At 59.6% G+C, this 110,411-nt stretch carries 115 protein-coding genes (2 of these 115 cut by a window edge); 56 read left to right on the top strand and 59 right to left on the bottom strand.

All coding sequences use genetic code 11. From position 1 onward, the window contains the following. On the bottom strand, positions 1-725 hold the beginning of the coding sequence (locus AC2FD8_RS01640) for a 2,4-dienoyl-CoA reductase FMN-binding domain-containing protein (protein ID WP_496853613.1). The gene continues 1,303 nt to the left of window position 1, outside the view; only the first 725 of its 2,028 coding nucleotides appear in the window; it begins with the start codon at positions 723-725; its stop codon lies beyond the left edge, outside the window. Positions 726-862: 137 nt separating this feature from the next. Here AC2FD8_RS01640 and AC2FD8_RS01635 point away from each other — a divergent pair, with 137 nt between their 5' ends. From AC2FD8_RS01635 to AC2FD8_RS01625, 3 genes are all read left to right on the top strand, one after another. After that, positions 863-1,348 (top strand): RNA pyrophosphohydrolase, encoded by a 486-nt coding sequence (locus AC2FD8_RS01635; RefSeq protein WP_496853614.1) that lies wholly within the window; start codon positions 863-865, stop codon positions 1,346-1,348. 66 nt (positions 1,349-1,414) lie between these two features. After that, the gene (locus tag AC2FD8_RS01630) at positions 1,415-2,788 is read left to right on the top strand and encodes a radical SAM protein (RefSeq protein ID WP_496853615.1); all 1,374 of its coding nucleotides are present in this window, start codon (positions 1,415-1,417) and stop codon (positions 2,786-2,788) included. Next, a complete protein-coding gene (locus AC2FD8_RS01625; protein WP_496853616.1) occupies positions 2,785-3,624 on the top strand; it encodes a DUF547 domain-containing protein in 840 nt (279 codons plus the stop codon). Before AC2FD8_RS01630 ends, AC2FD8_RS01625 begins: the two co-directional genes overlap by 4 nt. 36 nt (positions 3,625-3,660) lie before the next feature. Here the strand turns inward: AC2FD8_RS01625 and AC2FD8_RS01620 are convergent, their stop codons facing one another. After that, a complete protein-coding gene (locus AC2FD8_RS01620) occupies positions 3,661-4,650 on the bottom strand; it encodes an adenosine kinase (RefSeq protein WP_496853617.1) in 990 nt (329 codons plus the stop codon). Further along, entirely contained in the window at positions 4,647-5,291 is a 645-nt protein-coding gene (gene nth / locus AC2FD8_RS01615) for an endonuclease III (protein ID WP_496853618.1), read from the bottom strand. Before nth ends, AC2FD8_RS01620 begins: the two co-directional genes overlap by 4 nt. 118 nt (positions 5,292-5,409) lie before the next feature. Between nth and AC2FD8_RS01610 the strand changes: the two genes are divergently transcribed. Both AC2FD8_RS01610 and AC2FD8_RS01605 read left to right on the top strand, forming a co-directional pair. Continuing rightward, positions 5,410-6,252: a bifunctional helix-turn-helix domain-containing protein/methylated-DNA--[protein]-cysteine S-methyltransferase gene (locus AC2FD8_RS01610; RefSeq protein ID WP_496853619.1), complete on the top strand. Its 843-nt coding sequence runs from the start codon at positions 5,410-5,412 to the stop codon at positions 6,250-6,252. A gap of 174 nt (positions 6,253-6,426) precedes the next feature. Then, a complete protein-coding gene (locus AC2FD8_RS01605) occupies positions 6,427-6,864 on the top strand; it encodes a glyoxalase superfamily protein (protein WP_496853620.1) in 438 nt (145 codons plus the stop codon). A 55-nt stretch (positions 6,865-6,919) separates the two neighbouring features. Here the strand turns inward: AC2FD8_RS01605 and AC2FD8_RS01600 are convergent, their stop codons facing one another. Beyond that, positions 6,920-8,359, bottom strand: coding sequence for an aldehyde dehydrogenase family protein (locus AC2FD8_RS01600; protein ID WP_496854002.1), 1,440 nt, complete (start codon positions 8,357-8,359; stop codon positions 6,920-6,922). A gap of 203 nt (positions 8,360-8,562) precedes the next feature. On the opposite strand from AC2FD8_RS01600, the gene AC2FD8_RS01595 reads away from it, so the two are divergent. After that, entirely contained in the window at positions 8,563-9,213 is a 651-nt protein-coding gene (locus AC2FD8_RS01595; protein WP_496853621.1) for a peroxiredoxin, read from the top strand. A gap of 71 nt (positions 9,214-9,284) precedes the next feature. On the opposite strand, the gene AC2FD8_RS01590 is transcribed toward AC2FD8_RS01595, so the two are convergent. The 4 genes from AC2FD8_RS01590 to pnp form a co-directional block, all read right to left on the bottom strand. Next, entirely contained in the window at positions 9,285-10,016 is a 732-nt protein-coding gene (locus tag AC2FD8_RS01590) for a glycosyltransferase family 25 protein (protein WP_496853622.1), read from the bottom strand. Positions 10,017-10,086: 70 nt separating this feature from the next. After that, a complete protein-coding gene (locus AC2FD8_RS01585; protein ID WP_496853623.1) occupies positions 10,087-10,776 on the bottom strand; it encodes an outer membrane protein in 690 nt (229 codons plus the stop codon). Positions 10,777-10,963: 187 nt separating this feature from the next. Then, positions 10,964-11,968: a Hint domain-containing protein gene (locus AC2FD8_RS01580; protein WP_496853624.1), complete on the bottom strand. Its 1,005-nt coding sequence runs from the start codon at positions 11,966-11,968 to the stop codon at positions 10,964-10,966. A gap of 178 nt (positions 11,969-12,146) precedes the next feature. After that, complete coding sequence (gene pnp, locus AC2FD8_RS01575) at positions 12,147-14,294, bottom strand: polyribonucleotide nucleotidyltransferase (protein WP_496853625.1); 2,148 nt, start codon at positions 14,292-14,294, stop codon at positions 12,147-12,149. Between the two features lie 416 nt (positions 14,295-14,710). Here pnp and AC2FD8_RS01570 point away from each other — a divergent pair, with 416 nt between their 5' ends. After that, complete coding sequence (locus AC2FD8_RS01570; protein ID WP_496853626.1) at positions 14,711-15,463, top strand: class I SAM-dependent methyltransferase; 753 nt, start codon at positions 14,711-14,713, stop codon at positions 15,461-15,463. Between the two features lie 280 nt (positions 15,464-15,743). Here the strand turns inward: AC2FD8_RS01570 and rpsO are convergent, their stop codons facing one another. From rpsO to AC2FD8_RS01555, 3 genes are all read right to left on the bottom strand, one after another. Continuing rightward, complete coding sequence (gene rpsO / locus AC2FD8_RS01565; RefSeq protein ID WP_039543122.1) at positions 15,744-16,013, bottom strand: 30S ribosomal protein S15; 270 nt, start codon at positions 16,011-16,013, stop codon at positions 15,744-15,746. A 143-nt stretch (positions 16,014-16,156) separates the two neighbouring features. Continuing rightward, on the bottom strand, positions 16,157-17,164 hold the full coding sequence (locus tag AC2FD8_RS01560) for a calcium-binding protein (protein WP_496853627.1): 1,008 nt from the start codon (positions 17,162-17,164) through the stop codon (positions 16,157-16,159). A 97-nt stretch (positions 17,165-17,261) separates the two neighbouring features. Continuing rightward, a complete protein-coding gene (locus AC2FD8_RS01555; protein WP_170667402.1) occupies positions 17,262-17,765 on the bottom strand; it encodes a DUF1643 domain-containing protein in 504 nt (167 codons plus the stop codon). Between the two features lie 100 nt (positions 17,766-17,865). Here AC2FD8_RS01555 and AC2FD8_RS01550 point away from each other — a divergent pair, with 100 nt between their 5' ends. Continuing rightward, positions 17,866-18,012: a hypothetical protein gene (locus AC2FD8_RS01550; RefSeq protein ID WP_496853628.1), complete on the top strand. Its 147-nt coding sequence runs from the start codon at positions 17,866-17,868 to the stop codon at positions 18,010-18,012. 1 nt (position 18,013) lies between these two features. Here AC2FD8_RS01550 and truB read toward each other — a convergent pair whose 3' ends face one another. From truB to rbfA, 3 genes are read right to left on the bottom strand one after another with little or no spacing between them, the layout of a single operon-like run. Then, complete coding sequence (gene truB, locus AC2FD8_RS01545) at positions 18,014-18,919, bottom strand: tRNA pseudouridine(55) synthase TruB (protein ID WP_496853629.1); 906 nt, start codon at positions 18,917-18,919, stop codon at positions 18,014-18,016. Between the two features lie 60 nt (positions 18,920-18,979). Next, positions 18,980-19,714 (bottom strand): phosphodiester glycosidase family protein, encoded by a 735-nt coding sequence (locus AC2FD8_RS01540; RefSeq protein WP_496853630.1) that lies wholly within the window; start codon positions 19,712-19,714, stop codon positions 18,980-18,982. Then, entirely contained in the window at positions 19,711-20,106 is a 396-nt protein-coding gene (gene rbfA / locus AC2FD8_RS01535) for a 30S ribosome-binding factor RbfA (RefSeq protein WP_496853631.1), read from the bottom strand. Before rbfA ends, AC2FD8_RS01540 begins: the two co-directional genes overlap by 4 nt. An 89-nt stretch (positions 20,107-20,195) precedes the next feature. On the opposite strand from rbfA, the gene dapB reads away from it, so the two are divergent. Beyond that, complete coding sequence (gene dapB / locus AC2FD8_RS01530) at positions 20,196-21,005, top strand: 4-hydroxy-tetrahydrodipicolinate reductase (RefSeq protein ID WP_496853632.1); 810 nt, start codon at positions 20,196-20,198, stop codon at positions 21,003-21,005. Between the two features lie 9 nt (positions 21,006-21,014). Here the strand turns inward: dapB and AC2FD8_RS01525 are convergent, their stop codons facing one another. The 4 genes from AC2FD8_RS01525 to tmpA all read right to left on the bottom strand — a co-directional run bounded on the left by AC2FD8_RS01525 (position 21,015) and on the right by tmpA (position 23,995). Beyond that, positions 21,015-21,383, bottom strand: a complete 369-nt coding sequence (locus tag AC2FD8_RS01525) for a hypothetical protein (RefSeq protein WP_496853633.1) — start codon at positions 21,381-21,383, stop codon at positions 21,015-21,017. A 223-nt stretch (positions 21,384-21,606) separates the two neighbouring features. Continuing rightward, the gene (locus AC2FD8_RS01520) at positions 21,607-22,275 is read right to left on the bottom strand and encodes an ureidoglycolate lyase (protein ID WP_496853634.1); all 669 of its coding nucleotides are present in this window, start codon (positions 22,273-22,275) and stop codon (positions 21,607-21,609) included. Next, on the bottom strand, positions 22,272-22,862 hold the full coding sequence (gene tmpB, locus AC2FD8_RS01515) for a (R)-1-hydroxy-2-trimethylaminoethylphosphonate oxygenase (protein ID WP_496853635.1): 591 nt from the start codon (positions 22,860-22,862) through the stop codon (positions 22,272-22,274). The genes AC2FD8_RS01520 and tmpB overlap by 4 nt, the downstream gene beginning before the upstream one ends. Next, the gene (tmpA, locus tag AC2FD8_RS01510; RefSeq protein ID WP_496853636.1) at positions 22,859-23,995 is read right to left on the bottom strand and encodes a 2-trimethylaminoethylphosphonate dioxygenase; all 1,137 of its coding nucleotides are present in this window, start codon (positions 23,993-23,995) and stop codon (positions 22,859-22,861) included. Before tmpA ends, tmpB begins: the two co-directional genes overlap by 4 nt. 100 nt (positions 23,996-24,095) lie before the next feature. On the opposite strand from tmpA, the gene AC2FD8_RS01505 reads away from it, so the two are divergent. After that, positions 24,096-24,950, top strand: a complete 855-nt coding sequence (locus AC2FD8_RS01505; RefSeq protein WP_496853637.1) for a LysR family transcriptional regulator — start codon at positions 24,096-24,098, stop codon at positions 24,948-24,950. A gap of 4 nt (positions 24,951-24,954) precedes the next feature. On the opposite strand, the gene AC2FD8_RS01500 is transcribed toward AC2FD8_RS01505, so the two are convergent. Further along, positions 24,955-25,137, bottom strand: coding sequence for a DUF1674 domain-containing protein (locus AC2FD8_RS01500; protein WP_496853638.1), 183 nt, complete (start codon positions 25,135-25,137; stop codon positions 24,955-24,957). 90 nt (positions 25,138-25,227) lie between these two features. Between AC2FD8_RS01500 and AC2FD8_RS01495 the strand changes: the two genes are divergently transcribed. The 8 genes from AC2FD8_RS01495 to AC2FD8_RS01460 all read left to right on the top strand — a co-directional run bounded on the left by AC2FD8_RS01495 (position 25,228) and on the right by AC2FD8_RS01460 (position 34,059). Next, positions 25,228-26,484: an RsmB/NOP family class I SAM-dependent RNA methyltransferase gene (locus tag AC2FD8_RS01495; protein WP_496853639.1), complete on the top strand. Its 1,257-nt coding sequence runs from the start codon at positions 25,228-25,230 to the stop codon at positions 26,482-26,484. 90 nt (positions 26,485-26,574) lie between these two features. Next, complete coding sequence (locus AC2FD8_RS01490) at positions 26,575-28,314, top strand: heparinase II/III family protein (RefSeq protein WP_496853640.1); 1,740 nt, start codon at positions 26,575-26,577, stop codon at positions 28,312-28,314. Positions 28,315-28,336: 22 nt separating this feature from the next. Further along, on the top strand, positions 28,337-29,926 hold the full coding sequence (gene purH, locus AC2FD8_RS01485; RefSeq protein WP_496853641.1) for a bifunctional phosphoribosylaminoimidazolecarboxamide formyltransferase/IMP cyclohydrolase: 1,590 nt from the start codon (positions 28,337-28,339) through the stop codon (positions 29,924-29,926). Next, positions 29,926-30,396 (top strand): signal peptidase II, encoded by a 471-nt coding sequence (gene lspA / locus AC2FD8_RS01480; RefSeq protein WP_496853642.1) that lies wholly within the window; start codon positions 29,926-29,928, stop codon positions 30,394-30,396. Before purH ends, lspA begins: the two co-directional genes overlap by 1 nt. Before the next feature lie 50 nt (positions 30,397-30,446). Further along, entirely contained in the window at positions 30,447-30,962 is a 516-nt protein-coding gene (locus AC2FD8_RS01475; RefSeq protein WP_496853643.1) for a DUF3035 domain-containing protein, read from the top strand. A gap of 82 nt (positions 30,963-31,044) precedes the next feature. Continuing rightward, positions 31,045-32,385 carry a M16 family metallopeptidase gene (locus AC2FD8_RS01470; RefSeq protein ID WP_496853644.1) on the top strand — a complete coding sequence of 447 codons (1,341 nt, stop codon included), beginning with the start codon at positions 31,045-31,047 and terminating at the stop codon, positions 32,383-32,385. Further along, positions 32,382-33,686, top strand: coding sequence for a M16 family metallopeptidase (locus tag AC2FD8_RS01465; protein WP_496853645.1), 1,305 nt, complete (start codon positions 32,382-32,384; stop codon positions 33,684-33,686). The genes AC2FD8_RS01470 and AC2FD8_RS01465 overlap by 4 nt, the downstream gene beginning before the upstream one ends. Before the next feature lie 208 nt (positions 33,687-33,894). Continuing rightward, positions 33,895-34,059 (top strand): hypothetical protein, encoded by a 165-nt coding sequence (locus tag AC2FD8_RS01460; RefSeq protein ID WP_496853646.1) that lies wholly within the window; start codon positions 33,895-33,897, stop codon positions 34,057-34,059. 47 nt (positions 34,060-34,106) lie between these two features. Here AC2FD8_RS01460 and AC2FD8_RS01455 read toward each other — a convergent pair whose 3' ends face one another. The 3 genes from AC2FD8_RS01455 to deoC are packed head-to-tail and all read right to left on the bottom strand — an operon-like array spanning position 34,107 to position 38,321. Then, a complete protein-coding gene (locus AC2FD8_RS01455) occupies positions 34,107-34,916 on the bottom strand; it encodes an SDR family oxidoreductase (protein WP_496853647.1) in 810 nt (269 codons plus the stop codon). A gap of 25 nt (positions 34,917-34,941) precedes the next feature. Then, positions 34,942-37,275, bottom strand: coding sequence for an aldehyde dehydrogenase family protein (locus AC2FD8_RS01450; RefSeq protein WP_496853648.1), 2,334 nt, complete (start codon positions 37,273-37,275; stop codon positions 34,942-34,944). A 47-nt stretch (positions 37,276-37,322) separates the two neighbouring features. Further along, positions 37,323-38,321, bottom strand: a complete 999-nt coding sequence (deoC, locus tag AC2FD8_RS01445) for a deoxyribose-phosphate aldolase (RefSeq protein WP_496853649.1) — start codon at positions 38,319-38,321, stop codon at positions 37,323-37,325. Positions 38,322-38,523: 202 nt separating this feature from the next. Between deoC and AC2FD8_RS01440 the strand changes: the two genes are divergently transcribed. The 6 genes from AC2FD8_RS01440 to AC2FD8_RS01415 all read left to right on the top strand — a co-directional run bounded on the left by AC2FD8_RS01440 (position 38,524) and on the right by AC2FD8_RS01415 (position 45,857). Further along, positions 38,524-39,477 (top strand): metal ABC transporter solute-binding protein, Zn/Mn family, encoded by a 954-nt coding sequence (locus tag AC2FD8_RS01440; RefSeq protein WP_496853650.1) that lies wholly within the window; start codon positions 38,524-38,526, stop codon positions 39,475-39,477. A 3-nt stretch (positions 39,478-39,480) separates the two neighbouring features. Then, positions 39,481-40,284 carry a metal ABC transporter ATP-binding protein gene (locus AC2FD8_RS01435; RefSeq protein ID WP_496853651.1) on the top strand — a complete coding sequence of 268 codons (804 nt, stop codon included), beginning with the start codon at positions 39,481-39,483 and terminating at the stop codon, positions 40,282-40,284. A gap of 3 nt (positions 40,285-40,287) precedes the next feature. Further along, positions 40,288-41,493: a metal ABC transporter permease gene (locus tag AC2FD8_RS01430; protein ID WP_496853652.1), complete on the top strand. Its 1,206-nt coding sequence runs from the start codon at positions 40,288-40,290 to the stop codon at positions 41,491-41,493. After that, positions 41,490-42,419 carry a metal ABC transporter permease gene (locus AC2FD8_RS01425; protein WP_496853653.1) on the top strand — a complete coding sequence of 310 codons (930 nt, stop codon included), beginning with the start codon at positions 41,490-41,492 and terminating at the stop codon, positions 42,417-42,419. Before AC2FD8_RS01430 ends, AC2FD8_RS01425 begins: the two co-directional genes overlap by 4 nt. A 288-nt stretch (positions 42,420-42,707) precedes the next feature. Next, positions 42,708-44,570, top strand: coding sequence for a DNA mismatch repair endonuclease MutL (gene mutL, locus AC2FD8_RS01420; protein WP_496853654.1), 1,863 nt, complete (start codon positions 42,708-42,710; stop codon positions 44,568-44,570). Positions 44,571-44,627: 57 nt separating this feature from the next. Continuing rightward, positions 44,628-45,857 (top strand): DNA recombination protein RmuC, encoded by a 1,230-nt coding sequence (locus AC2FD8_RS01415; RefSeq protein ID WP_496853655.1) that lies wholly within the window; start codon positions 44,628-44,630, stop codon positions 45,855-45,857. A gap of 435 nt (positions 45,858-46,292) precedes the next feature. On the opposite strand, the gene AC2FD8_RS01410 is transcribed toward AC2FD8_RS01415, so the two are convergent. From AC2FD8_RS01410 to AC2FD8_RS01400, 3 genes are read right to left on the bottom strand one after another with little or no spacing between them, the layout of a single operon-like run. After that, positions 46,293-46,697, bottom strand: coding sequence for a hypothetical protein (locus AC2FD8_RS01410; RefSeq protein WP_496853656.1), 405 nt, complete (start codon positions 46,695-46,697; stop codon positions 46,293-46,295). Between the two features lie 45 nt (positions 46,698-46,742). After that, entirely contained in the window at positions 46,743-47,393 is a 651-nt protein-coding gene (locus AC2FD8_RS01405; RefSeq protein ID WP_496853657.1) for a ChrR family anti-sigma-E factor, read from the bottom strand. Positions 47,394-47,403: 10 nt separating this feature from the next. Then, positions 47,404-48,060: a sigma-70 family RNA polymerase sigma factor gene (locus AC2FD8_RS01400; RefSeq protein WP_496853658.1), complete on the bottom strand. Its 657-nt coding sequence runs from the start codon at positions 48,058-48,060 to the stop codon at positions 47,404-47,406. 150 nt (positions 48,061-48,210) lie between these two features. Here AC2FD8_RS01400 and AC2FD8_RS01395 point away from each other — a divergent pair, with 150 nt between their 5' ends. Together AC2FD8_RS01395 and AC2FD8_RS01390 are read left to right on the top strand one after the other, a co-directional pair. Continuing rightward, complete coding sequence (locus AC2FD8_RS01395; protein WP_496853659.1) at positions 48,211-48,981, top strand: DUF1365 domain-containing protein; 771 nt, start codon at positions 48,211-48,213, stop codon at positions 48,979-48,981. Between the two features lie 87 nt (positions 48,982-49,068). Further along, positions 49,069-49,386: a DUF3775 domain-containing protein gene (locus AC2FD8_RS01390; protein ID WP_496853660.1), complete on the top strand. Its 318-nt coding sequence runs from the start codon at positions 49,069-49,071 to the stop codon at positions 49,384-49,386. A gap of 141 nt (positions 49,387-49,527) precedes the next feature. On the opposite strand, the gene AC2FD8_RS01385 is transcribed toward AC2FD8_RS01390, so the two are convergent. Genes AC2FD8_RS01385 through AC2FD8_RS01370 form a run of 4 tightly spaced genes read right to left on the bottom strand, consistent with a single transcriptional unit; the run spans position 49,528 to position 53,019 of the window. Next, entirely contained in the window at positions 49,528-50,670 is a 1,143-nt protein-coding gene (locus tag AC2FD8_RS01385; RefSeq protein WP_496853661.1) for a saccharopine dehydrogenase family protein, read from the bottom strand. A gap of 3 nt (positions 50,671-50,673) precedes the next feature. Continuing rightward, positions 50,674-51,729 carry a saccharopine dehydrogenase gene (locus AC2FD8_RS01380; RefSeq protein ID WP_496853662.1) on the bottom strand — a complete coding sequence of 352 codons (1,056 nt, stop codon included), beginning with the start codon at positions 51,727-51,729 and terminating at the stop codon, positions 50,674-50,676. Positions 51,730-51,743: 14 nt separating this feature from the next. Continuing rightward, a complete protein-coding gene (locus AC2FD8_RS01375; protein WP_496853663.1) occupies positions 51,744-52,358 on the bottom strand; it encodes a glutathione S-transferase family protein in 615 nt (204 codons plus the stop codon). A 10-nt stretch (positions 52,359-52,368) separates the two neighbouring features. Next, complete coding sequence (locus AC2FD8_RS01370) at positions 52,369-53,019, bottom strand: histidine phosphatase family protein (protein WP_496853664.1); 651 nt, start codon at positions 53,017-53,019, stop codon at positions 52,369-52,371. Positions 53,020-53,154: 135 nt separating this feature from the next. Between AC2FD8_RS01370 and AC2FD8_RS01365 the strand changes: the two genes are divergently transcribed. The 4 genes from AC2FD8_RS01365 (at position 53,155) to gcvP (ending at position 59,085) form a co-directional block, all read left to right on the top strand. Then, positions 53,155-54,342 carry a Zn-dependent hydrolase gene (locus AC2FD8_RS01365; protein WP_496853665.1) on the top strand — a complete coding sequence of 396 codons (1,188 nt, stop codon included), beginning with the start codon at positions 53,155-53,157 and terminating at the stop codon, positions 54,340-54,342. Positions 54,343-54,638: 296 nt separating this feature from the next. Next, complete coding sequence (gene gcvT / locus AC2FD8_RS01360; protein WP_496853666.1) at positions 54,639-55,736, top strand: glycine cleavage system aminomethyltransferase GcvT; 1,098 nt, start codon at positions 54,639-54,641, stop codon at positions 55,734-55,736. Positions 55,737-55,754: 18 nt separating this feature from the next. After that, positions 55,755-56,120 (top strand): glycine cleavage system protein GcvH, encoded by a 366-nt coding sequence (gene gcvH, locus AC2FD8_RS01355; protein ID WP_170381008.1) that lies wholly within the window; start codon positions 55,755-55,757, stop codon positions 56,118-56,120. 109 nt (positions 56,121-56,229) lie between these two features. Beyond that, positions 56,230-59,085 (top strand): aminomethyl-transferring glycine dehydrogenase, encoded by a 2,856-nt coding sequence (gene gcvP / locus AC2FD8_RS01350; RefSeq protein WP_496853667.1) that lies wholly within the window; start codon positions 56,230-56,232, stop codon positions 59,083-59,085. Between the two features lie 177 nt (positions 59,086-59,262). Here the strand turns inward: gcvP and AC2FD8_RS01345 are convergent, their stop codons facing one another. The 13 genes from AC2FD8_RS01345 to AC2FD8_RS01285 all read right to left on the bottom strand — a co-directional run bounded on the left by AC2FD8_RS01345 (position 59,263) and on the right by AC2FD8_RS01285 (position 70,631). Further along, complete coding sequence (locus AC2FD8_RS01345; RefSeq protein ID WP_496853668.1) at positions 59,263-60,291, bottom strand: tyrosine-type recombinase/integrase; 1,029 nt, start codon at positions 60,289-60,291, stop codon at positions 59,263-59,265. Positions 60,292-60,474: 183 nt separating this feature from the next. Then, the gene (locus tag AC2FD8_RS01340; protein ID WP_496853669.1) at positions 60,475-61,152 is read right to left on the bottom strand and encodes a hypothetical protein; all 678 of its coding nucleotides are present in this window, start codon (positions 61,150-61,152) and stop codon (positions 60,475-60,477) included. A gap of 66 nt (positions 61,153-61,218) precedes the next feature. Continuing rightward, positions 61,219-61,656, bottom strand: coding sequence for a hypothetical protein (locus AC2FD8_RS01335; RefSeq protein ID WP_496853670.1), 438 nt, complete (start codon positions 61,654-61,656; stop codon positions 61,219-61,221). A gap of 485 nt (positions 61,657-62,141) precedes the next feature. After that, the gene (locus AC2FD8_RS01330; RefSeq protein WP_496853671.1) at positions 62,142-63,884 is read right to left on the bottom strand and encodes a kinetochore Spc7 family protein; all 1,743 of its coding nucleotides are present in this window, start codon (positions 63,882-63,884) and stop codon (positions 62,142-62,144) included. 3 nt (positions 63,885-63,887) lie between these two features. Further along, complete coding sequence (locus AC2FD8_RS01325; protein WP_496853672.1) at positions 63,888-64,250, bottom strand: hypothetical protein; 363 nt, start codon at positions 64,248-64,250, stop codon at positions 63,888-63,890. Then, positions 64,250-65,254, bottom strand: a complete 1,005-nt coding sequence (locus AC2FD8_RS01320) for a phage portal protein (protein ID WP_496853673.1) — start codon at positions 65,252-65,254, stop codon at positions 64,250-64,252. Before AC2FD8_RS01320 ends, AC2FD8_RS01325 begins: the two co-directional genes overlap by 1 nt. 62 nt (positions 65,255-65,316) lie before the next feature. Then, on the bottom strand, positions 65,317-65,859 hold the full coding sequence (locus AC2FD8_RS01315) for a hypothetical protein (protein ID WP_496853674.1): 543 nt from the start codon (positions 65,857-65,859) through the stop codon (positions 65,317-65,319). Between the two features lies 1 nt (position 65,860). Continuing rightward, on the bottom strand, positions 65,861-66,409 hold the full coding sequence (locus AC2FD8_RS01310; RefSeq protein ID WP_496853675.1) for an HK97 family phage prohead protease: 549 nt from the start codon (positions 66,407-66,409) through the stop codon (positions 65,861-65,863). Further along, positions 66,409-67,665, bottom strand: coding sequence for a phage major capsid protein (locus tag AC2FD8_RS01305; RefSeq protein WP_496853676.1), 1,257 nt, complete (start codon positions 67,663-67,665; stop codon positions 66,409-66,411). Before AC2FD8_RS01305 ends, AC2FD8_RS01310 begins: the two co-directional genes overlap by 1 nt. A 1-nt stretch (position 67,666) precedes the next feature. Then, complete coding sequence (locus tag AC2FD8_RS01300; RefSeq protein WP_496874283.1) at positions 67,667-67,924, bottom strand: HNH endonuclease; 258 nt, start codon at positions 67,922-67,924, stop codon at positions 67,667-67,669. 62 nt (positions 67,925-67,986) lie between these two features. Beyond that, entirely contained in the window at positions 67,987-69,519 is a 1,533-nt protein-coding gene (locus AC2FD8_RS01295; RefSeq protein WP_496853678.1) for a terminase large subunit domain-containing protein, read from the bottom strand. A gap of 546 nt (positions 69,520-70,065) precedes the next feature. Next, positions 70,066-70,299, bottom strand: coding sequence for a hypothetical protein (locus AC2FD8_RS01290; RefSeq protein WP_496853679.1), 234 nt, complete (start codon positions 70,297-70,299; stop codon positions 70,066-70,068). An 8-nt stretch (positions 70,300-70,307) separates the two neighbouring features. Continuing rightward, a complete protein-coding gene (locus tag AC2FD8_RS01285) occupies positions 70,308-70,631 on the bottom strand; it encodes a hypothetical protein (protein ID WP_496853680.1) in 324 nt (107 codons plus the stop codon). A gap of 197 nt (positions 70,632-70,828) precedes the next feature. Here AC2FD8_RS01285 and AC2FD8_RS01280 point away from each other — a divergent pair, with 197 nt between their 5' ends. After that, entirely contained in the window at positions 70,829-71,983 is a 1,155-nt protein-coding gene (locus AC2FD8_RS01280; protein WP_496853681.1) for a phosphoserine transaminase, read from the top strand. A gap of 97 nt (positions 71,984-72,080) precedes the next feature. After that, complete coding sequence (gene serA, locus AC2FD8_RS01275; protein ID WP_496853682.1) at positions 72,081-73,676, top strand: phosphoglycerate dehydrogenase; 1,596 nt, start codon at positions 72,081-72,083, stop codon at positions 73,674-73,676. 196 nt (positions 73,677-73,872) lie between these two features. Here the strand turns inward: serA and AC2FD8_RS01270 are convergent, their stop codons facing one another. Then, positions 73,873-74,106, bottom strand: a complete 234-nt coding sequence (locus tag AC2FD8_RS01270) for a hypothetical protein (protein ID WP_496853683.1) — start codon at positions 74,104-74,106, stop codon at positions 73,873-73,875. Positions 74,107-74,248: 142 nt separating this feature from the next. On the opposite strand from AC2FD8_RS01270, the gene serB reads away from it, so the two are divergent. Continuing rightward, positions 74,249-75,127: a phosphoserine phosphatase SerB gene (gene serB / locus AC2FD8_RS01265; protein WP_496853684.1), complete on the top strand. Its 879-nt coding sequence runs from the start codon at positions 74,249-74,251 to the stop codon at positions 75,125-75,127. On the opposite strand, the gene AC2FD8_RS01260 is transcribed toward serB, so the two are convergent. Together AC2FD8_RS01260 and AC2FD8_RS01255 are read right to left on the bottom strand one after the other, a co-directional pair. Then, positions 75,124-77,433: a caspase family protein gene (locus tag AC2FD8_RS01260; protein ID WP_496853685.1), complete on the bottom strand. Its 2,310-nt coding sequence runs from the start codon at positions 77,431-77,433 to the stop codon at positions 75,124-75,126. The two genes, serB and AC2FD8_RS01260, sit on opposite strands and share 4 nt — an antisense overlap. Before the next feature lie 17 nt (positions 77,434-77,450). Then, complete coding sequence (locus AC2FD8_RS01255) at positions 77,451-77,744, bottom strand: hypothetical protein (protein WP_496853686.1); 294 nt, start codon at positions 77,742-77,744, stop codon at positions 77,451-77,453. A gap of 182 nt (positions 77,745-77,926) precedes the next feature. On the opposite strand from AC2FD8_RS01255, the gene AC2FD8_RS01250 reads away from it, so the two are divergent. The 3 genes from AC2FD8_RS01250 to AC2FD8_RS01240 are packed head-to-tail and all read left to right on the top strand — an operon-like array spanning position 77,927 to position 79,015. Further along, positions 77,927-78,256, top strand: coding sequence for an ArsR/SmtB family transcription factor (locus AC2FD8_RS01250; RefSeq protein ID WP_496853687.1), 330 nt, complete (start codon positions 77,927-77,929; stop codon positions 78,254-78,256). After that, the gene (locus AC2FD8_RS01245) at positions 78,244-78,672 is read left to right on the top strand and encodes an SRPBCC family protein (RefSeq protein WP_496853688.1); all 429 of its coding nucleotides are present in this window, start codon (positions 78,244-78,246) and stop codon (positions 78,670-78,672) included. Before AC2FD8_RS01250 ends, AC2FD8_RS01245 begins: the two co-directional genes overlap by 13 nt. A 22-nt stretch (positions 78,673-78,694) precedes the next feature. Further along, a complete protein-coding gene (locus tag AC2FD8_RS01240; protein WP_496853689.1) occupies positions 78,695-79,015 on the top strand; it encodes a YciI family protein in 321 nt (106 codons plus the stop codon). A gap of 5 nt (positions 79,016-79,020) precedes the next feature. Here the strand turns inward: AC2FD8_RS01240 and AC2FD8_RS01235 are convergent, their stop codons facing one another. After that, positions 79,021-80,019 carry an asparaginase gene (locus AC2FD8_RS01235; RefSeq protein ID WP_496853690.1) on the bottom strand — a complete coding sequence of 333 codons (999 nt, stop codon included), beginning with the start codon at positions 80,017-80,019 and terminating at the stop codon, positions 79,021-79,023. Positions 80,020-80,200: 181 nt separating this feature from the next. Between AC2FD8_RS01235 and AC2FD8_RS01230 the strand changes: the two genes are divergently transcribed. The 4 genes from AC2FD8_RS01230 (at position 80,201) to AC2FD8_RS01215 (ending at position 83,181) form a co-directional block, all read left to right on the top strand. Next, entirely contained in the window at positions 80,201-80,734 is a 534-nt protein-coding gene (locus AC2FD8_RS01230) for an invasion associated locus B family protein (RefSeq protein WP_496853691.1), read from the top strand. A 147-nt stretch (positions 80,735-80,881) separates the two neighbouring features. After that, positions 80,882-81,049: a hypothetical protein gene (locus AC2FD8_RS01225; protein ID WP_496853692.1), complete on the top strand. Its 168-nt coding sequence runs from the start codon at positions 80,882-80,884 to the stop codon at positions 81,047-81,049. 117 nt (positions 81,050-81,166) lie between these two features. After that, the gene (gene rlmN / locus AC2FD8_RS01220) at positions 81,167-82,357 is read left to right on the top strand and encodes a dual-specificity RNA methyltransferase RlmN (RefSeq protein WP_496853693.1); all 1,191 of its coding nucleotides are present in this window, start codon (positions 81,167-81,169) and stop codon (positions 82,355-82,357) included. A gap of 224 nt (positions 82,358-82,581) precedes the next feature. Beyond that, positions 82,582-83,181 carry a cytochrome P460 family protein gene (locus tag AC2FD8_RS01215; protein WP_496853694.1) on the top strand — a complete coding sequence of 200 codons (600 nt, stop codon included), beginning with the start codon at positions 82,582-82,584 and terminating at the stop codon, positions 83,179-83,181. A gap of 2 nt (positions 83,182-83,183) precedes the next feature. On the opposite strand, the gene AC2FD8_RS01210 is transcribed toward AC2FD8_RS01215, so the two are convergent. Next, positions 83,184-83,522, bottom strand: coding sequence for a hypothetical protein (locus AC2FD8_RS01210; protein ID WP_496853695.1), 339 nt, complete (start codon positions 83,520-83,522; stop codon positions 83,184-83,186). Beyond that, positions 83,519-84,439: a DnaJ C-terminal domain-containing protein gene (locus AC2FD8_RS01205; protein ID WP_496853696.1), complete on the bottom strand. Its 921-nt coding sequence runs from the start codon at positions 84,437-84,439 to the stop codon at positions 83,519-83,521. Before AC2FD8_RS01205 ends, AC2FD8_RS01210 begins: the two co-directional genes overlap by 4 nt. Positions 84,440-84,598: 159 nt before the next feature. Between AC2FD8_RS01205 and AC2FD8_RS01200 the strand changes: the two genes are divergently transcribed. Then, complete coding sequence (locus tag AC2FD8_RS01200) at positions 84,599-84,982, top strand: hypothetical protein (RefSeq protein WP_496853697.1); 384 nt, start codon at positions 84,599-84,601, stop codon at positions 84,980-84,982. Here AC2FD8_RS01200 and AC2FD8_RS01195 read toward each other — a convergent pair whose 3' ends face one another. Further along, on the bottom strand, positions 84,983-86,080 hold the full coding sequence (locus AC2FD8_RS01195; RefSeq protein ID WP_496853698.1) for a cystathionine gamma-lyase: 1,098 nt from the start codon (positions 86,078-86,080) through the stop codon (positions 84,983-84,985). It lies immediately after the preceding gene. A 3-nt stretch (positions 86,081-86,083) separates the two neighbouring features. Beyond that, positions 86,084-86,926, bottom strand: a complete 843-nt coding sequence (locus tag AC2FD8_RS01190; RefSeq protein WP_496853699.1) for an LOG family protein — start codon at positions 86,924-86,926, stop codon at positions 86,084-86,086. Between the two features lie 79 nt (positions 86,927-87,005). On the opposite strand from AC2FD8_RS01190, the gene AC2FD8_RS01185 reads away from it, so the two are divergent. The 14 genes from AC2FD8_RS01185 to AC2FD8_RS01120 all read left to right on the top strand — a co-directional run bounded on the left by AC2FD8_RS01185 (position 87,006) and on the right by AC2FD8_RS01120 (position 100,630). Beyond that, positions 87,006-87,917 carry a threonine/serine dehydratase gene (locus AC2FD8_RS01185; protein WP_496853700.1) on the top strand — a complete coding sequence of 304 codons (912 nt, stop codon included), beginning with the start codon at positions 87,006-87,008 and terminating at the stop codon, positions 87,915-87,917. Positions 87,918-87,961: 44 nt separating this feature from the next. Next, positions 87,962-88,561, top strand: a complete 600-nt coding sequence (locus tag AC2FD8_RS01180; protein WP_496853701.1) for a GntR family transcriptional regulator — start codon at positions 87,962-87,964, stop codon at positions 88,559-88,561. 109 nt (positions 88,562-88,670) lie between these two features. Beyond that, positions 88,671-89,498, top strand: coding sequence for a 2,3,4,5-tetrahydropyridine-2,6-dicarboxylate N-succinyltransferase (gene dapD, locus AC2FD8_RS01175; RefSeq protein WP_496853702.1), 828 nt, complete (start codon positions 88,671-88,673; stop codon positions 89,496-89,498). Positions 89,499-89,606: 108 nt separating this feature from the next. Further along, positions 89,607-90,233 carry a LysE family translocator gene (locus AC2FD8_RS01170; protein WP_496853703.1) on the top strand — a complete coding sequence of 209 codons (627 nt, stop codon included), beginning with the start codon at positions 89,607-89,609 and terminating at the stop codon, positions 90,231-90,233. A 48-nt stretch (positions 90,234-90,281) separates the two neighbouring features. After that, entirely contained in the window at positions 90,282-90,626 is a 345-nt protein-coding gene (locus AC2FD8_RS01165; protein ID WP_496853704.1) for a DUF8846 family protein, read from the top strand. A gap of 81 nt (positions 90,627-90,707) precedes the next feature. Beyond that, positions 90,708-92,093: a trypsin-like peptidase domain-containing protein gene (locus AC2FD8_RS01160; protein ID WP_496853705.1), complete on the top strand. Its 1,386-nt coding sequence runs from the start codon at positions 90,708-90,710 to the stop codon at positions 92,091-92,093. Between the two features lie 3 nt (positions 92,094-92,096). Then, positions 92,097-93,407: a replication-associated recombination protein A gene (locus tag AC2FD8_RS01155; RefSeq protein ID WP_496853706.1), complete on the top strand. Its 1,311-nt coding sequence runs from the start codon at positions 92,097-92,099 to the stop codon at positions 93,405-93,407. A 113-nt stretch (positions 93,408-93,520) separates the two neighbouring features. Next, positions 93,521-94,564 carry an RluA family pseudouridine synthase gene (locus tag AC2FD8_RS01150; protein WP_496853707.1) on the top strand — a complete coding sequence of 348 codons (1,044 nt, stop codon included), beginning with the start codon at positions 93,521-93,523 and terminating at the stop codon, positions 94,562-94,564. Next, the gene (locus AC2FD8_RS01145; protein ID WP_496853708.1) at positions 94,561-95,232 is read left to right on the top strand and encodes an HAD-IA family hydrolase; all 672 of its coding nucleotides are present in this window, start codon (positions 94,561-94,563) and stop codon (positions 95,230-95,232) included. Before AC2FD8_RS01150 ends, AC2FD8_RS01145 begins: the two co-directional genes overlap by 4 nt. Positions 95,233-95,236: 4 nt before the next feature. Beyond that, positions 95,237-95,944, top strand: coding sequence for an ATP12 family chaperone protein (locus AC2FD8_RS01140; protein WP_496853709.1), 708 nt, complete (start codon positions 95,237-95,239; stop codon positions 95,942-95,944). A gap of 205 nt (positions 95,945-96,149) precedes the next feature. Then, entirely contained in the window at positions 96,150-97,166 is a 1,017-nt protein-coding gene (locus tag AC2FD8_RS01135) for an amino acid ABC transporter substrate-binding protein (RefSeq protein WP_496853710.1), read from the top strand. A gap of 125 nt (positions 97,167-97,291) precedes the next feature. Beyond that, positions 97,292-98,524: an amino acid ABC transporter permease gene (locus AC2FD8_RS01130; RefSeq protein ID WP_496853711.1), complete on the top strand. Its 1,233-nt coding sequence runs from the start codon at positions 97,292-97,294 to the stop codon at positions 98,522-98,524. Positions 98,525-98,527: 3 nt separating this feature from the next. Beyond that, entirely contained in the window at positions 98,528-99,826 is a 1,299-nt protein-coding gene (locus AC2FD8_RS01125; RefSeq protein WP_496853712.1) for an amino acid ABC transporter permease, read from the top strand. Positions 99,827-99,838: 12 nt separating this feature from the next. Continuing rightward, positions 99,839-100,630, top strand: coding sequence for an amino acid ABC transporter ATP-binding protein (locus AC2FD8_RS01120; RefSeq protein ID WP_170375957.1), 792 nt, complete (start codon positions 99,839-99,841; stop codon positions 100,628-100,630). A 159-nt stretch (positions 100,631-100,789) separates the two neighbouring features. Here the strand turns inward: AC2FD8_RS01120 and AC2FD8_RS01115 are convergent, their stop codons facing one another. From AC2FD8_RS01115 to ttcA, 9 genes are all read right to left on the bottom strand, one after another. Then, a complete protein-coding gene (locus AC2FD8_RS01115; RefSeq protein ID WP_496853713.1) occupies positions 100,790-101,209 on the bottom strand; it encodes a hypothetical protein in 420 nt (139 codons plus the stop codon). A 253-nt stretch (positions 101,210-101,462) separates the two neighbouring features. Then, positions 101,463-101,960: a SixA phosphatase family protein gene (locus tag AC2FD8_RS01110; protein WP_496853714.1), complete on the bottom strand. Its 498-nt coding sequence runs from the start codon at positions 101,958-101,960 to the stop codon at positions 101,463-101,465. Continuing rightward, a complete protein-coding gene (locus AC2FD8_RS01105) occupies positions 101,957-102,631 on the bottom strand; it encodes a ferredoxin (RefSeq protein ID WP_496853715.1) in 675 nt (224 codons plus the stop codon). Before AC2FD8_RS01105 ends, AC2FD8_RS01110 begins: the two co-directional genes overlap by 4 nt. Positions 102,632-102,649: 18 nt before the next feature. Continuing rightward, a complete protein-coding gene (argB, locus tag AC2FD8_RS01100; RefSeq protein ID WP_496853716.1) occupies positions 102,650-103,513 on the bottom strand; it encodes an acetylglutamate kinase in 864 nt (287 codons plus the stop codon). A 104-nt stretch (positions 103,514-103,617) separates the two neighbouring features. Next, positions 103,618-104,271 carry a ribosome biogenesis GTP-binding protein YihA/YsxC gene (gene yihA / locus AC2FD8_RS01095; protein WP_496853717.1) on the bottom strand — a complete coding sequence of 218 codons (654 nt, stop codon included), beginning with the start codon at positions 104,269-104,271 and terminating at the stop codon, positions 103,618-103,620. Next, positions 104,268-105,005: an MOSC domain-containing protein gene (locus AC2FD8_RS01090; protein WP_496853718.1), complete on the bottom strand. Its 738-nt coding sequence runs from the start codon at positions 105,003-105,005 to the stop codon at positions 104,268-104,270. Before AC2FD8_RS01090 ends, yihA begins: the two co-directional genes overlap by 4 nt. Then, the gene (gene yidC, locus AC2FD8_RS01085; protein ID WP_496853719.1) at positions 105,002-106,831 is read right to left on the bottom strand and encodes a membrane protein insertase YidC; all 1,830 of its coding nucleotides are present in this window, start codon (positions 106,829-106,831) and stop codon (positions 105,002-105,004) included. The genes AC2FD8_RS01090 and yidC overlap by 4 nt, the downstream gene beginning before the upstream one ends. A 126-nt stretch (positions 106,832-106,957) precedes the next feature. Further along, positions 106,958-108,493 (bottom strand): putative bifunctional diguanylate cyclase/phosphodiesterase, encoded by a 1,536-nt coding sequence (locus AC2FD8_RS01080; RefSeq protein ID WP_496853720.1) that lies wholly within the window; start codon positions 108,491-108,493, stop codon positions 106,958-106,960. 66 nt (positions 108,494-108,559) lie between these two features. After that, positions 108,560-109,453: a tRNA 2-thiocytidine(32) synthetase TtcA gene (gene ttcA, locus AC2FD8_RS01075; protein ID WP_496853721.1), complete on the bottom strand. Its 894-nt coding sequence runs from the start codon at positions 109,451-109,453 to the stop codon at positions 108,560-108,562. Positions 109,454-109,567: 114 nt separating this feature from the next. Here ttcA and AC2FD8_RS01070 point away from each other — a divergent pair, with 114 nt between their 5' ends. Beyond that, positions 109,568-110,411, top strand: the 5' portion of a protein-coding gene (locus AC2FD8_RS01070) for an alpha/beta hydrolase (protein ID WP_496853722.1). The gene runs 92 nt beyond the window's last position; 844 of the gene's 936 nt are visible here — the first part of the coding sequence; the start codon lies at positions 109,568-109,570; its stop codon lies beyond the right edge, outside the window.

Below are 110,411 nucleotides of genomic sequence, written 5' to 3'. Positions count from 1 at the left end.
CCGGCTTGTTCGATCCGCTGTGCAAGTTCGACCACCTCGTCATGGGTGGACCCATTCGGGACCAGATCAATCATCGACAACCGGTAGATGATGATGAAATCAGTACCCACAGCCTCACGCGTGCGTCGCACGACCTCGATCGGCAGGCGCATACGGTTTTCATAGGAACCGCCCCAGCGATCCTCGCGTTTGTTGGTGTGGGTCACGAGGAACTGGTTCAGGAAATACCCCTCGGAGCCCATGATCTCGACCCCGTCATAGCCCGCCTTCTGGGCAAGAACAGCCGCGTTCACGATGTCGCCGACCTGCTTTTCGATACCTTCTTCGTCCAGCTCGCTGGGGGGAAAGGGAGAGATGGGGGATTTCACCGGGCTGGGCGCTACGCATTTGGGGCCATAGGCATAGCGTCCGGCGTGCAGAATTTGCATCGCGATTTTGCCGCCCGCCTCATGCACACGGCTGGTCACGACCGAGTGGTTCGCCACGTCCTTGTCGGTGGTCATCATCGCCGCCCCCGGCAGGACAGAGCCTTCGAGGTTCGGGCCAATCCCACCCGTCACCATCAGCGCCACACCCCCGCGTGCGCGATCCGCATAGAACTCGGCCACGCGGTTCCAGTCGCCGGTCTCTTCCAACCCGGTATGCATCGAGCCCATCAGCACGCGGTTCTTCAACGTGGTAAAGCCCAGGTCCAGCGGGGCCAGCATGTTTGGGTACGCAGTCATGGCGAACTCTCCCTTCCGAAGTTGAAGAATAGATTGACGTTCGCGTCAACTTTGTCACGTGAAACCTAACGTCATCCCCTTTGCGCTTGTCGCGCAGCTTGATAGAGAGGTCGCGAACCCTATCCAAGAGGCCACGCATGACCCCGGAAGAGATCGCCAAACTGCCCTATCGCCCCTGTGTCGGGCTGATGCTGATGAATGCCGAGGGCAAGATTTTTGTGGGCCAGCGCAATGACCGCCACAAGGACGCGTGGCAGATGCCTCAGGGTGGGGTGGACAAGGGCGAGGACCCTCGCGACGCAGCGCTGCGCGAGCTGTGGGAAGAAACCGGCGTGACGGCTGATCTGGTCGAGGTCGTGGCCGAGACTGACGGCTGGCTGCCCTATGATCTGCCGCACGACATCGTTCCGAAAATCTGGAAAGGCCGCTATCGCGGGCAAGAGCAGAAGTGGTTTCTGTTGCGCTTCACCGGCCATGACGACCAGATCAATATTGCAACGGACCATCCGGAATTCACCAGCTGGAAATGGCAGGCCCCGGATCAACTGGTCGAAGAAATCGTGCCGTTCAAACGCGCGGTCTACGAGCAGGTGATCGCGGCTTTTGCGGATCATCTGAGCTGATCACCAGCCTGCACGTTGCCGTGAGGGGGCGTGGTTCGGGTCAAGGCGTGCCTCTAGCTTGGGGGCATGAAAGACACCCTGCCAGACCCCATCACCATCAAACCCGCCGGACGGCGATTTCAAGGTACGGACCAGCGCGCGCCTCTGCGTGAGGGATTGCGCGGGTGCGGAGAGTTCGGCCCCTCTCAGACGGCAGGGCGGTTCTACCCGATGGCTTGCGTCGCGCTTGAGGTGACGCAGCGCTGCAATCTGGACTGCACGCTCTGCTACCTCTCGGACCGGGCCGAGATGACCTATGATCCCCCGCTCTCGGTCCTGTTCGCGCGAATTGCCACGATCCGCAGCCACTATGGCCGCGGCGTTTCTGTGCAATTGACCGGCGGCGACCCGACCCTGCGCAAGGTCGAGGATCTTGAGGCGCTCTGCCGCGAGATCAGGCGGCTGGGCATGCGTTCGTGCCTGATGACCAACGGTATCCGCGCCAGCCGGGCGATGCTGACGCGGTTGGCCGCCGTGGGGCTGGATGACGTGGCCTTTCACGTGGACATGACTCAAGAGCGCAACGGGTTCACTTCCGAGGTGGAGCTGAACCGCGTGCGCAAAACCTATATCGACCGGGCGCGTGGCTTGGGGCTGCGTATCCTTTTCAACACGACCGTTTTCGGAGGCAATTTTGCTGAAATTCCCGCCTTGGCCAAGTTTCTAAGGGATCAACCCGAGGTCGGTTTTGTCTCGTTCCAGATGCAGGCAGATACCGGGCGGGGCGTGCTTCGGGCCAGACCCGATGCAATCACGCAAGACAGCGTCATCCGCGCGGTCGAGCAGGGTTATGGCACGTCTTTAGATTTCAACTCGGCCGCCGTCGGGCATTCCAGTTGCAACCGGTATGGCAGCGTTGTTTCGGCAGGAGGCAGGGCCGTGTCGTTGCTGTCGAACCAGCGCTTGGTTCAGCGGGTGATTGCGGCGCTTGAAGATGTGGATACAGGCCAAGACGCTCATATCCGCATCCGTCCCAGCGTGGGACGCTTGGTTCGCCGCCACCCGCTGCTGGCCCTTTGGGCGCTTGGCCATCTGGCCAGGTGTCTTCTGCGGCTGGGGTCGGGGGTGCTGCGCGGACCGATACGGCGGCAGGCTGTATTCATCCACAATTTCATGGCTGCAGATGCGTTGGAGGAGGACCGCTGCGCCTCTTGTGTGTTCATGGTTGCGACGGCCAACGGGCCGCTGTCAATGTGCGTCCACAACGCGCAGCGCGATCAGCATCTGGCCGCGCCGGATCGGGTGGATAGCCCGATGGGCACCTATTGGTGGAACGCGGCGACGCGCGGCCTGTCTGCGCGCCCGGACTTGCCCGCGCTGAAAGACCCCGAGGCGGCCTCGCTGAAGCGCCTCAAGGGGCAATTGCGCGCTGCTCGTCAAAGCCGAAAGGACGCTTCATGAGACAGGTTCTGATCCTGCTGCTGCTGCCGCTTCTGACCGCCTGCGCCAGTGTCGAGAGGCTTGCCCTGCCCACCGCGACGCCCTTGCCCGACACGACCCTGACCCGCGCCGCACCCCCTCCGGGTGAGAGGGTGAATCATGGCGATTGGACCCGCTTTCTGACCCGCTACGTGGCCCCCGATGCGCGCGGTGTGAACCGGGTGGCCTATGGACAGGTGAGCGCGGCGGACAGCGCGCTGCTGGATGATTATCTGACCGAGCTGCAGGCCGTGGACCTGGCTGATCTGACCCGCGATCAGCAATTGGCCTATTGGATCAACCTCTATAACGCGCTGACGGTGGATGTGGTGCTTGAGGCCTACCCGGTCGCCTCGATCCGCGACATCAAGGACGGGCCATTGTCGATCGGTCCATGGGGTCGCCCTTTGGCCGTGGTATCGGGTCAGAGCCTGACCCTGAACGATATCGAACACCGGATCATCCGCCCGACGTTCAATGAGCCGCGCATCCACTACGCGCTGAATTGCGCGGCGATGGGGTGCCCGAACCTGATGGCCCGCGCGTGGGAGGCTGACACGCTGGAACGGGACCTCGCCGCAGCCGAGCGTGCCTATGTCAACGACCCGCGTGGGGTGCGGTTTGATGATCAGGGGCGGCTTATCGTGTCGAAAATCTACATCTGGTTCCGCGAGGATTTCGGACCGAATGAACAGGCTATAATCGCCTATCTCGAAACAGCAGCCGACCCGGAGATGCAACAGCGCCTCAAACAAGCCCGACGTGTGAATGCCTATGAGTATGATTGGGCGTTGAACGACGCAGCCACCGGCTCCTGAAGGCCGGCGCATGGGCGCCGACCCCGGATCAGTGTCTTACAACAGGCCTTCGGCGCGCAGCAGGTCCTGCATGTTCGCCTCGGGGCGCGGGCCGATATGGCTGATCACTTCGCGCGCGCAGACATTGCCGATCTTGGCGCAGGTCTCATAGTCGCGGCCGGTGGCCATGCCGTACAGGAAACCGGCGGCGAACTGATCGCCTGCGCCGGTCGCATCCACGGGCACCACTTTTTCGACCGCAACATCGTGACGGGTTTCGCCGCTCAGGACTGTCACGCCATCGCCCGAACGGGTGCAGACGACCAGAGGGCAGATTGCGGCGGTTTTGGCCAGTGCGTCCTCAAGATCATCGGTTTCGAACAGCGATTTGATCTCGGCCTCGTTGCCGATCACGAAGTCCAGTTCGTTCTCGATCAGCAGCAGGAAATCGACCCGGTGGCGCTCGACGCAGAAAGGATCGGAAATGGCGATACCGGCCTTGCCGCCGCCCTTGTGACAGGCGCGCGCGGCCTCAAGAAACGCGGCTTTGCCTTTTTCCTTGTCGAACAGATAGCCCTCAAGGAACATGATCTGGCTGCTGCCCGCCACGTCCGACGAAACATCCTCGGACGACAGTTCCGATGAAATCCCCAGATAGGTGTTCATCGACCGCTCGCCATCCGGCGACACGAAGATCATCGAGCGCGAGGTCGGCAGCTCGCCGCCCGGCACAGGCGGGTTCACGAAATCCACGCCGTCTTCGTTCATCGCATCGGCGTAGAAGCGACCCAGCGCGTCATCATGCACGCGGCCAATAAAGGCGGCATCCAGACCCAGCGCGCCCGCGCCCGCAATGGTGTTCGCGACCGAGCCGCCCGGCGTCTGCACCCGGCCCTCCATCGAGGCATAGAGCACTTCGCCGCGCTCCTGCTCGATCAGTTGCATGATGCCTTTTTCGATGCCCATCAGTTCCAGGAAACTGTCATCGGCCTGGGAAATGACATCCACAACGGCATTTCCGATGCCGGTCAGTTGGTAGGTTTTCATAGGGTCTTGTCCTCGAATTGACAGAGATCACGGATGATGCAGGTCGGGCATTGCGGCTTGCGCGCCTTGCAGTGATAGCGCCCGTGCAGGATCAGCCAGTGATGTGCATGGAGTTGAAAGTCGGCAGGAATATTGTCCTCAATGGCGCGCTCGACGGCATCCACGTCCTTGCCGGGGCAGATGCCGCTGCGGTTGCCGACGCGGAAGATATGCGTATCCACCGCCTGCGCCGGTTGCCGCCACCACATGTTCAGAACCACATTGGCCGTTTTGCGCCCGACACCGGGCAGCGATTGCAGTGCGGCGCGGGAGTTGGGAACCTCGCCACCGTAGTCGTCGACCAGAATGCGGCTGAGTTTGATGACGTTCTTGGCCTTCTGCCGGAACAGGCCGATTGTCTTGATGTGCTGGGTCAGGCCCTCTTCGCCCAGATCCAGCATCTTTTGCGGTGTATCTGCGATCTTGAACAGCTCACGCGTGGCCTTGTTGACCCCCGCATCCGTCGCCTGCGCCGACAGCGCCACAGCAACGACCAGAGTATAGACGTTCACATGCTCCAGCTCGCCCTTGGGTTCCGGGTCGGCCTCTTGAAAGCGCGTAAAGATCTCGCGGATCGTATGGTAATCGAGTTGCTTTGCCATCCGCGCCTTAATGCCGCCCGCGGGCCTGTGACACAAGCCCAAAGCCAATGCGCAACTTCCGGGTCGCGGGGACGTTAGCTGCGCGGTATGGTTCGGATCAACAGATGAGGTGCAAGCCATGAACGTCCAGCCCCCTGAAAGCGGATACCACTACAACGTCATGCGACGCGCGATCGAGGTGATCGATCAGGGCGGCGAAATCCTCAGCCTTGAGGAGCTGGCCGCTCAGATGGGCATGAGCCCCGCCCATTTCCAGCGCCTGTTCTCGCGCTGGACCGGTGTGTCGCCAAAGCGGTACCAGCAATACCTGACGCTGGGCCATGCCAAGGCCCTGCTGCGTGAACGCTTCACCACGCTTGAGACCGCCCATAACGTCGGGCTGTCCGGCAGTGGCCGCCTGCATGATTTGTTCCTGAAATGGGAATCCATGAGCCCCGGTGAGTACGCCCGCAAAGGCGCAGGGCTGACGGTCTATTGGGGGTGGTTCGATTGCCCCTTTGGTCCGGCGCTGGTCATGGGGACCGACAAAGGCATATGTGGCATGGCCTTTGGTGCCGAAACCGGCGAGGCCGCCGCGATGGAGGACATGACCGCGCGCTGGCCCAAGGCCAATTTCGTCGAGGATGCCGAAAAGCTGCGTCCTTGGGTCGAGGCCTCGTTCGGTGCAGACCGGTCCGAGACGCCACTGCATCTGATCGGCTCACCCCTGCAGATCAAGGTGTGGGAGGCGCTGATGCATATCCCCTCGGGTCAGGTCACAACCTATTCGGAAATCGCACAGCGGGTGGGGTCGCCTCAGGCGGTGCGCGCGGTGGGGACGGCGGTTGGGCGCAATCCGGTCAGCTGGTTGATCCCTTGTCATCGGGCGTTGCGCAAGTCGGGCGGTCTGGGTGGATACCACTGGGGTCTGCCGGTAAAGCGCGCGATGCTGGCCTATGAGGCCGCGCAGGCGGATGCCTGATTGACTCTGGATCATTCCAATGCCAAAGGACGCGCAAGGTTTGGGTCTCCTGCCGTTCGCGACCTTTGGCTTTGGTGAAACCCTGAATTTGAACATCTGTTGCCACTTTCACGGCGCGCGGATGGTAATGCGAACCCCGTCCTGATTTCGCGCCCGTTCAAGGAAACGAGGCACATGATGACGATACAAAAGACGATCCCACCAGTGGACGAGTTGAAGGCGCAAGCCAAGCGCTTGCGTGAAGACCTACGCGCCAGAGACGTGACTGTGTCACATAGCGAGGCGTTGGAGATGCTCGCCCATCAATATGGCGTTCGGGATTGGAATACACTGCACGCAAAGGCCGGAAACCGCATGCACCTGCGTGTCGGAGATCGGGTCGAAGGGCGATATCTGGGACAACCGTTCTCAGCCGAAATACGCGGCATGACCCTGTTGGGTGACGGATCCAACCGCAGGGTTACGCTGCATTTTGAAACGCCGGTTGATGTGGTGAAGTTCGAGAGCTTTTCCGCGTTCCGCCAACGTGTCACCGGGGTGATCGGTTGGGATGGACGTTCAGCGCAAAGGACGTCGGACGGGCAACCCCAGCTGGTTGTGCGTCCGGCCTAGAAAAGGGTGAGGCTCTGCCCGAGCCTCACCAATCGTTCTGGGTTAGGCCTTATGGCTATTCTGCCGCCCAGCCGCCGACGGCTTTGATCTCAAGGAAGTCTTCCAGACCAAATACACCGCCTTCGCGGCCGTTGCCGGATTGCTTCATGCCGCCAAACGGAGAGCCCGCGCTGCGCGACTGGCCGTTCATCTCGACCATCCCGGATCGCAACACCCGCGCCATACGGTTGGCGCGCGCGCTGTCCTGTGTCTGGACGTAGTTGGTCAGGCCATAGGGCGTGTCATTGGCGATCTCGACGGCTTCTTCCTCGGTGTCGAAGGGGATCATGGTCAGAACTGGGCCGAAGATCTCCTGCCGCGCAATGGTCATCTGGTTGTTGGCATCTGCAAACACCGTCGGGCGCACATAGTAGCCCTTGTTCAGCCCCTCGGGCCGTCCGGTGCCGCCCGCGACCAGCCGCGCGCCTTCGTCGAGACCGGCTTGGATCAGGTCCTGAATCTTGGTCCACTGAAGCTCATTCACAACGGGGCCGATATGTCGGCCTTCCTCCGTTGCAGGACCGACCGTGACAGCATTGGCCACTTCGGCTGCGGTCTCTACGGCCTTGTCATAAATCGGGCGCTGCACCAGCATCCGGCTGGGGGCGTTACAGCTTTGGCCGGTGTTGTTCATCATGTGCAGAACACCGCGTTTCACGGCCTTTTCATCCGCATCCTCAAAGATCACGTTGGCGCCTTTGCCGCCCAGTTCCAGATGCACCTTCTTCAGTGTATCGGCAGCGCTTTTTGAGATCGCAGTACCCGCGCGGGTCGAGCCGGTGAAGCTGATCATGTCCACATCCGGATGCGCAGAGAGTTGCGAACCAACGCCCGCGCCATCACCGTTCACCAGGTTGAATACTCCGGGTGGAAAACCAGCCTCGTCCATCAGTTCGGCAAAGATCATCGCATTCAGGGGGCTCTGCTCAGACGGTTTCAGAACCATCGTACAGCCCGCAATCGCCGCTGCGCCGACCTTGAGGGTGATCTGGTTCATCGGCCAGTTCCATGGAGTGATCAGACCGGCGACGCCTACGGCCTCGTAGATGATGCGGTCATTGGGGGCGTGGTCGCCAAGCGGGCGTTCGAATTCAAACGCCTTGGCGGCGCGGATGAAGTTTTTCAGGTGATAGATACCGGCACCGGATTGAGCCGTGCGCGACATGTCGATCGGGGCGCCCATCTCAAGCGACATAGCCTGCGCTAGGTCCTCGGACCGGGTCATGTAGAGGTCGGCCAGCTTTTCGACCAGGGCGATACGTTCTTGGACCGGCGTGGCCATCCAGCCGGGCAACGCCGCCTTGGCCGCGGCAACGGCGGCGTCGGTGTCGGCCTGAGAGCCAAGGGAGATCACCGCGCAGGGTTCTTCGGTCGAAGGGTTGATGACCTTGAAATCATTCGCCTCAGATGGGGCAACCCATTGGCCGTCAATGTAGAAATCGCGCTTTTCGATCATGGCGTATCCTCTGGGTCGTGATGTCATAGATTGGTTTTGCCGGGCAGTCTGACATTCGCTTTGAGGCGCGGCAAGAGGGGAGTTTTATCAAACCTGTCAGGCTTGGTTTTGAAAAAAGACTTTTGCGGAAGGTGTAACTCTGACGCAAAGTGGTTAGGTTCACGGCATTCGACTCGGTCAGTAACCAAAGAAGGAGTTGCACCATGGGTTTGCGTATCAACGACACGGTCCCGAATTTCACCGCAGAGACGGATCACGGCACCATTCAGTTTCACGACTGGATCGGTGACAGCTGGGCGATCCTGTTCTCGCATCCCAAGGATTTCACCCCGGTCTGCACCACCGAGTTTTCGGCTGTGGCCCAACTGAACGACGAATGGGCGGCGCGCAATACCAAGGTGATCGGTGTTTCGGTCGACGGTGTTGAAGACCACAAGAAGTGGAAGAAAGACATCGAAGCCTATGGCAAGGCCAACGCTGGTTTTCCGATCATTGCAGATGATGGTCTGGCGGTATCCAAGGCCTTTGACATGCTTCCCGCCGAGGCCTACCTGCCCGATGGCCGCACCCCGGCTGACAGCGCCACCGTGCGTTCGGTGTTCATCATCGGTCCTGACAAGCAGTTGAAGCTTTCGATGACCTATCCGATGACCGTGGGCCGGAACTTTGCCGAGATCCTGCGGGCGCTGGACGGATTGCAGATGTCGTCCAAGGGTGTTGCGACACCTGCGAATTGGGTGCCGGGTGAAGATGTGATCATCCCGCCGACCGTCTCAAACGAAGACGCCAAGGCGAAATTCGGGGAGTTCGAGACGATCTTCCCGTATCTGCGCAAGACCAAGGCTCCGTCCTGATTTAGGTCGGGTCAGGGGGGCTGTCTGCCCCCCATCGCGCCCGGGGGCGCGATTCCCCCCCGAGGATATTTTCAGCCAGATGAAGCAGGCGGGCGCTGCGGGTGCAGGTGGAGCTGCGCCCGGTAGGCGGCGCGTTTGACTTCGCGGGTCAGTTTGTCTGAGAAGGGCGGTTTCGTCTGGATGGTTGAGCCGCCGATTTCGCGGGCCACTTCGCGGTTGCCGCTGCCCAGAAGGGCATGGATTGGCTGGCCGGTGATCCAGTGCATTTGCAGGAACGTATCCACGGGGCGGTCGATTTGATCGGTTGCCTGCAAGAGCCGCTTGGCGGCGTTGCGGCCGACCATCTGGCAGACGCATTGCAGGCCGATCACTTTGGGCAGGATCAGGCTTAGGCCATCTTGCTCGGCTAGTGTGTGGGCCGCGACTTCGCGTTGTTTGACGGGGATGCGGATATAGTGGTCCGGGGTGGCGATGGCATGCAGCAGTTTGATTGCTTCGGCCATTTTGTCAGGATCGACGCTCAGGTCATCCTCGGTGATGATGGCCAGGTCGATCTCTTCATCCACCAGTTTCTGCCAGAGGCGTCGGTGGCTTTGGAATACGCCGATTTCCGCGGGGCGCAGGTCGAACGGGTAGTGCGGTTTGTACAAAGTACCGGGATGCAGGCGGACATCTGCGATCTGGGCCGGGTCGCGCCCGTTGGTCGCCTCGAACAGTTCGGCATTCGGCAGGTCCTTGAACAGCTGGTCTGCATTGGCGCGGCGGGCCGTGCTGGAGGACATATGGATGATGAAAGATTGCATGCCCCCGTGCATAGAACACGCGGGCATGCGGGGGAAGTGAAACCGGAGAAAAACGCCTCCCCCAATCGGTTCAGAAATTGTAGCGCAGGCCGAAGTTCAGGCTGAACGTATCCAGATCATCTTCGACCGTGCCGGTGAGGGCACCGTTCGGGGCCAGACGCTCGGACGAGACGTCAAAGGCGCGGGAATAGCGTGCATCGACAGTGAAGGCGGTGTTGGCGTTGATATCATAGGCAACACCAGCGATCAGCTGGGCGGCAAAGTTGGTGTCGCTGTCGTCCAGCTCGACCCCAGGTCCGTAAGCGAAGTTGATATCGGAATATGTGGCCCCCAGACCAAAGCCTGCATATGGCGTCAGCGGGCCGGATTGCTTGAAGTCAAACAGGATATTGGCAAAAAGCGAGGTCTGTGTGATGTCGCCCGAGATATTACCCTCGGCCGCAGGGCCATTGCCCGAGAAGTTCACGCCATCCACATCATTGTCGCGGTAGGACAGCTCCAGCTCGACCCGGGTGCCGATACTGTCATTCGACCATTGGGGGATCTCTTTACCGAACGCAATACCCAGCCCATAGCCGCCATCGAAATCGGTATCGACCGTTTGAGAGTTGCCGCCGATGCTGCCCGAGAAATCCGTGTCCTGCAGTTGGCTATAGCCGAGAAAGCCCTGAATATAGGCACCGTCGGTCAAGCTCTGCGCTGCTACAGCGGATGCCCCGAGTGTCATCGCCGCCGAGGCAAGAATAAGTCGCGTAGCCATGTTCATGTCCTTTGTTCCACATTGCATATTGCGCAGATGTGGGTGGAACATGGCTAAAGGGAAGCCCACAGTCTTTCACTTCGGATCACAGCAACTTGGATGGGCGTGACCGAATAATTTTGCGGTGAACGACAGTGTTCTTGTTGCAGCAGTCGCCCCTTTTTTTATAGCTGTTTCTCTGGCCTGTTCAGGTCGAAGATGCCCTTATTTCGGGAAGATTTCGCGGAACAGTCAAATCTGCCTGCAGCACACGGGCTTCAAAAGATTTCATGATCGGAAGAGCGGTGTTCCCGTAGCATTTCGCATCCACGAACAACTCTGGAAACAGCTCACACAGCTCGCGTTTCACGACAGGGGCCAGAGCGCCCATTGTGGTGTCGCCGGGGAAAAAGGACTCGGACCAAACGCCTTCTACGTTCACCAGTTCGTGTTGGTCGAAAAGAATATGAACATACACAACTTCGTTTTCTGGTGACATGTGGCGAATGCGTGTGCCGTCTACAAGGGCTTTGGCCGGGGCAAGCATCATTGGATTGAAGAAGTGAACCTCCATCAGGTCGGATGTCACGACGATCCTGTGCTGCGGCGATACCTTCAAGTCGCGCGACGGCAACCCATTTGCGAAGTGATCCATTGGAATGCAGACCGGACGCAAATGTGGCGCCTTGGTCAGTTCTTCCGAGGACAATCGACGGAAACCGATCCACCTGACGGGCGCAGCGCGACCCTGGGCTGTGAGAACCAAATCGCCAGGTCTGAGTGTCTCGATCCGGCAGTCGCCTGCAGGGGTTTTGATCAGGGCCCCTTCGGTAAAACAAACAAATGTGGGCAGTGTTTCGTATTCGGAAGGTGGCGCTGTTATGATCGAGTTGTTGGTGTTTTCGATCGTATCGCCGACCTCAACCTCGCCTGAAGTGACGACAATGTACTGTGGGTTGAAAAACTGCAGCAGAGTAAAGGTGACAGGGTCTCCGCCAACGTCGCCGCTATAGGTTTCAAAGACCTGGAAATTTGTCGAGTTTCCAAGGAAACCCGGTACTGCGCTGACATCTAACTGCAGCCCGCCATCTGCGTCCGGGTCTTCCAGTTCGTCATCGTTGTCGACAATGGCAACCTGATATTCCGCCAGAACGACGACATCTGAGCTGCCTAACGGGTCAACATCTATCTCGTAGATCGAAATAAACTTCATGTTAGGCGTGCCCTAAGTGAATGAAGAAAATTCGAAATTACGGTGAAGTTTACACGCTATGAGAGAGTTTTGGTAGGTATTGGTTGTTTGACCTTGTCGACTGTGCCCGCGGGACCCCTATTGAACAAAAAAAGACCCCGAACCATGTCGGGGTCTTTCTTGTTGAGAGAGGGGCAGATTATTCCGCGCCTTCTTTCTTTTCTTTCTGCTCAGGAACGATCTCTTCGCCAGTTTCCTGATCAACGACTTTCATCGACAGGCGCACCTTGCCGCGATCGTCAAAGCCCAGCAGCTTGACCTTAACTTCCTGGCCTTCCTTCAGAACATCCGACGGGTGGTTCAGGCGGCGGTTTTCGATCTGGGACACGTGGACCAGACCGTCGCGCTTGCCAAAGAAGTTCACGAAGGCGCCGAAATCGACGATCTTGACGACTTTGCCGGTGTAGACCTGACCTTCTTCCGGCTCAGCCACGATCGAGTGGATCATCTCATAGGCCTTCTTGATCGATTCACCGTCGGGCGAGGCGATCTTGATCACGCCATCATCGTTGATGTCGACCTTGGCGCCCGAGGTTTCCACGATCTCGCGGATGACCTTACCGCCCGAGCCGATCACTTCACGGATCTTGTCGGTCGGGATGTTCATGGTCTCGATGCGCGGCGCGTGGACCGAGAAATCGTTGGTCTCGGACAGGGCTTTGCCCATCTCGCCCAGAATGTGCATCCGGCCGTCCTTGGCTTGCGCCAGGGCTTTCTCCATGATCTCGGGTGTAATGCCCGCAACCTTGATGTCCATCTGCAGCGAGGTGATGCCGTTTTCAGTACCCGCCACTTTGAAGTCCATGTCGCCCAGGTGGTCTTCGTCACCCAGAATGTCCGACAGGATGGCGTATTCGCCGTCATCTTCCAGGATCAGACCCATGGCCACACCGGCAACCGGTGCTTTTAGCGGAACGCCCGCATCCATCATCGACAGCGAACCGCCGCAGACCGACGCCATCGAGCTGGAGCCGTTGGATTCAGTGATCTCCGACACGATACGGATCGTGTAGGGGAAGTCGGTCGCCGCAGGCAGAACCGCCTGCAGGGCGCGCCATGCCAGTTTGCCGTGGCCGATCTCACGACGGCCCGGGCCACCCACACGACCAACTTCACCAACCGAGTAGGGAGGGAAGTTATAGTGCAGCAGGAAGTTCGATTTGAAGTTGCCGTGCAGCGCGTCGATGAACTGTTCGTCATCACCGGTGCCCAGCGTGGTCACGGCCAGCGCCTGCGTTTCACCACGGGTGAACAGGGCGGACCCGTGCGTACGCGGCAGCATCGAGGTTTCTGCAACGATCGAACGGATATCGGTGGTCGAACGACCGTCGATCCGCTTGCCGCCCTTGACGACGTCGCCGCGCAGAATGCCGGCTTCCAGCTTTTTCATCGCGGAACCGAGGTTGCCGTCTTCCAGCTGTTCCTCGGTCAACGCTTCTTTGATCGCTTCACGAGCCGCGGCAACAGCGGCGGTGCGCTCTTGCTTGTCGGTGATTGCGAAGGCGGCGCGCATTTGCTCTTCACCGGCGGCCTTAACGGCGGCGTACAGATCCGAGTAATCGGGAGCCTGGAAGTCAAACGGCTCTTTCGCGGCGTCTTCGGCCAGCGAGATGATCAGGTCGATCACCGGTTGAATCTGCTCATGCGCAAAGTTCACTGCGCCCAGCATTTCCGCCTCGGACAGTTCGTAAGCTTCCGATTCCACCATCATCACGGCGTCTTTGGTCCCGGCAACAACCAGATCCAGACGCTGTTCAGGGTTCAGGCGCAGGTCCTGCATGTCGTCGACCGTCGGGTTCAGAACGTATTCACCGTCTTCGAAACCAACACGGGCACCGGCGATCGGGCCACGGAACGGCGCGCCGGAAATGGTCAGCGCGGCGGACGCAGCAATCATCGCGACGATGTCGGGGTCGTTGACCAGATCGTGGGACAGTACGGTGCACATCACGAGAACTTCGTTTTTGAAGCCGTCAACGAATAGCGGGCGGATCGGACGGTCGATCAGACGCGCGGTCAGCGTCTCTTTCTCGGTCGGGCGCGCCTCACGCTTGAAGAAGCCGCCCGGAACCTTACCGGCGGCATAGTATTTCTCTTGGTAATGCACGGTCAGTGGGAAAAAGTCCTGACCGGGTTTTTGCGCCCGCGCAAAGGTCACGTTGGCCATGACGCTGGTTTCGCCCAGCGTGGCAATCACGCTGCCGTCGGCCTGACGGGCAACCTTGCCGGTTTCCAGTGTCAGCGTCTCTTCGCCCCACTGCATAGATTTCTTAGTTACATCAAACATATGCGTATCCTAGAACGGAGCACTCCCGCCCCTGCGGGTCTCCGGTTTGCATGGCGGCCCCATTGCCGCCGACCCCACTTTATCTTCCATTCGAGTGCCGGGGTCAGGGCACAACGTCTCAGATACCCGCGCGCTTACATGAGTTTGGGGGGGAAGGGAAGTGGGAACCGGGCACGTAGTCCTTGCGGTTTGTTGCCTCAATTCTAGACGAGGCAGTAATTTACAGGTGGCGATTTCCTAGCGACGAAATTGAATCCTCTCAAAGAAAACCGCGTTTCCCGGTGTATCGATTGGGCGATGTAAACCGCGTCCGCATCTTTGTGCATGGTATTCGCGAAGCTATTGCGTTGACATTTCAATCTCTCAACGAGATTCCTTACGGGAACTCGGTGTAGCAAACAGCTTGGGAGGAATTCGTGGCAATTGTTGATGTCTTGGCAGCGCGTTTGATCGAAGATGTGAAATCCAATGACCTTACCGGTCGCTTTCTGATGCTAGGTCGACAGAATTGGGTTGGGGTACGGCGGGCGGCTTCAGCAGATTTGTTTAAAGAGGTGTTGAAGACACATTTGCCTGAATTGACAGAATCTGACCTTCGCAATTCAGAAGATGGCTACTCAGAAACGTTCTTCCGAAAGCTTGGATTCTCAGAAGTGGATTCTTTGGATTTTTCTGATTTCGAAGGCGCGAGCATCGTTCAGGATCTGGCCGGTGATTTGCCTGACAACCTTATTGGGAGGTTTGACGTTATTTATGATGGAGGCACTTGCGAACACGTTTTCGATTTGCCGTCAGCATACAGGAACATTGACAAGATGTTGAAGCCCGGAGGGGTTTTTATCGCACATTCGCCGTCGAACAACTGGATCAACCACGGCTTTTATCAGATTTGCCCAGAGATTGTTTATGGGTTTTGGGTCAATGCGATGCGTTACGAGGCGTTGAAATGTGTGTGGCAACCCCTTAGGCCATTTGCTGCGCGCGACGTGGTAAAAATGACGGACCCCAACAAGACAAAAAAGCGACCGCGTGCTTTGGGGTCCTTTTCCCCAGGAGTTCCAGTGCTTTTGGACTATGTCGTCCGGAAGCCGGTTGTAGACGCAGGGCCAAATGGCACCGTAAAACAAAGTGACTATGCGACACGTTGGGAAAGCCACGCTGATAGTTAGGATGAGTATTTTCCTTCACCGCCCACATGATGGTTGATAAAGTGCGCTACTGGCTTTGTTTCGGGTCTGGGTTAGGTTTGGCGTTCTCAACGTTTTAGCCTCAAAATGGCGAGCAACCTTAAACGGCTTTCCAAGTGGGTGTCGACACGCGAGTGAATTGTCTTTTCAGAAAAATGAGCCGCCCAAACGAGCTGAAATTGCGTTCACGTCGTTTGTCGGTTGGATCGACAAAAAAACGCCCGCCGGTTGGGCGGGCGTTTGGAAGGAAAACAAAAAGCGCTTAGCGGCGGATGCCCAGCTTTTTGATCAGGTCCTGATAGCGTGCTTCTTCCTTACCCTTCAGGTAGTCCAGCAGCTTACGGCGCTGGGCGACCATTTTGAGCAGACCGCGACGACCGTGGTTGTCTTTCTTGTGGGTCTTGAAGTGCTCGGTCAGGGTGGTGATGCGCGAGGTCAGGATGGCAACCTGGACTTCAGGCGAACCGGTGTCGCCGTCCTTGGTGCCGAATTCTTTCATGACGCGTGCTTTTTCAGCGGCAGTAATCGACATCGGGGTCTCCTTTAAAGGTTAGAGTTGATGGCGCAGGCCGGGATGTCGTCCAGCACAGGCCCATGGAGAAAACCGCACCGATTCCGATGCGGATGGGCGCATATAGGCGCTTTTGGTTTGAATGGCAAAGGGAATCTGGCGGCTCAGCCTGTGGGCAGGTAGTCCGCCAACTCGGCCTCGGTCAGGAGATGGATATCGTCCACCGTCAGCCCGTCGGCCCCGAACAGATGCGCGACCTCGTGGCCGTTGAGGCTGACGCGGGTCAGGTTCTCATTCTCGGGGTCCTGCTCGATTTCGATCTCGGGTGGGTCCTGATCTTCCCAGGTGATCAGCAGGCGGTCCTCACCGGGTTGAAAGCCCATCACGGTGATTTCGGAATTCTCCGTGTCGGCGATGATGTCATCCGCGCCTGCGCCTCCGGTCGCGACGTCGCCGTCTTTGGCCAGTATCGTGTCCTCACCGGCGCCGCCGTTCAGGTAGTCCGTCTCGCCGTCATCCTCATCGCCCAGCAACAGATCGTCGCCCTCGCTGCCGAAGAGAGTATCCTCACCCGCACCGCCAGTCAGAGTGTCGTCACCATAGCCGCCATGCAGGGCATCATTGCCTTCTCCACCCTGCAGATCATCGTCGCCCTGACCACCATAGAGCGCGTCGTTGCCTTCGCCGCCCTGCAAATGATCGTCGCCGAAATGACCAAATAGCCTGTCATTGCCCTCATCCCCGAACAGGGTGTCATCACCTGCCTCGCCATGCAGCAGGTCATCGCCCTGACCGCCGGACAGGGTGTCCTGACCTTCGGCTCCGTGCATCACATCGTTGCCGTCGCCGCCCATGATGTGGTCATCACCGCCATAGCCGTTGATCTGGTCCGTGCCGTTCTGCCCGGTAATGACATCTTTGTTGTCGCTTCCGGCGATCACCAGATCGCCTTCATGTTCCGAGATCACCTTGCCACCGGTGGTCGTGTCGTCGCTATCCTGCGGGGGCTCGGTGCTTTCGCCGATGTCAAGGAACTCACCCTTGCTGATTTCGGTCTGGCTTTCGTCTTCCGCGCCTTCGTCCTGCTCATCTTCGTCTTCGATGAACACATCCCCGATGGCGTATGCCGCGCCGCCAACGGCGGCCAATCCGATCAACCCGGCCAGAAACATATCGAACCCTCCGAAAGAAAAAAGACGCCTTGGCGGCATTGTCCCATTCGAACGGTTCATCGGTCAAAGCATAGCTGGCCGAGTGGTTAACCCTTTGTCACCAGGGTTCGGGCTGCTGGGTGTAGGCGATGTAAAGCGGATGCTTGGGATGCCCGGCTTTGGACAACCCCAGATGAAACAGAGGCTGCCCGGTGCCGCGCAGCAGCGCCTCAACCGCCGGACCGCGGTCCAGATGTGCGCCATGGGTGCCCCAGGCGGCAATGACCTGATCGGCCCATTGGGCGCCGTCCAGAATGGCCGCGTCATTTGCCGGGCCCACCGGATCAGCAGCGGCGCGCATCTTGCGCGGATCGGTGTCGCGCCATGCAAAGATGTTGGTGACCTGAAACGCCCCGAACCCCAGCGCCCGTGCGCGGCGTTCGCAGCGCTCGACCGTGGGGTCGTTTTGCACCTCGGTCGCGGTTGACGGGTTCAGCATCACAAAAAGCGCCTTACGCCCGGCCGGATCCCAAACACGGGTCAGGCTATAGCGGTACTTTTCGCAATCTGAATAAACGGCGGTCGAGGGCGCATCGCCCTTGGTATGCGTTCGGGTAATCATACTAGATTTATACAATTCTCATTTTGATACCGCGATATGTGGAACATGTTCTTGTTTTGTGCTAGTTAGGTAGGAGGTAGTGATTCCATAGGAGACCGACATGCCAGTGAAAAAGCAATCAGGCAACAAGACTTCGACCTTGGCTTCAAAAGTGCTCTCGGGCAAAAAGAAGCCGACGCCAAGAGAGATAAGATCTTTGGCTGCTTCTGTACTGTCGCAAGACGAAACTAAAGGTAAGCGTAAGTAGTTCAGGTGACGAACACCCGGCTTGGGTGTAGCTCGCCGGATTTGTAGATGCCTACCGCCACGGCGTTACCGTCGAACGAGGCCCAGGCCTCATCGCCATATTCTACGTCCGAGGCCAGAACCATGCCCGGATTGCCGTTGCGCAGACGGGTGGCACCTTCGGGGGTGCATTTCAGCTCGGGCAGGTCCGAGAGGCCGGTTTCCAGCGGATGCAGGTAGTCGTCCAGCGCGGTGGTTTTGGCCATCTCGTCGATCTGTTCGATGGCTAGCCCATCCTCGGCCTCAAACGGGCCGGACCAGATGCGGCGCAACTCGCGGACATGGCCGTGGCAACCCAACACTTCACCCAGATCACGCGCGATCGAGCGGACATAGCCGCCTTTGCCGCAGGTCATCTCCAGCACCACGTGGTCTGCATCAGGGCGGTCAACAAGGATCAGTTCTTCGACCCAGAGGGGGCGGGCGGACAGCTCTACCTCTTCGCCATCACGGGCCAGCTTATAGGCGCGTTGCCCGTCGATCTTTACGGCCGAGAACTTGGGCGGCACCTGCATGATATCACCCAGAAACGGGGCGAGCGCCTGTTTGATTTCGTCATCCGTAGGGCGCGCATCGCTTTGCGCAATCACTTCGCCCTCGGCATCATCGGTGTTGGTGGCTTGTCCCAGACGCACGGTGAAAGTGTAGGCTTTCAGCGCATCGGTAATGTAGGGAACGGTTTTGGTCGCCTCACCCAAAGCCACGGCCAGAACGCCGGTTGCCTCAGGGTCCAGAGTACCCGCATGGCCCGCCTTCTTGGCGTCCATCGCCCAACGCACCTTGTTGACCACAGCCGTTGAGGTCATGCCCGCAGGCTTGTCCACCACCAGCCAACCGGAAATGTCGCGGCCCTTGCGTTTGCGTCCCATCTTGCACCTTGCCTTTTGCTAAGGCGCGCGAGTTAGCGGATCGTTTTGCCGCTGTCAAACTCAGGGCGCGTCTTCGACGACGCCGACGATTGGCCCCAGCGAGAACCCGATATCCGACCGGTTGCTGGCGCGCTCATACATGCGCGAGATATTTCCATCGAGGAACAGCGCATTCGGCGTCTCCAGCACGTCGCGGAACAACCTGCCGAATTCGTGGAAGGTCACGTAATCCTCAGAGATGGCAAAAACGGTGCGAGTGCCATCTGCACTGGTGCCCACGCCGTTGCGAATATAGCGCGAGGTCGAATCGGGCAGGAACCGGGGGTGCAGTTCGCCGTCGATCACCAGCATCGGGCCGGATTGGGTGGCAAAACGGCACTGCGGCGCCTGATCGACGAAGGAGAGCGTTTCGAACACGTCAGCGCGTCCCTCGCGAATGCAGAACACCCCGTTGGGCAGCAATCCGAAATTGCCGGGCCCGGCATTCGGGATCACACGCATCTTTTCCTGCCCGTCTTCGACATAGTGACCCACGGGCGAGCGGTCGTCGTGATACATGCCCGCATTCATCGCAAAGGCCAGCTGTTTGCCTTCCGGTGCGAGTGCGTCGTTGACGGAAGAGAAATGCCCAAGCAGATCGCCTTCGTCATCGTTCAGAAACAGGCGCAGGTCTTCCGAGGCATCGACCTCGCAGACCGTATACCGCTTGTCCTCATGGGTCAGCTTTTCACACGTGACCGCATGGGCCTGTGCAGCCCAGAGAACTGTGCCAAGTGTTGCGAATGCCCGGATCACTCGTCCAGATCGCGGCGCACCGCGTCCTGTTCGAACATGCGGCGGGTGTCGTCCAGCCGGTCGAACGTGTCATCCAGACGGAACCGCAGATCGGGTGAGAATTTCAGGTTCAGCTTCTTGCCGATCATGCGCCGCAGTTCACCCTTGTTGCGGGCGAGCAGGTCGATCACATTCTCTTGGCCTTTGCCGCCCAGCGGCAGCACATAGGCGGTGGCGATCTTCAGATCGGGCGAGGTGCGCACCTCACCCACGGTGATCGACATTCGGTTCAGGTCGGGGTCGTGGACATCTCCGCGCGCCAGAACCTCGGACAGGGTGCGGCGGATCAGTTCGCCGACACGCAATTGCCGTTGGGACGGGCCGGGGCCGTCGTGGAATTTGTTCTTTGCCATATCAGACGATCTAAGCCCAAATCCGGCCTTTGCCAAGCGGGCGTGAACCGGGTAGGAGGCTTTGAGCCGAATTGAGGAAGGACGCCGCCATGACCCATATCCCCGGGATCGTCATCACCGGAGCATCAGGCCGCATGGGCCAGATGCTGATCAAGACCGTTTCCGACAGCGATCAGGCGCGTCTGGTCGGTGTTGTTGAACGCGCGGGCCATGACTGGATTGGCCGCGATGTTGGCGAGGCGATGGGCGGTGCTGCCTTGGGGGTGACGGTCACCGATGATCCGCTGGAAGCATTTGCGCAGGCGCAGGCGGTGATCGATTTCACAGCGCCCGAAGCGACGTTGGAGTTTGCTGCGCTGGCCGCACAGGCGCGCTGTGTGCATGTAATAGGCACCACCGGCATGAGTGATGAGCAGATCGCCGCGCTTGAACCTGCCTCGCGCCATGCGGTGATCGTGCGGGCAGGCAACATGAGCCTTGGGGTCAATCTGCTGGTGCAATTGACGAAAAAGGTCGCGGCCGCGCTGGACGAAGATTTCGACATCGAGGTGATCGAAGGCCACCATCACCACAAGGTCGATGCCCCCTCGGGCACGGCGCTGATGCTGGGTGAGGCCGCTGCCGAAGGGCGAGGCGTCACGCTGTCGGATGTGGCCGACCGGGGCCGCGATGGCATCACGGGTGCCCGCAAGCGCGGCGATATCGGCTTCCACGCCATTCGCGGCGGAGACATCGTGGGCGAACATGACGTTCTGTTCGCCGCGCCGGGCGAACGCATCGTCCTGCGCCATCTGGCCACCGACCGCGCAATCTTTGCCCGCGGTGCGCTTAAGGCCGCACTTTGGGGGCAGGGTAAATCGCCCGGCCAGTATGACATGGTGGATGTGCTGGGTTTGTAGGTTTTTGGCTTAGAAATACGCGCGCACAAGAATATAGACGAAGAACATTGCGACCCAGAAAAGCGCAGCGATCAGCAATGAGGCGAAACCCAGGAAGAGAAAGATCGCCGTATTGCTGTTTGGGATGAGACGTATTGCATTGGGCCGATGCTGGTCATTTGAAATCTCGGTTGTGAAAAAGAGGTTTGATGCCCCATATGCGCTTAAAATCAGCCGCCTTCGTGATGGCGGACTGCCGCGTGTTCTGATGCAGTAGTCAATATACTCTTGCTTGAAGTTGAAGATCGGAAAGACAGATGTGAGGAAAATCGTGGCCAACCATGTGGTGAGCGTCATGATGAACATGAAGCCAAACATAGCCAATAGAAGTGTCAGCAATCCCAAATCCTCCTAAGGATGGATAGGATGTCAAACCAGCGAAACGCAACTATAGCATTTCGGGTTAGATCTGCGACACGAATACCCAGTCACACTTTGGATCGAGCTGGTCCGCGACGTCTTGCTCAGTTGCAATTGGGACTATAGTGGGCGTCGCCCCTCCTGAACGTTCAGATGTTCCAAAGAGGCGCAGGGAAAAAGCCCAGGTTACTGAGATCAGTCGTCAGAGGTCCTTGATCTTGTCCGCCCGCAGCGGGCAGGCCAGATAGACGCCAAATTCCTTGCCGATATCCGCGCTGACCCTTGCGTGAACTGCGCCCTGTCGGTCAAGAAAGCTCTGGTTGTCTTCGACCGGGAAAATCCCCTCATGCCAGATGCCGGGATGGATATAGAGGCCCTGTGACCCATCGCACCAGAAGGCCACCACCTTTTCCGGTGTCAGATTGTCTCCGGGCAGGGCGGCGGGGATGATGAAGGGCTTGTTGTCCAGTGGCCAGAACATCTGCCCGCCATCCGGGTGATAGTTCATGTGCCACAAAAGGACTTGATCGCGTGGTGCGCTCTGCCGCTCGACCTGTGCCTGCTGAGGATCAGTTGACCAACCCAGCACATAGTGGCCGCCCACGGCCTTATTCCGGCCATAGAGGACATCGCCTTTCCACTGCCCATGGAACGTGCCCTCGACCCAGCCGCCTTCGTCGCCGGTGTCTTCATCGATGGGCCGCCAGCCTTGTTGCGGCCAGCGGGTGATCTCGATCTCGAACCCCTCGGGGTCATCGACCAGACAGCCATAACCTTTGACTGATGCGTCCGTGGCGCGGATCAGGGGAACCTCTTGCCACGGCAGCGAGGGTTTGGTGCTGGCTTCGAAGATATATTCCGGGGCGTTCATGGCGTTTCCACATGCTTGTCGACCATACGCTGAACCATCGGGGCGAAATGTGCAAAGTCGGGGGTTTCCATATCCGCGCGCTTTCCGGCCTCGTCCAGATACCGGACCTGAATGATCTCTTTCAGGTTCGGGTTGGCCTCGAACGCGGTCACTTCCTCGGCGCTCATCGGGCCGCCCTGCAGTTCCAGCGTGTGGACCGAGGCGGCGGACAACCGGTTGAAATACTCGGGCTTTGTGGCGCAGAGATACCGTTTGGCAGCTACGTGGTAGCGGCAGCAATCGGTGATGATCGAGGGGAAGAACTGCTCTAGCACGTCTGCGCCTGCGTCTTCGTGATGACGGTCTTCGGTGTCATCCGGGTGATAAGTTCCGAATTCCGAGGTGAAATGGCCGATGTCATGCAGCAGGGCACCCACGATGATCTCTTCGGGCATGCCGTTCTGTTCGGCGATGGTGGCCCCTTGCAGCATGTGTTCGGCCATGGTCACGGGCTCGCCCAGATATTCCTCGCCACCACGGCGGTCGAAGATATCGCCGATGAAGGCCACGATGTTGTCGCGGTTCAGGGTCGTGAAATCGGGTTTCATTCCGCCGCCTCCGGTTGCGCCATGTCCATAGCGGCCAGGGTGGACAGCAGTCCGTCCTTGTCGGCGTAGCAGCCTTGCAGCCACCGCGATCCTGCGCCGGAATAGCCCAAGCGAGCGTGCAGCACGCGGGTGTTGTCGACGATGAAGCTCTCGCCCGGTTCAAGCTTGAACGACACCCCCATCGCAGGGTCGTCGATGATGTCCCCCAGCTGGCGGTAGGCGGCGTAATAGGCCTCCATCTTGTCAAAGGGCACATCAACAAACGGCGCGGAGGAGCGGTTGTTGAACCGGATGCCAATGATTTCGCCATCGGGTGACAGTTCGATCATCGGGCGGCGTGAGCGCAGGCAAACCCCGTCCGAGCCTTTGTATTCGAACCGCGCCGGATAGCCCGCCAGCAGGGCAAAGCCCTCGGGGTTTTGGTCGCGCAGCTTCTCGGCGGCGCGGAAACCGTCAACCACGATGGATTCGCCGCCCTCGGCGCTGTTTTCAAGGCAGTAGAGGATTTGCAGCGTCGGCACCGGGTCGCGATAAGGATTGTCGGTATGGGCCTGCAATCCCAACCCGGTATAGGCGAGGTTGGTCGGGTTCACCTCGGTCCGGACCTCGAAATAGGGGCCGTAGTTGGTCTCGCGCACATAGCCGAACAGGTCGGCCACCTTCAGCAGCGATTCGGGCTCGGTCGGGCCGCCCGTCAGTTTGGCAAAACCGTATTCGGCCACAGCCGCCAGCCAGTTGCGTTTGGCGCTGGGGGCAGCGTGAACCGCGTTCCAGTCGCCGCTGGGGGCTGCGATGCCGCTTTCCCAAGTCGTGATGCCGGGGGCGATGCGCCCGAACGGGGCGCTTTGATCGCGATCGTAGACGTGATCGGTCAACCATGCGGCGGGGAAGGTGACGGTTTTACCCTCGGGCTGGAAGGTGACGCTCAGATCTCCGTCGATTACCTCGGCCGCGCTGACCGAGGTGTTTTCGGGAATGTCGCCAATGGTGATCAGGCGCTGCCCGTTGCCCGGTGCGCGGGTGTCCGGATCAAGCGCGTTGTCGCGCAACCAGATGGCATGAAAACGGGCTGAGGTTCCGTCGGTGAATTCAACAGTCACAACTTTAGGGTCAAAGATGGCGGTGCGCAGCATGGGGTCTCTCCTGTTCAGCGCGGGCTTTGCTTGAAGGGGATACGCCCCTCGTGTCATTATCACAATTAATGCTTATTCCGTCTGAGGGTTGGATTTTCTAATGGCTAAGGAAAAGATCGGTTTGCCGCCTCTGGATTGGCTGCGGGTGTTCGAGGCCGCCGGTCGACTGGGCGGTTTCTCGGCCGCTGCGCGCGAGTTCGGTTTGACGCAAGCAGCGGTCAGCCAGCGGATTGGCAACCTTGAGGCATGGCTTGGGCGCACGCTTTTTGTACGCGAGGCGCGGGGCGTGTCGCTGACCATCGAAGGTGAAAGCTATCTGCCGCTGGTGCAGGACAGCCTGCAGGCACTGGAACGCAACACCGAAGACCTGTTCGGCAAATCCCCCCGAGAGCTGCGGGTCGCGGGGCTTTCCTCACATATCCACGCACTGGTTCTGCCAGCCTTGCCTGCCTTTCTGAAGACGCGCCCCAAGGTGCGGGTGATGACGGATTCGATGTCACGCAGAACGTCGCTGGAGGAAGAGAGGACATGGCTGCAAATCCGGTACGGTCGTGGTGTCTGGCCGGGGCGCAAGACCAAGCTGATCGCGCCCGAGGTGCTGGCCCCGATGGCTGCGCCGGATGTGTCATGGGGCGCGCCGATGGTTGATCTGCGGGGCGAGCGGCCCGGCTGGCAGGATTGGGCGAAAGGTGCCGGGATCAAGGACTTGCCGCAGGGTCGGATCAGCTTTGATTCCATCGGGCATGCGATGAAGGCCGCGGGGCAGGGATTGGGGGTTGTTCTGGGATCAGTGCCCCTCGCTGCTGAAAGCTTGCAGTCGGGGCGTTTGCGCAGGCTGGAGTTGCCAGAGCTGAAGACCAAGGATGGCTATTGGCTGACATGGCCCGAGGAGAGGGCCAAATCGAAAAAGCAGCGCGCGTTGTTGGATGATTTCCTGCAAGCGCTGCGGGGATGAACCATCAGAAATCGATGGCGATGCCCTTTTTCTCCCAATCGCCGTAGCGCGCTGGGTCCGGGCCATCACGTCCACCCAGCTCCTTCGGCATGTCTTTTGCCTCGGCCTCGGCCTTGCGGCGGCGCTCGGCGGCCTCAGTCAGTGCGCGCTGGGCTGCGGGCGGTAGATCTTTGGTATCGTCACTCATGACATCGGGTTCCTTTCCGGTCACGGTCTTGATATACGCCCCCGTCCGCCAAAAGCAATGCGGATCACAAGCACATCAAAAGGCGGTTCCATGTCCGACAATGCAACAGCGGCGCGACGCAGCGCGATCTATCTGCTGGATCAGATTTTGGGCGAAGGGCGGCTTTTGTCCGAATGTCTGGGCGCAGGCGCGTTGGACCGTTTGGCCCCGGAAGACCGGGCGCGGGCGCAGCGCCTGACGCTGGAAACCCTGCGCGGGCTCGAGCGCGCGGACCGGCTGCTTGACAATCACCTCAACCGCACCCCCGCGCTGACCGTCCACAATGCGTTGCGTCTGGGCGTGGTCGAGCTGTGCCACGGCGAGGCCGCGCATGGTGTGGTGAATTCCATGGTCGAAATTGTTGGCCGCTCGCGCAAGCATGGGCGTCTCAAGGGTTTGGTGAACGCCGTGCTGCGCAAAGTGGCCGCCGAAGGGCCAGACGCGTGGCCCAAGATGCGCGTGCCGCGTCTGCCGGACTGGTTGCGTGATCCGCTGGTCATGGCTTGGGGGGCAGAGGCTGTTGCAGGCATGGAGCAGGCACATTTCGCGGCTGCCCCACTGGATTTGACGGTCAAGCCGGGGGCGGATGCGCCGGGTCAGGCCCTACCGACCGGGTCAATGCGCGTGCAGGATGCGGGGCAGGTTTCGGCTTTGCCGGGCTATAACTCGGGCGATTGGTGGGTGCAGGATGCGGCGGCGGCGATGCCGGTGCGCGTGCTGGCCCCGCAGGCCGGTGAGAAAATCCTAGACCTCTGCGCTGCGCCGGGCGGCAAGACACTACAACTGGCCGCGGCTGGGGCCGAGGTGACGGCACTGGATATTTCGGAACAGCGGTTGGAGCGGGTGCGCGAAAACCTCACGCGCACCGGGTTGAAGGCAACTGTCATCGCAGGCGACGCGCTGGAACATCAGGGTCAATATGATGCGATCCTGCTGGACGCGCCCTGTTCGGCAACCGGTACGATCCGCCGCCACCCCGATCTGCCCTTTGCAAAGGACGGCTCGGAATTCGGCGGTTTGATCGAGTTGCAGACGCAGATGCTGGCCCATGCCTGGAGCCTGCTCAAGCCGGGCGGGCGGTTGGTCTATTGCACCTGCTCTTTGCTGCCTGACGAGGGCGAAGTGCAGATCGACGAGGCGCTGGACATGTACCCGGACATGACCGTGGATCGCGACGCGCTGACCCTCGACGGGGTCGAACCGGGCTGGATCACCGAGGAAGGCGGCCTGCGTCTGCGCCCCGATTATTGGCCGGATCGCGGCGGGATGGATGGATTCTACATCGCCTGTCTGAACAAATCCGCCTGAGCGCATGCTTTTCGATGACTTGACGATCGGCGCGGTCTATCGTTGGGTCTCAAGCGCCAGCAGAGCGCAAGAGGCAGAGTAACGAGCGTCATGTCAGATACGGACACCATGACCAGCCGATGGATGCGGTTTCAGAACCGTCTATATGCGCGCCTGAGCCAACGGCAAAAGGCGGTCACGGGGTTTGTCACGCAGCCCGAACCGCGCACCGTCGGGTCTTTTGCCCGTGGTCGTCAGCTGGTGGCGGGCAATCTGTTGTTCTCCGGATATCTCGTCGAGGCGCAGGATACTGGTCTGTGGGAGGTCACGGCCCCCAGTCTGGGCTTTGATGATGAGAGGCACGGCTTTGCCTGGCTGGATGATCTGGCAGCCGTCGGCGATATGCGGGGGCGAGACAAAGCGCAGCGCTGGGTCTGGGGCTGGATCGAGGCGCATGGGCGCGGACAAGGGCCGGGTTGGGTGCCCGATCTGACCGGACGGCGCGTCATGCGTTGGATCAACCATGCGTCCTTCTTATTGCGTGGCGCAGATGAGGCGCAGAGCAAACTGTTTTTCCGGTCGCTGGCGCAACAGACATGGTTTCTGTCGAAACGCGCCCATGCCGCAACGCCGGGTTTGCCAAGGTTCGAGGCACTGGCCGGTCTGGTTCAGGCTGGATTGGCCCTGCAGGGGCTGGAGGGGATGGCCGATCCCGCCCTGCGTGCGCTGGCGCGCGAATGCGAACGTCAGGTCGACAAACAGGGCGGAATTCCCACGCGCAACCCCGAAGAGCTGCTCGAGGTGTTTACGCTGCTTGGCTGGACCTCTGCCGCCCTCAGTGATCTTGGGCGCGGCACCCCGGTGGCGCAGGCCGCTGCGATCAAGCGGATCGCGCCCACCTTGCGTAGTTTGCGCCATGCGGATGGTGCCTTAGCCCGGTTCCATGGCGGCGGACGCGGGTTCGAAGGCCGGTTGGAACAGGCGCTGGCCCAAAGCGGGGTCAAGCACAAGGCGGCGACGGAATTGCCCATGGGTTTTGCCCGGCTCTCTGCCGCCCGCACGACGGTGATTGTGGATGCCAGCCCGCCGCCCGTTGGCGCAGCTTCGTTGAATGCGCATGCCTCGACCACGGCGTTCGAGCTGACCTCGGGCCGTCGTCCGCTGATCGTCAATTGTGGCTCTGGGGCCAGTTTCGGTCTGGATTGGCGTCGGGCGGGACGGGCCACGCCGTCTCATTCCACGCTCTGTCTGGATGGGTATTCCAGCGCGCGTCTCGCCAAACCTGCGACCGGCAGCGAGCGGCAGGCGCTGGTGGATGCGCCGCAAGATGTTCCCGTGGATTTCGAGGACGCGTTCGAGGGCATCCGCTTCATGGTCGGCCAAGATGGCTATACCAAGGTTTTCGGCCTGACCCACGCCCGCACATTCGAGCTGCGTTTTGACGGGCGCGAACTGACGGGCGAGGATATCCTGCTGACCACAAGCGACAAATCCAAGCGGCAGTTTGACAAGGCGATGGATGCCTCGGGCCTTGCAGGTGTCGGGTTCGACATCCGGTTCCACCTGCACCCGGATGTGGATGCGGCGTTGGATCTGGGCGGCTCGGCAGTGTCGATGGCCCTCAAAAGTGGTGAGATCTGGGTTTTCCGCCATGATGGCGTGGGAAAATTGTCCGTCGAGCCAAGCGTTTACCTTGAAAAAGGGCGTTTAAAGCCGCGCGCGACAAAACAGATCGTTCTATCTGGTCGCGCAATGGAGTATGCGACGCGCATCCAGTGGACGTTGAGCAAGGCGCAGGATACAGCCTATGCCGTGCGCGATCTTCACCGGGACGAACCCGAGTTTGACTGACGCCAAAAGGACCTTTGGACCCATGACCGACCTTCACCCCGTGCGCCGCGCGTTGCTTTCCGTTTCCGACAAGACCGGGCTGATCGAGCTGGGAAAGGCGCTGGTCGAGCGCGGGGTTGAGCTGCTGTCCACCGGCGGCACCGCAAAGGCTCTGCGCGATGCGGGGCTTGAGGTGAAAGACGTCAGCGAGATCACCGGTTTCCCCGAGATGATGGATGGTCGGGTCAAGACCCTACACCCGATGGTGCATGGCGGCCTATTGGCGCTGCGCGACAATGACAGCCACGTTGCGGCCATGGATGAGCATGGCATTGGCGCAATCGACCTGCTGGTCGTGAACCTCTACCCGTTCGAGGCGACCGTGGCCAAAGGCGCCGACTATGACACCTGCATCGAGAATATTGATATCGGCGGCCCGGCGATGATCCGCGCGGCCTCGAAGAACCATGCATTTGTCAACGTCGTTGTGGATGTGCAGGACTATGACGCACTTCTGGCGGAACTGGCAGCGAATGACGGTCAGACCTCTTACGCGTTCCGTCAGGGTCTGGCGCAGACGGCCTACGCCCGCACTGCCGCCTATGATGCGGCTGTGTCGAACTGGATGGCCGATGCGCTGGCCGCCAAGGCCCCGCGCCGCCGCGCCTTTGCCGGTGAACTGAAACAGACCCTGCGCTATGGCGAGAATAGCCACCAGCAGGCAGCGTTTTATACCGATGGCACGAACCGCCCCGGTGTGGCGACCGCCCTGCAGCATCAGGGCAAGGAACTGAGCTACAATAACATCAACGACACCGACGCCGCGTTCGAGCTGGTTGCCGAGTTCAACCCGGCCGACACTGCCGCCTGCGCGATCATCAAACACGCCAACCCCTGTGGTGTAGCGACCGGAGCAACTCTTCTGGACGCGTATAAATCGGCCTTCGATTGCGACCGGACCTCGGCCTTTGGTGGGATCGTCGCGTTGAACCAACCTTTGGACGCAGAAACTGCGCAGGAGATCACCGGCATCTTCACCGAGGTTGTCATTGCACCCGGTGCCTCGGATGAGGCCAAGGAGATCTTTGCCGCCAAGAAGAACCTGCGTCTGTTGACGACCGAGGGTCTGCCGGACGTAACTGCCGGTGGCAAAACCGTGCGTCAGGTGGCTGGTGGCCTTCTGGTCCAAGACAAGGATAACGGCTTTGTCGGCATGGATGACCTGAAAGTGGTCACCAAGAAAGCGCCGACCGACGAACAGATGCGCGACCTTCTGTTTGCATGGAAAGTCGCCAAGCACGTCAAATCCAACGCTATCGTCTACGTCAAGGACGGCGCGACCGTTGGGGTTGGCGCAGGCCAGATGAGCCGCGTCGACTCGGCCCTGATTGCGGCGAAGAAAGCCGAACGCATGGCAGACGCGCTGGGCTTGGCTGAACCGCTGACCATCGGCTCAGCCGTGGCCTCGGATGCGTTCTTCCCCTTCCCTGACGGCCTGATGGAAGCCGCCGAGGCCGGTGCCACTTGTGTGATCCAACCCGGCGGCTCGATGCGCGATGACGAAGTGATCGCGGCGGCGGATGAGGCCGGTCTGGCCATGGTCTTCACCGGCATGCGCCACTTCCGCCACTGATGCGCAGCCGTCTTCTGCTCTGGGCCGCAATCACGGCATTTCTGATCGACCAGATCAGCAAGTATCTGGTCGTTCACGTGATGCGCGTAGCCGAGGGCAATATCGAGGTGCTGCCACCGCTGCTGGTTTTCAAATACGGCGAGAATCGCGGGATAAACTTTGGCCTGTTTCAGGGGAACTCGGACGCTGCGCGGTGGGTTTTGATTGGTATTTCCGTTGCCGTCTGTATCGCGGTTGCGATCTGGCTGTGGCGGTCGGCCCCGACCAAGGTGATGCTGTTGAGTGGCGGTCTGCTGATCGGTGGCGCGCTGGGCAATGTGGTTGATCGGGTGCTGTACGGTTATGTACTGGATTTCCTGAACATGTCCTGTTGTGGCATCAACAATCCCTTCGTGTTCAATCTGGCTGATGTGTTCATCTTTGCCGGTGCCATCGGACTTGTGTTGTTCGATAGCAAAAAGCCCTCGTGACGCGCCCGATGAGATGCGTTAAAAGCACCTGAAACAGGTTGGAGACTCTGATGCGGTTGTCGCGCGCCCTACTTGCCATGATCCTTGTTGCAGCCGTTGCGGGTTGCAACAACCCCGGCCTGCGCGATCTTGACCCTCCCGGCAATGGACCGGATGAGTTCTCGGTGCTGCCGGTCAAACCCCTGACCCAGCCGCAGGATTATGCGTTTCTGCCGGCCCCCACGCCGGGCGGTGGTAACCTGACGGATCCGAACCCGAACGCAGATGCCGTGGTGGCCCTTGGCGGCAACGCGTCGGCGCTGAACCCGAATGCGGCGATTCCATCCTCGGATGCTGCGCTGGTGACAGCCTCAAGCCGCTATGGAGTGCCGGAAAACGCGCGCGCCGTGGTCGAAGCTGATGACGACGCCTTCCGCAAGCGCCGCGGTCGCTGGACCGGCCTGCGCCTGTTCCCGGTCGATCGTTATCAGCAGGTTTACGAACGTCAGTCGATCAATCCCTATGCCGAGACCGATGCAGCCCGTCGCGCAGGGGTCGAGACTCCGTCTTCACCTCCGAATGAATAATTCTTTAACTTTCTGTCATCTCCCTTGATCCCGGCGGGCGCCACCGTAGTTTGAGTTCTAGAAACGAAACGGAGGATGCCCCATGGTTCGGGCTTTGGCACTATCTGCCGCCCTGATTGCAGCCGCACCTGTCCTGGCCGAGGACGGCAAAGAGGCGGTCACGACCTTCACCTTGGACAACGGGATGGATGTCGTCGTGGTCGAGGATCATCGCGCGCCGGTCGTTCAGCACATGGTCTGGTATCGCGCCGGATCGGCAGATGAGCCCATTGGCTCATCCGGCGTGGCGCATTTCCTTGAACATTTGCTGTTCAAGGGCACCGATACTCTGGCACCGGGCGAGTTCTCGGCCACGGTTGCGGCCAATGGCGGCAATGACAATGCATTTACCTCCTATGACTACACAGCCTATTTTCAACGCGTCGCGGCCGACCGGTTGGAACTGATGATGCAGATGGAATCGGACCGGATGCGCAATATTCGCCTGTCCGAAGACGATATTGCCACCGAACGCGACGTGATTCTGGAAGAGCGTAACCAGCGCACCGACAACAGCCCGCGCGCGTTGTTTGGCGAGCAGATGAACGCGGCGCAGTACCTCAACCACCGCTACGGCGTCCCGATCATCGGCTGGCGGCATGAGATGGAGACGCTGGACATGGAGGATGCACTATCCTTCTACCAGATCCATTATTCCCCCAACAACGCCATCCTGGTGGTGACCGGAGATGTCGACCCGGACCAGGTTCGCAGCCTTGCCGATCAGTATTACGGCGTGATCCCAGCCAATCCGGATCTGCCGGAACGCGTCCGCTCGCAAGAACCTCCGCAAACGGCGGAACGTCGCCTGACCTACAAGGACCCGCGCGTCTCGCAGCCCTATGTGCAACGCAGCTACCTGGCCCCGGAACGCGATCCGGGCGCGCAAGAGAAAGCGGCAGCCCTGTTTCTGTTGGCTGAATTGCTTGGGGGCGGCACGACCTCGTATCTGAACGAGAAACTGCAATTCGAAGATCAAGTCGTTACCTATGCAGGCGCGTTCTACCGCGGGGTCTCACTGGACGATACCACCTTTGACCTGCTGGTGGTTCCGGCCGAAGGTGTTTCGCTGCAAGAGGCCGAGGATGCCATGGACCGGGTCGTGGCCGAGTTCATCGCCGAGGGCGTGAACGAAGAAGATCTTGATCGGATCAAGATGCAGCTGCGCGCGTCGCAGACCTATGCCCGTGACAATGTGGACGGCATCGGCAACCGCTACGGTCGCGCCCTGACCAGCGGATTGACGGTTGAGGATGTGCAAGCCTGGCCCGACGTCCTGCAAGCCGTAACAGGGGATGAGATCATCGCTGCGGCCCGCGAGGTTCTGCAACTGGAAAGCTCGGTCACCGGCTGGCTGATGAAGGATGACGAGGTGACCCAATGAAACGCATCTTCGCAACCCTCATCGCCTTTGTCATCGCGCTGCCCGCATGGGCTGAAATCGAGATTCAAGAGGTCACATCGCCCGGTGGTATCACCGCATGGCTGGTCGAGGACCCCTCGATCCCCTTCGCCGCGCTCGAACTGCGCTTTCGTGGCGGCACTTCGTTGGATGAGCCAGACAAACGCGGTGCGGTTTACCTGATGAGCGGTCTGATCGAAGAGGGCGCGGGTGATATGGATGCCCGCACCTATGCGCGCGAGCTGGAATCGCTGGCCGCCTCATTCACCTACAATGCCGGGGACGACACGGTTTCCATTTCCGCCCGTTTCCTGACTGAAAACCGGGACGAAGTGATTGATCTGCTGCGCACAACCCTGCTTGAGCCTCGTTTTGATGAAGATGCGGTGGAACGTGTGAAGGCGCAGATTCTGTCCGGCCTGCGCTCGGACCAGACCGATCCGAATGACATTGCGGGTCGCAGCTTTGCAGCCATGGCTTATGGCGATCATCCCTACGGGTCCGAGGGCAAAGGCACGCTTGAAACCGTGTCAGCCTTGACACGCGATGATGTAGTTACCGCCTATGACAGCGTATTTGCCAAGGATCGCCTTTATGTAGGCGCTGTCGGCGATATCACAGCCGAAGAACTGGGTGTCCTGCTGGATACCCTGCTGCTGGACCTGCCCGAGACTGGCAAACCGATCCCGGAAAAAGCCGAAGTTCAGATCGAGGGTGGCGTAAGCGTGGTCGAATTCGACACGCCGCAATCCGTGGCGCTGTTCTCGCAGAAAGGGATCGACCGTGATGATCCTGATTTCTTCGCGGCCTTTGTTCTGAACCACATCCTAGGCGGTGGCGGATTCGAAAGCCGCCTGATGCAGGAAGTGCGCGAAAAGCGCGGCCTGACCTACGGTGTCTATTCCTATCTGGCGCCCAAGGATCTGGCCTCGGTCTATCTGGGCTCGGTGTCTTCCTCGAATGACCGTATAGCCGAAGCCGTCGAGGTGATCCGCGACGAATGGGCCCGTGCGGCGTCCGAGGGCGTGACTCAGAAGGAGCTGGACGACGCCAAGACCTATCTGACAGGCGCCTATCCTCTGCGGTTTGATGGCAATGGGCGGATTGCCGGGATCATGGTCGGGATGCAAATGCAGGGTCTGCCGATCGACTATATCGCGACGCGCAACGACAAGGTGAATGCGGTGACGCTGGATGAGATCAATCGCGTGGCGTCCGAATTGCTGGACCCGGACGGCCTGCACTTCACAATCGTCGGAAAACCCGAAGGGGTGGACGGCTGACGCCGTCCCCCAACGCTGAGGGCAGGTACCTATTGATAGCAAGCGATGCCCCGCTTACCGGATCGGCAACTCTCCGCCTTAACCAACCGTTAACGCGTCTTGGCCATACTTTAGCCAGAAATGTCGAGAATTCTGTGTTAATCGGGATAAGAGAGGGGATTCCTTTGGTCCTCATCTCTTGTCACAGCTAGGGATGGATAGTGACGCTATGGTAGTTGCGATAATGGGATTGGGCACAGTTGCAGGGTTGCTGACCTTTGCGACAGCTCTGATTCTTGGCCAATCTCTGCTCAGCGCTTTTGCACTATACGTCGTGGCCGGTGTCCTGACTTCACTGCTGGTGGCCGCTGGGCTCTATTTCAGAAACTCGTAAGTGTGATGCGGCTCAAAACAAGGCCCAACGACTGAGTCTGTCAGATTTCAGCCCTTTTTCGCCGCGCGCAACATCTGACCCATCATCTGGCCAAACTTGCCCGAACCGCGCTGATACAAGGCTCCATCAACCGCCATGACCGTGCCGCTGATATAGCTGGCCATGTCAGAGCTGAGGAACAGGCACGCATTGGCCACGTCCTGCGGTTGGCCCCAACGCCCCAATGGAACGTCCTTGCGCAGCGCTTCGCCCGCATCGGGTGTTGGCGCAAGGCGTTTGGCCCCTTCGGTGCCCTCGATAAAACCAGGTACGACTGAGTTCACACGGATGCCTTCGACGCCCCATTCCATGGACAGGGTTCGGGTGATCTGATCAACGCCCGCCTTGGCCGCGCAGACATGCGCCTGCCCTTCGTAAGGCAGATAGGATTGCGGGGCCGAGATGTTGATGATGCTACCACCGGGACGCTTTAGATAGGGATAGGCCCCCTTTAAAACATGAACGGTGCCCATCAGATCAATGTCGACGACGGTTTTGAACGCATTGACCGACATCTCGGACATCAGCGCCGGGAAATTCCCAGCCGCACCTGACACCAGCACGTCGAAATCGCCAAACGCCTCATGGAACTGTTTCAACCCCGCCGCCACGGCGTCCGGATCGCGCACATCAAACGCCGCACCGATGGCCTCTGCCGCGCCTGCCGTTTTCAGCGCAGCGACCGTGTCATCCACTTTCTCTTGTGAACGGCTGGCAACGGCCAACCTCGCGCCCGAGGCTGCAAAAGCCTCGGCAATGCCCCGGTTAATACCGCTGGTGCCGCCAATGACGATGACGGTTTTGTTTGCAAAGTCCATGTGGGCCTCCCGTGATGCGGGGGCCCTACTCGCCGTAGGGCACCCAGATGTTTTTCACTTCGGTCGCAGCCTGAAGGAAGCGGCGGGAATGGTCCATGCTCCAGTCAAATGCCGTCGCGTTATTGACCCAGGTCCGTTTCAGGTTCCCGGCTGAGACAACCTCGATCTCCTTCGACAGATCCGTTGAAGAGAACGACCAGACCGCATCCACGTTCAGGTGCGAGGCCAGCGGTTTTGCAAGCTCCGTATGGCTGCCGGTCAGGATATTGACCACGCCTGCGGGCACGTCCGAGGTCTCGAGGATCTGATAGAAATCGGTGGCGGCCAGCGGATACGGTTCGGATGCGGCCAGAACCACCCGGTTCCCCATGGCAATCGCAGGCGCCATGGCCGAGACCAGACCCAGCAGCGGCGCCTCATCCGCGCAGAGCGCGCCGATCACCCCAACCGGTTCCTTCATCGCAATCGCGACGCCCCGGATCGGAACGCCATGCACCTGACCGTCGTATTTGTCGGCCCAGGCGGCTGCGGTGAACAGACGCTGGATCGACGCTTCGACCTCTTTCGCGCCGTCTTTCTTGCCGGTCATGGCGTCGATGCGCGCGGCAAACTCACCCGCACGGGCCGAGAGGTTCTCGCCGATATAGTACAGGATCTGTGCCCGCAGATGACCGGTGGTCTTGGACCAGCCTTTCGCGCCTGCTGCGGCTTCTACCGCGTTGCGGACGTCCTTGCGGTTGGCAAGGCCCACATGGCCCAAAAGACCTGACTTGCCCCAGACAGGCTTGGAATACCCGCCATCCGGCCGGGCCTGCTTGCCGCCCACATACATCTTGGCAGTGCGGTCGATGGGGTCGACCGAGGCACCTTCGCCTGTGGCTGCCTCGACCTTGGCCAGAGGCTTGGCCTTGCCCTTGGGCTTGGTGTAGGCGGTCAGCCCCTCCCATCCGCCTTCACGGCCAAAACCGCTCTCGCGCACTCCGCCGAACCCGGCGGCAGCGTCGAACAGATTGGTGGCGTTGACCCAGACCACGCCCGCGACCAGCTTGGGCGCGATATCCAGCGCAAGGTTCACATTCTCGGTCCAGACCGTCGCGGCAAGACCGTAGCGGGTGTTGTTGGCCAGTTCGACCGCCTCAGCCGGGGTGCGGAAGGTCGAGGACACCAGAACCGGGCCAAAGATCTCCTCCTGCATCAGCGGGTCCGAGGTCTCAAGCCCCGAGATCAGCGTCGGAGGGTAGTAACAGCCGTTTTCCGGCAGCTCACAAGCGGCGTGGTGAACATGGCCTGCGGTGTTGCTGTCGACCATGGATTTGATCGTCTGCAGTTGAACCGGGTCCACAACCGCGCCGACATCGATGCATTTGTCCAGCGGATCGCCAATGCGCAAGCCGTCCATCCGGGCGCGCAGCTTGTCGTGGAAGCGGTCGGCAATGCCCTCCTGCACCAGCAGACGGGACCCTGCACAGCAAACCTGCCCCTGATTGAACCAGATCGCGTCGACCAGACCTTCAATGGCTGAATCGATATCAGCGTCGTCGAACACGATATAGGCGGACTTGCCGCCCAGCTCCAAGGTCAGCTCTTTACCCGAGCCTGCCGTCGCCTCGCGAATACGCCGCCCCACAACAGTCGAGCCGGTAAAGGCGATCTTGTCCACATCCGCGTTCACGATCATCTCGCCCACAGCACCGTCACCGGTGACGATGTTTACCACGCCTTTCGGCAGCCCGGCCTGCGAGCAGATATCGGCAAACAGCAACGCGGTCAGCGAGGTATATTCGGCCGGTTTCAGAACCACCGTGTTCCCCATCGCCAGCGCGGGCGCGATCTTCCACGCCAGCATTAGCAGCGGAAAGTTCCACGGAATGATCTGCCCGCACACGCCCAAGGCCTCAGCATCGGGCAGTTCGCTTTCCATCAACTGCGCCATACCGGCATGGTAGTAGAAGTGGCGTTGCGCCAGAGGGATGTCGATGTCACGCGATTCACGGATCGGCTTGCCGTTATCCATGCTTTCCAGCACGGCGAACAAGCGCGCGTGTTTTTGCAACAGGCGCGCAATGGCATAGAGGTACCGTGCGCGACCCGCGCCGCCCAGACCGGCCCATTTCGGTTGCGCTTTGCGGGCAGCGGCAACGGCGGCATCCACGTCAGCCTGCTTGGCCTGTGTCAGCTTGGCCAATACCTCTCCGGTCGCCGGGTTGCGACTATCAAATCCTTTGCCTGGTTTGGTAAAGGCCCCATCGACATAGTGTCCGAACGTGTCGCCCTGATCGACCAGCCAGGCCAGCGCCTCAGATGCGCTTTCGGGGGCAGGGCCGTAGTCCATGGTCTCGAAGATTTCTTTGACTGTCATGACTTCATCTTTTCCCAAATACTCATTGTCCTGTGGTTGCCACAGGCTCAACCGAGTGAATGTCGGTAGCCGGCGGAATACGCGCCCGTCACATAATGTTCCAACTGCCGTTCGATATCGCCCAGCAGCGACGACGCGCCAAAACGGAACAGGTCCGGTTCCAGCCAGCGATCGCCCAGCTCATCCTTGATCAGTGACAGATAGACCAGCGCGTCCTTGGCTTTCGAGATTCCACCCGCAGGTTTGTACCCAACACGGTATCCGGTGCGATCATAGTAGTCGCGGATCGCGCGGATCATCACCAGAGACACAGGCAGGGTGGCGTTGACGCTTTCCTTTCCGGTCGAGGTCTTGATGAAATCAGCCCCCGCCATCATGCAGACCAGCGAGGCGCGGGCGACATTGCGCAGGCTGCCCAATTCTCCAGTCGCCAGAATGGCTTTGACATGGGCATCTCCACACGCCACCCGGAACGCCTTCATTTCATCATACAAAGCCTGCCAGTCCCCCGACAGCACATGACGGCGCGAGATGACGATGTCGATTTCTTCTGCTCCGGCTTTTACGCTTTCTTCGATCTCTGCCACGCGCAGGTGGAACGGCGACAGGCCAGCCGGAAACCCGGTGGAGACGGCGGCCACCGGTATCCCAGTGCCTTTCAAAGCGGCAACGGCGGTCTCGATCATGTCGTGATAAACACAAACCGCGCCGGTGGTGATTGCGGGCATATCCAGCGCTTGCAAAGTTGCAGGCGCAACCGGTTGGCGCGCCTTGGCGCACAAACGGCGCACGCGTCCCACCGTGTCGTCACCCGATAGGGTGGTCAGGTCGATCATCGTGATCGCCTTCAGCAGCCACGCGGCCTGATAGTCTTTCTTTACCGACCGCCGCCCCGGCAGGGTCGCCGCCCGGCGTTCGATGGCCGAGGTATTGGCCTGCACTGCGCGGACCCAATCAAGATCAAGATCCATGCCGGGGTTTCTGGGTTCAGTGACTTGCGGCAGATGCGCGGTGCGCACGGGGCTGTCTGAGCGCTGCGGTTCCATTCTCACATCCTTTGGGAGGTTCGCGCCAAAATCGCACGGCTTGGCGATAAATGGAAGGCGACAGAGCGGTCTTGTGATATTTTTTTGACCATTTGGACAAATAAATCTGGATTTTGTTGCGACTAATTCGCAATAGCATTGACTTAGTTGCGAATGGTTCTCATATTCAGTCGTAACAGAGGCCGAATTCCGGAGACCAACCATGATTCGTCGCAGTTTCCTTGCTGCTTTAGCGATCGCTGCCGCCATGCCGCTTGCTGCATGGGCGCAGGCACCGCTGAAAGTCGTGGCGACGACGGGCATGATTGCCGACGCCGTGCGACAGGTCGGCGGCGATCAGGTTGAGGTAAAAGGCCTCATGGGACCCGGCGTTGATCCACATGCCTATCGTCAGACCCGCAGTGACATCGTCGCCATGACCCGTGCTGATCTGGTGCTGTGGCACGGGCTATATCTGGAAGCGCAGATGCAGCATTTCTTCGAAGACCTCGGCCGCAAGCAGACCGTTGTTGCCGTGGCCGAAAGCGTCGATAAATCCAAGCTGCGCGCGCATGATGACTATGCCGACAAATATGACCCGCATATCTGGATGAGTCCAAACCTGTGGGCTGATGTGGTCACCAAGGTCCAAGAGACACTAACCGAAGCCCGCCCCGAAGCTGCCGAGATTTTTGCCGCAAACACAAAAGCGCATCTGGCCGAGTTGGATGCCCTGTCAGCATATGCAGAACAGACCCTGACCGAAGTGCCCGAAGACAGCCGCGTGCTGCTGACCGCCCATGACGCCTTTGGCTATTTCGGTGCGGCCTATGGCTATGAGGTAATGGGCGTGCAGGGCATCTCGACCCAGTCCGAGGCTGGTTTGAACCGGATCGGAGAGCTGGTCGACACTCTGGTCGACCGTCAGTTGACCGCCGTGTTCGTGGAAAGCTCGGTCTCGGATCGCTCGATGCGCGCGCTGATCGAAGGGGCTGCGGCCAAGGGGCACGAGGTCTCGATCGGCGGGGAACTGTATTCTGATGCCATGGGTGAGCCGGGCACTTATGAAGGCACCTATACCGGCATGCTCGATCATAATATCACCGTGATCGCAGGCGCTTTGGGGGCGGATGTTCCCGATCAGGGTCTGAACGGCAAATTGTCTGCGGGGTTTTGAGTGATGCTAGAGCTTGCAGCGGTTCAGGGTGTTTCCGTCGAAGATCAGGGGATTGAGGCCAGCCCGCTGGCGGTGCGTGGTCTGACAGTCTCATACGGTCAGAAGCCTGCCGTATTCTCGGTGGATATGACGGTTCAGCCGGGGGCGATGACTGCGATTATCGGCCCGAATGGTGCAGGGAAATCGACACTCTTGAAGGCGGCGCTTGGTATCGTGACGCCCTTGTCGGGCCAGGTGACGGTATTTGGTCAACCGCTCGAGGCGCAGCGTGCCCGGATTGCCTATGTCCCGCAGCGCGCCAGTGTTGATTGGGATTTCCCGACCCGCGTGATTGATGTGGTTCTCATGGGCTTGTCGCGTCAGCTGGGCCTGTTGGGCCGCGTCCGCGCGCGGCACAAGGCGGCGGCGATGGATTGCCTGAACCGTGTCGGTATGCGCGACTTTGCAGATCGTCAGATCGGCCAGCTCTCCGGCGGCCAGCAACAACGCATCTTCCTGGCCCGTGCCTTGGCGCAGGACGCCGATCTCTACCTGTTGGATGAGCCTTTCGCCGGGGTCGATGCGGCCACCGAAAAGGCCATCATCGCGGTACTGAAATCGCTGAAAGAGGCGGGCAAGACCGTTGTGGTCGTGCATCATGATCTGGCCACGGTGACGGGCTACTTTGATCATGTCTTTCTGATCAACACGCGCAAGATCGCCGAAGGCTCGGTGGCGCAGGCCTTTACCGCCGAAACCCTGCAATCCGCATACGGAGGCCGCTTGGCCACTGCGCAAATCGACCAGATTTCGCGCGCGCTGGGGTAGGGAATGCTCTGGGATGCGCTCAGCCTGCAGCTTGGCTATAACGCAACGCTGGTCGCTATTGGTGCGAGCTTGCTTGGGGTCTCGGCCGGTGTGACCGGCACGTTTCTGTTCTTGCGCAAACGTGCGCTGGTCAGCGACGCGATCAGCCATGCCACCCTGCCGGGGGTCTGTCTGGCTTTTATGCTGCTGGTCGCCTTTGGTGGGGACGGGCGCAACCTGCCGGGTCTGCTGGTCGGATCGGCGGTGTCGGCTTGGGTTGGTCTGCTCTGCCTGAACTGGCTAACGCGCCACACGCGACTGGCCGAGGATGCCGCCATAGGCGCGGTGCTGTCGGTGTTCTTCGGCTTTGGCATCGTCCTACTGACCGTCATTCAGACAATGGGCGTTGGTCGGCAGGCCGGGTTGGAGGGATTCCTTCTGGGCTCAACCGCTGGGATGCTGTGGGCGGATGCCTTGATCATCGCGATCGGAGGCGCGGCGACCCTGGTGCTGGTTATGATCTTGCGCCGCCCAATGACTTTGGTGGCGTTTGACCCGGAATATGCTGCGGCCCGAGGTCTACCCGTGCATCGCGTCGACCTTGCGATGATGGGGTTGGTGATGGCGGTCACCGTGGTGGGCCTGAAGATCGTTGGCTTGATCCTGATCGTGGCTTTGCTGATCATCCCTCCGGTCACCGCGCGGTTCTGGTCCGAGCGGTCGGATCGCGTTGTCTTGCTGGCCGGGCTCGCGGGCGGTTTGGCAGGCTATATCGGCGCTGCCCTGTCGGCCACTGCGCCGAACCTGCCGACCGGGCCCATCATTGTTCTGGTCAGCTTCGCCTTCTTTGTCATTTCCCTGTTCCTCGCCCCGGTCCGAGGGGTTCTGGCCGCCGTTCTGCGCCACTTGCGATTTCAACGTCGGGTGCATATCCGGCAAGGTCTTTTGGCATTGGCGCAAGGCCAGAAAATCTACGAACCTTTGACCCTGCGTCTGTTGCGTCGCGCTGATCTTGTGCGCGCCGATGGCGTGGCGACCGAGGCCGGAAAAGCCCGCGCCGCCAAAGCCTTGCGCGATGAAAAGCGATGGGAGGTCGTGCGCGCAGATCAGGCGCATGAGGCAACAGCCGCGCTGTATGATGGCCTGCGCGAAATCGAAACCGTACTGACCATGGATCAGATCGCCGAAATAGACAATCGCATCGGCCGACCTCAGGGGGTTCCGACATGAGTGGTGAGGAATTCGTACCGCTGTCTTTGACGCCGCTGCTGATCGGCACATTTGCGGCGATTGCCTGCGCCTTGCCCGGCAACTTCCTGGTGCTGCGCAAACAGGCGCTGATCGGGGATGCGATCAGCCACGTGGTCCTGCCCGGCATCGTTGTGGCCTTTCTGCTGACCGGAGCGATCTCGACCTGGCCCATGATGCTGGGCGCGGCGGGGGCAGCAATCGTGGCCGTAATTCTGATTGAGGCGATCCGGAGGTTGGGTCAGATCGAACCGGGTGCGGCCATGGGTGTGGTGTTCACCACAATGTTTGCAGCGGGCGTGTTGCTTTTGGAGCAGACGGATACCTCGACCGTGCATCTGGATGTGGAACATGCGCTTTATGGAAATCTGGAAAGCCTGATCTGGCTGGACGCGACGGGCTGGTCCTCGCTTTGGGATCTGCAGGCCTTGGCCGGGCTGCCGCCTGAATTGCCCCGGATCACTGTGACGATGATGGGTGTTTTGCTGTTCACATGGCTCTTCTGGAGGCCGCTGAAAATCTCGACCTTTGATGAAGGGTTTGCGCGTACAATGGGCATCCGCACCGGCGCACTTGGGCTGGCGTTGGTCATTGTCGCAGCGATTGCTGCCGTTGCTGCCTTTGACGCCGTTGGCTCGATCATCGTGATCGCGATGTTCATCTGTCCACCGGCTGCGGCGCGCATGATGACCAACCGGCTGGAGGTGCAAATCGCCTGGAGCGTGGCTTTCGCTATCCTCTCAGCCGTTTCGGGCTATGTGCTGGCCGGGTATGGCCCGCTTTGGCTGGGCGCGGCGGACGCCGTAAGTGCGGCCGGGATGATCGCCACCATGTCCGGCGTGATTCTGGCCCTGACCGCCATTTTCGGCCCCTGCCGCACACGGGTGGGCGCGCACACGCCTGCGTGAAACGGCATTTTCCTGCCACTGGTTCCCGCGGGTCATCGGCTGAACTTTGCCCAGAGTGAAAAAAGATGACTCTTAATAAGCAATTTAACGAATTGCGTGTTACGTCAGTTACATTACCGGCTAACACCTACCACTCACTTCGGTAAGTCCGGGCAGGGTTCGGTGAGGGCGGCACAGCCAGCCCCCGAACACTGCCCGGCCCCCCTCTCTTCTAGTTCTGAAAGATCGGCCGGTATTATGGTTCAATCCGGTGGCAGAATCGGGCCGTGATGTGCTAGGTCTGGTGGTATGGCGCAGACGACCCCCAATATCAGCGAAACACGACCCGTTATCCGGCAGCTTGACGATGCAGCGATCAACCGCATCGCGGCGGGTGAAGTGGTCGAACGTCCGGCATCGGCCGTCAAGGAACTGGTCGAGAACGCCATCGACGCCGGAGCCACCCGCATCGCCATAGATATCGCGGACGGGGGAAAGACGCTGATTCGTGTCACCGATGATGGTTGTGGCATCGCGGCTGAAGATTTGCCGCTGGCCTTGTCGCGTCATGCGACCTCGAAAATCGACGGGTCGGATCTGTTGAACATTCACACCTTTGGCTTTCGGGGTGAGGCGTTGCCCTCGCTCGGCGCAGTAGGTCGTTTGACGATCACCAGCCGCGTTCCGGGTGCGGATGCGGCGTCGATTGCGGTGTCGGGCGGCAAGATGGAGGCGGTGAAGCCCGCCGCCCTGCGCGCAGGAACAGTGGTCGAGCTGCGCGATCTGTTCTTCGCCACGCCCGCGCGGCTCAAGTTCATGCGCACCGATCGGGCCGAGGCGCAGGCCATTGGCGATACGGTCAAACGCCTGGCCATGGCCGAGCCTTCTGTCACGTTTACCTTGCGCGATGTCTCGGGCGGAGGTGAGGGCCGCGTGACCTTCCGCGCCGACCGCGAGAATGGCGATCTTTTCGATGCCCTCCACGCCCGTCTGGCCCGCGTGATCGGTCGCGAGTTCGCCGAGAACGCCCTGCAGATCGACGCGACCCGCGAAGGTATTCGTTTGTACGGTTACGCTGCCCTTCCGACCTATTCGCGCGGGGCTGCTGTCGCGCAATACCTGTTCGTCAATGGCCGTCCAGTGCGTGACAAGATGCTGACTGGCGCGCTTCGGGCCGCGTATTTCGACTTTCTCAGCCGCGACCGCCACCCAGCTGCGGCGCTGTTCATCGACTGCGATCCGACGCTGGTGGACGTCAATGTCCATCCCGCGAAATCCGAAGTTCGGTTCCGCGATCCCGGCGTTGCGCGCGGTTTGATCGTTTCCGCCCTGCGCCACGCGCTGGCCGAGGCCGGACATCGTGCGTCTTCGACCGTTGCCAACGCGACCTTGGGCGCGATGCGACCTGAGGCGCCTCAATCCGCCCCCGCACGGGTCTACCAGATGGATCGCCCGTCGCAGGCGGCCCGGCAAGCGGCATATCGGGCGCAGTCACCGGGCTTTGCCGAACTGGCCAATGACTATAGCGGCAGCATTGTCGAACCGACCCCTGCTACGGCCCCGATTGCCCCCGAAGAACCCGCGCCGCAAGATCTGCCCTTGGGGGCCGCTCGCGGGCAGGTGCATGAGAACTACATCATCGCCCAAACCGCCGACGGGATGGTCATCGTCGACCAGCACGCCGCGCATGAGCGGTTGGTTTATGAAAAACTCAAAACGCAGATGGCTGAAAACGGCGTCGCTGCGCAGGCTTTGCTGATCCCCGAGATCGTCGAGCTGTCCGAAGGCGATTGCGCGCGCCTGATGGCCGTGGCCGATGACCTCTCGCGCCTTGGCCTGACGCTGGAGCCCTTTGGCGGCGGGGCTATTGCCGTGCGCGAAACCCCCGCCATTCTGGGCGAGGTCGATGCCCGTGCGATGATCCTGGATATCCTCGATGAGCTGGCCGATCAGGGCGACAGCCAGATGGTGCAGGCGCGGATCGAGGCGATCCTCAGCCGCGTTGCCTGCCATGGCTCGGTCCGCTCTGGCCGTCGGATGCGGGCCGAGGAAATGAACGCCCTGCTGCGCGAGATGGAGGCGACGCCGCATTCCGGCCAATGCAACCACGGGCGGCCCACCTATGTTGAACTGAAACTCAGCGATATCGAACGTCTGTTCGGGCGCAGTTGAACTGATATTGCGAAGCGTTTAAGAAGATAGAAACAAAACGAGAACATACAGGTTCATATGATCGAGATTGCAGGCACCCAATATGCGCTGAATGACCCCGTAATCCTCATAGCGGGTGGCGTTCTGGCGCTGATTCTTTTGTTGCTGTTCCTGTCACTGCGGGCGTCGCAACGTTCCGCGCGGATGGCAGAACCTCTGGCGCGTCAGATGGCGCATCTGGGGCAACATGTGCAGGCATTGGGGCAGGGGCAAGAGCAATTGCGCGGCGGGTTGCAGCATGTCTCGGATACGCAGGCCAATGCGCAGGTGCAGGTGATCCAGACGGTGGAATCCCGCCTGTCCTCGGTGCAGCAACAGATGAATGATCGGCTGGCCGACAATGCTATGAAATCGGCCCGCGCGCTGGCTGAGATGCAAGAGAGGATGAAGGAATCGCTGCATGGGTCTTCCAAGCAGACCGCGACCTCGCTGACCCAACTGCAAGAACGGTTGGCCGCCATCGACAAGGCGCAGGACAACATCACCAAGCTGTCCGGCGATGTGTTGTCGTTGCAGGATATCCTGTCGAACAAGCAGACCAGGGGCGCGTTTGGTGAGATTCAGCTGAACGACATCGTCTCCAAGGCGCTGCCGCATGACAGTTTCCAGCTGCAGGCGACGCTTTCGAACGGACGCCGGGCGGATTGTCTGATCCATCTGCCGAACCCTCCGGGGCCGATTGTGATCGACAGCAAATTCCCGTTGGAGGCGTATGAGGCGCTGATTGGCTCGACCAATGATGCCGAGCTGAAGGCAGCGGTTCAGATGTTCCGCAGCACGGTGCGCAAACACATCAACGATATCGCCGAGAAATACATTCTGGATGGCGAAACAGCCGATGGCGCGCTGATGTTCCTGCCGTCCGAGGCGGTCTATGCCGAGCTGCACGCCAAGTTCCCCGAATTGGTACAGGAGAGTTTCACCAAACGCGTCTGGATCGTGTCACCGACCACCTGCATGGCGACGCTGAATACGATGCGCGCGATCCTCAAGGACGCGCGGATGCGGGAACAGGCCGGGGCCATCCGCAAAGAGTTGGGGATGCTGCACAAGGATGTCGAGCGTTTGGGCGACCGCGTTGCCAATTTGGATCGTCATTTCGGGCAGGCGGCCAAGGATATCTCGGACATCAAGATCAGCGCGGAAAAAGCTGGCCGCAGGGCGCAACGGCTTGATAACTTTGATTTTGAAGAATTGGCGCCAGAGGCCCCCTCGGAGGTCGTCCCTTTAACGCGGCACGAGGGCTGAGTGCGCATCCTGACAAACAGGTTGCTGAATGAAAAATGCGGCGCACCTGCCTGAAATTGACCAACTGCTGAGAACGGCCGAACAAGACGCAGAGTAGATCGTTGGCCTGTTGCGGATGGGGGTGGCCGCGGGCCTTGGCGTCTTTTTCATCGTCACGATCCAACCGGTTTCGAACAGCGGACATGCAGGTCTGGAGCGCCAATGGGCGTTCGCCTTCGGAACCCTCTTTGCCTAATTCCTGCTTGGGTTTCTGTTTTTGATCGGGATAGATGCCGGATCCGTGCGGGGTCACACAGACAGCCCTATCTGGCTGTTTCTGGCGCCTCCGCCGAACCTGATCTGCGTTTTCATGATGGCCCTGACCGGGGTGGTTCTGATCGTCGCCGCAATGCGGGTTCACAAGTTGCTGTTTCGATCCATAGGCCAAATAGCGCCCTATTGGATCGACAGATCCAGATTGTAGCCCACGGTTTTGCCTGTATCCCGGTCATTGCCCATCAAATAGACACGGATCGTGTAGTCCCCGTCTTCAGGCAGATCGATCCGGGCGGTGTTGCCGTCAATCGAGCCGTTATAGATCGCGACGCCATCGCTGCCGGGGGGCAGGATGTTGAAATAGACCACACCATTGCCGTTGGTGTCGCTGACCTTGAGATCGGCAAACATCTCCTGCCCGGCTTTCGCACCGAGCGAGTAGTCAAAATACGCGTCTCCGGTCACGGTACCGTTGACCATTGTGCCAAAATTGCCTGGCTCGAACTTCACGTCGGTCTTCATCTGGGCAGAGGCAATCGTGGCAACGGACGCAAAGCCCAGCGCAATCAAACAAGTTCGGTTCACGACATATCTCCTGTCAGAGGCAGTTCTGATCCGAACTATAAACGATCAGATGCGCAAGAAGGGCTGCAATAGACGCGGCATCAGTTTGTTGAACTTCAACGGTGCGTCCGTGACAGCCAAGCAGATGCAATCCTCGGTGATGTCCGCTGTCGGCGTGTGATGCAGGTCTTCATCCGCAATCTCGACATCGCCACGTGCAAAGCGATCAACCTCATCCGAAAAGGCACCCTGAAGAACCATCGTCAATTCCGTGCCGTTGTGGCTGTGGTCCGGGACGGCGACACCTGCAGGGATGAACAGCAATCGGGCGGTGGCCTCTTTGCTGGTCAGCAGGATCGCTTGTTTCACGCCCATACCGATCGGTTTCCACTGGATGTCATCAACTGTCCCACCGACGTAGTCTTGCAGGGGGGTCGGCAGGATGGCGCAGCCCGGAAGATCGGGCTTGGGGGTCGGTGCGCCTTGCGAGATCAGAGCCATCGTTGCGGCAAGGGAAGTGTCGCTCATGCTGATCGCATCGGGTTGTGCGTCCAGAACATGCCCTCCTACGGCCTCAAAGCTTTCGGCGCGCGCACGGCAGTGGTCGCACAGCGACAGATGGGTTGCGACCATCAGGTCGAATGCCTCGGGCAGCGAGCCGGCGGCATAGGCCATCAGAAGCTCATCTGTCAGGTGATGTTTAATCGACTGGCTCATCTTGCTCATCTCAGTTCATCGCGTGGCGCAAGCGATCCAGCGCCAATCTAATACGTGATTTGATCGTTCCCAGGGGTAACCCGGTCTGAGACGCAATCTCGCGGTGACTCAGATCACCGAAATACGCCTTCTCGATCAGTTCTTTCTGCGCCTCGGGCAGCGCCAATATGGCGGTGCGCAGTTGCGCGGTTTCCTGTTGCAGTGCAAGAACATCACCCTGATCGGGTTCCGCTTCTGGGCCCCATCCCAGTTCTTCGGGTTCAGGGCGGCGCTGCTTGCGCAGGACGTCGATGCGTTTGTTCCGCGCGATCGTGAACACCCAAGTGGCCACCGTGGCGCGCGTCGGATCGAACAAATGGGCCTTGTGCCACAAGGTCGCCATCACCTCTTGCGCGCATTCTTCTGCCAGCGTGGGGTCTGATCCCGACTTCATCAGGAACCCCTTGATGCGCGGCGCGAAATGCTGGAACAGCTCGGCAAATGCCGCCTGATCCTGCGCGTCCCGGATGCGCCTGACATGGTCCACCCACTCGGTCCTGGTGTCGCAACTGCCGTTGGTTCCGTTCACCTGTCTACCCTTGATGCGTTTCTTTGCGCGCCAAGGCTGACGGGCGGCCTGTTCAACCGCAGGTTCGTCCAAGGTCACGGTATCGATCTCAGTAAACATAACCGGATTACGCGGGGGGGACCAAGGCGGATCACTTTCATCCGACAAAAAAAGTCCAAACCGGGGTGGAATCCGTATTTTAAATGACGTCTCTTTTCCAAAAAGGACGACAGTTGAGCAAATTACGGGCAAAGCAGGACGCGCGGCGGAATGAAAAAGATCGACCATATCGCAGGTTACACCTATCACGGTCGCAAAGGGGCGATTGAAAATGCGTTTCGCTATTCGGTCGATTACATCCTGCTGGACCCCGAGGCTGATCTGTCAACGCCGCTGCTTTTTTCAGTCGACCGCGCGAATATCACCAATTGGCGCAGGTTGGATCATGGTGGCGAGCCGGGGCAGGGGATCGGTGCTCCCTGGCTGCGCACCCGATTTCAGGAGTTGGAGGTGCCGCAGCCCGCGCGGATCATGTTGCTGACGCAGCCGAGGGTGCTGGGCCATGTTTTCAATCCGGTCAGTTTCTGGTTCTGTTTTGATCCGGATGGGCAGCTTTACGCTGTCGTCGCTGAGGTCACGAACACTTACGGGACGCGCCACAGCTATCTCTGCCACAAGCCGGGTTTTGCGATCATCGACCCCTCGGACCGGGTGGTGGCGGACAAGCTGATGCATGTGTCGCCCTTCCAGAAGATTGAGGGGAATTACACGTTTCGCTTCGACTATCGCCCTGACCGTGTGGGGGTTTGGATCGACTATGGGCGCGAGGGCGGTGGGCTGATCGCCACGCTGACGGGTCACCGCCAGCGGCTGACCAACCGTGTCATTCTGTGGTCTTTGCTGCGCCGACCGTTCGGCGCGCGGCGCACCTTCGCGCTGATTGTGTGGCAAGCATTGAAGCTGTGGATCAAGAAAGCCCGGTTTCGCCCGTTTCGTACGGCCCCTGTGCCGGATCGGCCGGTGTCGCGGGTTAGGCGCTAGTTGGCCCAGAGTTTGCGTAAGATCAAAGACTCAGGGCGTTTGTCGGGGTCTGATGCGTCGAAACCGCGAACAAGAGGAGCTGACGGCATGTTGGAAATTTCGGCGAGGAAAGTGGCTCAGGTCGCCATGATGGGGCGTGAGTTGGGGCGGGCCGAAGGTGAGTTGCGCGCCTTTGTCGACCGGATGAGTGAGGATGAGCAGGCCGAGTTGGTCGCCATCATGTGGATCGGGCGCGAAAGTTTCTTTGCCGAGGATCTGGCCGAGGCTATTGCAACCGCCAGATCCGAGGCCTCGACCCCCTGCGCCGACTATCTGATCGGCACGCCGCATTTGTCGGATCATCTTGAGAACGGGTTGAATGCGTTGGGAATATCGGCTGAGGATGTCGAGAACGATCTGATGTAGGGCTGGTTTGTTCGGTCAGGAAGCGAGGGGCCAGCCCCTCGCGCTCCCCGAGGTATTTTTGAACAGAAGAAGATGCGGGCGGGTTCAGTGATTTTGAGGCCACCCCAGAAGGTCTGGAATGGCTTTGATATTGCCGGTGCCTCAGCGCAGGTGATCTACGATCTGCAGATGCTGTGCCAGAGTGTCGATTTCACCCATCCATTTCTGAACCAGTTTTGGGTCGCTGGGTGCGGCGTGAACGCCAGCAGGGATGGCGCGGTTCAGGACGGCCTCAATCGCCAAAGAGACGGGGATTGACACCAGCCGGGCCATTGCGGTGCCGCGTTGGTCGCCCCAGGCGTCCATGACGTAGGTTTTGTGCCAGACCGGGGCGCCGTCTTTCTCGGCCTTCAGGCCGACGCACAGTACCACGCGGTCAGGTTCGCCTTCGTCATAGGCGTTCTCGGCCCAGAACTGGTCCGACATCTCTTTCAGCCGCGCGTCGCCTTCGGGGCCTGAGAGGGTCTCGATTTCGGTGAACACGTCGGCCCAAGCGTCGGTCCAGCCGTTCAGGCGCAGGGTGCCGCGGACGAACTCTTTGACCGGCCAGTGATCCTCGAACTGGTACTCGGCCATGAAGGGCAGCGAGTCGCGGTTGGGGTAGACCTCAAAGCTCTCGGGGGTTGGCAGCGGCGCGATGTAGCTGCTGATTGCGTCCCATGGGCGGGTGACGTCCAGCGGGGCGTAGTCGCGTATGGATTTCGACGGCGACCGCAGCGCTTTGAGCACGCCCAGCGGCGACCAGCTGAATTTGTAGCGGAACGGATTCGGGTTCTTCGGGATACCACCGCAATACGAGATGAAGCTCAGGTGGTTCTGTGCATCGAACGCGTCCGAGGCGCGGTAATCTGCAATCAGCGCATGGGCCATCAGGTGGTCGATGCCCGGGTCCAGCCCGACCTCATTGACCAAAGCCACACCAGCCTCACGCGCTTTGTCGTCCAGCGCGCGCATCTCTGGCGCGATATAGGACGACGAGACGAAATTGGCCTCTTTCGAGATCGCCAGTTCCGCCAGTGGCACGTGCCAGTCGCCCGGCAGCATTGAGACGATCACATCACCTTTCTCCAGCACCGCGCCCAGGGCGTCGATGTCAAAAGCGCGGATGTCGTCGGTCAGGTCTCCGACCTCGGCTTTGGCCTTCTCAACGGTTCGGTTCCAGACGGTGACCTTGTGCCCGCCTTCGATCAGGCGGCGCAGGCCGGGGATGGCCGACAGGCCGGTGCCACACCAGTGAATCGTCATCGCTCAGAGTCCTTCGATATGAGTTTTGTAGGTTTCTTCTGCCCGACCCCAGACGCCGCTGTCCAGATCAGTGAGTGTCAGCAGAGACGGCAGCAGTTGCGCCGCGTAGTCTTGCGAGCTTTCGACCGGCAGCATCGAGGGCAGGTTGTCGATGGCCATCACGTCCATCACCGGGTCGGTGGCGACGCGCAGGGCGGGGGCCTCCCAAGTGGTGGCGCGGTCATAGACCGGGACCGGGTTGTAGTCGCTGTCCGGGTCGCAGGCCACGTCGCCGATGGCGGTCAACTTACGCGGCGCGGCCAGCGCCTCGCGCGGGACAAAGACCGGCGTGCCGGGGCGCGCGAAGATGCAGTTCAAGAACAGGTCATGATCCAGGATTTCCGGGAATGGTCCTCCTCTGGCGGTTTCAGCCATGTCCCATTTGGTAACGCTGACACCCATTGCTTCGCACATATCTGCGGCACCGGTGCCGACCCGGCCCAACGCGCCGATGACGATGGCACGGGGGCGGTCAGCGCCGGTGGCGTCCAATTCGGCCAGCAATTCGGCGTTGAGGGCATCTTTGTTGGCATAGACGCCAACGGGCGGGCATTCCTGTCCGCGTTGCTGCGCGGCCCATGTTTTCAGCGTGACCGCTGCGCCCGCATATCCGGCCCAATAGCCAAAGGCGGCTACACGGCGGCCGTCTTCGTCGACCAGATATTCCAGATCATAAAGCGTGCCGCCGCCCGCCTTGAACCGCTCTAGCAGTGCCCGACCCGAATGCTGGCCCTTGTAGGCATGGCCGAACATGATGTGGCGATGCGGCAAGGGGGTGCCGTCCTCGGGCAGCTCTTTCAGGCCGAAGATGATCGCGTCCTGCGGGGCCTGAGGCCAGCTGTTTTCAGCCGCGATCTCGCAGCCTGCACCTTTGTAGCCGTCCAGTGGGATAGCACGGACAGAGCTTTCCTCGACCGTCACGCGGATGCCTGCCGCGATCAGTGCGGCGGCGCCTTCGGGGGTCAGCCCGACCCGATCCTCGTTCGGGCGCTGTTCTGCCCGGACCCAGAGATGTGTCATCGTGTTTCCTTTTGTCAGAGCATTCCGGCGGCACGGACCGCCTGAACCGAAGGGCGTGCCTCCATCGCTTCGCGGAAGGCAAGGATCTTGGGGAAGGCCGAGGTGTCTACGCCGTCGCCTTCCAGCCAACTGCACACCACATAGAGGTAGGCATCGGCCAGTGAGAAGGCCTCACCCAGAACAAACGGCCCGCGCAGCCCATTGGACGAGATGTATGTGCAGGACGCTGTCATGGTCTGCGCGACCTTGTCCTTCATGTCTTTCCAGCTGGATTTCTTGTCGGCCCAGCGGTGCCCCCGCTGTTTATGCGCGTGGTTCACATGCATGGTTGTGGCAAGGTAATACATCACCTCACGCATGCGGGCGGCCATGACCGGGTTTTCGGGGACCAGCCCGGCCCGCGGTGCGATGGTTGCGATATAGTCCAGCAGCGCGCCGGTTTCGGTCAGAATTCCCCCATCAACAGCCAGCGCCGGAACCCGGCCCTTGGGGTTGATCTGCTTGTAGGCGGGTTTGGTCTGTTCGCCACCGGCAAAGTCCAGCCGGATCGCCTCATAGTTCAGACCAGCCTCCTCCAGCGCGATGGCAACTGCGACCGAGATGGTGCGGGGAGCGTAATAAAGCTGCATCGGGACTTCCTTACAGATGGGTCTGGGCGAATTGCCGGTCTGGCGCTTCCAGATGCGGGGTCGCGTTGAAAAGAACCGGGCTGAGCTGCGCTCCAATCGGGTGGAGGCGGTGCATCGAGGTGTTCATGATGGCAAGCGCCACCCGCGCCATCGACGGGATATCCAGACCCATTGCCTGCCGGACCACCATCGAGATCAGCCCACCAGAAGTTACGACAATGGCCGGCCCGCCCTCGGTTCCGATATCATGCAGGGCGTCACTGACGCGGGTTTCGAACTGCTCGAAGGTTTCGGGCGCGTTCTGGATCTCGCCATCGGCCCACGCAGCGAATGTGCGGGGCAGGTGGTCAACAAACCCTTCGCGATCTGTGGGGATCGCCACACCGTGCTGTTCGTGAAAAAGCTGCGCCAGGGTGAAATACTCGATCTCATTCAGGCGTGCGTCGCGAACCGGCTCAGGCAGCCCCATGCTGGCGGCGGTTTCAACATGCCGGGTCAGCGTGCCGCAATAGACGCGCGGATAATGTGCCCGCGTATCGCGCAGGTGCGCGCCCAGCCAGCGCGCCTGCTGGTGGCCCAGATCGCTGAGTTTGTCATAGTTTACCTCGTCCCGCGCTGCCGTGTTGGCCTGACCGTGACGAACCAGTGTGATATGTGACATGGCGGTCCCTCTTGCTGGCAAGTCTTAGGGCAGGTTCCGGGCCGGGGCCAGAGGGGTTCGGCAAAAATCGCAGGGTGATTGCAGGTTGCCAGCCGGGCGCTATGGTTGGCCGCGCGAGACGTTTGGGGGGAGTTCATGGTAATCAACGAAAACCGCTTTTTGGCCGATCTGCACAAGCTGCGCGAATTCGGGGCCTCGGGCGTGGGCAAAGGCGTCATCCGCCCGGCCTATTCCGAGGCCGACATTGCCGCCCGGACATGGCTTGCAAGCCGAATGGCTGATGCAGGCCTGACCCCGCATTTCGATCCGGTCGGGAACCTGTTTGGTTTGGCGGACGGGCCGTCCTTGCTGATGGGGTCACATAGCGATAGCCAGCCCGAGGGCGGCTGGCTCGACGGTGCTTTGGGCGTGATCGCCGCGCTTGAGATTGCGCGCAGCAGCGATCAGCCTGTCTCGGTCGTCAGCTTTCAAGATGAAGAGGGACGGTTTGGTGTCACCACAGGCTCTGCCATCTGGTCGGGCGGGCTGCCTTTGGATCAGGCGGACAAGCTGACCGACCACGCGGGCATACCCTTCGCCACGGCTCGGGGTGCGATGGGCGATCTGGCCGAGGGCTTTGTCGATCCTACCCGTTTCACGGGCTTCATCGAGATGCATATCGAGCAAGGCCCGACGCTTGATACCCAGAAAGAACAAATCGGAGTCGTCACCGACATCGTTGGCATACGCGATATGGTGGTTCAATTCGACGGCCAGCAGAACCATGCCGGAACCACGCCGATGCATCTGCGCCGCGACGCGTTTCAGGCTCTGGCTGCGTTCAACACCCGTCTGAACGACCGGTTCCGAAACGTGGTTACGCCGCAAACCGTCTGGACCATTGGGCATGTGGATCTGCACCCCAACGCCTCGTCCATTGTATCAGGCCGGGTGCGGTTTTCGATGCAATGGCGTGACGGAGATGCGGACCGTCTGGCAAGGATGGAGGAGATCATTCGCGCCACAACCGCCGAGATCGCCGAAGAGATGGGCATGCGCCTGAGCTACGGCCCGATGCTGGGGCTGGAGCCGGTGGCCATGGACCCTTCGCTGCGCACCGCGTTGGAGCATGGGGCCGAACAGGTCGCGCCCGGCAAATGGCGCAGGATGCCCTCGGGCGCGCTGCATGACGCCACCAACGTCTCGCGCCTGATGCCGGTTGCCATGCTCTTTGTGCCGTCTATTGACGGAATCAGTCACGATTTTGCCGAGGATACCGCCGAAAGTGACCTGATCGCAGGGCTTCATGTGCTGGATTGCGCTGTTCAAAGGCTGCAGTCGTAGCTGCAGTAGCTGCAGCGGAAATGTGAATTCTTAGTTACTTTACAGTGGGGTAATCACAATCCGAGATGAACGCGCAGCTTCACAAGCGCGCCAGTTTACGACACTGGGAATATCGCCTGTTGCCTAACGGAAAAAAGTTTCCTATAGGAACATTATCGATGCATGCGCTTGTATACATGCCCGCTCTGGCTGCGGTTTTGGGCCGAAACACCAAGGCTGAATCGTTGCATTTGAGCCAGCTTGGGGCAAACTTACGGGTATGCGTTCCGACCACTCGATACGAAAAGGTATCTGCCATGACAGACGCACCAAAACGTACCCCGCTATTTGATCTTCACGTCGAGCTCGGCGGTAAGATGGTTGATTTTGCGGGCTGGGAGATGCCTGTGCAGTATCCGTTGGGGATCATGGGGGAGCACAAGCAGTGCCGCGAAAAGGCAGCGGTGTTTGATGTGAGCCATATGGGTCAGGTGATCCTGCGCGGTGAGAATGTGGGCGAGAAGCTGGAGGCTTTGTGCCCGCAGGCTTTTGCGACGCTGAAGGAAGGCAAGGCGCGGTACGGGTTCTTCACGAACAAAGACGGCGGGATCATGGATGACCTGATCGTGTCGAACGCGGGGGATCACTACTTTGTGGTGGTAAACGCGGCGCTGCGCCATCAGGACATCCCGCATATGCGCGAGCACCTCGAAGGCGTCGAAGTGACCGAGATCTTCGACCGTGCGCTGGTTGCGGTGCAGGGGCCCAAAGCCGAAGACGTGGTGGGTGCGCTCTGCCCGGCGGCGCGGGATCTGAAGTTTATGGAAACCACCGTGGCCGATATCAATGGCGTCGAATGCCGTATCTCGCGGCTGGGTTACACCGGTGAGGACGGATATGAGATCTCGATCCCCGAAGACAAGGCGATTGAGATCACCCGCGCCTTTCTGGCGCATGAGGATTGCGAAGCGGCCGGTTTGGGCGCGCGCGACAGCCTGCGGCTGGAGGCGGGGCTGTGCCTCTATGGCAATGACATCGATCAGAGCACCTCGCCCATCGAAGCCTCGCTGAGCTGGGCGATCCAGAAGCGCCGCAAGGAAGAGGGCGGGTTCCCGGGGGCCGAGCGCATCCAACGCGAACTGGCCGAGGGCGCATCCCGCAAGCTGGTGGGCATCAAGCCCGACGGCCGCGCGCCTGCGCGTCAGGGCGTTGAGATCCAGTGCACGGAAGGCAACACCATCGGCCAAATCACCTCGGGCGGGTTTGGCCCGACGGTCGGTGGCCCCGTTGCGATGGGCTATGTATCCGCGGGCCATGGTGAGCCGGGCGAGATCGTCAATCTGATCATTCGGGGCAAGCCGCAACCAGCGCAGATCGTCGCGCTGCCCTTCGTCACCCAGAATTACAAGCGTTGAAGTCAGGAGAGAGACAAGATGGCAACCTATTATTCCGAAGAGCACGAATGGATCGACGTGAACGGCGACACAGCCACTCTGGGCATCACCAAACATGCCGCCGAGCAGCTTGGCGATGTGGTCTTCGTGGAACAGCAGGAAGTGGGTGATGAGTTCGAGAAAGACGGCGAGATCGGTGTGATCGAATCCGTCAAGGCGGCCTCGGAACTCTATGCCCCGGTTGATGGTGAGATCGTCGAGGTCAACGAGGCGCTGGCCGACAATCCCGGCGCGCTGAACGAAGACCCCGAAGGTGAGGCATGGATCTACAAGATCAAGATCACCGACGCGTCGCAGCTGGAAGATCTGATGGATGAGGCCGGCTACAAGGACTTCATCGGCTAAACACACGGCGGGTCTTTGCACGGATCCGTCCTTCATCTGGCTAAAAATATCCCCGCCGGAGGCTCCCGCAGTCCCCGCCGGGCCTGACCTATCCGACAGGAGCGCACCAATGGCCTTCAAGCTGACTGACTACGAAGCCTATGACTTTGCCAATCGCCGCCATATCGGTCCCAGCCCGACCGAGATGCGCGACATGCTCAAGGTGATCGGCTTCAAGACGCTGGACCAACTGATCGACGCCACCGTTCCGCCGGCGATCCGCCAGACCGATCCTCTGGACTGGGGTCCAGCGATGACCGAGCGCGATGCGCTGTTCTACATGAAAGAGGTGGCGAGCAAGAACACCGTTCTGACCTCGCTGATCGGTCAGGGGTATTACGGCACCACCACGCCTGCGCCGATCCTGCGCAACATTCTGGAAAACCCGGCTTGGTACACGGCCTATACGCCCTATCAGCCCGAGATCAGCCAGGGCCGTCTTGAGGCGCTGCTGAACTTCCAGACCATGGTCAGCGATCTGACCGGGCTGGACGTGGCCAACGCGTCCCTGCTGGACGAAGCCACAGCGGCGGCCGAAGCCATGGCAATGGCCAAGCGCGGCGGTCGGTCCAAGGCCAACAACGCGGCCTTCTTTGTCGACAAGAACTGCCATCCGCAGACCATCGCGGTGATCAAGACCCGCGCCGAACCTCTGGGCATCGAGGTGCAGGTGGCTGACCCCGATACGCTGGATGCGGGCGCGGTCTTTGGTGCGATCTTCCAGTATCCCGGCACCCATGGTCACGTGCGCGACTTCACCAAGGAAATCGCAGCGCTGCACGAACACAAGGCCATCGCCATCGTTGCTGCCGACATCCTGTCGCTGGCCCTGCTGAAGTCACCGGGTGAGATGGGCGCGGATATCGCCATCGGCTCGACCCAGCGCTTTGGCGTGCCGATGGGCTATGGCGGCCCGCACGCCGCTTACATGGCGACCACTGACAAGCTGAAGCGATCCATGCCCGGCCGGATCATCGGGGTGTCGATCGACAGCCGCGGCAACAAAGCCTATCGCCTCGCGCTGCAAACCCGCGAGCAACACATTCGCCGCGAGAAAGCGAATTCGAACGTCTGTACTGCGCAGGCGCTGCTGGCGGTGATTGCCTCGATGTATGCGGTCTATCACGGCCCCGATGGCATCAAGGCCATCGCGCAATCGGTGCACCGCAAGACTTCGCGTCTGGCGGATGGCCTGGAAGAGGCGGGCTTCTCGGTCGAGCCGGAAGTGTTTTTCGACACGATCACGGTCGAAGTCGGCCACCTGCAGAATGTCGTGATGGAGGCCGCTGTGGCGCGCGGTGTGAACCTGCGCAAGGTCGGTGAGACCAAAGTGGGCATCAGCCTCGACGAACAGACCCGGCCCGAGACCATAGAGGCGGTGTGGGGCGCCTTTGGCATCGACAAAAAGGATGACAGCTCGAACAAGCATTATCGTTTGCCGGAACATGCGCTGCGTGAAAGCGAGTATCTGACCCACCCGATTTTCCACAAGAATCGGGCCGAGGCCGAGATCACCCGCTACATGCGCCGTCTGGCCGACCGCGATCTGGCGCTGGACCGGGCGATGATCCCGCTGGGGTCCTGCACCATGAAGCTGAACGCCACGATCGAGATGATCCCGGTCACTTGGCCCGAGTTCGGAAATCTGCATCCCTTCGTTCCGCAAGATCAGGCGCAGGGCTATCACGAGATGATTGCCGATCTGAACGACAAACTGTGCCAGATCACCGGCTATGACGCGATCTCGCAGCAGCCCAACTCGGGCGCGCAGGGTGAGTACGCAGGCCTGCTGACCATCCGCAACTATCACTTCGCCCGCGGCGAAGGGCACCGCAATGTCTGCCTGATCCCGACCTCGGCGCATGGCACCAACCCGGCCTCGGCGCAGATGGTGGGCTGGCAGGTTGTGCCGGTGCAGGCGGATGACAAAGGCAACATTGATCTGAACGACTTCCGCGCGAAGGCGGAAAAGCACAGCGACCATCTGGCTGGTTGCATGATCACTTACCCGTCCACCCATGGCGTGTTCGAGACCACCGTGCAGGAGGTCTGCCAGATCACCCATGATCATGGCGGTCAGGTCTATATCGACGGCGCCAACATGAATGCCATGGTGGGCCTGTCGCGTCCCGGAGACATTGGCGGTGATGTCAGCCACCTGAACTTGCACAAGACCTTCTGCATCCCGCATGGCGGCGGCGGCCCCGGCATGGGTCCGATCGGCGTCAAGGCGCATCTGGAGGAACACTTGCCTGGCCACCCGGAATATGGCACCGCCGTGGGCCCGGTTTCAGCCGCGCCCTTTGGCTCGCCTTCGATCCTGCCGGTCAGCTGGGCGTATGTGCTGCTGATGGGCGGCGAGGGTCTGACGCAGGCGACCAAAGTGGCGATCCTGAACGCCAATTACATCGCGGCGCGTCTGCAGGATGCCTATCCGATCCTCTACACCTCGGAAACGGGCCGCGTGGCGCATGAATGTATCCTCGACACCCGTCCACTGGACGAGGCGGCGCATGTGACCGTGGATGACGTTGCCAAACGTCTGGTCGACAGCGGCTTCCACGCGCCGACCATGTCTTGGCCGGTGGCTGGCACCCTGATGGTGGAGCCTACCGAGTCGGAACCCAAGGACGAGCTGGACCGTTTCTGCGACGCCATGCTCTCGATCCGGGCCGAGGCGCAGGACATCATCGATGGCAAGATCGACGCGGAGAACAACCCGCTGAAAAACGCCCCCCACACGGTGCGCGATCTGGTCGGAGATTGGGACAGGCCCTATACACGCGAGCAGGCCTGCTTCCCGCCGGGGTCGATGGGCGTCGACAAATACTGGTCCCCCGTCAACCGCGTCGACAACGCATACGGAGACCGAAACCTCGTCTGCACCTGCCCTCCCATGTCAGAATATGAAGAAGCAGCCGAATAATTTCTCAAAGAACCCCGCCAAATAAGGCGGGGTTTTCGCTTATCGGAAACCTCCGTTCTCATTCGGTCTCATTCTGGGTGTCGTTTTTTGCGGCGAATGCGTCTTTTTCGCTTGCTGCACGTGCGAAGGCCCCATAGCTCTGTGCGTGGGACACCCCTCCCCAACGAGGGGACATGTTCATACCAAATTTCTCCTTTTCTTTTCGGTAGTTGCGCTTACTGCACTATCGCCGTGTGCCAAATCTGTGTCAAAAAGCACATCGGTCACGGTGATATCTTTGACCGCGTGGGCGTATGTCTTCAGCACCACTGACGGGTCTTTCCAGCCGCCGCGTTCAGCAACGGTCTTAACGTCGAAGCCTGCCTGTAACATGGTCGTTGCGAAGCCATGACGGCAGCAATGCGGCGTCAGATGTTCAATATCGGCACGATCAACAACGTTGTTCCAAACCTTGGTTACACTGCCCCGACCGGCATATCCGAACACCAGATCATCCGGGTTCCGGTTAGAAGGGATATTTGCCAGTGCAGCCACCACGCGTGGCGATAGGTGTGCATCGCGCGACCAGGGCGTCGGCTTTTCCATGTGTATCGAAGCCAGTGACCCATTCAGGTCAAAATCATCCCAGGTCAGTTTGCAGGCTTCACCTACACGTGCAGCCGTGCCGAACATGAACAGGCACATAGCCGCCAGATGGGGCAGATCGTCCGCCTCAGCTTGTGCAACGAATGCGTTGACCCATTCCAGCGTTGCCGCCTCTTTCTTTTCTGGGTTCACCGGGAAGCGCTTCACCTTGATCTCAGGCCGATTGTAGAGCCTGGATGCGTAGTTGATCGCCGCCTGAGTCGGCACGATCACCTGACGGTTCCATGTCGCCGTGTTGGCGTCTGGGTAGATCTTCTTAGCCGAAAGCCGGATTGCTTCGGGCGTGATGTCGTCCACCAAAGTGTCGCCCCAATGCTCATTGAGCTTGGCAATGAACCGATCCGATTTACCGGCGTCCAGATATGCGATGAATGCCTGAGCCATGGTCAACCCTGCCCCCGGCCCATCGAAACGACTTTTCCAGGCGCGGGCCTCTGTCTCGGCTTTGACCCTTTCCGCGATTTTCTTGTCAGCCGTTCCCGTAGAGCTGCGGAATCTCCGTCCGGCAACGGTGCCGTACATGTACCAGACCTTGCCGCGCTTTCTGAGCTTGAGTGACATAGGGTCGCCTCCTTAAAAGCCTCGACGTGTTCCGGGTAAAGGATCATGTCCCGACCCAGCTTGGTGTATGTTCCGTATGTACGCAGTAGTTCCCGCATTTTCCGTTCCGACACACCAAAGTGCCCAGCCAGATCGGCGGGCGTGGTGAAGTCAGGAAGGAGGGCAGGGGAGGTCATGCTTAACCTAAGCCTCCATCCACTTAGTCATGCTTGCCAATCCGTTGAGTGCATCAGCAAAAAGCGTCCGACTTGATTGAATCTTGGAGGGATCAAAGGGAGCATCGTTTTCAAATGAAAGGCGTAGAACTGAATGCCCCGAACCCTCCAAAGGCCATCCGTCAACACCAACCCGGTGCTTGCTTTCGTGAAGGGTGAGCGTCAACCGCTTGAATTCACCTTGCTCAATCAGTTCCAACTTGTCGTTGGGTTTGAAATCATGGCTTGGGGTATGCTCCATAAGCAGCATATGGATGGCCCAGAACAGTGTCGATTTCGAAGGTATCGACATCTGGCGCATGGATAGCGAAAAACTATCCAAAATCGCATGCACATCGTCAGGAATGCGATCAGGTTCAAAAGGCCCACGCCACGATGCCCCATCATTTATATCGATCTCTACACCTACCAATGGGATAGCCATTAGATCTTCCACAGCGGACTTAATCCTTGTCGGTGGTGCCGACGAAATAGCCGCTAACAACAGGTAGGCATAGTCAGCAAGGATTAGATCGGGCGCAATGCCACCCCTTTTCCCCTTGGTGAACAGACCCTGTTCACGCCCTTTCACACGGATCGAGTTCGCACGACCAGAGTCGCCGGTCGTTTCCTCAATCCAATTTATTCCATCAGTTAGCTTTGCCATGCAGTATAAATAACCGCATTTCTTTTGAGATGCAAGAGAAAAGAAACGCGGTTACTTTTGACGTGCCTACCCGCCGTTCCGATGCTCCTTGATCTTCTGGAAAGTCAGGTTGATGATTTCGTCTTGGTCCAGGTCGGACTCCGCTGCCATGTTGAGGCCCGCAAGCAGGATATTCTGTTCGGTTTTATCCAACTTGCCCACGAGTTCTTTGAACGATCCTTTGGACGGCTGCATGTGGTACGATCTATATGCGTTCAATGCTGGCCCAACCGCGCCGGAGAACAACCAGTCTAGTGATCCGCCAACGGCTTTTACCCATTCCAGCAGATCGGTTGTCATCAGGATTTGATCAGGCTCATCCGGATCGTAGGTCAGTTTGGGTGGGTCTAATTCGAACTTAGCGCAGAACCACTCAATGCGGCCTTCTGATGTTGTAAAATCAGCGTCCGACTCTGGGTAAAAGGTGTAGGGACCCTTAACGGTTTCAATCGTTGTTGCTTGCATATCGTTTCTCACAGTTTTGGCTTTCTAAGGCCGATCCAGCGGCGGGCTGGAGCCGGGGTGTTAGAAACCTGCTGTGAGACAGGCACGACGATTTCCCGCGAAGGTCTTGTATAGCGTCGTCACCCCGACATATATCAGTCGGAGTGGCTGACACCGCCAAGTGTCGCCCATTCGCTGCCCAACGCGCCAACGTTGGAAACCTTTGGTCAGGTGTTGCAGCTATCACAGTCCGGGTTTCTACGCCCACGGATACCTTGCATGAAATGACAGGATTAGGCAACTCCACTTTGGGGGATTGCACCGGCCCCGGTTTGACGCCGTGCCGGTGCTGCGCCGCGCCCCTAGGAACTTTCGAAAATGAAGCCGCGCCGTGTCGGGGTTAACCCACTCGCCGACTAATGGGGTTGCTTTGCGGGCACTCCGCGCAGGTGCAACCTACCTTTTCGCCCTACGCGCTGCGCGGGCGATAGCCTGTTCAAACTTCATCAGACAAACGCAATGCTTCGGAAGCCGCGATCCTCCGCTTCTTCCATCAGTTCTTCAAACAGGGTTCTTACGTTGCGACCCCGGTAGAGGTCATCGGAGTTGATACCCTGTATTCTCAGGTCTATCGGGTTGCTGTCTCGCTCGCTGGTTGATGCTGGCAAGGAAGCCGGTGCAGCAGCCCCGCCACCCAAGCCGCCACCTGAGGCAGTGCCGCGCGGGTTTGCCGAGGAAATTGACGATATCATTGCACCTGTGCGGGCCAATGACGCAGCCGTGTAAGCCGCCGCCAGTAACGGACCACCGGAATGCATACCCTTGGCCCATGCTGCCGACGCGGCCTCGTGGCCGTTGACGATAGCGTTTGCCAGCGAAGCCGCCTGACCGATCCGAAAGAGCTTTTCGTTTTCGGTCTGCATCAGCGTTGCCACGTCACCAAGCGCACCCTTTACGGTGGACATTTTGGTTTGCAATGCGCGGCGCTCGATCTCCTGAAGGCTATCAGCGTGGCGGCGCATAACCTCGGCCTCTAGCTGGTTGTATTCCTGCTCACTTACCAGCTTCTTTTCGCGGTATTCGCGCAGTAGCTCCAACTGCTCATCCCGCCAGATCGTGATCTGTTCAGTTTGGGTCGCCAGAGACTCGCGCAGCCGGTCCAAGTCGTTCATGCTCGAACCACCACTACCACCGCCGGAACTGCCGCCCGCGTCGATACCTGGCAATGGATCAACGCCGTTTTTGATGGCTTCCAGCTTCCTTTGCCGTTCGATCTGGGCGTTTGAAAGCTCGATGATGCTGGCGTTCACAATGCCGATTTCTTCCTTGATCAGCCGGATTTGCTCATCATTTCGGGCAAGCTGCAAATCGCCTCGCTTGCCTTTGCCTGCGAACCTTGAAGCCTCATAGTCGCGCTCTGCAACAGCGTCGGCCAGTTCATTCTGCAATTCGAAAAACTTCTGCGTCTGCTGTTCCATTTTCCCCGATTGGGAAATGCCAAATGCGTTGTCGATGGCGGTTGCAGCCTGCAAGGCGAAGCTCTGAGTGCTTGCCAGCATGGACTGCATGAGGCCCCGCCATTTTTCGCCCAACTCAGCGCCGCGCTGTATCAGTGCTTCGTCAATCACACGGCCCGCATTGTCTGCTTCTTGGCCGAGTTCCCGCATGGCCCTGCCATTGTCGCGTAGCAGCGGGACAAGCGCTGTTGCATCGCTGGCCAGAGCTTCCATGTAGAAGGTCATTTGCTGTTGAGACACGCCCGCCTCTTCCAGCGATTTGACGTATAGCTGCAAAGCGTCTGGACCCGACAAGCGGGCGAATTGTTCAGCCGTCACGCCAACAGCAGGCGCGATGTTCTCAAAAAAGTCTTTCAGAGGACCCGCGCCGTTTGCCATGAAGTCGCCGAACTTGTCCGACGTATCTTTAAAGATGTCGGCCATCTTATCCTGATTGATGCCAACCGTATCGGCGGCAGCAGCGAGGCGCTGGAACTGCTCAGCCCCAACGCCAGCAAGGTTTGACAGGTTGCGGATTTCTCGCGCGGCCTCGACCGATCCCACAGCGACCCGGCTGGCCAAAGCAATGCCTGCTGCCGTCGCGGCTACAGTGACAGTGCCGAGACGCTTGGCAAGCATTGTCGACCGTCCCTCAAAGTCACGCATAGAACGCGCTGCCCGGCTCATGCCTCGCTCAAAATCGGACGTTTGCGCGCCAACTTTGATCGCAATATCGCCAACGACTTTTGCCATTGTTTAGCCCTCCAATTCCGCTGTAACCTTTTCCGCAATGGGTGGTGCGGTGATTTTCAACAGGTCCATGACGATAGTGTCGCTCAGCGGGTCTTCGTCGGTTTTGTCTGCAACCATTTCGGCCTGCAATTCATAGAAGACTTCATCAACGCCAACGCTTGCGCCTGCGTGTTTCAACACGTCGGAATAGACCTTCGCCAACTCCATTTTCTTGAGCATATGCGGAGCTACAAGAAGCTGAGCCGCGCAGACATATGGTGGCCTGCACAACTGCTCTTCGATGATCAAAACCGCAGGCCAAATCTCTTTGGCAATGATCGTGTATTCCTTGTCTTTCCATTTCAGTGTTACATCTGAAAACGTCATTATTCGCTCCAATCTACAATTTTCATGATAGGCGCGACATCAACGCCCGCCTCTTTTGCTTGTGCCAACGCTTGCACAAGCGCCGTTACTGATCGGGCGCGACCGCCCGTGTCATAAGCCTGCAAAGGCCGCATCACGTCCAAAGAGACACCACCGCCTAGCTTGGCGTTACATTCCTCGGCCATGGTCTCGGCGATGGGCTGCAACATCCACTGAGCAAGGTGGCGCTGAGCCTCGCGCACAAGCGGCCCAGTGGTGGCAACATTGCTCAGACCGGGCAAGAGGCCGAAAACCATGCAGATAGAGCCGCGCATTGCCTCCAGGCTTTCCCGCGTCATGGCCTTGCTCAGATCAGGTGAAAGATCGTGCGGCTTCCAATCCTGCATTGGCGCAGGCCCGCCCGCCGCTGCTACGTTGACCGACTCGCGAACTTGGACACGGCCTCTGTATCCTCGAAACTTCCGCGATAGGTCATTCAAATCGACCTCGGGAGCTTCGGGGAAAGGCACCACGCTCGAACCGATAGGCGCATTTTCATAAACTTCCGACAATGCCGTTTCGATAGCCTGCAATGCGCCTGCGGTTAGCTGCGCACGTTTCAGAGGTGCAGAACCCGCCCAAGGCACAACAGAGTCCACGCCAATGCGGAAGTGCAGAACCTCACCCGCAAGGGCCGTCTGTGTCTTGCCGCCACCAGCCTCAGAGATTGACAGACGATATGCGCGGGGCATTCCGTCCACTGTTTTCAGATCCCAATCTGAACAAGGCACCAGGCCGTTTTCTCGGATCAGGAATAGGGCCTCACCTCGCAGCGCCAAAGCGCGACCAATCATGCCCATGCAATGCCGGGTCAGCAGATCAGTTCCGTCAACGTCCGCAATACGAAACCCGTTTTCCCAGAGGCTCACGCAGCTTTGCACAGTGCCGGTTAGTTCAGCGATCCCGCGCCGCCCAGAAATGTAAGATTCCCGCGCCGCCATCAGTTCGGAAGTGAACCCGCTCATGCTACTGCGGGTCTCGTTATTCTGCAAATTTGCAGAGTTAAGCTTCTTTAACCAACCAAACATTAGTTGACCCTCCGATACGGGCGCAGCAGATCAGCCGCACCGCTTAGTTGCAGTGCCCTGCCGGTCCAATTGCGCGCAATTCCGTCGCCCTGGTCCATCGCCGCTTCATTCTTGAACTGGTCGGTGATTCCGCGCGTGTATTGCAGCAAACGTCGGAATGCGTCCTTGAAGTCGTTCGGAATTGTTAGATCGTTGTCGCCCGCAATTCCGGTAAAACGATAGTGACCCTCTGACGGTAGTTGATAGCCACCAAGGGGGGACGGTTCTAGCGTCACAGCCTCATAGGATGAGCCATTCCAGCACTCCACAGCCGACGCCGTGAAAGGGGTTAAATCGGGAACCCATTCGCCCGACCCCTCCACCACGAACGTCACACTACGTTCGGGCCAGCGATAGCTGGTATATCTTTCGATCCGCTTCCAGACCTGTATGTAATCCGGGCGTGTGTCGTCTCCCAAGAACTGACTTGGCAGCCCGTAGTGTGGCCCGATCAGTGGATAATTTGCTGGCTCAGATTCCAGCACCCGCATGGTGTATGCCATGTCACGCCCTCCATCGTTGTTGAGACAGGTATGTCCGAGGGGGAACGCAAGGCCTCGGTGACCAGTTGCGCGCCTCGATCTGCGCCGTTGGATAGGCCGCCCGCGTGACCGCCGAGACCTCCACAAGCTCAGCCGCCGTGATTGTCCGGTGCATTACGCTGCCACTACGGGTGATACGTTCACCATCTTTCGACACTCGGAAACCCGGCGACAAACCACGGATAAGACCAGCCTCATGCGCTGCCAGAAAGTCACGCGCCCATGTTGTATTGCTTGAGACCGTCGCCTCGAAGGTCAGAGCCTCATTGTCCTGGCGCAGCGACAACGTACCTGCCCTTCTGCTTGCCAGCGGTTTCTCGAAGTCGTGGCCGCTCAGAAAGTGCAAATCGTCTTCAGCGTTCACGCGGGACGCAAAGGCCCCCCGCGCGATTGTTTCAAAGTACCCCGGCGCAAGTTCTGTCCGGGTGTCATAGGGAAAGCGGCCCGCAACGCGAACAGCTTCACCCTCTTGGCGAACCTCAAGCCCGCCTAGCGAACCACCCCAGAGCATTAGGCCAGTTCCAGACCTGTTAGGACTTCGAGCTGCGCAGGGCGCGCCGCCACAATGTCCATGGTCGCAAGGGCCGTCAGACGCAGGCCACCCGATGCAGCGTCGGTGTAAGGATCGCGGATCATATCCACCGCGCCCCATTTGCCGACAAAGATCGGAGCTACACCGCCCGCGCTGGTGGTCAGAAGCGACGACACAGCCAAGGGATCACCAGCAGGCGCAGCAAGAGCGTTGTGGCTCATGGGTAGATTCCCCATGCGGGCAACCATTCTATCCCACTCAGTAATGCCCGATCCTGCATCCCAGATAGCACCATCAAGGAAGTCCCAGAGTTCAGGCCGGACAAGGCCATTCACTGAGCCGGGGCCGGTTGCGGTGTTGCGGGTGATGAAACGAGTCACCGCCGCCCGATAAGCCGCCCAGGACGCTGTGGCGTCGATAGCGGTTTCAGTGATCCCGTAGGTGCTGGCCCCAGCAATGACGCCCAGAGGCTCACCGGACGAACCAGAACCAAGGAACACGACACGATCCATTTCAACGCCCATGGCCGAGTTCATGTCGCGCCGCACTGCCTGTTCCAGCGCTGCGCCGGACTTCTTTAGGGCCTTGCGGGTGATCGTCATCCGAACGCCCAGGGTGTTGTCGGGGGCCATTGACCTATCCGTGGTTTGGAAAGGCGTGGCTGCGGCCACATCAGAGCCTTCCGAGGCCTGCCAGCCAACAGTTGCACCAGCAGTTGCCACGGGCCATTCGATATCGCCATGGTCAATAGAGATCATCGAGGCACCCATCTGACTTGCCACAGAGCCGGGGAACAGGCGGTCAATGATCGGGCGTGTCTGGATTGGGTCTGGGGTGCCGCTCGATACGGTGTTTCGCACCTCAAGCGCTTCCCAGGGAACAGGCAGGCCCTGATAGCCGTTCTGGCCCCTCAATTCCTCGATCACTTCAGCGGTGCGCCCGTCAATTTGGTGGCCCGTGTCCAGAGCCATAGCCACTTGCCGGACCTCGAAGCCGTCAACCAATTCGCCCCATTCTGTGTCGGAACGTGTTTCCAGTTCTTCACCAGCTTCACGACGTTCTTCGTCCTCGGCAACAAGCGCTGCACGATAGCGGGTTTCATTGCTTCGATATTCTTGGTCCAAAGTTTCCATGGACCGGGTTTCGTCTTCAGTCGGGGTCTCTTTCCCAACCAATTGTGCCAGCTCCTGCCGGATCTCCGACTGACGGCGCTGAATCTTCACTGAATCAAGCATATTATTCTCCTGTGCTCGATGGGTTGCGCTGCATGTCGTGCAGCAGGTCGCGCCATTCACGACGCTTTGGGGGTAGTTCCTTAGAACCAACCTCAATTCTTGTTTTCTTGGTGTGACAGGGACCGCATAGGGTTTGCAGATTGGCCAGTGAGTAAGCCAATTCGGCGTGCGTTCTGACCGGTTGGATGTGATCAATCTCAAGCCGCCGACGCTCACCACACCGGACACATTGCCAGCCATCACGCTCAAGCGCCTGCATTCGCAATGCCTTCCACCGGGGGCCGCGTGTGACACCCCGAGAATGACGGATATGTTCTTTTCTCAGCCCCATGCGATGCGCCCTCCTGATTGCGTTGGCGCGCGGCGCATACGAACGCCCTGCGCCACAGCCAGGACCGTTGCTGATACAGCATCAATTCGACCATTGGAGCGGCCCGCCGCAAGCTTGTGATTGCCCGCCGGATCAACCAGCGTGATCGCTTCTGCAAAGGCGCTGCGTAGGAGTAACGACGGCATGGTTTTGACTTCGCCCTCGAACACCGCGCGCCGCAGCCGTTCGCAGTCCTCGGAACCATCTTTCCAGCCGAAGCCGCGCCAGATGAAAGGCACCCGATCAAGGCCAGCGTCTCTTAGAGCTTCCAGAAACTCAGCATGTCGGAACCGATCACCGACGATTGCCGCCGGGGCCTGTCCGTCAAGCTTGTTCACTACGTCTGCCATGAAACGAGCAACGGGCACCGTAGCGTCTCCCATCGTGACCAATTCACCCCGGTCGCGCATCTCGACATAGCGGTGAGACACGCCATCAGCCTGACCACGATCAGCCAAGCCGGGATTGCTTGGGAAGGCCCCGACACATTCCAAACGACCGGATTCCGGCCAATACAGCGCCGCCGCAGACATGGACCTCGACCCGCCCAGATCTACACCCAGAACCACCGGCCCTTCACGCGGGGGCAGATCATCCGGCGACACCTCGCAGGCCAGCCATTCATCCACCGTCAGCAGTACCGACCGGTCATCAGACGCCACCCGCTCATTGCGGTTTAGATTGCGGAAACTGGATAAGGCAGAGCCGCCCCGTGCAATTGCGCGCCGCGCTTGTGCCAGCAGCCATTCCGAAGACGGGCCGATGCCCTCAACAGCACCCGGATTGGCCACCAGCAGGCTTTCCAGATCGTCAGGCGGCAAGCCTGGTTCCGGACGGTGTTCCTGCACGTAGCAACCTGGGGGTGGTTCATCCAGCCAGCGACTGAAGGTATTGGCGTCATCAGGCGCTGAGGTGGAAATAATCAGGGCGCGACCATCGCGCTTGCCCAGACCGGACAAGATCGCGTTCTCCAACGCATCCCCTTTTTCGCGTTCCCATGCGGCCCGCTCATCCAGAATTGCCAGCGTCGGAGCGCCGCCTAGAATAGACTTGCCATCGGCTGCAATGACTCGTGCCAGACCCCCGCCGTTTGCCTCAGTCTCAACTTCCAGCTTAGATCCGCGCCGGATCGTGAATTGCTCCTGATCTTCCTCGGGCAAGCCCTGAATAAACCCGACCAAAAAGCCGAATGCAGTTTTGGCTTGGTCCCGATTCCGGGCTGCAAAGAGAATCTCACGCTTGGGCTGTGGGGCGATTTCACCCATCAGGTGCCCCAGCGACAAGCCCGCCGATAGCGCCGTCTTGGCATTACCTCGACCAATGCTAAGGCATGCAGCCTCAACACCCTTGGCAAACGCACCTCGAACAAAGTCCTTCTGATAGCCAGCCAGCTTGACCCTCTTACCGGCCAGACGGCCCTCGGGCACAACCAGATTTGGAAGGAACCGCAGCGCTGCCGCCGCCTCTTTGGACGCGCGAACCATTAGCAGCCCTCCCCTGATTTTTTTGGGAGAGAGAAAAGAAGACCCCGACCGCCGGTGCCCCCCATACTTTGAAACCGGGGCATTGGGACCAGATTGTTGTTGTTCTTGCTCGTCATTCCTTGCCTACCTTTCGATTGGACACACGTCCGCCACCCGCTCCTGCCCCCATCAATAGATGGATAGGTCAGGCCCTTCGCCTCCTCGTTCCGTATCCACGCGATGCCTGTTCTCGGTGGCCAACCGCCTGCCCGCAGGGTCTTCTCCTGCCCCGTTGCAGAGCAGCACATTGTCCGTGCCCTGTTCTCTGCCCCAGTCCCCGGTCCTAGCCGGTGGGTTTGTAGTCGCGTATCTGCTCAGGCCTAGAAGGAGCCGGTTCCCAAGCGGGTCGGGTGATGTCCCCGGAACGTCATGTCCGCCTTTGGCACGGGAAGGCGGCAAACCGTGGCATGTCTCTTTGGTCATCGATCACAGCGATGTGGGGAAAGACGTGCATAAACCCTTGGAAGGAAGGGTCGGCAATTCGCACCGACCCAACAATGCACGCAGTTATTCCACCACGTCGAAGTCGCTCTCCTCGTGGACACCATGCAGAAACAGGTCCGCGACCAGATCCCGCATGAGGTTCAGTTGTTTCGGTGAAGGGCACCAACCTCGACGCCTGGACTGACGCTGGATGGACTTGGCAAAGTTTGCCGCCCACTCATTGGTTGCATAGGTCGCAACACTGGCCATGTGGTACACCAGACGGTCGATCTCGCCAGACGGGATGGATGGGGTCATGCAGCGTCTCATTGCAGCACCTCCCCTTTGAGAGTGCCGAACAGGACAGCGCTTGCCGTCATGTAGGCGATATCGTGATCCAGGCTGCGCAGAGCGGCATATGCCAACGCCGCGCGCTCCTGGTCTGTCAGGCGGGCAGAGAAGACAAACGCCGCTCCATGCCACGCATCGGCAGTGCCTAAAGTGAGGGCATATTCAACCATGCGGCCAGCGCGATTATGGGTTGAATTCTCACCCCACTTTGGGGTATTATTTGCTGCACGGTGGGAGCCGTATTCAATAGATTTAGCGCCGGTTGCATTGGGTGATGCACCGGCGTTTTCTTTGGACACATCATGAACGTCCGCAGTTTCGCTTGTGTCAAATTTGTGCCAATCGGAAACACGCGTTCCCGTTCCGTTCGGTTTTGTTGCGTCGTTTTCTGACTCCGAAGCGTCTTTTATGCTTGCTGTTTTTTCTGGGGATACGTAGGGCTGTCCGTGGGACACCCCTCCCCAACGAGGGGCGTGTATCTGCAAGGGTAATACAGATGAGCAACAATACACCGGCGACGCGGCCGGCGAATCCGCGTTTTTCCTCGGGCCCCTGTGCCAAACCCCCCACATTTGATCTGTCCAAACTGGCCGATGCCGCGCTGGGTCGTTCGCACCGTGCGGCCGTTGGTAAGGACAAGCTGAAAGCGGCCATCGAAGGCACGCGTGAGATTCTGGGCATTCCAGCGGACTACAAGATCGGCATCGTTCCCGCCTCGGACACCGGCGCGGTTGAGATGGCGCTGTGGTCGCTGCTGGGCGAGCGCAAGGTCGAGATGCTGGCGTGGGAGAGCTTTGGTGCGGGCTGGGTCACAGACGTGGTCAAGCAACTGAAGATCGACGCCGAGGTGAAGACTGCAGACTACGGTCAGATCGTCGATCTGGCCTCGGTCGATTTCGCCAATGACGTTGTGTTTACATGGAACGGCACAACCTCGGGCGTGCGGGTTCCCAATGGCGACTGGATTGCGGATGACCGTCAGGGTTTGACAATCTGCGACGCGACGAGCGCCGCCTTTGCGATGGACCTGCCGTGGGACAAGCTGGATGTGACCACCTTCAGCTGGCAGAAAGTGCTGGGTGGTGAAGCGGCCCACGGGATGCTGATCCTGTCACCCCGCGCGGTCGAGCGGCTGGAAAGCTACACGCCCGCATGGCCGCTGCCGAAGATTTTCCGCCTGACCAAGGGTGGCAAACTGATTGACGGTATCTTTACCGGGGCCACGATCAACACGCCTTCGATGCTGGCCGTTGAGGATTATCTGTTTGCGCTGGACTGGGCGCGCTCGGTCGGCGGGCTTCAAGGGCTGATCGCTCGTGCCGATGCCAATGCCGGTGCGGTTCACGCCTTCTGTGACCAGAACGACTGGATCGCCAATCTGGCGGCGGACGCGGCGACGCAATCAAACACCTCGGTCTGTCTGAAATTCACCGACGGACGCATTCAGGACGGTGCAGCATTCGCGAAAGCCGTGGCCAAACGGCTGGAGGCCGAGAATATCGCCTTGGACATCGGTGCCTATCGCGACGCGCCTGCGGGCCTGCGCATCTGGTGCGGTGGTACGGTGGAAACCTCGGATATCGAGGCGATGTTGCCGTGGCTCGCTTGGGCTTTTGAAGCCGAGATAGCGGCGCAAACCGAAGCTGCCTGACGTCCCCGTGCCGGGCTGAAGCCCGGCCTACGCAGAACCGTAATGTAGGGCGGGCTTCAGCCCGCCATCCCTTGAATTCTTCAAAGGACCAGAGAATATGGCCCCCAAAGTACTCGTATCTGACAAGCTCAGCGAAACCGCCGTGCAGATTTTCCGCGATCGCGGCATCGATGTGGATTTCATGCCCGATCTGGGCAAGGACAAGGACAAGCTGGCCGAGGTGATCGGTCAATATGACGGCCTTGCCATCCGCTCGGCCACCAAGGTGACGCCCACCATTCTGGACAAGGCCGACAATCTGAAAGTCATTGGCCGCGCCGGGATCGGGACCGACAATATCGATAAGGATGCGGCGTCGAAGAAGGGTGTGATCGTGATGAACACGCCTTTTGGCAACATGATCACCACCGCTGAACATGCGATTGCGATGATGTTCGCCGTGGCGCGGCAAATCCCCGAGGCCAGCACCTCGACCCATGCGGGTAAATGGGAAAAGTCCAAGTTCATGGGCATCGAGCTGACCAACAAGACCCTCGGCGTGATCGGGGCAGGCAATATCGGCGGTATCGTTTGCGAACGCGCGCTTGGCCTGAAGATGAAGGTTGTGGCCTATGACCCCTATCTGGGCGAAGAGAAAGCTGCGCAAATGGGCGTCGAAAAGGTCGAGCTGGACGAACTGCTGGCCCGCGCTGACTTTATCACTCTGCACGTGCCGCTGACGGATCAGACACGCAACATCCTGAGCCGCGAGAACATCGCCAAGACCAAGAAAGGCGTACGCATCATCAACTGCGCCCGTGGTGGTCTGGTCGATGAAGACGCGCTGGCCGAGGCGCTGCAATCGGGCCATGTTGCCGGTGCGGCCTTTGACGTGTTCAGCGAGGAACCCGCTAAGGAAAACGCCCTGTTCAATCTGCCCAATGTGGTCTGCACGCCTCACCTTGGTGCGGCAACGACTGAGGCGCAGGAGAATGTGGCGCTGCAGGTGGCCGAGCAGATCTCGAACTACTTGCTGACCGGCGCAGTGGAAAATGCGTTGAACATGCCCAGCGTGACGGCTGAAGAAGCCAAAGTCATGGGGCCGTGGATCAAACTGGCGGGCCATCTGGGCAGCTTTATCGGCCAGATGACCGATGAGCCGGTGCAGGCGATCAACATCCTTTATGATGGTGTAGCTGCAGAGATGAACCTGGCGGCGCTGAACTGCGCTGTCGTTGCGGGGATCATGAAGAAGTTCAATCCCGAGGTGAACATGGTCTCGGCGCCCGTCGTAGCCAAAGAGCGTGGCATCAAGATCTCGACCACCAATCAAGACAAGTCCGGTGCGTTTGAGGGGTATATCAAGGTCACCGTGGTGACCTCCAAGCGTGAACGTTCGATCGGCGGGACCGTTTTCAGCGATGGAAAGCCGCGCTTCATCCAGATCAAGGGTATCAATATCGACGCCGAGATCGGGGCGCATATGCTTTACACCACCAACGAGGATGTGCCGGGCATCATCGGGGCACTTGGCGCGACCATGGGCGAGAACGACGTGAACATCGCGAACTTTACCCTCGGCCGGTCCGAGGCGGGCGGTGAGGCCATCGCGCTGCTTTACGTGGACGAACCTGTTCCGGCCGAGGCGCGTGCCAAGCTGGCTGAAACCGGTCTGTTCACGCAGATCAAACCGCTGGTGTTCGACGTCGCCTGATTGGCGTCTTGTGACATTCCAGACAATTCGACACCCGCGCCAAGGAACGGCGCGGGTGTTCCTGATTGCGCCATTCCTGCTCCAGCGTTTCGGCATTGGACAGCAGGTTGGCCTGTGTCTGCATCGCACGCAGGTAGCATCCCCAGCGCCCGGAGCATCAGGCTGCCACTGCCATCGGCGTTCAGCGGCAAGAAGATCAGCCCGGTTTGCGCGCACGCGGCGTAGAGGGCAAGCGCCTCGGGCGATTCTCGATCTGAACGGCGACGCGGTCTCCGGGCTCAAGCTCTAGCGCCGTCAACGTGTTGGCCAGCCGCGCGGCCGTGTCCAGAAAGGCGGCATGGGTCAGAAGCTGACCGTCGGGAAAATGCTGGAACGGTGTGGTTTTCCCGGAGTGAATACCAAACAGACGATCATAAAGCGGGTTGGCCATTTGCTGTCCCTTTCCGTGCGTCGCGGTTTAGTCTGGCGGGGAAACCGGGACCGTAAAGCCCCGTTTGCCAGATAATTCCAACCTGCTCTGGCGAAAATGCTGCACCTGCGATATGCGCTATGCAGATTGTCGGAGACCTGCCATGTATATTGCCACTTTGCTGACCAATCCCACTACGCCGTCGCTTGAGACCCCGATGGTCGACGCGCTGCGAAATGCGTGGGGCGGGGGCGAAATCACGTGGCTCAACCCCGGTGAGGCGGCCGAGTTCGCCCTGCCCGAGATGCCCGACAATCGCTGGGATGTCTGGGCCGATCTGCAAGAGATGGGCATTGATCTGGTTGTTCAGCTATCCGAGGGACGGCGCAAGAAAATGCTGCTGGCGGATATGGACAGCACCATGATCCAGCAGGAATGTATTGACGAGCTGGCGGATGAGGCGGGCGTGGGTGAGCGCGTCAAGGACATCACCGCCCGCGCGATGAATGGTGAGCTGGATTTCGAAGGCGCGCTGATCGAACGGGTTGGTCTTTTGAAAGGGCTGGATGAGGCGGTCATAGACCATGTTCTGAACACGCGGATTATCCTCATGCCCGGCGGGCGCGAACTGGTGGCGACCATGCGCAAGGCTGGTGGCTATGCTGCGCTGGTCTCGGGTGGGTTCACGGCGTTCACGGCCCGCGTGGCGGCGCAGCTGGGGTTTGATGAGAACCGGGCGAACACGCTTTTGACCGAGAATGGGCAGCTGACGGGTGATGTGCAGCGCCCGATCCTCGGGCGGCAGGCCAAGGTGGAGTCGCTGGAGCGGATCACCGCAACGCTTGGCTTGTCCGAGGGTGACGTGATCGCGGTTGGCGATGGAGCCAATGATCTGGGCATGCTGGGGCGGGCCGGAACCGGCGTTGCACTGCACGCAAAGCCTTCGGTCGCGGCTGAGTGCGACGTGCGGATCAACCACGGGGACCTGACGGCCCTGCTTTACATTCAGGGCTACAGCAAGGCTGACTTCAGCAGCGTCTAGAACAAGTCAAAGCGCACTGGATTCTGCGCCCAGTACACCCGCGCGGCCAGCAACAGCCGGGCCTTTGGATCGCTGGCGGCGGAATAGGGAACCGGCACTCCGAACCTGGCGCTGATATTTTCGAGCGCAGTCAGTGTCGCCGGGCCGACTTGGCCATCGACGGTGACATTTTCCCCAAGTTCATTCAGTGCTAGCTGTAAAGCCCGATCCAAATCGCCGCGCGAGAGGCGGTCCAGCTGCGATTGAGCCTGGGCGGCGGGTTCCTCATTCGGCAACAAGGCCGCTTTGGCCGCCCTGAGCGCCGCGTCAGCGGGACCTTTGCCCGGCACCTGACCGTCCAGAATAATATAAGCTCCGTTCGCACCGCCCCAGGCGTCTCCGCGTTCCAGCGATGTGTCGTACCAGGCCAAAGCCTCGGTGCGGGGCCGACCTTTTAGTTGGTCCCCCAGGATCATGCGGGCGATACTGGCCGGAGCCGTTGGGTGCCCGCCTTGGGCAGCTGCCAGAAAGTAGGCTTCGGCTTTGTCGAAATCGACGGGATTGCCGCCCAGCCCATTCAGCGAAACATAGGCCAGGTTGTTGTATCCATAGATATCCCGTCGCAACTCGGACGCTCGCAGGTATCGCAAACCACGTTCAGGGATGTAGTGATCCGAGTTCTCACGCAGGAAATACAGACCCAGTTCATTCATCGAAAAAGTATGACCAAGCTCGACCGAGCGCTCCAATAGCTCGAAGCCGCGGTTCTTTTCATCATCAGTTTTTCCCTCACGCAGCAACTGCTTGCCTAACCTGTGCATCGCAAAGGGGTCTTGCTCGGTCGTGGCTTCCTCAAGCAAGGCGCGGGCTTTTTCCAAATCGTAAGGGGTTTTGGTAACGGCGCGGTCTATCCGGTCCGTTTGCAGCAACGTCGCCAATGCATATTTGGCGCGGATATGTCCGCCTTCAACGGCCGTCGAGAAGCTATCAAAGGCCCCGGGTACATTGCCCGCAGCCTGCTGAAGACGGCCCAGTTGGTACTGGAATCGCGCGTTTTCCGGATAGTCCTCAACCGCTTGCGAACACGCGGCCAGACCCTTGGGGATATCCAGTTCATTCGGCAGGCGGAACACGCCAACGCCGTTGAGGTCCAGCGCATCCCCCGCCTCAAGGTCACAGGCATTCATTTCAAGGTCGAGAGATATCGTGACGCTTTGCGTGGTCTGGTCCGCCGTGATCACTTCGACAGAGAATGTGTCGGAAAACCCGGCATCGGGCAGGTCGATTGCGCGGGTGTCAGCGATCTCGGGCGCGTAGGTGAGCGTCTTGTTATTGGCGCTCACGACCCCGCGGTCTGGGGTTTCGGTGACGCGCAGATCAATGATATCCCATCCAAGCGCTTGCGACAGGCTTTGGGTCAATGGCACAGACTTGTCGAACAGGTTGCTGAGCGCGAGGGATTGCGACGCGCCCTCTTGCAGTTCTTCCCGTTCAATCTCAACCTCGACTTGTTGCTGTGCCAGATAGAAAGGACGCACAAGCGTCGAGCTTTCCCACGGGATCTGTCGCCCTGCTGTTTTGGTATGAACCCTTTCGCGAATAACCGGGAATAGCTGTTGAATATTCTCAAACGGCGAGGATTGGGCAGTTTCCAGAATGGCAGCGGTATAGGGGCTGTTGTGGCCGATCTCACCATCGCTGGCCACCGCGCCCGGAGACGTCGAATAGGCCACCAGAGAATTCAGTGGCGTTGTCAGAATGTCGAAACCTTCGCGGGTTTCGAACAGATTGGCATCCAGGTCGGCAGCCAGTCTGAGGTCCTGAAACGGATTGTCCCTGCACGAATCCAGAATGGCCACATGGGCCGCGCTGCGGGCGGACAGGGTGTCAATCACGCGATCCAGCGTCATCGTTGCCAGCGGCACGTCATAGACGCTTTCAAACTTGGCATCCACGGGCAGCAAATAATTTCGCCGCCCGATCTGAATGCCATGACCTGCATAGTAGAACAGAACATCTGCCGAATCCGGGATGTTCAGAACCGCTGTGCGGATCAGTTCCTCAAACTCGCGTTTGGTCAGGTCATAGCCGTCGAAGACCTGGAAATCGAAGTCACGCAGCATGTCAGCCATGTCTTCGGCGTCTTTTCTGGCGTTGGTCAGATCACCGACAGAAGTATAGTCTTGATTGCCAATGACGATCGCGATCCGGTTGGACGCACCTGACGCCGAAGGCGATTGAGCGTCCAATGAACTTGCGCACAGGATCGAGATCGACGCTGTTGCAATAAAGGAAAACAGACTTGCGGTCAGTCCAAGCTGTGACATCGAATGTCCTCTCGCGGTTACCAGCTGCTTCCGCCGCCGCCGCCGGATCCACCGCCGCCACCGCCACCGCCGCCTTCGCCACCACCGTGGTCACGGTCATAGGCTTTCTCTACAGCTGATTTGGTTTCCGTAGCTGGGGCCGCCGCCGCAGTTGTGGTCGCAGGCGCGGGTGTTGTCTCTACTGCCGCCGCAGGGGTGGGTTGAGGGACGGTTTCACCCGGGGTGGCATTCTCAGTCTGTGACCAAGGGGACGTGCAGCCTGCAACAGCAAGGGTACAGGCGATAAACAATGAAGTGGGCGCGAAGCGCATCTCAAGCCTCCTAAAATAAAACAACTTGTTAAACTCACACATAACACCATGCATTGAGCAATTTGCGCAGGTCTATGAACCTTTTCACATATACACCAAAAGAAGAGGCACGGCCAATTTTCCGAACCGGTGCTGAAAGCGAACCGCTTTCCTTAATTTAACATTTGTGTTAAATATTAGTCATGACCGATCTTATTGCAGCCTTTTCCGCTTTATCTGACCGCACTCGGTTCGCCATTGTTGAGCAGTTGATGGACGGGGGCGAACTGCCCGCCGGAGATCTGATTGAAGGCAAAGGCATGTCAGGTGCCGCAATCTCGCGCCACCTGAAGGTGCTGCGACAGGCCGGATTGGTGCAACAGCGCGTGCTGGGCACCCAGAGGCTGTATTCCGTCCACTCCGAAGGCCTTCGTGCGATTGCCGAGTGGACGATTTCGAAACGGCAGTTCTGGGAAAGCAGTCTGGATCGTTTGGGTGACATCTTGGAAAGGGAAAATTCATGGCCGACCTGAAATTGGAGCGAGACTTTCCCGTCAGCCCAGAAGACCTTTTTGTTTGGGTGACAGATGGCTCAAAACTGTTGCAGTGGTGGGGGCCGGAAGGCATGCATGTGCCGGATCACGATCTGGATTTTTCCAGAACCGGCCCCTGGTTTTCAGTGATGGAAAACAGCGATGGGCAGCAATTCAAGGTTTCAGGGCATGTCACGCATGTTGATCCACCGAACTCGGTTGGCTTCACATGGGGTTGGCATGACGACCAGGATCAACGCGGGCCGGAAAGCCACGTGACTTTTTCAATAGTGGCAACCGAAAGCGGCGCCCGACTTGTTATCGACCACCGTGAGCTTGCCGACGCCGAGGCAGCTGAGAACCACAACACAGGCTGGACATCCTCGCTGCGCAAACTCGAAGCGCGGTGCCAATAGGTTTCATTCAAGGAGGACCGAAATGCCCCAATATCTATTTGTCTACCACGGGGGCCACTCCCCAACCGACCCGGCAGAGATCGAAGCAACCATGGCCGCATGGGGCGCGTGGTTTCAGAACATGGGCGAGGCTTTGGATATCCCCGGAAACCCGGTGGGCCAGTCCTATACTGTCAGCAACGGCAGCGTCGTCGACAATGGTGGGGCCAACCCGGCCTCTGGCTTCACGGTGATCAAGGCCGACAGCATTGATGCTGCAACCGAGATGGCCAAAGGCTGCCCGATGGTCATCAACGGATCTGGCTCGGTCGAAGTGGCAGAAATCCACGAAATCGAGATGTAGCTGCCTTAGTTCGCAAAGCCCGGCGCGGGCCGGATGACACCGCATTCCAGCCCTCGGCGGCTGTATTGCGTAGCATTCATGAATTTGCGCGTGGCCGGGTGATCGGCCTCCAACACGCCGAGACTGACCAGAATGGCGGCGATTGCGCATTCACTGGCGCGGGTGGTGCCATCGGTGATCTTAAGTGCAACGCCCATTCGTTTTTCCGGCAGGATGGCAACAAACACGGCCTCGGCCCCGGTCTTGATCGCAGCGCGCCCGTTCATTGCGCGCATCAATTCGGTACAAGCGCGGGTTTCGCCCGCGACAAGCTCTGGATGTTTGATCATTGCGGTGGTCAGCTGCTGCGCCGCGTCGCTCGACCGGTCCGAACGATCAGCAGCCGAGGCAAACCAAGCCATGGAACGCGCAAGCCCAACCAGCGAGGTTGCGAAATTCGGGGCCGAGCATCCGTCGATGCCGTAGCCGGGGCTGGTCTCGCCGGTTGTTTCCTCGATGGCAGACAAACAGGCCTGTTGAACGGGGTGGTCGATCTCAAGGTATTCCGGCCCAGCCCCCATATGCTGGGTCAGGGTCAGAAACCCGCAATGTTTCCCCGAGCAATTGTTGTGGATCTGGCAAGGCGTATCGTCGGCCAGAATAAGCCGGTCGCGCGCGGCGATGTCGGCAGGCTCTTGCGGGCCGCAGCGCAGATCGGGCTCGGACAGACCCAGATGGTCCAGCCAGGCTGATACGCGATCCGTATGGATGGCGGCCCCGTTATGCGAGGCGCAGGCCAGCGCCAGATGTTCCGAATTCAGCCCGTATTTTGCCGCAGCGCCCGACGTAACCAATGGCAAAGCCTGAATCATTTTAGCCGATGAGCGCGGGTAGATTACCGCGTTTGGATCGCCCCAGCTTTGTACGATCTGCCCGGTGTCATCGCAGACCACCGCATGGCCCAGATGCAGGCTTTCCAGCAAATCGCCGCGCCACAGTTCTGTCATCGGGATGGGCTGCGTCATCTGGACCTCCGGATTAATGCGCAAAATTCTGCCAATCGCTCTTTCGCCTGTGGCGAAACCTGCGTTAGTGTGTGTATGTCGACAATCATCGGAATGCGCAACTTTTCCAAGACGAACCGGCAGGGTTCGCACAGCTTTCCGATGGGTATGAGGTAGAAGGTCGAGCTAGGAGGCTGGACAAATGGGATCAATGCTAACCCGCGTGCTTGCGGGTCTGTGCGTGGCAGGCATGGCCACAACTGCAATCGCCCAGCAGGGAACTAGTACGAACCGCGTCGCGGCAAAAACCGATTGGAGCGTTTTTGTCGAAGACGATCCCACCGAATGCTGGAGCGTTTCGGCCCCCAAGGAAACCGTGAACACGCGGGGTGGTCGTGTCGTTTCGGTCCGCCGCAGCGATATCTTGCTCTTCGTCTTCTATCGCCCCAATGCCGAGGTCAAAGGGCAGGTGACCTTTACCGGCGGCTACCCGTTTGCATCGGGTTCGACGGTGAACCTGACAGTGGACGGTTCCGAATTCGAGCTGTTTACCGAGGGTGAGTGGGCCTGGCCGGCAACAGCTGCGGATGATGCCAAGATCGTCACGGCCATGAAGCGCGGAACCGAGGCGGTGCTGACTGCGCGCTCGGAACGTGGAACGCAGACCAAGGACACGTTCTCTCTGCTCGGCTTCACTGCCGCGATCGAAGACGCCGAGACACGCTGTACGAAGTGATCTATCGGGTCGCGATCACAAGCGACCCGAATGATTTGCAATATCTCGCAATATCCCGTCAAACATTCAGAAAGCTTGATCTGTATCAAAGCGCATTCTTTTAATATCTGAACCAATTAGTTCAGTAACAGCAAAGGATGTCTGGACATGTTTGACAAAACTCTGATCTCTCTGATGTTGGCCTCGTCACTGGTTCTGGTGGCCTGTGAAAAAGAGCCTGATACTTATCCGATTTCCGGTGAGCAATGCGGGCCTGAAGATCCGGTGAAAACGCTGGATGCCGAGGATTGCTTTGTTCCGCCTGCAGGGGTCTGATCCGGCGACAAAAGCGCGTAAGGGTCAACACGATTTCTTTTGATCTTTGCGCGCGATCCTATATAGAGGCGCATCCCAATCCGGAATCCACCTGAGATACGCCCAGTAGGTACCCAAATGTCGCCCAAAGCGCCGATCACTCAAGACGTCATGACCATCCCCCGCAAACTGCCTGAGGGGAAGGTGAACCTTGTCGGCCTGACGCGCGATCAGCTCCGCGCGGCTTTGATCGAACATGGCACGCCTGAAAAGCAGGCCAAGATGCGGACCGGTCAGATCTGGCAGTGGATCTACCAATGGGGCGTGCGTGATTTCGCAATGATGACCAACCTGGCCAAAGCCTATCGCGCGCAACTGGCCGAGAGCTTTGTGATCGAAATTCCCGAAGTGGTCACGCGTCAGGTGTCCGAGGACGGCACGCGCAAATACCTGTGTCGTATTGCGGGCGGGCACGAGGTCGAGGTCGTGTACATCCCCGAAGAGGATCGCGGCACGCTGTGTATCTCGTCTCAGGTCGGGTGTACGCTGACCTGTTCCTTCTGCCATACCGGCACGCAGAAACTGGTGCGCAACCTGACCGCAGCCGAGATTGTGGGTCAGGTGATGATGGCCCGCGATGATCTTGATGAATGGCCCACCCCCGGCGCGCCCAAGGATGAGACGCGCCTGCTGTCGAATATCGTTCTGATGGGCATGGGTGAGCCGCTTTACAATTTCGAAAACGTCCGCGACGCGATGAAGATCGCCATGGACCCCGAAGGGATATCCCTGTCGCGCCGGCGGATCACTCTGTCGACCAGCGGCGTGGTGCCGGAAATCGCCCGCACCGCCGAAGAGATTGGCTGCCTTTTGGCGATCTCGTTCCACGCCACCACGGACGAAACCCGTGACGTTCTGGTGCCGATCAACAAGCGCTGGAACATTGAGGAACTGCTGCAAGCGCTCGCCAGCTATCCCAATGTCTCGAACTCCGAGCGGATCACGTTCGAATATGTGATGCTGGATGGTGTGAACGACAGCGATGAGGATGCGCATCGTCTGATCGATCACATCAAGCGCCATAAGATTCCGGCCAAGATTAACCTGATCCCGTTCAACGAATGGCCCGGTGCGCCGTACAAGCGCAGCTCGAACAATCGTATCCGCGCCTTTGCGAATATCATCTATCAGGCCGGTTATGCCTCACCCATCCGCAAAACGCGCGGTGAGGATATCATGGCGGCCTGCGGTCAGTTGAAATCGGCAACCGAGCGTGCGCGCAAATCGCGTAAGCAGATCGAAGCTGAGGCTGGGTTGAGCGGTAGCTAAGCCACTTCTGCCAAGGGTTGCGGCGGTAAACTTAATGTTTCCGGTGCTGATTTTGCCTTCAAGATTTGCTATGTATTAGGGCGTCCGTTCCTGTTTCGGACGCTCGGCTTTCGCTTGAAACGCCGGGGTGAATTCGCCGCCAGCTTATTTCTTCGCCACGTGCGGCATGCAGGCAAACTGATTTTTCAAGTGAGCCCCAAATGATTGAACGACCTCGAAGTAAATTGAGAACCATTGCATTTGCAGGCCTTTTTGCCACGCTCCACGCAGCGGGCGCTTTTGCAGACGAGTCTGACGCCCATCTGGCCATCGAAAATCCGGCCGAGTTGAGCAAGAACGAAGCCAACGCGTATTATCGCGAGCTGTCGAAACGTATGGCCCGTGGCTATGCGACGGCGCAATTGGATCTTATCCTGAACTACCAAAGCTGGCCGCTGTTCAACGATGCACCCTATATCTCGGCTACACATGGGCAGCGGTTCGTGAACAGCTACGCCAACCGCATGGCGCTGAACTACGGGACCCTGCAACCGGGTGAGGTATTGCCCATGGGCTCGGTTCTGGCCAAGGACAGCATGACGGTAACGGATGAGGGCAAGATCTACCCCGGTGCGATGTTCGTGATGGAGAAACTGGCCCAAGGTGCCAATCCCGAGACGGCAGACTGGCGGTACATCATGGTACTGCCCGATGGGTCTTTGTTTGGCGACACTCTGGGCGATCGGGCCGGGGCCGTGGCCTATTGCCATGACTGCCACGTGCAGGTGGCCGACAGGGACTACACCTTCTACGTGCCTGAGGACTACCAGATCAAAGGTGAGTAGACCTATCCGCGACGAAAGCGGGCGGTTCCTATGACCTCGATCAGGTTTTGCCGCACGGGTTCGGGTTGTGCCTCGACCGCGTTCAGAACCTCACGCAGTTCGGCGCGCAGCCCGTGCAACTGGTCGATCAGAGAGATCATCATCGACAGGGCATCGGCCTCCATATCGTATTGCTCGTGCAATTCGCAGGCCAGTTCCAGCCGGGCGATGTCGATGCTGTGATAGACGACCCCTTGGTCCGATTGCTCGGGGATCACGATCTCGGCGGCCAGGTATTCGGTAAGACGGTCCGAGGTCAGGCGGGTGATGGTTTCGATCAGTTCCTCTTCGGTCAGGGTCATGACGGCATTCCTTTCCGAGGATCATAGTGATGGGCGTCGCGCCATGTCTCCATGAATTGCTTGAGGTCGTCGTCGATCTGGTCGGGCAGGGCGACGGCAAGTTCGATCAATTGATCCCCCCGCTCGGATGAGCCGCGTTTTTTGACGCCCTTGCCCCGCAGGCGCAGGGTTTTGCCGCTGCTGGTGCCTGCCGGGACGGTGACGTTGACGCCGCCGTCTATCGTTGGGGCAGGGACTTTGCCACCCAGGACAGCCTCATCAATGGTGATCGGCAATGTGATGTGAATGTCATCTCCTCGCCGGTCGAACAGCGGATGGTCCGCGACCGAGATCGTGACCAGCGCATCCCCCGGAGGCCCCTCACCATAACCCGGAGCGCCCTTGCCCCGCAGCCGGATGGTCTGGCCCGTGGTGATACCCGCCGGGATTTTAACCTCGATCCGGTTGCCATCGGGCAAGGTTAGTTTCTGGCTGGCCCCAAACACGGCATCCAGAAAGCTGATCTGCAGTGAGTAATTCAGATTGTGACCCGGCGCATGGAATTCCTGCGTGCGCTGGCCGCCAAACCCACCGCGGCCGCGCATGAATTCGGCGAAGATATCCGACATGTCATCCGGGTCCGCCTGTCGCCCGCGATAGGGGTTTCCTGCGGCCTCGGCATAGTCGCGATAATATTGCTGTTGAGGGCGCTCCTGACCCGAAGCGTCAATCTCGCCATTGTCATAGCGGGCGCGGGTTTCGGGGTCTTTCAGCAGATCGTAAGCAGCGGCGGCGGCTTTGAACTTGCCCTCGGCCTCGGCATCACCGGGTTTGAGGTCCGGGTGGCATTCCTTGGCGATGCGCCGATAGGCTTTCTTGATCTGGGCCTCACTGGCGTCTTTGGCAACGCCGAGGACGGAATAGGGATCGTCGCTCATCTCACCTCTCGCGGATGTGGGTCGGTCTGATCTTTTTGAATGTGTATTATCATGCGATTTCAACCGATCAAAAGGAAGAGGCAATTGAATTGCCTCGTAAATTCCTAAAGGTCTGATAATATCTGCATGTCTGTACCTGTTCATACACGGAGAGCCTGAATGTCGCGCAGAATCAAATCCGCTCTGGCCCTGCTGGCCGGGAATGCCATCGGCCTGTTGCTGGCGTCGCTCATTTTGACCGGCTTTGCCATCAAGCCGATCTCATTCATCGTTGTGGTGCTTGTGTTCACCGTCGTTCAGGTGATCGCCGAGCCGCTGATCATGAAGCTTGGGGAAAAGAAGGCGCCGGCGCTCAAGGGTGGGATCGCGTTGATCGTGACCTTTGTGGGTCTGCTGGTCACCGACCTGATTGCCTCGGGGCTGACGGTTGGGGGTGTTTCCAACCTGCTGGCTGCAACGCTGTTGGTCTGGCTGGGGGCGTTGATCGCCAGTGTGGTGCTGCCGATCTACGTGTTCAAGGAGCTGCGCGAAGCCAAGAAGTAGTCAGAGCGCGTTCAGGCTGGCCTCGATTGCCTGCCAAAGCTCATCAACCGGCTCACACCCGACCGAAAGGCGAATGAAGGCGGGGTCGACAGCGTCCCCCCACCGCGCGCGGCGCTCGGCCGAGCTGTGAACGCCGCCGAAGGACGTGGCGGGCCGCAGCAAAGGGCAGGTATTGATGAAGGCCTCGGCCTTGTCTTCGCTTTCCAGCGTCAGAGACAGCAGGAACCCGAACCGCGTGGTCTGAGCCTGCGCAAGCGCATGGGACGGATCGTTCGCCAGGCCGGGATAGCGGATATGCTTGACCGCCGGATGCGCTGCCAGACGTTCGGCCAGCACCTGGGCCGAGGCGCACATGCGGTCAAAACGCACGTCCAGAGTTTCCAGCCCGCGATGCAGCAACCATGCTTCGTGTGGTCCGGGGATTGCGCCTGAGACGCGGCGCCATTCCTCAACCCGCTCCATGATCTGCGTGTCGCGGCTGGCCACGTGACCCATCAGCATGTCCGAGTGCCCGCCCATGGCCTTGGTGTCCGACGACACGACCACGTCGATGCCCAGATCCAATGGGCGCTGGCCCAGCGGTGTCAGGGTCGTATTGTCGGCAATGGTGATGCCTCCGGCAGCGCGGACCTGATTGGCCACATCCGCAAGGTCAATCATGTCGAGGCCGGGATTCGACGGGCTTTCCACGAAGACCACGTCGAAGCCCTCAAACCCTCCGTCGGCAAAGCTTGTGGTAGGGCGTTCTTCGACCAGAACGCCCAGTTGCGACAGGAACCGGTCCGCCAGCAGGCGCGTCACGTAATAGCCATCCGAGGGGATCAACAGGCGCGACCCGGCCTGAACGGTTGCAAACAAAGCGGCCGAGATGGCCGCCATGCCCGACGGGAAGCTGAGGCAGGGTGCGGCCTCAAGATGGGACAGCACATGTTCCAGATGCACCCATGTCGGGTTGTCGACGCGGCCATAAGTGGCATGCCCATCCGGCAGACCGGGCAGGTGGTACATGCTGCTTTGGGTTAGTGGCAGGGCGACCGGGTCACCCTTGTCCAACGCGTTGCCACGCAGGTGAAGCATCTCGCCGGTTTTGTGGGCCATGGTTCAGCGTCCCGGAATGGCGTCGCGGGGCGGGGCGGGTTCCCAGTTGTCGATGATCTCGACCGCTTCTTGCGCGGTGTCGACAAAGCGGAACAGGTCGAGGTCTTCGTCCGAGATCGTGCCCGCATCGGCCAGTGCCGACCAATTGATGACCTTCTCCCAGAACTCGCGGCCAAACAACAGGAATGGCACACGCTCCATCCGGCCCGTTTGGATCAGGGTGAGGGACTCGAACAGCTCATCCATCGTACCGAAACCGCCGGGGAAGATGGTGATGGCGCGGGCACGCATTAGGAAATGCATCTTGCGGATGGCGAAATAGTGGAAGTTGAAGCTGAGTTCGGGCGTGACATAGAGGTTCGGCGCTTGTTCATGCGGCAGAACAATGTTCAGACCGATGGAGCATCCACCCGCATCCTGCGCGCCGCGGTTTCCGGCCTCCATTACGCCAGGGCCGCCGCCGGTGACGATGACGTTTTCGCGGCAGCCGGTCTCATTCGATTTCTCGGTCATTAGCCGCGCGAACTCGCGCGCTTCGTCATAATATTGCGACAGACCGGCAAGCGTTTCGGTGCGCGCCGTGTGTTTCTGCGATGGTTCCGGAATACGCGCGCCGCCGAACATGACGATGGTCGAGGTGATCTCACGCTCACTCATGATCATCTCGGGTTTCAGCAGTTCCAGCTGCAAACGCACCGGGCGCAGCTCATCTCGGCACAGGAATTCTTCATCAGCGAAGGCAAGACGATAGGCCGGAGACCGCGTCTGGGGCGTGTCCGGAACCTCGCTCGCGGTCGAGCGGTCGGTCTGCGCGTCGCGGAAAGGGCTATGGCGGTCTTCTCTCATGGGTGAACGATCCCTGCTTGCGTGTTTGACAAACAGCTATAGGGTTCGCGTGCAGAGTGCCAGTCACGGAAAGACAAGAATGGATTGGAAGACGGAAATTCAGGCGGCAGCAGAACGCATTGCCGGTCACGCGCAGATAACCCCGGTGATGGAGAGCCATATTCCCGGCTATCCGATCGAGCTGAAGCTTGAGCATATGCAACACACCGGCAGCTTCAAGGCGCGCGGGGCGTTCAACACGTTGCTGAGCATGGAGGTGCCGCAGGCGGGTGTTGTGGCGGCCTCGGGCGGCAATCACGGGGCGGCAGCCGCCTATGCGGCGCGCGCGTTGGGGCATCCGGCCAAGATTTTTGTGCCAGAGATCGCGGGCCCGTCCAAGATTGCCCTGATCGAACAGATCGGCGCGGATCTGAGCGTGGTGCCCGGGGAATATGCCAACGCGCTGGCGATGGCGCAGGCGCATGAGGACAAGACCGGCGCAATGCAGATCCACGCCTATGATGCGCCTGCTACGGTCGCCGGACAGGGCACCTGCTTTGCCGAATGGGAGGCGCAGGGCTTGCAGGCCGATACCGTCCTGATCGCCGTCGGCGGCGGCGGGCTGATCGCTGGCGCTCTGGCCTGGTTTCAGGGCGCGCGCAAGGTCGTGGCGGTCGAGCCTGAGACCTCCTGCGCTTTGAACGCCGCCTTGCAGGCTGGTGAGCCGGTGGATGTGTCGGTTTCTGGCGTTGCGGCCAACGCGCTGGGCGCGCGGAGGATCGGGTCGATCTGTTTTGAGTTGGCGCAGGGGACGGAGTCGGTGCTGGTGTCCGATCAGGCCATATCCGAGGCGCAGCGCGTGTTGTGGCAAGCGCACCGCATCCTTGTCGAACCCGCAGGGGCGACCGCGTTGGCGGCGCTGATGTCGGGGTCCTACACGCCAGAGCCGGGCGAGCGCGTCGCCGTTCTGGTCTGCGGCGGGAACATTGCGCCGGATCCGTTTGCTGGCTGAATTGTCGCCTTGTGAAAACAGGTTGAGGATTTTATCTATAATTCATGAGTGCCACGATTGCCGATACAATCTACGAAAATCTCAGGCAGCAGATCATCACCGGTGATCTGAACGCCGGTGAGAAGCTGCGCCAGGATCACATCGCCAAGGCCTTTGAAACCAGCCATGTCCCTGTGCGCGAAGCCTTGCTGCGACTCGAAGGACATGGCCTTGCCAAAAGCGAACCTCGACGTGGCATGCGTGTCGCTGTTCTCGACCCGGCCGAGGTTCGCGAAGTGGTCGAAATGCGCGTGGTGCTTGAGCCTTTGGCCCTGCAGCATTCCGTGCAGAACATGACACCCGGCGATGTGAAGCGCATGGATGAGGCGCGGATGGCCTGTGACGAGGCCCAGACCATGCCGGACTGGGAAGCGCGCAATCGGGCCTTTCACCGGGCGCTGCTGACGCCCTGCGGCATGCCGCGTCTTCTGCACACGATTGATGACCTGCATTTCGCCAGCGCGCGCCATTTGTTTGCCCATTGGCGACCAAAGTGGAAACAGCGCGTCGACAAGGATCATCTGGCGATTGTTCAGGCGCTGAAACATAAAGATCTTGGCACCGCAACGACCATCCTGATCCGGCATATCCGCCGCGCCAGCTGAGGGTTGGACGTTTCCGCCGCAAAAGAGCCCCTGTTCGTCGCATTGCGCCGTGGGCTTGGCTTGCGTATAGGCCACACCGACACGAACAGATTCTGTAGGGAGACGCCTAATGTCCAATGCGCAACTGGAAGCCGCCATCGAAGCCGCATGGGAGGCACGCGATGCGATCACGCCCGCAACCACAGGTGAACAGCGCGAAGCCATCGAAGACACGCTGAACGCGCTGGACAGCGGCGCACTACGCGTTGCCGAAAAGCTGGACAGCGGTGACTGGCATGTAAACCAGTGGGCCAAAAAGGCGGTTCTGCTGGGCTTCCGTATCAAGGACATGGAAATTCAGACCGGCGGCCCTCAGGCCGGTGGCTGGTGGGACAAGGTGGACAGCAAGTTCGCCGGTTGGAGCGAAGACAACTGGAAAGCTGCCGGTTTCCGTGCGGTGCCCAACTGTGTTGTTCGCAAATCGGCCTATATCGCGCCGGGCGCGGTGCTGATGCCGTCCTTCGTGAACCTCGGCGCCTATGTGGGTGAAGGCACCATGGTGGATACATGGGCGACCGTCGGATCCTGCGCGCAGATCGGCAAGAACGTGCACCTGTCGGGCGGCGTCGGGATCGGCGGCGTGCTGGAACCGATGCAGGCTGGCCCCACCATCATCGAAGACAATTGTTTTATCGGCGCGCGCTCTGAAGTGGTCGAAGGCTGCATCGTGCGCGAAGGCTCGGTTCTGGGCATGGGCGTGTTCATCGGCAAATCGACCAAGATCGTCGACCGTGAGACCGGCGAGGTCACATATGGTGAGGTTCCGCCTTATTCCGTGGTTGTTGCAGGCTCGATGCCGTCGAAGAACAACATCAGCCTCTATTGCGCGGTGATCGTGAAACGGGTGGATGAAAAGACCCGCTCGAAAACCGGTATCAACGAGCTGCTGCGCGATTGATCTGCGACACGCAGGACTGACAAAAGGCCGTGGCATCGCACCACGGCCTTTTTTGTGGCCGGGTCCTGTTGCTATACCGGCCAGCACAGACCGAAAGAAAGAGACGCCATGATCCCCATAGATGTCGCCCTTCTGTTCATGGGTGCCGCCATCGCGCTGGCCGCGGTACCGGGCCCCGACAATATTTTCGTGATGACGCAATCGGCGCTTTATGGGCGCGTGTCGGGGCTGATCGTGACGCTGGGCCTGGCCTCGGGGCTGATCGTGCACACTACGGCGGCCGCGCTGGGCGTGGCGGTGATCTTTCAGACCTCGCAAACTGCCTTTGCCATTCTGAAATACGCGGGGGCGGCTTACCTTGTCTATCTCGCGTGGCAGGCGTTCACGGCGTCCGGGTCAAAGCTGAATGCCGAAGACGCTCCGCGCATTCCGACCCGCAAGCTGTACCTGCGCGGGTTGATCATGAATATCGCAAACCCGAAGGTGACGATCTTTATTCTGGCGTTTCTGCCGCAATTCGTTGATCCGGCCAATGGTCCTCTGATCCCGCAATTCTATCAGCTGGGTGCGTTGATGTTTCTGGCCACGCTGATCGTGTTTGGTGGGGTTGCGCTTGCGGCGGGCACTTTGGGGGCGCTGCTGAGGGGGTCGCCTTCGGTTCAACTGTGGCTGAACCGCGTGTCGGGGGTGATTTTCGTTGCCCTCGCCCTCAAACTGGCCACAGCCGAGCGCTAGGCTGGGCCGTGCTTGACCAATCTCTGGCGCGGCGCTAAGGCCGGTGACATGGAAAAGCAAAAGAAACCCTCTCGTCAGCAAGTCTACACCCTGCTCGTGCAGATCGGCCGCAAGGAGGGCGATGGCCTGCCCGAAGGCGCAACCGGAGCAGCCCTGATGTGCTTTGCCAGCGGCGTGGATGAGGCCGAGGCGGTGCGTGAAACGGTTGCGATCCTGAAACAGGCCGATACGGCCCCGCTGGACGTGACCGGCTATGGCACATTGGCCGAGCGCGAGGCGCAGGGGCATGACATTGACCCTGATGAACGCGCCCTGATGCAGCGGGCACTGGACGAGAACGCCGTCATTGTCGCACAGATGACACCGTTTTTTGACGAAGGTGCAAAAGGCTGACGCAGAGACCTTTGCTGACCTTCTTGCATTGACGATCCGCTCGGCGCATATCCAGAGGGCTTTACTGGATTGAGGTTCCTTATGCGTCGCTGGATTTTCATCGCTGTTTCGGTTGCCATGGCATCGGTCACCCATGCCGAGACGCGCATCCCACAATCCCAAGCCGAAATCTCGCTCGGCTTTGCCCCCGTGGTGAAACAGGCCGCGCCTACGGTTGTGAACATCTATGCCAAGATCGTACGGCAGGGGCGGTCGCGACCGTTATTCTCGGACCCGTTCTTTCAGGATTTCTTCGGGCGCGGATTTGGCGAGCCACAGCAGCGGGTCCAGAACTCGCTGGGTTCGGGCGTGATCCTGTCCGAGGATGGCTATGTGGTGTCGAATTACCACGTGGTCGGCTCGGCCACTGAAATTCGCGTGGTCACGACAGACCGGCGCGAATTCACAGCCGAGGTGGTGTTGGGCCATGAGGAAAGCGATATCGCGATCCTGCGTCTGAAAGAGGCTCAGGACCTGCCCTTCCTGAACATGCGCGATTCGGATCACGTTGAGGTGGGCGAGTTGGCCTTGGCGATTGGTAACCCCTTTGGGATTGGGCAGACGGTGTCCTCGGGCATTATTTCCGGATTGGCGCGCACCGGCACGGCGACCGGGAATGCGCGCGGGTATTTTCTTCAGACCGATGCGGCGATCAATCCGGGCAATTCGGGCGGGGCCTTGATTGACGTGAATGGCGATCTGATCGGGATCAACACCTCGATCCTGACGCGCTCGGGCGGCTCGAACGGGATCGGCTTTGCTATCCCCGCCAATCTGGTGGCCGAGTTCTTGCGGCAGGCGCAAGACGGCAATGACACGTTTGTCAGCCCCTGGGCGGGCATGAGCGGTCAGCACATGAGCGCCGACATTGCCGAGTCTCTGGGTCTGGTGATCCCCATGGGCGTGGTGATCTCGGACTTGCACGACCTTAGCCCTTTGGCCGAGGCCGGATTGCGGGTTGGCGATGTGGTCACTCATGTGGACGGGGATGAGGTGAACTCTCCGGCCGAGATGAAATTCCGCATGTCCGTGGCGGGGGTCGGAGGCACATCCGTTCTCACCCGCTTGCGCGGTGAGGAAAGCGACGAAGTTGAAGTGGCGCTGATCCGCGCGCCGGATACGCCAGATGCCGAAAAGACGACCTTGGATGAAAGCACCGTACTGCCCGAACTGACCGTCTCGGGCGTCAATCCGGCTGTGATCATTGATCTGGGGTTGAAACTGTCCCAGTCCGGTGTCGTTGTTGTTGACCCCGGCCCATACGGCGCCCGTGCGGGTCTGCGTGTCGGCGACGTTCTGGAGGCGATCAATGGTACGGACATCGCACGTCCGCAGGACGTCGTTCGCACGCTGACCGATCCGGGGCGCAGGATCAACATGGTGATCCAACGTGGCGGCCGCAGCCTGTCCCTGCGATTCCGGCTGTAGCGCATGAGCGATCTGTTCGACACCGGCGCGGCCGAGCCTGCTGCGAACCCGCACCGCCCCTTGGCGGATCGCCTGCGCCCGCAAACGCTGGCCGAAGTGATCGGGCAAGAGCAGGTTCTGGGCCCCGACGCGCCATTGGGGGTCATGCTGGCCTCGGGCAGCCTGTCCAGCTTGATTTTCTGGGGGCCTCCGGGCGTTGGCAAAACGACTATCGCGCGGTTGCTGGCGCAGGAAACCGATCTGCATTTCGTTCAGATCAGCGCGATCTTTACCGGTGTGCCGGACCTGAAAAAGGTGTTCGAAGCCGCGAAAATCCGGCGTCAGAACGGGCAAGGGACGTTGCTGTTCGTGGATGAGATCCACCGCTTCAACAAAGCCCAGCAGGACGGGTTTCTGCCCCATATGGAGGACGGGACCATCCTGCTGGTGGGCGCCACGACCGAAAACCCCTCGTTCGAGTTGAACGCCGCGGTCCTGAGCCGGTCGCAGGTTCTGGTGCTGGAACGCCTGAGCCTTGCTGATCTGGAACGCCTGACACAGCGGGCCGAGAAAGAGCTGGGCAAGGCGCTGCCTTTGGCCCCTGCGGCACGTGATGCACTGCACGAGATGGCAGATGGCGACGGGCGGGCCTTGCTGAACCTGATCGAGCAGGTGGCCGCATGGAAAGTTGACGCACCGCTGGACCCGGATGCGCTGTCGACGCGTCTGATGCGACGCGCCGCGAAATACGACAAATCCGGCGATGAGCATTACAACCTGATCTCGGCCCTACATAAATCGGTGCGCGGTTCGGACCCAGACGCGGCGCTTTATTGGTTTGCGCGGATGCTGACCGGGGGTGAAGACCCGCGCTATCTGGCCCGCCGCATCACCCGCATGGCAGTTGAGGATATCGGTCTGGCCGACCCTCAGGCGCAGGCGATCTGCTTGAAATCATGGGAGACCTACGAACGTCTCGGCTCCCCCGAGGGAGAGCTGGCACTTGCGCAGGCGCTGGTTTATCTGGCGCTGGCCCCGAAATCGAACGGGGCCTATGTAGGCTACAAGGCCGCGATGCGCCTGGCCAAGCAATCCGGCAGTGAGCCGCCGCCCAAGCATATCCTGAACGCGCCCACCTCCTTAATGAAGGATCAGGGCTATGGCGCAGGCTATGCCTATGACCACGACGCCGAGGATGGGTTTTCGGGCCAGAACTACTTTCCTGAAACCATGAAACGGCCCGTCCTCTATCAACCGGTGGAGCGCGGGTTTGAACGTGAGTTGAAAAAGCGTTTGGATTATTTCGCCAAGCTGCGCACGCAACGCAACGGGTAGCGGGCGAAAGCTTGACTCTTTGGTCGTTGCGGGCCACAGACGCGCATGTTTTCTAGGACAGTGGCAATAGGATAGTCCGGGCGGATCGGCCGTGCGGGACAAGGGGCAATGGCATGAGTGGCGTGCAGATGATTACGGTCGCAGAAGGTGACGGGGACCAGCGTGTGGATCGCTGGCTGCGCCGCCTGTTTCCACATGTCAACCAGGGGCGGATCGAAAAGATGTGCCGCAAGGGCGAGCTGCGCGTTGATGGCAGCCGCGCCAAGGCCTCGACCCGGCTGGAGGTCGGGCAGGTCGTCCGCGTCCCTCCGCTGCCGGATGCCGAACACAAACCGGCCGAGGTAAAGCGCAGCGTGTCTGACGCAGACGCGAAGATGATCCAGTCCTGCGTGATCTATCGCGACGATCACGTTTTGGCGCTGAACAAGCCGCACGGCCTGCCGGTGCAGGGTGGCAGCGGCCAGACCCGCCACGTCGACAGCCTGTCTGAGGCGATGCGCTTTGGCTATGACGAGAACCCGCGGCTGGTTCATCGGCTGGACAAGGACACCTCAGGCGTTCTGCTGCTGGCCCGCACGCGTGAGGCCGCCAAAGGGCTGACTGCTGCCTTCCGCCACCGCGATACGCGCAAGATCTACTGGGCCTTGGTCGCTGGAGTGCCGACGCCCTATCTGGGTGAGATCAAGACCGGTCTGGTCAAGGCTCCGGGCCATGGCAAGCAGGGCGAGGGCGAAAAGATGATCCCTGTTCATATGGGCGACATCGACAGTACGCCGGGCGCGAAGCGGGCGCATACCCACTATGCAACGCTCTACCGTGTTGCGGGCCGCGCCGCCTGGGTCGCGATGGAGCCGATCACGGGCCGTACCCATCAGTTGCGCGCGCATATGGCCGCCATCGGGCATCCGATCATTGGCGACGGCAAATACGGAGGCTCGGGTCAGGAAAACCTCGGCGATGGCTGGGGCGCGCAACTGGGCGGGATCATCAGCAAAAAGCTGCACCTGCATGCGCGGCGTTTGTCCTTCCAGCACCCGATGACCCGCAAGCCGATCACGGTTGAGGCTCCTCTGCCCGAGCATATGAAGCATAGCTGGGATACCTTCGGCTGGACCGAAGACCTAGCCACCGACGACCCTTTTGAGGAGCTTCAATGAGCGCACCCCTGCGTTTGGTCCTGTTCGATGTCGATGGCACGCTGGTCGACAGTCAGGGCAGCATCGTCCATTCGATGACGGCCAGTTTTCAGGCGGCCTCGGTCGAGGTACCAAGCCGCGAGGCTATTCTGTCGATTGTCGGCCTGTCGTTGCCTTTGGCCATTGCACAGCTTGTGCCACAGCAGTCGACGACGGTTCAGGCGCAATTGGTTGAAGGGTACAAGCAGGCTTATCACGCGCATCGGCTGGATCTTGGCGCGGCGAGTTCCCCGCTTTACCCCGGTGCGCGCGCGGCGATCGAGGCCTTGCATGCGGTGCCCGAGGTTTTGCTGGGCGTCGCCACGGGCAAATCGCAACGCGGTCTGGATGCGCTGATCGAAGCGCATGGGTTGGAGCGCTATTTCGTGACCCGTCAGGTGGCGGATCATCACCCCTCAAAACCTCATCCTTCGATGGTTCAGACCGCGCTGGCGGAAACCGGCGTTGAAGCCGCTCATGCGGTCATGATCGGGGACACCAGCTTTGACATGGATATGGCCGCCGCTGCTGGGGTGACCGGGATCGGGGTGTCGTGGGGGTACCACGAGGCCGCAACGCTGACATCAGCCACCTGCGTGATTGAAACTTTCGACCAGCTGCCGGGGGCGCTGGCTACTCTTTGGGACTGAGAACATGAGCGACTGGAAACCGAAACGCTTTTGGAAAAACAGCGCTGTGGTCGAGGCTGATAGCGGATACACAGTCGAACTGGATGGCCGCCGGGTTAAAACGCCGGCCAAAGCCGCATTGATTTTGCCGACCAACGCGATGGCTGATGCCGTGGCCGCTGAATGGGAGGCGCAGGACAAAGAGGTCGACCCGACCACCATGCCCTTCACCCGTTCAGCCAATGCCGCGATCGACAAAGTGCGCATCCAGCACGGCGAAGTGGCGGATATGCTGGCAGACTACGGTGATTCTGACCTGCTGTGCTATCGCGCCACCCATCCTCAGGAACTGCAAGAGCGTCAGGCCGCCGACTGGGATCCCGCTTTGGACTGGGCCGCCGAGACTCTGCAGGCCCGACTGATTCCCGTGGCGGGTGTCCTGCACCAGCCCCAATCGGCTGAAGCTTTGGCGCGGTTGCGTCAGCAGGTCCATGCGCTGGATGCGTTTCAGTTGGCGGCCTTTCACGATCTTGTCAGTTTGTCGGGCTCATTGATTCTCGGATTTGCAGCGGCTCAGGATTGGCGTGAACCGGACGAGATATGGCGCATTTCGAGACTTGATGAGGCCTGGCAGATCGAACAATGGGGCCATGACGACGAGGCCCACGCCGTGGCAGAAACAAAAAAAGCCGCATTTTTGCACGCCAAGACCTTCTTCGATCTCTCTGTTTGATCTTTCCAGCGTTGGTTTGCTACGCATCTGCCTAAACCAGAGGCGATGATCCATCGTTTTCCCTGATCCGACCCTTGACGTTTGTTTATTAATGCGACCAAACTCAAGCCCACTAAAGGGGAGACACCTTTGGGGTAACCTTTCCGGCATCCACTTGCCGGGCAGAACCGTCCTGAACAGGGCGGAAAATCAGGAAGAGGTAAAAATGAAAAAATCCATAATCTTGGGCGCAGCAACAGTGGCCGGTCTGACCGCAGGTGCAGCCGCGGCGGGGACTGTAGACGACGTCAAGGCCCGCGGCACGCTGAACTGTGGCGTGACCACAGGTCTGGTTGGCTTTGCTGCACCTGACGCGAATGGCGAATGGAAAGGCTTCGACGTATCGCTGTGCCGTGCCGTTGCCGCCGCTGTTCTGGGTGACGCAAGCGCGGTTGAATTCGTTCCGACGACCGGCAAGACGCGCTTCACTGCGCTGGCCTCGGGTGAGATCGACATGCTGGCCCGTAACACCACATGGACGTTCAGCCGCGACGTCGACCTCAAGTTCGAATTCACCGGCGTGAACTACTATGACGGTCAGGGCTTCATGGTTCCCAAGGCACTGGGCGTAAGTTCGGCCAAGGAACTGGACGGCGCGACAGTCTGCATCCAGACCGGCACCACCACCGAGCTGAACCTGGCCGATTTCTTCCGTGCCAACAACATCAGCTACGAGCCGGTTCCGATCGAAACCAACGCAGAAGCGCAGCAGCAGTATCTGGCTGGCGCATGTGACGTATACACCACCGACGCTTCGGGCCTGGCCGCAACCCGCGCCACGTTCGAAAACCCCGGTGACCACGTCCTGCTGCCCGAAATCATCTCGAAAGAGCCGCTGGGCCCGCTGGTCCGTCACGGCGATCACGAGTGGGGCGACGTTGTCCGCTGGACCCTGAACGCGCTGATTTCGGCTGAAGAGCTGGGCGTGACCTCGGCGAATATCGATGAGCTGGCAGCCGGCACCGACAACCCGGAAGTGAACCGTCTGCTGGGCACCGAAGGTACCCTGGGCGAGATGCTGGGTCTGGACGCACAATGGGCCATGCGCGCCGTCAAGGCGAACGGCAACTATGGTGAAGTGTTTGCCAAGAACATCGGTGAAGAAACTCCGATCGGTCTGGCACGCGGCCTGAACGCTCAGTGGACCGAAGGCGGCCTGCTGTACTCGCCGCCTTTCCGCTAAGACATCCACGGAGAAGGGCGCAGGACATCCTGCGCCCTTTTTCACCAATACTTACGCGAACGGACGCAGAGCGGGGATAACCCCGTCATAAAAACAAAGTCCGCTGGCCACGGGGATTCCAAAATATGTCGACTATGACTGACCCGCCGAAAACAGATTTTCGGCTGTCGATGCTCATAAACGATACCCGCTACAGATCGCTGACCTTTCAGGTGATCGCGGCTATCGCTATTGCGCTATCCATTTGGTATCTGGGTAACAACCTGATCCAGAACCTTCGGGCCGCAGGCCTGAACATATCCTATTCGTTCCTCGGCGATTCCGCCGGGTACGACATCAACCAGCGTCTGATCGAATATGACAGCCAGTCCTCGCATGGTCGTGCTGCCATTGTCGGTATTCTCAACACGCTGCTGGTTGCAGTCCTGGCCTGTGTCACCGCCACGGTGTTTGGTGTGATTGCTGGTGTTCTGCGGCTTTCGAACAACTGGCTCGTCTCAAAGTTGATGGCCGTATACGTCGAGATCTTCCGCAATATTCCGGTTCTGATCTGGATCATCATCATCTTCACGATCATGACAGCCGTGCTGCCGGGGCCACGGGAATTCCGCGGTGACAACCCGACGTCGAGTATGCTGTTTGATGCCTTCGCCTTTACCAACCGCGGGGTCTATATCCCCCGTCCGGAATTCGCGCATGGTCTGTTCAGTGCAACCATTCTGAACTGGCTGCTGGTGATTGCCGGTCTGGTCGGATCATGGTTCGTCTCGCGCGAGATTGAAAAGCGGGCGACCAAGAAACAGGAAGAGACCGGTGAACGCCCCCAAACGCTGCTGGTGAAACTGGCTGTCTGGCTGGTGCCGTTTGCGCTGCTGATGCTTCTGATGGGCCTGACCTGGAACATTCCAGCGCTGAAGGGCTTTAACTTCAGCGGAGGCATCAAGGTCGGTGGTCCTCTGATCGCTTTGTGGTTCGCCTTGTCGATCTACACCGGGGCCTTTATCGCGGAAAACGTGCGGGCCGGTATTCAGGCGATCTCGAAAGGTCAGACCGAGGCGGCGGCCGCGCTGGGTCTGCGTCAGGGTCGGATCATGAATCTGGTCATCCTGCCGCAAGCGCTGCGGGTTATCATTCCGCCGCTGATTTCGCAGTATCTCAACATCACCAAGAACTCGTCTCTGGCGATTGCTGTGGGCTATGCCGATATCACCGCGACGCTGGGCGGCATCACTTTGAACCAGACCGGTCGTGCGATCGAATGTGTTCTGCTGCTGATGCTGTTCTATCTCACCGCCTCGCTGACGATCTCGATGGTGATGAACGTCTACAACGCATCCGTCAAGTTGAAGGAGCGCTGAGCCATGGCTGATCAAACAACAAATCCGATCGCTTTCGTGGCCGACGGCACCATCCCACCCTCACCGCCGCCGGCGAATGAGACGGGTGTGGTCAAATGGCTGCGTGAGAATCTGTTCTCGGGTGTTGCCAACACCATCCTGACGGTGCTGTCGCTGATCCTGATCTACATCCTTCTGCAGAACACGTTGCCGTGGATTCTGAACGGGGTGTGGAATGCGAACTCGCTGGCCGAATGTCGCGAGATTCTGGATGGCAGGACAGGCGCCTGTTTCGCGGTTCTGACTGAACGCTGGCCTCAGCTGATCTACGGCTTCAAATACCCGGTTGACGCTTACTGGCGCCCCAACCTGGCCTTTGTGCTGATGCTGGTGGCCTTTGCGCCAGTGCTGTTCTTCGATCTGCCGCGCAAGTTGCTGATCTTCACAGCGCTTTACCCGTTCATCGCGTTCTGGCTGATCTGGGGTGGCTCCATTCTGGTTCCGCTTGTAGCCCTTTTAGGCTGTGTGGCCGGTGGTGCCGTGTTCCAGAAGTTCGGCAAGAACAGCTTTGCGGTAGGCTTCTTCGGTGCCATCATCGTTGCGCTGGTCGTCTGGAAAATCGGTGGCGCGCTGATCCCGGAAGGCGCGTCAGAGAGTGCAATGCTGTCTGCCGTTCCCAGCCGCGATCTGGGTGGGTTCATGCTGAACATGATGCTGGGCGTCACCTGTGTGTCGCTGTCGGTTCCGCTGGGCATTGCCCTGGCATTGGGCCGACAGTCCGATATGCCGCTGATCAAGTGGGTCTGTGTCATCTTCATCGAATTCATCCGTGGCGTGCCTCTGATCACGCTGCTGTTCGTGGCTTCGGTGATGCTGTCGTACTTCTTCCCGCCTGAAAGCACAGTCGATCTGTTCTTGCGCGTTGTGATCATGATCACCATGTTCTCAGCCGCCTATATCGCCGAGGTGATCCGCGGCGGTCTGGCAGCGCTTCCACGAGGACAGTATGAAGCAGCAGATAGCCTTGGTCTGGATTACCCGCAGGCGATGCGTCTGATCATCCTGCCGCAGGCTTTGAAGATCTCGATCCCCGGGATCGTGAACGTGGCCGTTGGCCTGTTCAAGGACACCACACTGGTTTCGGTCATTTCGATGTTCGATCTGGTGGGCATGATCCGGGGTCCCATCCTGGCGTCGACCGAATGGAACGGCGTCTACTGGGAGCTTCTGGGCTTTGCCGCGCTTCTGTTCTTCGTCGTCTGCTACGGCATCTCTCAATATTCTCAGTGGCTCGAGCGTCGCCTTGCCACCGATCATCACTAAGGAGTTCAACACATGTCTGAACTTGCAATTGACCGCGAAATCGACCGCTCGAAGATGCAGGTGAGCGACGAGGTCGCCATCGACATCAACGGCATGAACAAGTGGTACGGGTCCTTCCACGTGCTGCGCGACATCAATCTGACCGTCAACCAAGGCGAGCGGATTGTTATCGCGGGCCCGTCCGGCTCGGGCAAATCCACCCTGATCCGCTGCTTGAACGCGCTGGAAGAGCACCAGCAGGGCAAGATCGTGGTGGACGGGATCGAACTGTCGAATGACCTGAAAAACATCGACAAGATCCGGTCCGAGGTTGGCATGGTGTTCCAGCACTTCAACCTGTTCCCGCATCTGACCATTCTGGAGAACTGCACGCTGGCCCCGATCTGGGTGCGCAAGACGCCCAAGAAAGAGGCCGAAGAGCGCGCGATGCATTTCCTGGAAAAGGTGAAGATCCCAGATCAGGCGCTGAAATATCCCGGTCAGCTTTCAGGCGGTCAGCAGCAGCGTGTGGCGATTGCCCGCTCGCTGTGCATGATGCCGCGGATCATGTTGTTCGATGAACCGACATCGGCGCTGGACCCCGAGATGATCAAAGAGGTGCTCGACACCATGATCGAGCTGGCCGAAGAAGGCATGACCATGCTTTGTGTGACCCACGAGATGGGCTTTGCCCGTCAGGTCGCCAACCGCGTGATCTTTATGGATGCCGGCCAGATCGTGGAACAGAACGAACCGGAAGAGTTCTTCAACAACCCGAAGAGCGAACGCACCAAGCTGTTCCTCAGCCAGATCCTCGGACACTGAGACTTCCAAATTCGTGAAAAGGCTGGGTCTCTGTTCTTAGGTCTAGCCGTAATGATAAACTGAAGCGAGCCGCGGATTTATTTGCGGCTCGTTTTATTGATTTCGGTATCTCTCAAGTCTTCGGGCAATCGCAACAATCCGATACCAAGAATACTGTCCCTATTTGAGTTTCCATGTGTTCTTTTTCGGCTTGCCGTTTTCGTAGATTCGAAACTCGTTTGAGCCGATGCGCTCAACACTCCAACACTTCTGACCCCAATCTCCTTTTTCGCACCATTGGTCGCCCTTGACGAACCAATCTCCTGTGTACTTGTCTTTTCCGTTCCAAAGACCGTTGAGTTTGCCATTCTTCTTGCTGGTCGCCTTGCTGTAGGCCTGTATCCAAGGTGTCTTACCGTCGCTGTTGGATACCCCGGTTAATTGGCCACCGGGTATAGTGGCAAGAAGCTCCTCTTGTGTCATGAATTCCTGTGCAACGACCATGGTTGGGGTTGTTACCCCAAAGGCCGCTATCGTGATTGCAATGCCAAGAAATGAGCGCGCATTTGTGAACTTAAAGTTATGAGACATGTGCGACATGGCTAATGTCCTTTCTGAAAAACTGAACGTGTACTCAAAAATCCCGTGATCAAACTACCGGGAAACCCAATATGACGATCCTATCACATAGCTAGAAAATCGCCAAAACACCGACTTCAGAGTGAATCGAGACCGTGTTACAAATCCAGACCCTCGCGCGGGTGGGGCAATCATGGCCCCCGCTATGTCGTGGCGGTTGCAGTGCGATACGTGCAGTGCGATCAGCCATGCCGGGGTGTTGCCCCGCCTTTTTTCATTTCAGAAGCTCGCGCGGGATCGCGAAGCCCAAGACCTTTCCGCTGTGCTTCTGGATGTCGGACCACCTGTCGATCTCAAACCGGATCACCGTTGTTGCGCAGGTCGGGTAGTCGTCGAACCGAGCGTGCTCAGGCGCGGTTTCGACAAGCTGAGCCGCGAATTGAGCTATCCCGGGGTTGTGACCCAGCATCATCACAGTTCGGCCTGTTGCCGTTTTCAACTCTGCCAGCATCGCATCGGGCCCCGCCAGATAGAGGTCATAGGCGTAGTAGGCGTTTTTAGCATGCAGACCCATGTGGTCCCAGGTCTCACGCGTGCGGACAGAGTTCGAGCTCAGAAGCTCATCCGGGACCCAGCCGTTTTTCTTGAGCCAAGATCCAATTGCCGGGGCTGAGGCGCGCCCACGTTTGTTCAGTGGTCGCTCATGATCACTGAGGTTGGGATCATCCCAGCTGGATTTGGCGTGGCGGGATAGGATCAGGGTGTGTGTCATGACGGATGAAAGGCCCTCATATGATGTGCGGATTGGTCCGGGTCGCGGCCTGCGCGGGCGCTGACCGGGCAGGAGAGGCGCGCGAGGCATCCTCCGGTCATGCAGACCTGCCCCTCGGGCGTGGCGAGGTGGTTGTGGCAGGCCTCGACATTGTAAAAGCTCTGATCATTCAGCGCCCCCACAGGGCAGGTCTGCGTGCAAGGCGCTGCGCATGAGGTGCAGGGCGAAGGGGCGGTTGCCGGGGGAATCGCAAACTCATCGGCGAAATGAAGCGCGCCGCGCAGTGAGATCATCATGCCCATCTGGTCATGCACCAGCGCGCCCACAGGGCTGCTGAAGGTCCGCCCTGATTTCAACGCCCAGTCGATGAACGGCGCGTAGGGAGGGCCACCAAAGGGAAAATGCGCTTCGGCCCCCAAGTCCTGAGCCAGTTTCCCGACCACACGTAGAGACCAGCGATCGACCGGGTCCTTGCCCTGCCATTCCGGCGCGGCTTTCAACCGGGGCCAAAACTCGGGCCCTGCGCCCAGAAGGATCAGCGTACCGCCATCCAGTTGTTTCGCTTGCACCTGACGCGGGTGCAGCGCGCCCATGAGGATCAACCCAACCCGCTGCGCTGCCTGTTCGACACGTTCATAGCTGTGGTGAGAGGAGGCAGGCTGTTGGGTCATATCTCCTCCGGTTTTGCACTAGTCGGGGCGTATCAGCGACCCGGCACCGTGTTCGGTGAACAGCTCCAGCAGGACCGCGTTGGGCGCGCGTCCGTCCAGAATAACCACCGCGCGCACTCCACTATGCAGCGCATCCAGCGCGGTTTCGGTCTTGGGGATCATACCACCGGCAATGGTCCCTTCCAGAGTCATTTCGCGGATCTGACCGGCCTTCAGCTCGGTCACCACATCGCCAGCGGCGTTCTTGACGCCCGAGACGTCCGTCAGCAGTAGCAGGCGATCGGCTTTTAGCGCCGAGGCGATAGCCCCTGCAGCGGTGTCGCCGTTGACGTTGAAGGTCTCTCCCTCGGTGCCCGCGCCTAGTGGCGCGATGACCGGGATGACGTCATGCGAGAACAGGTCGTGCAGGACCTTGGGGTCCATCTGCGTCGGAGATCCAACAAAGCCTAGCGAAGGATCAGTCTGTTCGCAGGTCATTAGGTTGGCATCCTTGCCCGACAAGCCCACAGCGGTGCCGCCCTGACGGTTGATCGCCTGTACGAGCCGCTTGTTCACAAGGCCGGACAGGACCATCTCGACCACTTCGACCGTCTCTTTGTCGGTGACGCGCTTGCCGCCCACAAACTCAGACTGGATGTCCAGCTGTTTGAGCATCGCGTTGATCATCGGTCCGCCGCCATGCACGACCACGGGGTTCACCCCGACCTGCCGCATCAGAACGACGTCGCGGGCAAAGCTGTCCATTGCCTCATCACTGCCCATGGCATGACCGCCCAGCTTGATGACGACGATCGCGCCATCATAGCGCTGCAGATAAGGCAACGCGCTGTTGAGGGTTGCGGCGGTGGCGATCCAATCCCGGTTCATATCTCGTGTCTTCATGGCTGTCAGTCCTCTGGGCCACCGTGTTAGGGCCTTTGAACCCGGCTGCCAAGACCATACCAATGCAAATGCTGCAAAGTGACGCCACCCCAGGGCGCGCCCGGTTATTCCAGATGTGCGATGACCGACCGCAGCGTCGGAATTCCGTCCCCTTTTTCCGAGGACGTCAGAACGATCTCGGGGTAGGCGGCAGGGTGTTTGGACAGCGCCGTACGCACTTGGTTCAGCACTTTTTCGCGGTCGTTCGCCTTGACCTTGTCGGCCTTGGTCATGACGCATTGAAAAGTCACGGCACTGGTGTCCAGCAGCTTCATGATCTCGTCATCCACAGGCTTTACCCCATGGCGCGAATCGATCAGGACAAAGGCCCGCCGCAGGGTTTGCCGCCCGCTGAGATACTGTTTCAGCAGCCGCTGCCATTTCTCAACCACCTTCACCGGCGCATTGGCATAGCCATAGCCGGGCAGGTCCACCAGATACAATTCAGGACCTTGGGTGAAGAAGTTGATCTCTTGCGTGCGGCCCGGCGTGTTCGAGGCGCGCGCCAGACCCTTGGTGCCGGTCAGCGCGTTGATCAGGCTGGATTTCCCCACGTTCGAGCGACCGGCAAAACAGACCTCCAACCGGTCGGGGGCGGGCAGGCCGTTCATGGCCACGACGCCTTTGACGAACTCGGATTCGCCAGCAAACAACTTGCGCCCACGTTCCTGCGCGAATTCATCCGGGTCATCGGCCAGTGGAAAGGGCAGGGTCGTCATAGCAATTGAACCTTGTCGTCGATGCGGATTTCACCGCCCCGGATCACTTCGGCATAGACGCCGAAATCCTGATGGCCCCAGCTGTTGAGCGCACCGAGCGTATCTGCGTCCCGCTCACCCGTGTCGGGGTTGGCGGTCGTGGCCAGACAGCGCGTGATCCGTTCGCGCACGTGGAACACAGCTTTTCCGATCTGAACCTCGCGCCCCAGCCAGTCGAATTCTTCCCAAAGGGGCAGTTCCGTCAGCCAGATATTGCCGCGCCAGCGCTTGGGCGACAACTCGCGGCCCAGTTTCTGCTCGACCGCGCGATGCGAGGCCATGCTGCACAGGCTGATCGACGGGAAATCGGTGTCGGTCATGCCCCGGCCCGGAACCCGGACAATCCGTGTGGATGCGGCGCGATCCGCAGGCATCAACGGTTTGACCCACTCCAGAAAGACGTCCTGTTGGGTGTCAGGCGCAAAGCTAAGATCGGGGCGATCGGGATGGCGCAAGGTCACACTGTCGCCGTGGGATTCGGCCGAGATTGCCATCAGTTTCGGGGCCTTCGCGCCGCGGCTGAAATTGGTGCAGGGGGCCCAGTCGGAGCCGTCGGTCTTGGCAGCCTCATGCGCGACGGCCCAAACACGATCCCCGGGCATGGTCTGCCCGGGGAGTACGGTGATCTGGGTCAGGGCTTCTCGCCCATGGCTTTTGATCGGGTGCCGCCAGAGGGCTGAGACCTGCCCGCTCATTTGCCGTCCGTTTTCGGCGTGCGCTTGAAGCCTGACCTGATGTTGCCGAATACGTCCGGCTTATATCCCTGGCTGCGCATGATCAGATATTGCTGGGTGAAGGTGATGGTGTTGTTGGCAATCCAGTAAACCACCAGACCGCTGGCAAAACCGCCCAGCATGAACATGAAGACCCACGGCATCCATGCAAAGATCATCGCCTGTGTCGGATCGGTTGGTGCCGGGTTCAGCTTTTGCTGCAGCCACATCGAGATACCCAGAAGTAGGGGCAGGATCCCGATAAAGATCAGTGCAAGGAAGCTTTCAGGCGCGGGTGCGGCCCAGGGCAGCCATCCGAAGAAGTTGTAGATCGAAGTTGGGTCCGGCGCGCTGAGGTCCTGGAACGGACCAAACCACGGGGCCTGACGCAGTTCGATCGTGACAAAAATCACCTTATACAGCGAGAAGAAGATCGGGATCTGCATCAGGATCGGCAAACAGCCCGCAGCGGGGTTTACCTTTTCTTTCTTGTACAGCTCCATCATGCCCTGCTGCATCTTCTGGCGGTCGTCGCCAGCGGCCTCTTTCAGGGCCTCCATCTGCGGTTGGAGTTCTTTCATCTTGGCCATCGAGACGTAGGATTTGAACGCCAGCGGGAACAGGATTGCCTTGATGATCAGCGTCAGGCCGATGATGGACCAACCCATGTTGCCGATCAGAAGGTTGATGTTGTGCAGCAGCCAGAAGATCGGTTTTGTCAAGAATGCAAACCAACCCCAGTCGATGCTTTCGATGAATTTTTGCACCCCACCAGCCTGATATTCGCGAATGGTTTCCCACTCCTTAGCTCCGGCAAACAGGCGTGTCGTTACCTCTTCGGTCGCGCCTGGCGCGACCGAAAGTGTCGGCAAGACTGTCTCGGTCTGATAAATCTTGCGGCGCGCGTCGTATTTCGCAGCCGCCTTGAAGGTTGCGCCTTCGGCAGGGATCAGGGTTGTCATCCAGTAGTGATCGGTGAACCCGACCCAACCACCTTCTGTAACCTGAAAAACTTCGGCTTGTGCGCCTTCGCTGGGGTTAATGTCGAAGTCTTGCACGTCGCCATAATCGATCTCGTCCAGAACGCCGTCGGCCATGACCATGACCCCTTCGTGCAGGATGAAAAAGTTCTTAAGCCCCGGCAGGTCGCCGTCTTCACCGATGCCGTGGCGGGCCAGAATGCCGTAAGGGGCCATGCTGACCTCGGCACCAGTGGCGTTTTCGACCGATTGGGTCACCGAGAACATGTAGTTTTCGTCGACCGAAACCGTGCGGCGGAAGGTCAGGCCGTTGCCATTGTTCCACGCCAAAGTGATGGGGGTGTCCACGCCCAGTGTCTCGCCCTGCTCAAGGGTCCAAAGGGTGTTGGGGCCGGGAACGTCCGTGCCGCTCACGCCGGAGCCGGGGGCCCAGCCATAGAGGGCGTAGTATGCCGAATCCGACCCGACCGGGGCCAGAAGTTCGACGATTGGCGCGTCTTCCTCAAGCGAGACTTTGTAGTCCTTCAGAAACAGCTCATCAATGCGGCCGCCCGACAGCGACAGGCTGCCTTCCAGACGGGGCGTATCAATCGCAACACGCGGGGCTTGTTCTTCGGGCTGGGCCTCTTCCGCGGTCGCGGTTGCGTCGCCGACCGTTCCGGTGCCGCTGGCGCTGGGTGTCTGAATCTCGGACCCTTCGGTTGCTGCAATCTCGGTCTGTTCCGTTCCGGGCGCGGGTTCCGGCGGAGGGAACAGCACGAACCAGACCAGGATCACGAGAAAGCTGAGCGCGGTTGCAAGGATGAGATTCTTGTTCTGATCGTCCATCTGGGACAGCCACCTTGAGCAGTGAAAGACACCCGCAGGGTTCAACAGAGTGCTGGCCCAAAGGTCAAGCGGAATCGGCTGCAATTTCGTCGCGCCGTGGCATTCCTGGTTACTCTTTCATGGAATTCAGCCTGTTTGGCGTCCGATTTTTGGTACTCCGTTCATCTTGCCGTTATGCGCGGCCATCCAATCCAGCGTCTTTTCGAAGGGCATTGGCTTGCCAATACCAAAGCCCTGCACGTGATCACATCCAAGCTGGGCCATCAGGGCATGTTCTCCCGGCGTTTCAACCCCTTCCGCCAGCGTCTCGAGATTCAAGCGTTCGGCCATGGTCAGGATTGCGCTGGCCATCTGTTGCTGACTGGGGTCCTGATCGGATTTGGCAACGAATGATCGGTCGATTTTGATCCGTGTGACATTGAATCGCTTGATCGACGCGATCGAGGCATGGCCGGTGCCGAAATCATCCAGATCAATACAGCACCCCAATGCCGCAAGGCCGGTGACATTGCGGGTGATCACGTCATCGGGGCGGCGCGAAAAGACGGTCTCTAACACTTCGACCGTCAGTCTGTCAGGGGTCAGGTCGAATTGATCAAGCTCCCATTTGAGGCGGTCGATCAGGCCCGGTGCGCGCAGCTCATCCGAGGAAAAGTTGACGCCCATACGCGGCACTATGACGCCCGCCCTGTCCCAGGCCCGCATGGCGGTGAAGGCGTGGTGCCGGATGGCCTGACCCAAACGCTCCATCAGGTCGGCTTGTTCGGCGAAAGGCAGAAAGACTTGAGGGCTCAAAACGCCTTTTTGCGGATGTTCCCATCGGGCCAGTGCCTCAAAACCCGTGACACGCCCGGTATCCGTGGACACCTGTGGCTGGAACCACGGGCGGATATCGCCATGATCGAGCGCCGCTTCGAACTCCTTGCGCAGGTTGCTGCGCACAAGTGATCTGCGCCGCGTCTCAGAAGAATAGGCCCGAATCGTCGAGGGCCCGCTGCGCTGTGCCTCGGTCAACGCATCGGTGCTGGCGGCTTTCCAGTCGGTGACCGTGTCGCCAGCGATGGTTTTGTTCATGCTGAAACCAATCGAACAGGTTAAATAGAGGCCGATTCCATTGAGCATGATCGGCTCTTCCACCGCGGACTGGATGCGCCCAGACATCTGGATACAAGCCTCAAGGTCCAACTGCTGCGAGGGATGCAGCCCGATCATCAGGCCGTCATCCGCGACCAGCATCGCAATGTCATCGTCGCGGATCATCGAAAGAACCCGGCTGCAAAACTGCTGGTGGATGTGATCGGCTGCAGCCTGGCCGTGAATATCCACAACCTCGGGGAACCCGTCGATTGCAATGGCGATGCAAGCTGCGCCAGCCTCTTGCTGTTGCGCGATTGCCAGCTTTTCTGTCAGTGCCAGATTGAACTGGTCGTTTGGCAGCACGCCACCGACTGCCTGCCCTGCACGTGTTTTCGCCTGACCGTTCACAATCCCTGCCACCGCGAACATCAACGGTACCCCAAGCGTCACACTGACAAGTGCGCGTTCGCCGCCCAACCAGAAAGCCCCAAGGCTGAGCGCGGGCAGAAAGGCCAGCGCAGATGGACCGCTGAGGGCAGAGGTCACGGGACGGAGAAAACGATCAAAATCAGGAAGTTTCCGCATAACAATTCCAGGCCTTGGGCATCAAACGCACAAGGTGAACGGTAAGAAACCAGTCTGAGTCAGACGTTAACGCAACTGCGGAATTTCAGCAGAATTTTCGTCTTTTTTGCTGGAATCCAGGGAAAGCCCTGAAAAGTCGAACAATTTTGGATCCAACAAATGAGATGGACGGGCGTTGGTCAGGGCACGGAACATCACCTGACGGCGGCCGGGGCTGTTCTTTTCCCATTGATCGAGAATCTGTTTGACCTGTTGGCGCTGCAATCCGTCCTGACTGCCGCACAGATCGCAGGGAATGATCGGATAGTTCATCGCCTTGGCGAATTTCTCGCAATCGGCCTCGGCCACATGGGCCAGCGGGCGGAAGACGAACAGGTCGCCTTCCTCATTGACCAGCTTCGGCGGCATGGTGGCCAAACGCCCACCGTGGAACAGGTTCATGAAGAAGGTTTCCAGAATGTCGTCGCGGTGATGACCCAGCACCACGGCCGAGCAACCCTCTTCCCGCGCGATGCGATACAGGTTGCCACGGCGCAGGCGCGAACACAGGGCGCAATAGGTCCGGCCTTGGGGAACCTTGTCCATCACAACGGAATAGGTGTCCTGATATTCGATCCGGTGGGGAACGCCCATCCGCTCCAGAAATTCGGGCAGGACGGTGGCGGGAAAGCCGGGCTGCCCCTGATCCAGATTGCAGGCCAGCAAATCGACCGGCAGCAACCCGCGCCATTTCAGCTCATAGAGAACGGCAAGCAGGGTGTAGCTGTCCTTGCCGCCCGACAGGCAGACCAGCCAGCGTGGCGGTTTGCCGTCCTTGTCATGGGCGGACGGGTCGATCATCCCGTACTGCTCGATCGCCTCACGGGTCTGGCGCACGATGCGCTTGCGCAGCTTCTTGAACTCGGTCGTCGAGGGCGCGCCAGCAAACAGCGGATGGATATCGTCGGCTTCATCAAACATGGGCCGTGATTACAGCGCAGGATGCGCGCGGGCAAGGTGTCGCGAACCTGGGCCAGTTTTTGGGGGAAGGCGCCGCATGTGCTATGCTCTGCGGATTTATCGACGGAGTTTAAAATGGACTATTTCTTTACCGTCCGCGGACGCAGCGGCAATACCTATTCAAACAAACTGGGCAAGGCGCGCTATCTGGCAATACCGTCCAACGTAAAGACACCAGCACGTAAACACGAAATCCGAATCTCGGATTGGCTGGACAAGGTGCAGCAGGCCGCCGGAGCAACAGATCACGAAAAGGGCCACATCGTCTTTTTCGTGCATGGCTTCAACACCGAGCAGTTCGAAATGCTGGAGCGGCACCGCAAGATCCGCAAAGGGCTTGAGGCCCACGGGTTCAAAGGTGTGATCGTCAGCTTTGACTGGCCAAGCGACGGCTCGGTCTTGGGCTATAGCTCGGACAGGGCAGATGCGCGACGATCGGCGGATAAACTGTTCAATGACGGGATCAGGCGCCTGTCCAAAATGCAGACCCCCGATTGCCCCTATAACGTTCACGTTCTGGCGCATTCGATGGGAACCTTTCTGGTGCGCGAGGCTATGGACTATGCCGATGACGATCACGAGATCGCGCAGCACAGCTGGACCACAAGCCAGATTGCCTTTGTCGCGGCGGATGTCTCGGCCAAATCTTTCCGTGAGGGTAGCGCCAAGACCTCATCCCTGATGCGGCGGTGCACAAGGCTGACCTGCTACTACAGCCCGTTTGATGAGGTTCTTTCGATCTCTGAGGTCAAGCGCGTGGGCGTTTCGCGTCGGCTGGGGCGTGTGGGCATGCCCCCGGGCCATCCCGAAAAGGCTGTCAATCTGTATTGCGGCAAGTTCTTTCAGGACAACCGGGATGACTATCCTGACGGGACATCAGCCAGCCACAGCTGGTATTTCGATTCGCCCCGGTTCTACG

This window comes from Ruegeria sp. YTSC192 (assembly GCF_059609705.1).
The sequence above is the reverse complement of the archived record's forward strand: the minus strand, read 5'-3'. Positions and strand labels throughout refer to the sequence as shown.

Bases quoted from the DNA above. Each gene is read 5' to 3' on its own strand.
- AC2FD8_RS01170 (WP_496853703.1), top strand. From the start codon at position 89,607: ATGATCCCCATAGATGTCGCCCTTCTGTTCATGGGTGCCGCCATCGCG.
- AC2FD8_RS01600 (WP_496854002.1), bottom strand. From the start codon at position 8,359: ATGATCGAAAAGCGCGATTTCTACATTGACGGCCAATGGGTTGCCCCA.
- AC2FD8_RS01465 (WP_496853645.1), top strand. From the start codon at position 32,382: ATGAAACGCATCTTCGCAACCCTCATCGCCTTTGTCATCGCGCTGCCC.
- AC2FD8_RS01340 (WP_496853669.1), bottom strand. From the start codon at position 61,152: ATGGCAAAGCTAACTGATGGAATAAATTGGATTGAGGAAACGACCGGC.
- AC2FD8_RS01280 (WP_496853681.1), top strand. From the start codon at position 70,829: ATGAGCAACAATACACCGGCGACGCGGCCGGCGAATCCGCGTTTTTCC.
- AC2FD8_RS01415 (WP_496853655.1), top strand. From the start codon at position 44,628: ATGATCGAGATTGCAGGCACCCAATATGCGCTGAATGACCCCGTAATC.
- AC2FD8_RS01330 (WP_496853671.1), bottom strand. From the start codon at position 63,884: ATGGCAAAAGTCGTTGGCGATATTGCGATCAAAGTTGGCGCGCAAACG.
- AC2FD8_RS01160 (WP_496853705.1), top strand. From the start codon at position 90,708: ATGCGTCGCTGGATTTTCATCGCTGTTTCGGTTGCCATGGCATCGGTC.
- AC2FD8_RS01490 (WP_496853640.1), top strand. From the start codon at position 26,575: ATGTCAGATACGGACACCATGACCAGCCGATGGATGCGGTTTCAGAAC.
- AC2FD8_RS01125 (WP_496853712.1), top strand. From the start codon at position 98,528: ATGGCTGATCAAACAACAAATCCGATCGCTTTCGTGGCCGACGGCACC.
- AC2FD8_RS01300 (WP_496874283.1), bottom strand. From the start codon at position 67,924: ATGCAGGCGCTTGAGCGTGATGGCTGGCAATGTGTCCGGTGTGGTGAG.
- AC2FD8_RS01150 (WP_496853707.1), top strand. From the start codon at position 93,521: ATGAGTGGCGTGCAGATGATTACGGTCGCAGAAGGTGACGGGGACCAG.
- AC2FD8_RS01460 (WP_496853646.1), top strand. From the start codon at position 33,895: ATGGTAGTTGCGATAATGGGATTGGGCACAGTTGCAGGGTTGCTGACC.
- AC2FD8_RS01560 (WP_496853627.1), bottom strand. From the start codon at position 17,164: ATGTTTCTGGCCGGGTTGATCGGATTGGCCGCCGTTGGCGGCGCGGCA.
- AC2FD8_RS01385 (WP_496853661.1), bottom strand. From the start codon at position 50,670: ATGACGATTCACTGGTGTGGCACCGGCCTGTCGGCCATCCCCGGCCTG.
- rbfA (WP_496853631.1), bottom strand. From the start codon at position 20,106: ATGGCAAAGAACAAATTCCACGACGGCCCCGGCCCGTCCCAACGGCAA.
- AC2FD8_RS01180 (WP_496853701.1), top strand. From the start codon at position 87,962: ATGAGTGCCACGATTGCCGATACAATCTACGAAAATCTCAGGCAGCAG.
- AC2FD8_RS01210 (WP_496853695.1), bottom strand. From the start codon at position 83,522: ATGACCCTGACCGAAGAGGAACTGATCGAAACCATCACCCGCCTGACC.
- argB (WP_496853716.1), bottom strand. From the start codon at position 103,513: ATGAAGACACGAGATATGAACCGGGATTGGATCGCCACCGCCGCAACC.
- AC2FD8_RS01550 (WP_496853628.1), top strand. From the start codon at position 17,866: ATGCCAGTGAAAAAGCAATCAGGCAACAAGACTTCGACCTTGGCTTCA.
- AC2FD8_RS01475 (WP_496853643.1), top strand. From the start codon at position 30,447: ATGCGGTTGTCGCGCGCCCTACTTGCCATGATCCTTGTTGCAGCCGTT.
- gcvT (WP_496853666.1), top strand. From the start codon at position 54,639: ATGACAGACGCACCAAAACGTACCCCGCTATTTGATCTTCACGTCGAG.
- AC2FD8_RS01185 (WP_496853700.1), top strand. From the start codon at position 87,006: ATGGATTGGAAGACGGAAATTCAGGCGGCAGCAGAACGCATTGCCGGT.
- dapB (WP_496853632.1), top strand. From the start codon at position 20,196: ATGACCCATATCCCCGGGATCGTCATCACCGGAGCATCAGGCCGCATG.
- AC2FD8_RS01365 (WP_496853665.1), top strand. From the start codon at position 53,155: ATGGTAATCAACGAAAACCGCTTTTTGGCCGATCTGCACAAGCTGCGC.
- AC2FD8_RS01315 (WP_496853674.1), bottom strand. From the start codon at position 65,859: ATGGCATACACCATGCGGGTGCTGGAATCTGAGCCAGCAAATTATCCA.
- AC2FD8_RS01165 (WP_496853704.1), top strand. From the start codon at position 90,282: ATGGAAAAGCAAAAGAAACCCTCTCGTCAGCAAGTCTACACCCTGCTC.
- gcvH (WP_170381008.1), top strand. From the start codon at position 55,755: ATGGCAACCTATTATTCCGAAGAGCACGAATGGATCGACGTGAACGGC.
- AC2FD8_RS01450 (WP_496853648.1), bottom strand. From the start codon at position 37,275: ATGACAGTCAAAGAAATCTTCGAGACCATGGACTACGGCCCTGCCCCC.
- AC2FD8_RS01625 (WP_496853616.1), top strand. From the start codon at position 2,785: ATGAGACAGGTTCTGATCCTGCTGCTGCTGCCGCTTCTGACCGCCTGC.
- AC2FD8_RS01110 (WP_496853714.1), bottom strand. From the start codon at position 101,960: ATGACACACACCCTGATCCTATCCCGCCACGCCAAATCCAGCTGGGAT.
- AC2FD8_RS01370 (WP_496853664.1), bottom strand. From the start codon at position 53,019: ATGTCACATATCACACTGGTTCGTCACGGTCAGGCCAACACGGCAGCG.
- AC2FD8_RS01205 (WP_496853696.1), bottom strand. From the start codon at position 84,439: ATGAGCGACGATCCCTATTCCGTCCTCGGCGTTGCCAAAGACGCCAGT.
- AC2FD8_RS01375 (WP_496853663.1), bottom strand. From the start codon at position 52,358: ATGCAGCTTTATTACGCTCCCCGCACCATCTCGGTCGCAGTTGCCATC.
- serA (WP_496853682.1), top strand. From the start codon at position 72,081: ATGGCCCCCAAAGTACTCGTATCTGACAAGCTCAGCGAAACCGCCGTG.
- AC2FD8_RS01310 (WP_496853675.1), bottom strand. From the start codon at position 66,409: ATGCTCTGGGGTGGTTCGCTAGGCGGGCTTGAGGTTCGCCAAGAGGGT.
- AC2FD8_RS01240 (WP_496853689.1), top strand. From the start codon at position 78,695: ATGCCCCAATATCTATTTGTCTACCACGGGGGCCACTCCCCAACCGAC.
- AC2FD8_RS01225 (WP_496853692.1), top strand. From the start codon at position 80,882: ATGTTTGACAAAACTCTGATCTCTCTGATGTTGGCCTCGTCACTGGTT.
- AC2FD8_RS01140 (WP_496853709.1), top strand. From the start codon at position 95,237: ATGAGCGACTGGAAACCGAAACGCTTTTGGAAAAACAGCGCTGTGGTC.
- AC2FD8_RS01190 (WP_496853699.1), bottom strand. From the start codon at position 86,926: ATGAGAGAAGACCGCCATAGCCCTTTCCGCGACGCGCAGACCGACCGC.
- yihA (WP_496853717.1), bottom strand. From the start codon at position 104,271: ATGACGACCCTGCCCTTTCCACTGGCCGATGACCCGGATGAATTCGCG.
- rlmN (WP_496853693.1), top strand. From the start codon at position 81,167: ATGTCGCCCAAAGCGCCGATCACTCAAGACGTCATGACCATCCCCCGC.
- AC2FD8_RS01080 (WP_496853720.1), bottom strand. From the start codon at position 108,493: ATGCGGAAACTTCCTGATTTTGATCGTTTTCTCCGTCCCGTGACCTCT.
- AC2FD8_RS01270 (WP_496853683.1), bottom strand. From the start codon at position 74,106: ATGGCCAACCCGCTTTATGATCGTCTGTTTGGTATTCACTCCGGGAAA.
- AC2FD8_RS01635 (WP_496853614.1), top strand. From the start codon at position 863: ATGACCCCGGAAGAGATCGCCAAACTGCCCTATCGCCCCTGTGTCGGG.
- deoC (WP_496853649.1), bottom strand. From the start codon at position 38,321: ATGGAACCGCAGCGCTCAGACAGCCCCGTGCGCACCGCGCATCTGCCG.
- rpsO (WP_039543122.1), bottom strand. From the start codon at position 16,013: ATGTCGATTACTGCCGCTGAAAAAGCACGCGTCATGAAAGAATTCGGC.
- AC2FD8_RS01260 (WP_496853685.1), bottom strand. From the start codon at position 77,433: ATGTCACAGCTTGGACTGACCGCAAGTCTGTTTTCCTTTATTGCAACA.
- AC2FD8_RS01505 (WP_496853637.1), top strand. From the start codon at position 24,096: ATGGCTAAGGAAAAGATCGGTTTGCCGCCTCTGGATTGGCTGCGGGTG.
- AC2FD8_RS01345 (WP_496853668.1), bottom strand. From the start codon at position 60,291: ATGTCACTCAAGCTCAGAAAGCGCGGCAAGGTCTGGTACATGTACGGC.
- AC2FD8_RS01130 (WP_496853711.1), top strand. From the start codon at position 97,292: ATGTCGACTATGACTGACCCGCCGAAAACAGATTTTCGGCTGTCGATG.
- AC2FD8_RS01520 (WP_496853634.1), bottom strand. From the start codon at position 22,275: ATGAACGCCCCGGAATATATCTTCGAAGCCAGCACCAAACCCTCGCTG.
- yidC (WP_496853719.1), bottom strand. From the start codon at position 106,831: ATGGACGATCAGAACAAGAATCTCATCCTTGCAACCGCGCTCAGCTTT.
- AC2FD8_RS01620 (WP_496853617.1), bottom strand. From the start codon at position 4,650: ATGAAAACCTACCAACTGACCGGCATCGGAAATGCCGTTGTGGATGTC.
- AC2FD8_RS01390 (WP_496853660.1), top strand. From the start codon at position 49,069: ATGTTGGAAATTTCGGCGAGGAAAGTGGCTCAGGTCGCCATGATGGGG.
- AC2FD8_RS01245 (WP_496853688.1), top strand. From the start codon at position 78,244: ATGGCCGACCTGAAATTGGAGCGAGACTTTCCCGTCAGCCCAGAAGAC.
- AC2FD8_RS01435 (WP_496853651.1), top strand. From the start codon at position 39,481: ATGCTAGAGCTTGCAGCGGTTCAGGGTGTTTCCGTCGAAGATCAGGGG.
- nth (WP_496853618.1), bottom strand. From the start codon at position 5,291: ATGGCAAAGCAACTCGATTACCATACGATCCGCGAGATCTTTACGCGC.
- AC2FD8_RS01585 (WP_496853623.1), bottom strand. From the start codon at position 10,776: ATGGCTACGCGACTTATTCTTGCCTCGGCGGCGATGACACTCGGGGCA.
- AC2FD8_RS01145 (WP_496853708.1), top strand. From the start codon at position 94,561: ATGAGCGCACCCCTGCGTTTGGTCCTGTTCGATGTCGATGGCACGCTG.
- gcvP (WP_496853667.1), top strand. From the start codon at position 56,230: ATGGCCTTCAAGCTGACTGACTACGAAGCCTATGACTTTGCCAATCGC.
- pnp (WP_496853625.1), bottom strand. From the start codon at position 14,294: ATGTTTGATGTAACTAAGAAATCTATGCAGTGGGGCGAAGAGACGCTG.
- AC2FD8_RS01590 (WP_496853622.1), bottom strand. From the start codon at position 10,016: ATGCAATCTTTCATCATCCATATGTCCTCCAGCACGGCCCGCCGCGCC.
- AC2FD8_RS01455 (WP_496853647.1), bottom strand. From the start codon at position 34,916: ATGGACTTTGCAAACAAAACCGTCATCGTCATTGGCGGCACCAGCGGT.
- AC2FD8_RS01500 (WP_496853638.1), bottom strand. From the start codon at position 25,137: ATGAGTGACGATACCAAAGATCTACCGCCCGCAGCCCAGCGCGCACTG.
- AC2FD8_RS01320 (WP_496853673.1), bottom strand. From the start codon at position 65,254: ATGAGCGGGTTCACTTCCGAACTGATGGCGGCGCGGGAATCTTACATT.
- AC2FD8_RS01235 (WP_496853690.1), bottom strand. From the start codon at position 80,019: ATGACGCAGCCCATCCCGATGACAGAACTGTGGCGCGGCGATTTGCTG.
- AC2FD8_RS01470 (WP_496853644.1), top strand. From the start codon at position 31,045: ATGGTTCGGGCTTTGGCACTATCTGCCGCCCTGATTGCAGCCGCACCT.
- AC2FD8_RS01135 (WP_496853710.1), top strand. From the start codon at position 96,150: ATGAAAAAATCCATAATCTTGGGCGCAGCAACAGTGGCCGGTCTGACC.
- AC2FD8_RS01610 (WP_496853619.1), top strand. From the start codon at position 5,410: ATGAACGTCCAGCCCCCTGAAAGCGGATACCACTACAACGTCATGCGA.
- mutL (WP_496853654.1), top strand. From the start codon at position 42,708: ATGGCGCAGACGACCCCCAATATCAGCGAAACACGACCCGTTATCCGG.
- AC2FD8_RS01090 (WP_496853718.1), bottom strand. From the start codon at position 105,005: ATGAGCGGGCAGGTCTCAGCCCTCTGGCGGCACCCGATCAAAAGCCAT.
- AC2FD8_RS01335 (WP_496853670.1), bottom strand. From the start codon at position 61,656: ATGCAAGCAACAACGATTGAAACCGTTAAGGGTCCCTACACCTTTTAC.
- purH (WP_496853641.1), top strand. From the start codon at position 28,337: ATGACCGACCTTCACCCCGTGCGCCGCGCGTTGCTTTCCGTTTCCGAC.
- AC2FD8_RS01430 (WP_496853652.1), top strand. From the start codon at position 40,288: ATGCTCTGGGATGCGCTCAGCCTGCAGCTTGGCTATAACGCAACGCTG.
- AC2FD8_RS01155 (WP_496853706.1), top strand. From the start codon at position 92,097: ATGAGCGATCTGTTCGACACCGGCGCGGCCGAGCCTGCTGCGAACCCG.
- AC2FD8_RS01495 (WP_496853639.1), top strand. From the start codon at position 25,228: ATGTCCGACAATGCAACAGCGGCGCGACGCAGCGCGATCTATCTGCTG.
- AC2FD8_RS01115 (WP_496853713.1), bottom strand. From the start codon at position 101,209: ATGTCGCACATGTCTCATAACTTTAAGTTCACAAATGCGCGCTCATTT.
- tmpA (WP_496853636.1), bottom strand. From the start codon at position 23,995: ATGCTGCGCACCGCCATCTTTGACCCTAAAGTTGTGACTGTTGAATTC.
- AC2FD8_RS01440 (WP_496853650.1), top strand. From the start codon at position 38,524: ATGATTCGTCGCAGTTTCCTTGCTGCTTTAGCGATCGCTGCCGCCATG.
- AC2FD8_RS01105 (WP_496853715.1), bottom strand. From the start codon at position 102,631: ATGACCCAACAGCCTGCCTCCTCTCACCACAGCTATGAACGTGTCGAA.
- dapD (WP_496853702.1), top strand. From the start codon at position 88,671: ATGTCCAATGCGCAACTGGAAGCCGCCATCGAAGCCGCATGGGAGGCA.
- AC2FD8_RS01120 (WP_170375957.1), top strand. From the start codon at position 99,839: ATGTCTGAACTTGCAATTGACCGCGAAATCGACCGCTCGAAGATGCAG.
- AC2FD8_RS01580 (WP_496853624.1), bottom strand. From the start codon at position 11,968: ATGAAGTTTATTTCGATCTACGAGATAGATGTTGACCCGTTAGGCAGC.
- ttcA (WP_496853721.1), bottom strand. From the start codon at position 109,453: ATGTTTGATGAAGCCGACGATATCCATCCGCTGTTTGCTGGCGCGCCC.
- AC2FD8_RS01605 (WP_496853620.1), top strand. From the start codon at position 6,427: ATGATGACGATACAAAAGACGATCCCACCAGTGGACGAGTTGAAGGCG.
- AC2FD8_RS01595 (WP_496853621.1), top strand. From the start codon at position 8,563: ATGGGTTTGCGTATCAACGACACGGTCCCGAATTTCACCGCAGAGACG.
- AC2FD8_RS01325 (WP_496853672.1), bottom strand. From the start codon at position 64,250: ATGACGTTTTCAGATGTAACACTGAAATGGAAAGACAAGGAATACACG.
- AC2FD8_RS01630 (WP_496853615.1), top strand. From the start codon at position 1,415: ATGAAAGACACCCTGCCAGACCCCATCACCATCAAACCCGCCGGACGG.
- AC2FD8_RS01290 (WP_496853679.1), bottom strand. From the start codon at position 70,299: ATGACCCCATCCATCCCGTCTGGCGAGATCGACCGTCTGGTGTACCAC.
- AC2FD8_RS01305 (WP_496853676.1), bottom strand. From the start codon at position 67,665: ATGCTTGATTCAGTGAAGATTCAGCGCCGTCAGTCGGAGATCCGGCAG.
- AC2FD8_RS01555 (WP_170667402.1), bottom strand. From the start codon at position 17,765: ATGATTACCCGAACGCATACCAAGGGCGATGCGCCCTCGACCGCCGTT.
- AC2FD8_RS01405 (WP_496853657.1), bottom strand. From the start codon at position 47,393: ATGAGCCAGTCGATTAAACATCACCTGACAGATGAGCTTCTGATGGCC.
- AC2FD8_RS01295 (WP_496853678.1), bottom strand. From the start codon at position 69,519: ATGGTTCGCGCGTCCAAAGAGGCGGCGGCAGCGCTGCGGTTCCTTCCA.
- AC2FD8_RS01400 (WP_496853658.1), bottom strand. From the start codon at position 48,060: ATGTTTACTGAGATCGATACCGTGACCTTGGACGAACCTGCGGTTGAA.
- AC2FD8_RS01380 (WP_496853662.1), bottom strand. From the start codon at position 51,729: ATGACACATCTCTGGGTCCGGGCAGAACAGCGCCCGAACGAGGATCGG.
- tmpB (WP_496853635.1), bottom strand. From the start codon at position 22,862: ATGAAACCCGATTTCACGACCCTGAACCGCGACAACATCGTGGCCTTC.
- AC2FD8_RS01195 (WP_496853698.1), bottom strand. From the start codon at position 86,080: ATGGCCCACAAAACCGGCGAGATGCTTCACCTGCGTGGCAACGCGTTG.
- AC2FD8_RS01395 (WP_496853659.1), top strand. From the start codon at position 48,211: ATGAAAAAGATCGACCATATCGCAGGTTACACCTATCACGGTCGCAAA.
- truB (WP_496853629.1), bottom strand. From the start codon at position 18,919: ATGGGACGCAAACGCAAGGGCCGCGACATTTCCGGTTGGCTGGTGGTG.
- AC2FD8_RS01255 (WP_496853686.1), bottom strand. From the start codon at position 77,744: ATGCGCTTCGCGCCCACTTCATTGTTTATCGCCTGTACCCTTGCTGTT.
- AC2FD8_RS01230 (WP_496853691.1), top strand. From the start codon at position 80,201: ATGGGATCAATGCTAACCCGCGTGCTTGCGGGTCTGTGCGTGGCAGGC.
- AC2FD8_RS01250 (WP_496853687.1), top strand. From the start codon at position 77,927: ATGACCGATCTTATTGCAGCCTTTTCCGCTTTATCTGACCGCACTCGG.
- AC2FD8_RS01200 (WP_496853697.1), top strand. From the start codon at position 84,599: ATGTCGCGCAGAATCAAATCCGCTCTGGCCCTGCTGGCCGGGAATGCC.
- lspA (WP_496853642.1), top strand. From the start codon at position 29,926: ATGCGCAGCCGTCTTCTGCTCTGGGCCGCAATCACGGCATTTCTGATC.
- serB (WP_496853684.1), top strand. From the start codon at position 74,249: ATGTATATTGCCACTTTGCTGACCAATCCCACTACGCCGTCGCTTGAG.
- AC2FD8_RS01425 (WP_496853653.1), top strand. From the start codon at position 41,490: ATGAGTGGTGAGGAATTCGTACCGCTGTCTTTGACGCCGCTGCTGATC.